Raw genomic sequence first — 115,343 nt, 5'->3', positions numbered from 1 at the left:
ACGGTTCGACAACAATTTGAGTCGCGATCCGCACGCCCTGCTTGACGAAATCTGGCACAACTGGCCCAGCCAGCCCGAAAATCCCGAACTCGAAGGCAACACGTGGGCACCGGACGTGATCTGGAACGAAACTATGCGCCGCTGGTGCATGTACCTGTCGGTGAACGGCGCGAATTTCCGTTCCGTCATCGTGCTGCTCACCGCCGATCATCTGGATGGCGACTGGACCTACGTAGGACCGGTCGTCTACTCCGGCTTCACTCCCGACAATGTGCGGCTCACCGACGTGCCACGCGTGTTGGGAGACGAGGCGTATGGCAATCTGGCACGCTATCAGTCACTCAAGGACACGCATATCAACGCGATCGACGCGACGCCGATCCAGTGCGAGCACGGCGAGATCTGGATGAGTGTCGGCTCGTGGTTCGGCGGCATCTGGATGTTCAGACTCGACCCTGCCACTGGCCTGCGCGACTACACGACGCGCTACCCGCTCGTCAAGAACGCCGCAGACCCGTACTACGGCGTGAAAGTGGCCGGCGGATACTGGAATTCCGGCGAGGGCTCGTATTTCGTACGTGAGAACGGATGGTGGTATCTATTTATGTCGTACGGCTGGCTCGGCCGCGAAGGCGGATATCAGATCCGTCTGTTCCGCTCGAAAAACCTCGTCGGACCGTATTTCGACCAGAACGGCAATCCCGCGATCTCCTCCGGCGAAATCCCCGACAACCACACCAGAGGCACCGGAATCCGCCTCACTTCGTCGGTCAAATGGAGCGGCGGCCCCACGCGTGATGAGGAGGTCGAAGTCTCGCAGGGGCATAATTCCGCCTTGCGCCGCAGCTCGGACGGCAGACTGTTCCTTGTCTACCACACGCGCTTCATCGCCCGTGCCGAGGAGGATTACGAGACGCATATCCGCGAGCTACTGCCCACACCCGACGGATGGCTGGCCGCAGCCTCTTACGAATATCAGGGTGTTCCGGCCACTGCGCCGACAGCCCAGGAACAGCTGACCGGCGAGTACGAGATCGTGATGCATGATCCGCATACGTTTTTCAACGGCAAACGGCGCGAGGACGGCTCGTGGGAGGGAGTCAACGCACCACGCACCATCACCCTGCACGAGGACGGCCGCGTGACCGAAGGCGATGTCGTGTCGTTCTACGACACGTCCGCCGCGAACATGCCGCGCGGGACGGACGGACCGGCCACCTGCGGCTCATGGCGACTACTCGGCGTATCCGGCGCAGTCGCAGTCCCCACTCCCAGCGAGACCGCGAGCCCCACTCCCAGCGAAACTGCAGGCCCCAATCCCAGCACGACCGCCCATCCCGACGTCTGCAATCCGCAGAGCAACGCCACCACGGACATCGCATCCGCCACGTCCGCCGCGCCCCGACCGTTGCGCGAATCCATGTGGAGACCGTCCTGCTGCCGCGCGGAAATGGCGATCACCGTGGACGACGTGACCTACACGGGCGTGTTCGCCGTGCTCCCCCGCGAAACCGACGGCCGCCCCACGCTCACCTTCACCGCCATCGGCGGCAATCGCGCCCTCTGGGGCGCACGCCTCTGACGCCCACCCAGCACCGATCGCCGATTTCATCCAGCCGTCCCGAGCGGAACCGCCCTTCCATCACGAACGTCCTCCTTCACACCCGAACGGAACGGCCTCCTGTCGTCACCCCCGAACGGAATGACCTCCCGCTCGTCATCCTGAGCGGAGCGAAGCGGAGTCGAAGGATCCCAAACCAAGGCGGCGAATCCGACCAGACCTTGGCCCTGCGGCCCAACTCAAAACGACGAAGAAGGAGCCGCAACGAAAAAGACCCCGAACGGAAAGGTTCGGGGTCTTATCGTATGCGGACCAACGCGCCGGACGAATCGTCTCCGACGCATGGCACGTCACGCGCGAATCAGCGTTCGGAACGGTTGATCGCGGAGATAATCGCCTTGAGCGAGCTGGTGATAATCGAGGAGTCGATACCGACGCCCCAGATGATCTCGCTTTCCGGCTCCTCGCCGATCTGGCATTCCACGTAGGAGGCGGCCATGGCGTCGGTGCTCGCGGTCATCGTGTGCTCCACGTAGTCCATCACGGACACGTTGATGCCGAGGTTGCTCACCGCGTTGATGAACGCGGCGATCGGGCCGTTGCCGATGCCGGACAGCTCGCGCACCACGTCGTCCGAGTCGTCGCTCATATTCACGCCGCGGTCGAGCAGCGACACCTTGAGCACGGTGTCGGAGCCATCCTCGCCGGACGAGACGGACACCTTAAGCAGCTTGAGACGGCCCCACTGCTCCAGCGTCTCGTCGGCCGCGTCGCCCACCACGGCACCGGCGGCCGTCTTGCCGCCTTCCTCAACCGGAAGGTACTCGTCCTTGAAGAGACGCCAGATATCCTCGTCCTTGACCTCACGCTTGGTCTCGTCGGCGTACTTCTGCACGATGCGGTCGAATTCGATCTGCAGGCGCTTCGGCAGGTCGAGGTTGTGGTTGGTTTTGAGCAGGTAGGCCATGCCGCCCTTGCCGGACTGCGAGTTGACGCGGATGATCGCCTCGTAGGTGCGGCCGATGTCCTTCGGGTCGATCGGCAGGTAGGGCACGAGCCATACGAAGCTGTCCAGATCGGCGCCGGCGCGTTCGGCGGCCATCTGACGGGCTTCGAGACCCTTCTTGATGGCGTCCTGATGCGAGCCGGAGAACGCGGTGAACACGAAGTTGCCCGCGTAGGGGTGGCGCTCGGAGATCTTGATCTGGTTGCAGTATTCCACCGTCTTGCGGATCTCGGGCACATTCGACAGGTCGATCTGCGGATCGATGCCCTGCGTGAACATGTTCAGGCCCAGCGTCACCAGATCCACGTTGCCGGTACGTTCGCCGTTGCCCAGCAGGCAGCCCTCGACGCGGTCCGCGCCGGCGAGCAGCGCCAGCTCGGTGGCGGCCACGCCCATGCCCTCGTCGTTGTGCGGGTGGAGCGACAGCACCACGGCGTCGCGATCGACGAGATTGTTCGACACGTATTCCACCTGGTCGGCGAACACGTTCGGCGTGGTCATCTCCACGGTGGCCGGCAGGTTGATGATCATCGGATGCTCGGGCGTCGGCTTGATCACGTCGATCACCGCATTGCACACCTCGACCGCGTATTCCGGCTCGGTGCCGGTGAAGGATTCCGGCGAATACTCGTAGTACAGGTCGATGCCTTCGGCGTCGCCCTCCAGCTCCTTGCACAGCGTGGCCGCGTCGGTGGCCAGCTTCTTGATGCCGGCCTTGTCAAGACGGAACACCACCTCGCGCTGCAGCACGGAGACGGAGTTGTAGAAATGCACCACGGCGCGCTTGGCGCCCTTAAGGCACTCGTAGGTTTTGCGGATCAGATGCTCGCGAGCCTGGGTGAGCACCACGATCGTCACGTCGTCGGGGATGAGCTCGCGCTCGATCAGCATGCGGATGAAGTCGTAGTCCGTCTCGGAGGCGGAGGGGAAGCCGACTTCGATCTCCTTGTATCCCATGGAGACGAGCAGGTTCCAGAAGCGCAGCTTGCGTTCGGAATCCATCGGATTGACCAGCGCCTGATTGCCGTCGCGCAGATCGACGGAGCACCAGCGCGGCGCGCGTTCGAGCCTCTTGCCCGGCCATGTGCGTTCGGGATAGTCGAACGGAATCTGCTGGCTGTAGGACGCGTACTTGTTGTACGGCATCGCGCTGGGCTTCTGCGGCTCGCCGATGAATCGCGCGGGAGGCAGCAGCGGGTCGTTGTTCCCTCCGTTGGACATCGCAGCGACCGCCGCGAGATCAAACACCGACGATTGATCCTGACCCATCGTTCCTCCTTTGCTTGAGCGTCGCGCCGGCCTTCCGGGCCGGCCCATGGTCGTTTACACGCACGAAACATGCGTAACTCCCCATCGTACAGCTCATCGGCCCCAAACAACGCCGAACATCTCACCGCATCAATGGCGGGCGCGACGGGAGCGGAGTATGGCGCGGACCACGGCGGCGAAACTCACGGAAAGCACGCCGGCCACCGCGGCGAAAACCTGCGGGCGGCGCAGTTCGTTGCGCAATCCGATCGCGTCGGTGATGCAATGGTCCTCGAACCACACACGCACCTCATCGCTCGAATAGCGTCCGACCAACTCGCCCCATGTGAGCATGCGCGTCTCGTAGGCGGCCGGATCGTTCTCATGGAACTCGAACAGACGCACGCCGCGGTAGCGCGATTTCGGACCATAGCATTCGAATCCGCAGGTGGGCGCGTATCCCAGATCCAGTCCATGCACATGACCGACGAACGAGTTCTTGTGATCATGCCCGCAGAACAGCGCGAAGTAGCCGCCCGCCTCACGCAGCGCCTCGACCTCGCCCACATTCTCGTCCGCGCAGCCGATCGCCTCACCCAGGCGGGAGCCCGGGCGGCACACGTCACGATTGAGCACATAGCAGCGTCCAGCGAATGCGCGCGCGCCCTCCACGGCGTTCGGGGTCCATGCGGGCACCTGGGTCAGACAGTCGTAGAACTCCTGCGGCGGGATATGCTGGAAGGCGATGGCGGGCACCGGCAGTCCGTCACCGTTGCGCTCCCCCAGCGCGCGCTGCACGTCACCAAGCCATGCGATCGCCTCGGGAGAGGGCGTGCCGTACCCGTCGGAATCGGCCAGATCGAACCCACGCGAATTGACCACATAGGCGGGGTATTGCGCGTCGTTCTCGTCCGGATTTCCCGCGTAATCACCCGAGTTGACCATCATCACGCTCATCGCCACGCGTCCCGACCCATCGGACGCTTCGATGGGCAATGCGAAGGTGCCGGGTTCCAACGCCAACGCATCATGCTCCCCGCCGGATCGCGGAAAATCGGGATTGAGGCAACCGGGGAACTCACGGTAGATGTCGTCCTGTTCGTCGGGCAGGATGCCGCATTGGAAGTCATGGTTGCCGTAGGTGGCGGCGAACGGGACGCCTGCTTCGACCACAGGCCCGAGGAATCCGGCGAATGTGCGGCGCACCTTGTCTCGCGTCTCATCCATAAGTTCGCCGAGCGTGGCGGCATTGTGCGCGGGAGCGGCGACCGGAATCGTCTCATGGGCGTCCGCGGATGACGGCTCCCCCGCGGCTTCGAGGTTCGCGTTCAGCGCGTTGCGTTGGCGGATGCCGCGCAGTTTCGCCTCGACCAGCGTGACCGTGCGCACCCGGGCGCCGGGAGTCTCGCTGCGGCGGCGTAGGAACGTGTCGATATAGGCGGGATCATAGCCGCGGATCTGGTCGCCGGTGAACACCACCAAATCGGGATCGGCGGCGCGGATGGCCTCGCGTATCATGCGGATCGTGTCGGGCAGCACGTCCGGTCCGTCCTGCACGTCGGCCATTTGCAGCACGCGGAAAACCCCGTTGTCTCGGAATCGCAAAGTCATAGTCCCACTCTAGACGCCGAAACCGGTCGGCGCTAGCCGAAGAGACTTACCCCGCGGCGCGCCACGCAGAAGGCGTTGCCCAGCCAGGTGTGGCGCGAATTGGACCACACGGCCCCTAGGCGAGGCGCGTTCTGGCTCATCCAGATGCTCGGCACGCGGCCATCCGCCGAGCGCGATCCCAGCAGATTGAATCCGTTCTTGACTTCCAGCCAGTCGGGATGCTGGGTGGCGATGGCCAGCCCCTCCTCCAGGGTCAGCGGCAACCGTTCGTCGGAGTCGATGAGTTTGCGCGCCACATCCGGCTCGCGGTTCACATAGCAGGTGCCCGTATGGGGTTCGACCACCAGATAGAACGGCCCCTCCGGCGGCTCGAAACCGTCCTGCGGCAGGAAACTGGCGATATCGCGCGGCGGCATGGTGGTGAAGCCGGCCATGCGGTTGATGGAGGTTCTGGCGATCAGCGATTCGGGAGAGACCAGCTCGCGCGTGGGCACCAGAAGGATATTCGATCCCAAATCGGTATGTTCCAGCGCATTGATCAGCGGCATGGCCAGCGCCCGGAACGCGGCCTCGCTCATATCCGCCACGTCCGGATAGCCCAAAGCCACGATGCGGTCCAACTGTTTGCGCGCTTCCACTGATGCTTTCGACATGACTCCAGCTTAACCGCATCCCGCCGCTTGTGATGAGAAGAGGTGCTTTGCGCACAATATGAGCCATATTCTGCGACACACCCGCATGAAGAGGCTATTGTGGAGAGAAGAGTTGACAACGCTTACATGATCCGCGTCGCCGATCGGCACACGGCCTGATATCTCCGCGACAACGTTGTGCAGATCATCAGAAAGGAACACAACGATGGAAGCCAGCCCCACCCCCGCACCGGCATCGAGCCACGAGCCGCTCACCCAAACGGAGCTGGCCCTGATGTCGCGCTTAGCGACCCTCACCCAGCAACAGCCGGCGACGCCCTCCAACCAACGCAGCCGCTGCGACGAGACCATGGACGCCATCCGTTCCTTCATCCTGCAGGAGCATCTGCAACCGGGCGACGTGCTGCCCACGGAAACGATGCTTTGCGAGAAAATCGGCGCCTCGCGATCCTCAGTGCGCGAGGCCATCCGCAAGCTCGAAGCGCTGAACATCGTCAAGGTCGAGCATGGCAAGGGCACGTTCGTCGGCTCGCTGTCGCTTGATCCGATGATGGAAACGCTCACGTTCCGGTCGCTGGTGTCGGTGGGTAAGAACTTCTCTGACCTCAACGATGTGGTGCAAATGCGCCGATTCCTCGATATGGGCTGCGCCGACGAAGTGGTGGCCAGTCTCAAAGGCACCGAGCAGCCCGAATTGGAGAAGCTGGCGCGGGAGATGTCGCGTATGGCCGCCCAAGGCGAGACGTTCCTGGCGCAGGACATCGAATTCCATATGGGCGTTCTGGACGCGTTGGACAACTCCATCGCCAAGCAGCTCGTGCGGGGGCTGTGGGTGGTGCATATGGCCGTGCTGCCCCAGCTCGGACTGCCGGTGAGCCAGGAGCTCGACAAAACCGCGGACGCGCATATTCGGATGCTCCACACCGCCATCGCCGGTGATGTGGAAGGCTATCGTCAGGCCGTGATCGACCATTACGAACCCATCGAGTCGATTCTGAAATCCGAACTGCAGAAGTAAGAATCGCGCCAACACCAACACGTGGGGCGGAACCTTACGGTTCCGCCCCACTTGCGCAATGAATAATGAGAAATGGATCCGTTGTTCGGCTTGCGATCGATCACACGCCGAACAACGGAAGGTGTTCAGGCATAGCCTTGAGGCTACGCCTCAGTGGAGGCGCTCACCTCTTCGGGGGTGCGGGCCAGTTCAAGGCCGCACTCCGTGAGTACGGCGGCGACGGCTTCGACGTTCGCTCCCTTGAGTGGCAGCACCGGTTCGGGCATCTGGTTCGTAGAGAACACACCCAGCAGAGCCATGGCGGTTTTGAACGCGCCGACGCCCGCGCCGAATCCGGCCACACCCGACGTGCTGGTGACGATGCGCATCAGCGCGGCGAGCTTGTCCTGCTCGGCGCGCACGGCACTCCAGTCGCCCCGCTCGTACGCCTGCCACATGCGCACATATCCGGTGGCCTCAACATTGGCCAAGCCGGGCACGGAGCCATCGGCGCCGGCCATGTAAGCGCCGTCGACGACGACTTCCTGGCCGGTGAGCAGCGTGAGCGGATGCCCCGCCTTGTTATTGTCATCCACCAGAAAACGGAAGGCCACATCGTCGTTCGACGAGTCCTTCACGCCGGCGAGCACGCCGTCGAGGCCTAAACGCACGAGCATGTCGCCCGGCAGCTTGGTGTGTACACACACGGGAATGTCGTAGGCGAACAACGGCAGATCCGGCACGGCCGCGTGGACCAGACGGAAGTGGCGTTCCACCTCGGCCGTACCGCCCAGCGCGTAGAACGGAGCGGTGATGACGATCGCGTCGGCGCCAAGCTCCTTGGCGGCCTTCGCATGTTCGATCACGCGGTTGGTTTCGGTGTCGATGCAGCCCACGAGCACGGGCACACGGCCGGCGACGATGCGCAGCACCGTCTCGATGATCTCGCGGCGGCGGGCATCGGTGCTGAACGCCACCTCGCCGGAGGAGCCGAGTGTGAACAGGCCGTCCACACCCGCATCGATCATGCGGTTGATCGAGCGTTCGAAACTGGCGACGTCGATATCGCCCGCAGCGGTGAGCGGGGTGACGACCGGGGGGATCACTCCGCGCAATGGTGTAGTCATAATATTCACTCCTTTGTTGGATGGTCTGGTTGTGTCTGATGCGTCAGGCGATCGGACGGCATTCCTCGGCGGTGGGGTGCAGCAGCGAGGGCGCGGCGCCGAGCAACGTCTTCGTGTAGTCGTCCTGAGGATTGGTGAGCACCTGACGGGCCTCGCCGTGTTCGACGATGGTGCCGTGGTTCATCACGATGATCGTGTCGGAGACGTACCGCACGGTCTGGATGTCATGGCTGATGAACACCATGGACAGGCCGAGCGATTTCTTCAGGTCGGAGAGCAGGTTGAGGATCTGCGCGCGCACCGAGACGTCCAGGGCCGACGTGGGTTCGTCGGCGATGATCGCGTCCGGATTGAGCGAAAGAGCCCGGGCGATGGCCACGCGCTGACGTTGGCCGCCGGAGAGCTGGCCGGGCAGCGCGTCAAGCGCGGAGCTGGGAAGTCCCACCATGCGGATCAGCTCGTGGGCGCGCTTGTCGCGTTCCGCTTTGTTGCCGATCTTGTGCACGGCCAGCGGGTCGATGAGTTGGTCGATCACGCGCATGCGGGCGTTGAGAGCCGTCGCCGGATCCTGGAACACCACGGACACCACCCGGCCGATCTCCATGCGTTCATTGGCGGTGCGATGGGTCACATCGCGGCCTTTGAACATCACGGTGCCACTGGTGGCCTGCTGCAGTCCGCACATGATGTTGGCGGTGGTGGACTTGCCGCAGCCGGACTCGCCCACGATACCGATGGTCTCGCCGGGCATGAGCTTGAGGTTCACCTTATTGACCGCGGTGATCCTGTTCTTGTGGAACAGTCCCGACCCGGCGCGGGTGGTGAACACCACCTCGACGTCTTTGAGCTCGATGATGGGGGTTTGATGGTCGCTCATCGGACACCTCCTTCGGCGGTTGCGAGCGGCGTCACATCCGCGTCGGCGGGCAACGCGGCATAGTAGTGGAACGTTCCGGGCACCCGCGTCATCACCGGATGGGTGTTCAGGCCCACGTTCGGATGGCTGGAACGCGGCGCGAAGCGATCGCCCTTGGGGAAGTCCTTCGGGCTGGGCACCGTGCCGGGCACCTGGTGCAGGCGTCCCATACCGGCCTCGATCGAGGTGACCGAGCCGAGCAGGCCGCGGGTGTACTCATGACGGGGATCGGTGAGGATCTCCTTGGTGGAGCCCTGTTCGACGACCTGGCCGGCGTACATCACGGTGATCGAGTGCGCCACCTTGGCGACGAGCGCCAGGTCGTGGCTGACGAACACCATCGCGAAGCCGAGCTTCTCGCGCAGTTCGTTGAGCAGGTCGATGACCTGCTTCTGCACGGTCACGTCGAGCGCGGTGGTCGGCTCGTCGGCGATGACGAGCTTGGGGTCGCGGGTCAGGGCCATGGCGATGAGCACACGCTGACGCTGGCCGCCCGACAGCTCGTGCGGATAGGATTCCAGCGTGCGCTTCGGATCGAGGCCCACGAGTTCGAGCAGCTCCTCGGCGGTGCGGGTGCCGCCGCGCTTGGTGAGCTGCTTCATCTGCGCCTTGATGAGCATGGAGGGATTGAGCGAGGAGAGCGCGTCCTGGTAGACCATGGCGATCTCATGGCCGCGCAGGGCATTGTGCTCCTTGGGGCTCATGCCCACAAGATTCTTGCCGTCGAAGAGGATCTCGCCGCTGATCTCGGCCTTCGGGTCGAGCAGGCCCATGATGGCCAGCGAGGTGATCGACTTGCCGCAGCCGGATTCGCCGACCAGGCCCATCGTCTCGCCGGGGCGCACGGAGAAGGACAGGTGGTCCACCACATTCACGTCGCCATGGCGCGGGAATTTGATGCACAGATCCTTGACCTCGATGACCGGTGCCGCGTTGGAATACGGGTTCGGCTCGAAACGGTCGGTGCGCTTGAGCTCGGCCTCTCGCAGCGAGGCCAGAGAGGCGGCCAGCGACGCGGCCTGCTCACGGTAGGCCGTGACCGGGTCGGTAAGGATCAGATCCTCCTTGCGGTCGGATTCGGCCTGGGCGTCGTCCTTTTCGATCGGGGCGGAGGGCGCCGCCACCATCGCGTCGGTGATGCCTTCGGAGAGGATATTGAGGCACAGCACGGTGAACATAATCGCCAGACCGGGGAACATCGCCTGCCACCAGTAGCCGAAGATGACGCCGGCCTTGGCGGAGGAGAGGATGTTGCCCCAGGTGGGGGTGGGTTCGGGAATACCGGCGTTGATGAAGCTCAGGGACGCCTCGAACACGATCGCGTCGGCCACGGACAGGGTGGTGAACACCATGACGGGGGCGGCGATGTTGCGCGTGACGTGCTTGAGCAGAATCCACGGGGCCCGCGCTCCGGAGACGATCACCGCGCGCACATAATCCTTGCCGTACTCGCTGATGATGTTCGCCCTTACGATGCGGGCGATCTGCGGCACGTAGAGCACGCCGATGGAGATGATGATGCCGATCATCGACTGGCCGAGGATCGAGACGAACACGGCGGCCAGGGCGATGCCCGGCACGGACATCACGATGTCGATGAGACGCATGATGAGCTCGGAAATCCAAGTGCGCGTCACGGCGGCGAGCGCGCCGATCAGCGAGCCGACGATCAGCGCAAAGGCGATCGATGACAAGCCGATGACCAGTGAGTACCGAGCGCCGTAGAGCACGCGGGAGAGCACGTCGCGGCCGAGGTTGTCGGTGCCGAACCAGTGCTCACCGTTGGGTGCCTGGTAGCTCATCGTGATTTCCAGCGGATCATGAGGTGCCAGCACGGATGCGAAGATTGCGCAGAACACCAGCAGCGCGATGACCACGAAGGAGATGCGCGATCCGATCGTCATCTTGCTGAATCGGTTGAATGTGACGCCCGGTTTGGACGTGGCGTCCACGACTTTGTTTTTGCCGAAAAGCATCGTCACACCGTCCTGATTCTCGGGTTGATGAGCACATAGAGCAGATCAACGATGATGTTGATGATGATGAACGCGAGCGCCACCACCAGCACCACGCCTTGCACCAGCATCGGCTGATTGCCGTTGATGCCGTCGAACATCGCGGTGCCCATGCCGGGCAGCGCGAAGATGACCTCGATGACGATCGCGCCGCCCATAAGGTAGCCGATCTTCATGCCGAGGGTGGTGACCGGGGTGATAAGCGCGTTGCGGAATACGTTGCGCGCCACGACCACGGGTTTGGGCACGCCGGCGCCGATGGCGGTGCGCACGTAGTCCTTGTCGAGCTCCTCGACCATCGAGGTGCGGATGATACGGGTGAGCTGGCCGGCGACCGGCAGTCCCAGCGCGAACGACGGCATCGCCATGCGTTCGAGATATGCGCCGGGGTTTTGGAAGAACGGCACCAAGTCACCCGATCCGGGCAGCCACGCGAGTTTGATCTGCAGCACGTAGATCAGCAGCACGCCCAGCCAGAACGACGGGGTGGCGATGGCGATGATGGAGACGACGCGGATGGCTTGGTCGACCCAGGTGTCGCGGTAGAGCGCGGCGAGTACGCCGAAGATCACGGCGAAGATGATGGCGATGATCAGGCCGATGAAAGTCAGTTGCAGGGTGATGGGGAAGGCGGTGGCCACGCGGGCGGCCACGGAGTCCTTGTTGACGCCGTACACGCCCATGTCTCCATGGAAGAGTCCGACGATGTAGTTCCAAAACTGTTGCCACCAGGGCAGGTCGTAGCCCATGTCGTGGCGGAAGGCGGCGAGCGCTTCGGGCGAGGAGTTCTCGCCCAGCGCGGCGACGGCGGGATCGTATTGGGAGAAGGACATCAGGAAGAACACCAGAAGGGTGACTCCGAATGCCATGAATGGTAGGGCTATCAATCGTCTGCCCAGAAGACGCAGCAGGTTGCTCATAACACTCCGATGTTGGAATCGTTCGATGGCGTGGCCGACCCGCCTCCACCGCATCGTATGCGATGGTGGCGGGGTGGGTCGGAGGATGGAGAATCGGCGGAGCCTGGACTATTCGGCCAGCTTGGCGTTCACCAGATTTATGCCGGTGGAGCCGATGGCGTCCCAGGACGAGAACACACCCTTCTTGACGGCGGTGGTCGTCATGCGGTGGAACAGCGGATAGAGCGGCACTTCCTCGCTGAGCAGGTCGAAGCACTGGTTCCAGTAGTCCTGGCGCTCGTCGTCGCTGGTGGCGGCGATGGCCTTGTCCATCAACTCATGCAGCTGCGTGTAGCCTTCGGAATCCTTCCAGAAGGAACGCTGGTTGGTCCAGGCGTTGTCGCCGTACCACCAGTTCATCAGCAGGTCGGGGTCGTTACCGAACACGGAGGGATCGCCGGGGGCGAGCACCATGGAGTAGTCGGCGTCGTCCTTGTCGGTGATGGAGGGGTAGAGCGCGGAGGACTTCATGGACTGGATGTCCACGTTGAAGCCGATGGCGGCCAGATCGTTCTTGATCTGCGGGGCCAGCTGGGTGATCCAGGAATGGTCGGTGGTGTAGAGCGTGAAGCTCACCTCGCCGGTGACGCCGGCTTCCTTGAGCAGGGACTTGGCCTTGTCCACGTCATAGGTGAACACGTTCTTCGCCTTGTGGTAGTTGGGGAAGTTCTCAGGCAGGAAGCTCGTGGCGGCGGCGGCCTGGCCGCTCATCTGGTTGTCGATGAGCTTTTCGGTGTCGATCGCGTAGAACACGGCCTGACGCACCTTGGCGTTGTCGAACGGCGCCTTCTTGGTGTTGAACATCAGGAACGGCAGGTTGAAGCCCTGCACCGTCTTGAGTTCGGAGCCGGAGGATTCGAGCGTCTGGAAGGACTGGGCCGGCACGAGTTCCATCACGTCGGTGTTGCCGCCTTGCATGGCGGTGACGCGGGCGGTGTCGTCGACGGTCACGTTCCATACCATGTTTTTGGTCTGGGCGGGGGTGTCGCCGTTGTACAGGTCGTTCTTTTCGAATTTGACCTGGCTGTCGGTGATTTCGGTGTACTTCCACGGGCCGGAGCCGACGGGCATGTTCTTGAGATCCTCATCGCTCATGGCTGCGGGGACGATCTGGATGAGCGCGAGGCGCTGTTTGAACATGGGGAAGGCCTTGGTGAGCTTGAAGGTCACCTGGTTGGTGCTTGTGGCTTCGGCGGAGTCGATGAAGTCGAGCATGGAGTTGTACAGGCTGCCTTCGACGGTGGTGCGCTTGAACGAGCTGACCACATCGTCCGCGGTCACGTCGCTGCCGTCGGAGAACTTCGCGCCTTCGCGCAGGGTGACGACGTATTCCGTGTCGGAAACCTGTTCGGGCTCGCCTTGGGCCAACGCGTTATGCACGGAGAAGTCGCTGTAGTCGAGCGCGTAAAGCGGCTCGGTGACATGCCAGTTCGCGGCCATCGGCAGCGCTCCGGAGGTGGTGGACGGCGCGAAGTCGCGGCTTGCGTACGCCACCTGGGCGGTGATGGTATCGGCCACCGCGGTGCCGGTGGAGCCGGCCGCATCGCCGCCTCCCGCCCCTCCGCCGCATCCGGCAAGGCACAGCAGGCCCGCCACGGTCGCGGCGAACGCCGCTTTGAACTTTCCGTTCCTTCTAATCATGGTGTGATCTCCTCGTCATTGAGTCAAACATGGTCCTGAGTGTCACACGGTGATGAGCAACGCGTTCATAACCCGTCAGGTCCGGTTTAATCATAAGATGTCTGATGTCTGATTTCAAATTTATCCGCGCACCCGCGTGTGTCCCAAGCCGTCCGCTATGGCGATGGGTGTCGTCAGGGCGGGTAAGGCCCGTCGTTTCAGGCGAGTTTGTCGGCGAACCAACGCGTGATGGTCGTCGGATGGGTGATTGCGGTGCCGACCACGGCCGACCACGCACCCATCGCCATCACCTGCGCCAGATGGTCGGGCGTGTGGATGCGCCCCTCGCATAGCACCGGCGTGTCCGGGAACGACTCGATCATCTGCCCCAGCAGTTCGAAGTCCGGGCCGTCGGTCTTCTCCCGCTCGCCCGTATACCCGGACAGCGTGGTGGAGATGATGTCGGTGCCGGCCTCGACCGCCTGCTCGACGTCCGCGAAACTACCGCAGTCGGCCATCACCACAACGCCCTCGTCATGCAGCGCGCGCACGGTCTCGGCGTAGCTCAGCCCGTCGGGGCGGGGACGGCGCGTGGCATCGATGGCCACGATGTCCGCGCCGGCCGCGGCGCAGCAGCGCGCGTGACGCAGGGTCGGCGTGATGAACACGCCTTCATGACCGTCCTTCCAGATGCCGATCACCGGCACCTCGACCTGCCCCTTGATGGCTTGGATGTCCGCCAGCCCTTGGCAGCGGATGCCCACGGCACCGCCTTCCACGGCCGCCATGGCCATCTGCGCCATCGTCTCGGGATGGCGCAGCGGTTCTCCCGGATAGGCCTGGCAGCTGACCACCAGTCCCCCGTGAATCTGTTCGATTGCAGGATGCATCATATTCCTTCCGTTGTGGTGTTGTTGGGATAAGCAGGTGTTATTGGGATAAGCATGAGTCGCCGCGGTGGCTTCGTTCATTCGCCGCGACGCGCCGTCCGCACGGCGTGGGCCGCGCCGATCAGCGGCGCCGCGCCGCCGAGCTCGCCCTCGATCAGCGGGGTCTGCCGCACCAGTTCCAGCGCGCCGTCCATGAATCCGTCGCGCAGCGCCCGCCACCAGACGGGACCGGCCTGCACCACGGAGCCCGACAGCACGATGGCATGCGGGTCGAGCAAATTGGCCATACCGGCCACGCATTCGCCAAGCGCCCGAGCGCTGCGTTCCAATACCCGGCCGGCATACGCCTCGCCAAGGGCGGCACGCTCGCACACCTCGCGCCCGTCCGCGGCCGGCTCCACGTCGGCGGGGCGTTCGTGGTTATAGAGCGTGGCCAAACCGCTGCCCGATGCCACCGGTTCGATATGCCCGCTGGTCGTGCCGCAGGAGCACAGGAAGCCCTTGCCCAATCCGGAGACGACATGCCCGGCGTGCCCGGCGACCCCATGGGCGCCCGTGACCAGTCGCCCGTCGACGATGTAGGCGCCGCCGATGCCGGTGCCCAGCCCGAGCGACAGTACGGTTTTGTGGCCGCGGCCCGCGCCGTAGATCGCCTCGCCCAAGCCATGCGCGCCCACATCGCCCACCATCGCCACGGGCAGGTCCGTGACCGCGGCGAACGCCTCGGCGATACGCTGGCCCTTCCATCCGGGCAGGATGTCGGTGGCGGCGGCGATCACGCCGCGTTCGGCGTCCACGACGCCGGCCGCCGCGATACCGATGCCATCGATATGGCGGTGTTGCGCGGCGCATGCCCGTAAACGCTCCTCGGCGAACGCCACCAGCCGGCGGCGGATCTCATCGCCGCCTGATTGTGCTTCGGTGGGGATTTCGCATCGGTCGCTCACCTGTGGGGGCGCGCCGGCCGCCGGTGGGAGCGAGACCACTCCCGAGGCGATTTTCGTGCCTCCGATATCGAATGTCAGATAGGTATTGTCCAGCATGCCGAAACGGTCCTTTCCTATGCGGATTGCATACGGGTCGAAGTGAGATGAGATGAGATGGGACAGGATAGGACAGGCGTCGCGGATGGCGCGAAAGACACGTCCAGTGCCATGAGCGCCGCCGTTTTCCCGAAGTCGCGCTGGGCGAATCAGGCGGTCGCCGCCCGATGGATATGGTCGAGGAAGGCGAGGCGTTCGGCGAGATGACTGGATGCCGGCACACAGACTTTGGCGCCCCAATAGGCCAGTTCCGGCGCATTGCGGGCGGCGTCGGCGCAGGCGCGCACCGCAGCGGCGTCCATCAGCGACTCGGGCTCGTCGGGAGCCATCGGCAGATGGCCGTCGATCCAGCCATAGCCGTACTGCGTTTCGGCAGGTCCCGCGCCCGAGAACATCAGGCCCGCAAGCACGCCCGCTTGGGCGGCCGCGCGGATATGGTCGAGCGCCGTATTCGCGTCGCGCCCCTCCACCACGCTACGCCCCCAGTTCACGGTAAGGCCGATACCGGCCTCGCGGGCCAACGAGATCTCGTCTTCGATGGGCAGAAAACCTTTCTCAGGCGGCTGGCCTTCGATATACCGGTCGCAATGCTCGATCACCAGCTTCGCGCCGCACCAATCCCAACGCAACAGCTCCTCCAGCGAGGCCGCCATCGCGTCACGGTCGGCCGTGCGGGTCGGCGCGGTGTGGATCTCCACATGACTCACATCCCGGCTCCCCCGGCGGTCGGTGAAGTCGGCGAGGGCGTCGCGCAACGCGGCGAGGAAGCGCAACGCGGATTGGCGTCCCCCTTCGTCCGCACTGGCGAGTCCAAAGGCGGGATCGGCACCGATGGATCGCATGGTGCCGGGAATGGCGGTGATGGTGTTGGCATGCCAGTGGGCGGGCACGTGGGCGGCGAGCCAGGCACGGGATTCGGCGTCGGCGAGGTCGCCCGGGTACGGCAGCTCCGTGCCGGCGATCCAGTCCTGGCCGCCAAGCAGGGCGTAATACGCCTCCTGGTCGGCTTTCTCAGGCGGCAGCGACGCATAGGCACCTACAACGAATGGGACTGACGGCATGTTTCCTCCTTGAACGCCACATCACGACACCGCCATCATCCTACATCTGACATCTGATGTCTAATCGATGTCGGCGATTCCAAACATCGCGCGAATCCAAAAGACCGCATCCGCCGACAAAACATCGCAAACCACCTGAAACACATGCTAAACTGGCGGAAAACTGGCGGATTAGCATGAAAGTCGGCGGAAAATTGGCGGATTCAACCTTATACCAGCTTATTTCGGGCGGAAAACTGGCGGATACAGATATTGAGCAGCTACATGAAAGTTGCCGGATCGAAGCTAAGAAAGCTCACGACAAGCTGCCAGAGAGCATTTGGGATACATACAGCGCATTCGCGAACTCCGAAGGAGGTCTCATACTCCTTGGCATCACGGAGGACAGCCGACACCAGCTGCATATCACCGGTGTCGCAGACCCAGATAAGCTCGTTCGCGATTTCTGGAACACCGTGAACGACAGATCAAAGGTCAGCGCCACGATCATCACCGATCAGGATGTCGCCATCAGACATAGCGAGCGGGGAGATTTCATCGTCATCAACGTTCCCCGCGCCTCGCGCGAGGACATGCCGATCTACATCGGTCAAGACCCATTCAGCACGGAGAGGCACCGAGGCGCTTTCAGACGCAACAACGATGGCGATTATCACTGCGACCGTGAGGAGTGTCGCGCCATGATGCGCGATAGCGGCGACGGTCCGCTCGATCGCCGTGTTCTGACCGATTTCAACGCCGACTCGCTCAGCTCAAGTGCCATCAGTGCTTATCGAAGGTATTTCAAACAGATTCGTCCAGCGCACCCATGGCGCAATCTACCCGACCTGGATTTCCTGTTGCGGCTGGAAGCCCTCGCCCGCACTCAAAACGGAGATATTCACCCAACGGTGGCAGGCCTGCTCATGTTCGGACACGACCATCACATCACTCAAGAATTTCCGAACTACTTTCTCGATTATCGTGAAGAACTTGGAGGCAACCGCTGGGACGACCGTGTGACCTCGGGCGACGGCACTTGGTCCGGATGCCTTTACGATTTTTGGCAGCTCGTCTATACGAAACTTCGGCTGGCCATACCGCATCCGTTCCTCATCAACAACGAATCCAGACGAATGGATGAGAATCCCATGGACACGGCTGTACGTGAGGCGCTGACGAATACATTGGTCCACGCGGACTATTGCGGTCGGCGCGGAACGGTCATCATTCGGCGACCCCGCGTCCTCGAGTTCTCCAATCCGGGACGTCTGCGCATGTCCATCGAAGAAGTGGAGCAGGGAGGTCTTTCGGATACGCGCAACCCAACGTTGATGAAGATGTTCTTTTTGGTCGGCATCGGAGAAAAAGCCGGCAGCGGATTCGACACCATGCGTGAAGGATGCGACTTCGCCGGGACATCCCACCCGACGCTTGTGGCCAGCACGCAGCCAGACAGAGTCACTCTTACCCTGCAGTACATCGCCGCACCAACCGATGACCGCCCGTCTTCGGAGTCCGTGGAGGGACCACGATGGACCCTCCACTCACATCTATCCAAATCCGAAGCCGAAGCGTTCAAGCATCTTATGTCCCGAAAGGAACTCTCCACATCTGAGTTGGCCGAAATCATGACGCTCGGTAACTCTCGAGCGCGAGATCTGCTCCGAAGCCTCGTACAAGACGGACTGGCCGAGGTCATCGGCAACGGACGCAGCACTCGATACCGACTGAAGACGACTGAAGTATCGTCGCCCGACGGTCAGGCAAACTGATCCGCGCTGCGCTGTCTGTCGCGGATCAGGCGAGCTGGTCGCCACTGCGTTATCTGTCGCAGATCAGGCAAGCTGATCTGCACTGTGCCATCTGTCGGCAATCAGGCTAGCTGATTGCCACTGTGCTGTCCGTCGCAGATCAGGCAAGCTGATCTGCGAAGTGCTTCTTGGCTACGAGTTCGGCGAGTTCCACGGCGTTGAGGGCGGCGCCCTTGCGCAGGTTGTCGTTGGTCACGAAGAACGCGAGTCCCTTCTTGCCGTCCACGGCCTGATCCTGGCGGATGCGGCCCACGAAGCTCGGGGTCTTGCCGGCGGCCAGCTGGGCGGTCGGAATATCCACCAATTCCACGGCCGGGGCGTCGGCGAGCACCGCACGCGCCTGATCGGGGGTCACATCCTGTTCGAATTCGGCGTTCACGCTCATGCCATGCGAGGTGAACACGCCCACACGCACACAGGTGCAGGAGGCCTTGAGCTCCGGCAGATGCAGAATCTTGCGGCTTTCGTTGCGCAGCTTCTGCTCCTCGTCGGTTTCCTCGCTGCCGTCGTCCACGATGTCGCCGATCATCGGCACCTCGTTGAAGGCGATGGTGCGCACGATTTTGGAGGGTGCCGGGAATTCGACGGCGTCGCCGCCGAACACAAGCTTGTCCGCGCCCTGCTCGATGGCAGCCTTCGCCTCGTTCATCAGCTGTTCGACGCCCGCACGGCCCGCGCCGGACACGGCCTGATAGGAGCTGACGATGAGCCGCTTGAGTCCGAACGCGTCGGCAAGCGGCTTCATCACCGGCATGATGGCCATGGTGGTGCAGTTCGGGTTGGCGATGATGCGGTCCGGCACATCGTCCAGATCGTCAGGGTTCACTTCGGCGACCACCAGCGGCACGTTGTCGTGCATGCGCCACTGCGAGGAATTGTCGATCACATACGCCCCGGCTTCGGCGAATTTCGGCGCCCACTGCTTGGAGGTGCCGCCGCCCGCGGAGAAGATGGCGATGTCGATGCCGCTCAGATCGGCGGTCGCCACATCCTCGACGACCACATCGTGGCCGCGCCAGGAGATCGTCTGGCCGGCGGAACGCGCCGAGGCGAGGAAACGCAGGTCCTTGACGGGGAAGTCGCGCTCGTCGAGCACGCGGCGCATCACCATGCCCACCTGTCCGGTGGCGCCCAGAACGGCGACGTTCACGCCCTTATCGTTGATCTGTACCATGATTCAAGTCCTTTCTCAGCGGCCGGTGCCGCCGTAGACCACGGCTTCCACCTGCGTGGCGTCCAAACCGTACGCGGTGTGCAGCGCCTTGACGGCGTCGTCCAGCTCCTCAAGCGGAACCAGCGCGGCGATGCGGATCTCCGAGGTGGAGATCATCAGCACGTTGATGCCCTGCTCGCTGAGCGCGGTGAAGAACTTCGCAGCCAGGCCGGAATGCGTTTTCATGCCGACGCCCACCACAGCGACCTTGCCCACGTTGGTGTCCACGTCGAATTCCTTGTATCCCAGCTCCTCATGCTTCTCCAGCAGAGCGTCCTGCACCTGGCGCACGGAGGATTCGGGTACGGTGAACGAGATGTCCGCGGTGCCGGCGGCGGAGCCGGCCTGCACGATCATGTCCACGTTGATGCCGGCCGTGGCCAGTTCGGTGAACACCTTCGCCGCCATGCCGGGCTCGTTCGGCACTCCGCGCACGGTGGCCAACGCCTCGCTGCGGTCGTGGGCCACACCGGAGATGACCGGTGCCTCGGGGCCCAGATCGGGGAACAGATCGCCCATGGATTCTTGTGTTTCGCTCATGATGCTGCTTTCGGTCGGAATTGGCGGATTGTCTGGGGTTATCAAGTCTTAGCCGAGATTCGGCAGGGTGCGCGGATCGACGCCGTCGGGCACGACCAACGTGCCGGGGCGGTGCGAGAACGAGGAGCGCACATGCAACGGCATGTTGAAACGCTGCGCGTATTCGACGCATCGCAAAGCCAGCACCTTGGATCCGCAGGACGCCATCTCGAGAATCGCGTCATAGCCGATGGAGGGGATGCGACGGGCGGTGGGCACGATACGCGGATCGGCGGTGAACACGCCGTCCACATCGGTGTAGATCTCGCACACGTCCGCTTCCAGCGCGACGGCGAGCGCGACGGCCGAGGTGTCGGAGCCGCCGCGTCCGAGTGTGGTGGCGTCACCCTTCGCGTTGATGCCTTGGAATCCTGCCACAATGGCCACCGCGCCGCTTTCGAGCGCGTTTTTGACGCGGTCTGGCTTGACGGCTTTGATATGGGCCGCGCCATACCGCGCGTCGGTGAAGAAGCCCGCCTGCTGGCCGGTGAAGGAGTGGGCGCGCTCGCCCTCGGCGTGGATGGCCATGGCGAGCAGGCTCATGGAGATGCGTTCGCCGGCGGTCATCAGCATGTCCATTTCACGCTCGGGCGGATTGGAGTCGATGCTGAGCGCCTGATCGATGAGATCGTCGGTGGTGTCGCCCATGGCGGAGACCACCACGGCAACGGAGTTGCCCTTCTTCTTGGTCTCGACCACACGGCGCGCCACACGCTTGATGGATTCCGCATCGGCCACGGATGAGCCGCCGTACTTCTGTACGATGAGAGCCACTGGAGGTCCTATCTTCTCGAGGGTTTTCGCCTGCCGACAATTCTACGCAAGCGGCACGATTATAGGGATACCGGCCTGGGGTCGGACGCCCGCTGACCACAATCCGAACAGCCGCGCGACTACGCGTCGCGGCGTCCGGTGAGGGCGCGGCCGAGCGTGATCTCGTCGGCGTATTCGAGGTCGCTGCCCATGGGCAGACCGCTGGCCAGACGCGTGACCTTCAGTCCAAGCGGCCCGAGCAACCGGCTCAGATATGTGGTGGTGGCCTCGCCTTCGATATTCGGGTCGAGCGCGAGAATCACCTCCCGCACGTCGTCGCCGTTCAGACGGCCGAGCAGCTGGGGAATCTTCAGATCGTTCGGGCCGACATTCGCCATCGGGTTGATCGCGCCGCCGAGCACGTGGTAGAGGCCGCGGTATTCGCGTGTGCGTTCGATGCTCATCACGTCCTTGGGTTCCTCGACCACGCAGATCAGGGAACGGTCGCGGCGCGGATCGGCGCAGATCGGGCATGGGCTGGCCTCGCACACGTTGCCGCAGATGTCGCAGAACCGCACTTTCGCTTTGACTTCGGTGATGGCGTCGGCCAAATCGGCGGCTTCCTGCTCGTCGGCCGACAACAGGTAGAAGGCGATGCGCTGCGCGCCTTTCGGACCGATGCCGGGCAGTCGTCCGAACGCGTCGATCAGGCGCTGGATCGCGCCGTCATACGCCAATGCCATGGCAGTTCCTTCCCCGCGTGTTCGCGGATTCGTTTCCTCTTATGAGGGGTATCCGGCCGTCGTCATGGACCGTTGCGGCCGTCGTCAGTCGCCGGCACGTTTTTTGGAGTGCTGGTTGCGGGGATTGCCCGGGTCGTCGGCGGCGAATTCCTCGACTTTTTTGACTTCGAACAGTTTACGCAGATCGTCCATGCTCATCGCCGTTGCCTCGCCCAACGACGCGTCGCTCATCGAATACTCGTCGTCCTCAGCGGCGACCTGCGGGCTGAATTGCTCGGCTGGTTGCGCGAACGCCCTGGCCTGCGGGGCGTTCCACGGATCGTCGGATTGCGGAATGGCGTCGCGCCGGTCGGCCTGCGGCTGCTGGTGCTGTGCGAATCCCGAATGCTGCCGCTGGCCATACGCCGAGCCATGCGATGGGGCGTCGTCCATATCCGAGGGGATCGGCTCGCTGGGCGGCGGAACGTTCTTCCACGGGTCATCGTCGTCGCTGAGATCGGGAACGGCCACGGTTGTGCGGCGAGGCGCCTCCGTCTCGGCGGATTGTTCCACAGGCTGTTTCACGGACTGGGCGACGCCCCAGCCATCAGGCTCGGCGTCTTCGCGTGAAACATCCCGTGAAACAGCATTGACCGGGGTGGTCCGCTGCGCCGGATGCGCCCACGGATCATCATCCATCGGAGTGTTCCGACCGTTCGTGAGATTCCCCGCGGACTGCGTCGGAGATGCCGTCGAGGCGGGTCCGGGCACAGGCAGCGCCCACGGATCGTCATCGGCCGGCGCGGCTCGATGAACCTCCTCATCATCGGCGGCCGATTCACCGGGGTTTTTCTCCGCAGCGACCGGCGTGGATCCGACGCCCGCCTCTGGCGTCTTGCCCGACGGCTCGCCGGACCGTTGCGTCAACGCCGAAGCCGCACCCAGATTCGCCTGCAGCAACCGGGCCTTGATCCTCTGCTGCTCCTCGGGGGGCAGTTTGCTCAATGGCGGCGCGATCTCGTCGTTCGCCATCTTTTTGGTGGGGGCGAGCGCCACATCGGGACCGAACATCTTGTGGACCTCGGCGCGCAGAATATCCTGCACTTTGGTGGAACCGTCCACCGGTTCGGAGGCCATGCCCATCGCGAACGCGTATTTGCTCAGCGGCACATCGAATTTGATCCACAGCTGCATACGCCCATTGGCGGGATTGGGGGCGAGTTGCACACGCGGCACCTTGGTGCGGTCCACATAGGCGCGAACGTCCCCGGGCAATCCCGCCACCAGGGCGTCCCATTTCTCGTCAGGAGTGCGCGGATCCGTCTTCACGGCGTCTTGTCCGGCATCGTTTCCCGAGCCCGGCGCGCCTGAGTTCACGACACCGGTCGCGGCAGTCGACGCAGTCGCGCCCGTCTCCGTGGCGACGCCATGCGCATCGCCGGAATTCCGCGGTTTGCGCGCTTGCGTGGATTGGGCGAACCCATCGGCGTCCGTGGGCCAGGCACCGTGGGTTTCGTTGGCGTTGCGCGACGGGGTCGCTCCGGAGGATGCGGGAGCGCCCGTTCCGCGACCGGCGAAGCCACCGCTATTGCCGGCGAAACCGGTGTTTTCAGCGGTTTTCGGCTGAGCTGGCTGCGCGGCTCCGGCAAAACGGGAGCCGGACGCCGAACCAGACGCCGAGCGGGTCGCGTCGCCGACCGCGCCTGCCGCGCCGGCGGCAGCGCCAGACGCCGTCGCAACAGTTGCGGATTGCGGGGTCAAGGCGCCTTCTCGCACGGCGAGCAGCCGCGCCGCAAGCAATTCGAGACGCATGCGCGGCGAAATCGCACCGGTCATCGAACCAAGCGTGGCGTTGATGGTATCCGCCATCACGGTGAGCGAGCCCAGCCCCAAGGCTTGGGCCTGACGGTGCAGGTCGTCCATATTCTCGCCCTCGGCGGAGTCGGACAGCACGGATTCGGCCCGGTCGCCGGCCAGGGTGAGCACCAGCAGGTCGCGCACGCGCGCGAGCAGGTCCTCCACGAAGCGGCGCGGATCGAAACCGCCGACCACAACGCTTTGGATCACGCCGTACAGCGCCTCGCCGTTGCGGTCGATCACCGCGTCCACGGCCTCGCCGATCAGGGTTTCCGGCGTGAAGCCCAACAACGCGACCGAAGCGTCGTGGGTGATCACGCCGTCGACGGCCCCGACCATGAGCTGGTCGAGCACGCTGAGCGTGTCACGCATGGAACCGCCGCCGGCGCGCATGGCGAGCTTGAGCACACCCGGCTCGGCCTTGATGCCCTCCTGTTCGCAGATCCGCTCCAAGTACGGTCCCATCACCTCGGTGGGCACCAGACGGAACGGATAGTGGTGGGTGCGTGAGCGGATGGTGCCGATCACCTTGTCGGGTTCCGTGGTGGCGAAGATGAACATCACATGCTCGGGCGGCTCCTCGACGATTTTCAGCAAGGCGTTGAAACCCTGCTGCGTGACCATATGGGCCTCGTCGAGGATGAAGATCTTGTAGCGGTCGCGCGCGGGGGCGAATCCGGCGCGTTCGCGCAGTTCGCGGGCGTCGTCCACGCCGTTGTGGCTGGCCGCGTCGATCTCCACCACGTCGATGGAGCCGGGGCCGCCGGTGGCGAGGTCCTTGCAGCTTTCGCATTCGCCGCAGGGATGAGAGGTGGGCCCTTGCGCGCAGTTGACGCAGCGGGCGAGGATGCGGGCGGAGCTGGTTTTGCCGCAGCCGCGCGGTCCGGAGAAAAGATAGGCGTGGGTGAGCTTGCCCTCGTCGAGGGCCCGCATCAGAGGAACGGTGACCTGGTCCTGTCCGATCACCCCTTCGAACGCATCGGGACGATACCGCCGATATAACGCCAATGCCATCTAGACCACACTCATTTCGTTCGCCGTTGCGACCGATATGGCCGCGAGCTTGCTTCGTCCACCCTATCGTGCCGCCACTACCTGCCGTACGTCTACGCCATGAGGTCGCGTGGGACAGCCGTTCCGTCGATTCGGTGCCTTCCCACGTATTTCGGGCCCGTGCCATAAGACCGCGCGCGACATGCCGGCATAGGGCGCATGCCATATGATTGACGAGACGTCAATGCACGTGGGCAGGACGCTTGGCGTGGCGGCGTCATGTTGGTGACACCCGTTACCATACTGTCAACATACTTCAGAATATTTCCAACCGTCCGAGCCAAGGGAGACCGTCATGGCAGCGAGCACCGAGGAGCGTCGTTCCCCACGCGGCGACAGCAAGCGGCAGGCCATCATCAGCGCCGCGCGCGGCATCTGCCTGGAGAAGGGCTTCTCCAAAGTCACCGTCTCCGACATCGCCGGCCGCGTGGGCATGACCCGTTCGCTTTTCTACCACTACTTCGAAGACAAGGACGCCGTGGCCGACGCGGTGCTCGACGATGTGATCGACGAGATTCTGGAACGCCTCGACCAGTGGAACCACAACCGCGAGCCCGGCAATGTGAGCAAGGCCCTCGATGATATGATCCGTCTGCTCCGTGCGCTGATCGCCGACGAAAGCCCGTTCTCCCGCCGCATGGTGGCGGATGGCAACGCCGAGCTGTACATCAAATTCATCGACCGTTCGGCGGACCGCATCGCGTATTACATCGGAGACACCACCGTACGTGATTTCGAAGCCAAGCACGGCCTGCCGATCAACCATGTGCACGAGACGTTCTTCACGCTGATCGTCGGCCTGATCTCGCTGATCCGTTCGCATCCCGACATCGGCGACGATACGCTGCGAACCGTGATCGCACAGACCCTGCACATCGAAACGTACATCAGGTAACGCGCCGAGCCACGTCGTCGACCGGCCTGCGCATCATCACTCCGACGTACCGCAACTCCGACGTATCACAACCCGGTATGCCGCAATCTGGTATGCCGTCGCATCGGCACGCCGTCAGGCGAAACGACCGCTCATCGGATCGCGCCCATCGCGCAGGATCATGTCCAGCACATCGGCGTTGGTCTGCGACTCCTCGTTGGCCTTCACGGCGGGCGGCACCAGCACGCGCAGCGCGCGATCCCGCACCGTGACCCTGACGGGCAGGCGGCCGACGTACTCGCCGTCGGCCATCAGCACCGGCGGTTCGTCGCCTTCGTCAGCACGTGTGATCTCCACATCGCGCACCCGCTCCCAGCCGAATACCCTCGACGACAGCAGACGCCCGTTGTAGGCGTTGGAGATGGCGACCGCGCACTCCTTGAGATTGGGGACGTGGTCCATCCACACCAGGTCGAACATGCCGTCCGAGAATCGGGAATACGGCGAGACCTCGATGCCGCCGCCGATATGCCGCGAGTTGGCGACCGTCAGCAGGGGCGTGACGATGTCCCGCTCGTCCACCGACCCATCGGCCAGCGTGGCCTTGATGTGGTATCCGTACCGCTTCATGCGTGTGAGCTCCACCAATACCGCGACGAAATACCGCACCGAGCCGTTGGGCAGACGCGAATGGTTCGCACGATCGTTGATGCTCGCATCCAGTCCGCACGACAGCATGCCCGCGTAGAAGCGGTCGACGGACTCATCCGCCAGGCCGGACACATGCCCCATATCCACGTCGATGGTACAGCCGCGTACGATCGCGCCGACGATGCCCTCGACGGCGGTTTCGATGCGGTTGACAGGCAGCTTGAGGCCTCTTGCGAAGTCGTTGCCCGACCCCATGGCCACGATGCCCAACGGCTTGCCGCTGTTGCCGACCGCATTGGCGCCCAAGGCGATCATGCCATCGCCTCCGACCACCACCAGCGAATCGTATTCGTCGGCGCGCCCGCGCGCGTTCGCCAAGGAATCGTCGAAACTATCGCCCGTCAGTTCGATGCAGGTGAAGCCATGTTCGGTTCCGGCCTGGGTCAGCAGCTCAAACACCCGCTCGGCCGCCTGCGCGCCGCGCCCTTTGTCGGAGGTGGGATTGCCCACCAAACCGACGACATGACTTCGATTCTGTACTTCGCTCATACCGCAACGATAACCAATACCGGGCACGTTGCGCCAGAGGCGAGATGCTCGTGTTCACAATTCCCGACATTCCACCGGTCCCGCACGCGACGCCCGTTCCACTTGGGGCGCCACCGGCACCATTGTGGCAACGACGACGCTGAGTTCCACATCGTCGCCATCCACAACACACCGGCCGATGTCGCCGTCGTTGACTGCGGCCACATCGGCCGCGAGCGCGCACGGATCGTCCGTCCGCCCCTGACGCCATGCGACCGCCGCCTGGATGGCGGCCAAATCCGCTATGGCACGCGCTTGGGTCTGGCAGACCAGCAGATTGCCGGCCGCCGCCGCAACCGCCAACATCAGTCCGGCCACCATGATGAGCATGACGCCCGCCATGGTGCCGGACCCCTCGTCGGCGGCGAGTATGGATCCGTTCGGAGAGGAGACCTGTTTCACGGACGCGGAACGCCGTGTTGGGAAACATCGCGTCGGGAAACATCGTGTCAGAAAACGCCGCATCGGCTTCGCCGCGTTCATGGCACGATTCCCGTTGCCGCTCCGGTGACGCGCGCGGGCAGCAGATTCATCGGTCCGGGCAATACCGGGCATGTGACGGTCACATCCACGTATCGCTCGCGATAGACGATATCGACCGTGACATCGGATCGCGCCATCCGGCCGGCGATCCGCTTCGCCTGCGATTCGGTCCCGCCGACCACCAGTTCTCGAGCGGCCGCGGCGGCGGCATCCCGGCAATCCATCGAAACGACGACCGCCTGGGTCAACGAGAGCAGCAACGCCGCGACCACCACCACGCACGGCAACACCACCGCGAATTCGGCCGTGGCCGCTCCGCGATCGTATGACGACGACCACATCCGCCATCGCATGGCACGGTACGGGCGGAAGGCGGGCGGCAGCCGCGCCTTGCCGACCGGTCGGCTTGATGTCGCACGCATCGCCATCACCCGACATTCAACGCTTTTTTGACGATGCCGGTAAGCAGCGTCTTGATCGCATCGGATTTGAGGATGGTGACCAGCAATGCCGCGAATCCCGTGGCGGCGACCAACACCACGGCGTATTCGGCTGTGGCCGCGCCCTCCTCCGGTTCGGCGGTCAACGTCCGCAGACGCGCATCCATCAGACAGAGCCGTTCGCGAGCCTGCGCGTTCAATGCGAGCATCCGCTCCTTGGCCCGTATATAGAAACCCGCATGCCCATCGACGTTGATGGGGACGATCGTGTTCATGATGTTCCTTTCTCCGCAGCGACCGACGCGAGCGCCGGCCGTCTCCAATATTGCGCCGCACCTGGTAGGGAGCGGTATGCCCACTATGCGATACCGGACCCCGCCCGCGCATCTCGTGCAGGGGTATGTGGTTCCAGCCTCGTTGTTATCCACAGGTCGGCGTGTTATCCACCGCTTTTACGGCACCTGACTACAACGACGTCGTGAAAGGCGTCATACGGCGAAGGAGATGATGGACGGCACGATGCCCACGAACACGAACGCCGGCAGAAAACACAGTCCCGAAGGCATCAGCAACCGCACCGACAACCGCGAGGCGGCCTGTTCGATGGCCGCACGCTCCTCGGCATCCAAACGGTCGACGACGGCCTCCAAACGCGCCGAAGACATATCGCCACGCGTCCATGACGGTTCCAAAGCCGTGCAGATCAGATCGAACGCCTCACCGGCCGATCGGTCCGCGCGCTGCACCACCCAGGCGTCATGCCATGAGGCGCCGCGCAATAACGCCTCGCCGGCCCGAACCATCCCCAAGCCGATCCCGCCACCGCATATCCGTCCCACCACGGCGAGCGCGCGAGGGATCGAAGAGCCCTGCCTCAACGCCACATCCAGCATCGCGATGATCAACGTCAGCCACGGCACCACACCGCCGTCGGCGGATATCCCGCCCACATCGCGGTTGAGCATCCCGATATTCGCCATCATGCCGCGCAGCAGCGCCCGATTCCACAACAATCCGATGGCATAGCAGCATCCACCCAACGCCAGGCAACCAAGCCCGCGATCCGTTCCCAGCAGGAACGACAACGGGCGCAATCCCATCAATTCCCCAAGCGCCACCGTTCCCACCGGCAGAACGCTCAACAGAACGGAGGTGGCTTGAGGAACGGCGAAAGCCTGCCGTCTGCGGGTCTCGGCCAAACGCACACGCCGATAGGCCGCCGCAACCGTCTGCAGACATCGGGCCGCCGCACAGCCAAGCTCCTCGCTGAGCCGGCATGCCGCGACGATGCCTATGGCGACGTATCTCGCCGTCTCCCCGCTCTCCTCCGGCGAGCGCCACGCCTCCACGATCGGCGACAAGCGAGCGACCGTCACACGCATGCCGCCCAGCCCGAACGCCTGCGCCACCGTGCCGCCGGAACGCACGTGGGCGATCGCCGCCGCGATCATCCCCGACAATCCTTGCGAACCCAAACGCGGTCTCGTCCACTCCGGCGACCGCGCATCCGCCCGACTTCCACCGCTCCGGATGCGCCGCATACCGTCTCGCGCAGACTTTCCATCAAGCCATAAACGTTCCCCGCCTCCGCAATCCCCGTCGCTTCCATCGTCCCCGGCATGTCCGGGAACGTCCAGCGTCCCATGACGCCGCATCGCCTCCAAGCGTTCCCCCACCAGCTCCGCTCGTACGGGCCAGAGCAGCACCGCCGCCATCGCAGCCAGCACGGCGACCACCATCATGTCCACATCTCGCAAAATCTTTGCCAGCCGGGCCCCTCCACCGGATCGCCGACTCCACTCCAACCAACCAGCGGCACACCGACCAATCCCAATCCCTCCGTGATGCGCAGCACACCGATCTGCGCGATATGCCGCCGGCCGCCCGCACGTTCCAAATGCAACACCGCATCGAACGCGTCCCCGGCCAGCATCGCCATCGCGCGCGGCTCCACACCGGCCAACAGCCCGAGCGTGATCAGCCGCGACGGGACCCGCCCCACCGAATCGGCATGCAATGTGGTCATGCCGCCGCGATGCCCGGAGTTGAACGCACGCAAAAGATCCACGATCTCCTCGCCACGCGCCTCACCCAACACCACCCGGTCGGGACGCATACGCAATGTCGCTTTCACCAATTCCGACAGTCCGATGGCGCCGGCACCCTCCACATTGGCCTCACGGCTCACCAATGAGACATGGTCACCGTGCCCCAACGCGCCCAATTCCCGTACTTCCTCCACAGTGACGATGCGCTCGCAGTCCCCGCATCGCGCCAGCAGCGCTTTCAGCAACGTGGTTTTGCCCACGCCGGTGCCACCGGTGATCATCACGGTGGCCCGCTTGCGCACCAAACCAGTCAATACCGGCGACCATGCATGAGGAAACAACGCGTCTCGCTCCAACCGCTCCAAGCTCGGGCTCCCTTGTCGTGGAAATCGTATGGTGACGGCCGCTCCCTGCGGCACCAGCGGCGCGATCACCGCATGCACGCGAACGCCTTCCACGCTGGAGGCGTCCGCGATGGGGCAGGCGTCGTCCAACCGCCTTCCCAGCTGAGCGCATAATCGCACAGCGTATTCGCGCACCACGGGAGGTGATCGGAACGGTACGCGCGGCAGGTATTCACGCATGCCCTCACCGGTGTCCACCCATACGCGGCCGTCGCAGGTGACCGCCGCGTCGGTGACTCGCGGATCGTCGGCCAGGTCCCGCAGCGGGCCGAAATCCAGCAGACTCATCGCGCCATCACCTCATTTCCGCCGTTCGTCATTCTTACGGGACGCTGTTCGCGCATGTTCCGCCGGCGTGCGCCATAATCGTCCGCATCGCTCCTGAACGAGTTCCTTCTCTGGAGGGCGGTTCCTCCCGTGTCTTGTCCGATGTTTTGTCCGATGTCTTGTCCAAAGGCCAGCAGATCCTCGATCCGATCGGCCAGCCGATTCAAGGTGCCGCGCGCGTTTCGCGGAATCCTGCGGATGCCCAGGCCGTCAAGCATCTCGCCGCAGAGTTTGGGCGTATGGGTGATGCCGCCGACGAACGGACGCGACAGATAATCCTCCGCCTCGTCCAGGCCCACGGCTTTGCCTGATTTCGGCAATCCGCGCGGTGTGATGCCGACCAGTTCGGGCCGCGGACTCTCCTGCGCCGCCAACCGCGCAAGATGGACCTTCGCCCGAGCCAGTCCCAGCACGGATAATTCCACCGCCATCACCTGCGCCGCCATGGCAAGCTCCGGCACGCTGGCGAGCAGATCTCCCCGCCCCACATCTACGATGACGAGATGGTTCACGTCGGCGAGCGCCCGTATGGCCGCCTGCGCCTCCCACCAGTCAGGCTGCTTGGCCTCCCAAGGATTGCAGGCGAGAACGCGCACGCCTTCCCATCGGGGAAGTTCATGGTTCAACGCGTCGGATTCCAACCGCCCCAACGGCGCGTCGATCTGGTTGAAGCGTGTGCCCGGTTCGCCTTCGATGCCGAGCAGCACGTCAAGGCCTCCCACGGCGAGGTCGGCGTCGACCAGCGCGCAGTCGAGATCGCGTTCCTGCAAGGTCCAGGCGAGCATGGCCGCCATCGTGCTCAATCCGATGCCGGCATGCGCGGCCGACAGTGTGACCACATTGTCCAAGGCGGTCACGGTGTCGGCCACGGGAACCAGTATTCCCGAATCACCGTCCAGCGCGACCCCGCCGTAGGAGGATTTCGGCGGCCCGATTGCGCGTTCGGCACCTCGCGCGGGCTGCCGTTCGCATAAGGCAAGTTGGCGCGGTGGCGTGTAATAGCGCTGTCGGGCCGATGGAATGCAAGGTTGTGTGTTCATGGCCTGATTGAACCGTACGCGACCGTGCGCAGGCAACCTGAACCGGCTCCTGTGGTTCCAGCCTTGCGGTTATCCACCAGCCGGCGTGTTATCCACCGCTTTTATACGCCATGACTACATCGCTCACCTCGATTCGACGATATCGTCGCATATGACAAGTTTTGGGCATACACTTAAGGAGGTCGCGTGACGGGTACCCCCTCCCCCGATGCCGAATCTGCAATGACGCATAAAGGCTATCCCTCACCGAACACCACACTCATGCTGAGAAGAAGGGACGCACTGGTGAACAACCATCACATTGGAAGACGTTTGGGCGCGTTGATCGCCTGCATCGCGTTGACCGGATCACTGACGCCGATGGCTTTGGCCAATCCCACAGACGGGAACAGCGACGATCCAATCTCCCCGTATCTCGAAACCGAAGGCACCACCACAGCGTTCATCGAAACCGACGCGCCCACCGGACTCGAGCAATACGACCGTATGCAGGCACGAGGCCGATCCCAAGAGGCCGCAACGGCGGCCGCCAATGAGACCGCCGAACAATCCGAGCAGCTCTCCGACACGGTGCTCGACCGTCTTAAGGAACTCGACCCCGACGCACAGGTGATCTACACCGCCAGCTACACGCTTTCGGGCTTCGCCGTCCACGCCGACGCCCAAGCTTTGGCCGAGCTCGCCGAGGAAAACGATCAGATCGTTTCCGTCGCGCCCGTGGCCACGTACGTGCCGTTGACCACGGATACCGACACCGTCACCTCCATGGAGGGCAACGCCACGCCCGCCAACGTCAACAGCGACGCCCTTATCGGAGCGATCGACACATGGACGCAGACCCATAACACCGGCGAGGGGGTGAACATCGCCATAATCGACACCGGTTTCGATTACACGCATGCCGACTTCGGCGGCAGCGGCGATATCGACGACTACCAGACCGCTTTGGCCCGCACCGACGATCCGCTGGAGAACGAGATCCTGCACGCCATGCTGGATGATACCAAGTATCTGGGCGGCTACGACTTCGCCGGAACAGACTATGTGGGTGATGGCACGGATCTCCCCACTCCCGACGCGAACCCTATCGAAGGGGCAAGCGCGGGCCACGGCACCCATGTGGCCGGCACCGCCGCAGGCTATGGCGTCACCGCCGATGGAGAGACCTACCGTGGCGACTATGAGACGCTCAGTGAGGACGATGTGCGCGCTATGCGCATTGCGCCTGGCTCCGCACCGGAGGCGGGCATCTACGCGCTGAAGGTTTTCGGAGACACCGCAGAGGGCACCCAACTCGTCGCCCCCGCATTGGACTGGGTGGGAGAGCAGATCGCCAACGGCAAACGCATCGATATCGTGTCCATGTCGCTCGGCGAGTCGGCCACCCCTCCGGATACCGCTGATATCAAGGCGGTGGATACACTCACCGAGCACGGCGTGCTGTCGGTGATCGCAGCCGGCAACGACGGCGACATCGTCGACATAACCGGCGATCCATCCGGGGCCAACAGCGCGCTCACCGTGGCGGCGAGCCAATCAGGAGGCGCGCTGATGGACGGTGCTCTCGTACACGCTCCGGATGACCTCGACGGAGAGCTCCTCGCTGGGGCATATTCGTTGAATCTGGAACAGGACTTCGACGTCACCGGCGAAGTCGTCGCGATTTCGCAAGACAATGTCGGAGGTTGTTCCGCCTATTCCGAAGAGGACAGACTGGCCGTGGCAGGCAAAATCGCCTGGACGAGTTGGGATGATGCCAGCATACCGTGCCCCACGGCGACCGTCGCCAACAACGCGGCCGAGGCCGGTGCCATAGCCGTGATGGTCTCGTCACGCGAAGATCTTCCAACCGTCGGCATCGGCGGCAACGACAGCATCCCCATGTTCGAAGTGAACGCCACCAGCCATGAGATGATCCAGTCCGCGCTGGATGAGAGCACGCTTGAAGTGACGTTGTCGTCGGATTTGAAAATGAGCGTTCTGGCGGATTATTCCGATTCGCTCTCCGACATCATCGCCAGTTTCACCAGCCGCGGCTTCCATGGTTCCGTGGATGGCATCGTCAAGCCCGATGTCGCCGCGCCCGGCGTGGGCATCATCTCCGCCTCCTCCGCGACAGGCAGCGAGGCCACGGTGAAGAGCGGCACGTCCATGGCCACTCCGCTGGTCTCCGGTGTCGCGGCATTGGTCATCCAAGCGCACGAAGGCGAGGAAGGTTGGACGCCTCAGCGGGTGAAGGCCACGATTATGAACACCGCGGATCATGACGTCACCACGGAGGACCGTTCCACCGTGTACGGGCCGCTTCGTGTGGGCACCGGCCGTATCGATGCGCTGCGCGCGGTGGCGAGCGAGGCGACGGTGTTCGCTTCGGCCGACGAGGCGGCGGTGGCGGGAGGATTCGGTGTCGTGCAGGTCTTGCAGGACGGCGATCAGCGAACCATGCGGTTCACCGTCTCGAACACCGCGGACACCTCAGTCACCTACGATATGGAGTATCTGCCGCGAGTGGAGACGCCCGGCGTGAGTTACAGGCTCAGTGCAAACAGCGTCACGGTCCCTGCGAACGGCACCGCCACATTCGACGTCACGCTCACCGCCGTGCGCTCCGCGATGCGCCACACCATCGATCCGACGCAGGACCCGGTCGATTCGCTCACCGGATTCGCCAGCAACTATGTCACCGACGCCAGCGGCATCGTCCGTCTGGTCCCGCAGTCGACCGCCGATTCGTCAGGCGATGACGTGTTCTTCCCGCTTCGTGTGGCTGTGGTGGCCGCGCCGCGTCCGGTGTCCGAAACCAACACGAGCATCACGGTGGATTCCGCGACCGCAGGCACACTGTCCGTCACCGGACGTGGTCTCAACCAAGGTGAAGGCAACGAAGCCTACATTTCGCAGATCATCCCCATGCAGCTGGTGGCTGAGGATCCTCAAGGAGACCATTACACAAATGATATTTCCGCACAGACGCTTGCGTCCGGTGACATTCGCGCAGTGGGTGTCGTGTCCACCGCCGCCCAATTGGAGGACCCCTCACAGGGATATCTGATTGTGGGTGTGGTGACGGATCGGGCCTGGAGCCGGCTCGGTCCGACGATATATCCAATCATTTACTTGGATTTGAACAGCGACGGCGAGGTGGATTATTCCGTTACCGTCACTTATGGCCAGTCCGTGGATGACATGTTCGAATATTCGACATGCTCCATGGTCACGCTGTCTCGCTATACCGATGCCGGTGCTGAAATCGTGGATGTCCAGCCTTTGCCGGACAACATGGCGCTTGATTCCAATACCATGGCCATTCCCATCAGTCTGAGCGATTTGGGCTACACTTCCGAGAGCGAAGACGCGACGATGGTCATGTCTCTGGGAACGTTTTCGGACCAAGCTTTGCGTACCGAAACAATCGAAGGAGAAGCATTCACTGTTCGCTACATCGATATGGTTGATGACGTGCAATTTGACGCGTTCGACACCGGCGTATGGTTCGGAGACGACGGACAGACCGGTGGCGGCATGTGGCAATGGGCCGACGCCGAAGGCACGCAGGTGCCGGTGCATTTCGCTACTGATAGCTCCGATGCTTCGGCTCAAAGCGATGAGGCGTCAGACAATGCCAAGCTGCTGATTCTGCACACGAACGGTGTGATTCCGACCAGTATGGAGGACGAGCCAATCCTCGATATCCATACCGTCACCGCCGCGGATCCCGATCCCGAGCCGACACCCGACCCCGAGCCGACACCAAATCCCGATTCCGATCCCAGTCCGAGCGGGCCTGACGGTAGCCAATCTCCAACGGCTGACGGCAGCCAATCCAAGCCGCTGTCGGTCACGGGTGCCGCGGTTGGAGCAGTGGTGATTGTGGCCGTGCTGCTGGTGGCCGCGGGCATTGTGATTCTGGTGATTCGCAAGCACACCCCATCGTCGCGCTAGTCCAACTGGAATCGCTGGTCTAACTGGAATACGAAAAGCCCTCCGTGCGAGGAATCCCCTGATCAACAGGGGGTTCCTCTCGCGGAGGGCTTTTCGTGTCTTTATGCCGTGTTTTATGCGCTGCCGATATGGCAAGGCTTATCGCCGCCTGGGTTTGTACCCTTTCTTACGGCTATGCGGTTTGATCTGTTGGTTAAGCGGCACATGAGCGTATGACGCGCGGGGATCGCGATGCGTCAGATGCCAGGTTCCGCAGTATTCGCACCGATACACCCACAGTTCCGCGCCACGCTCGACGAAGCTCTGATCGGCTGCTCGCAAGGCCTGCGCCTTGTCGTGGTACATGATCTTGTTGGTTTCGGGGCAACGTTTGGGTGTGAAGTAATGCATAACGATTACCTATCGTAATCGATAGGAATGGTATTGGTTGGCTTTGGTTATGGGAAGACCTCCGGGGAGCGGTGCTCGACTCGGAGGTCTTCTTCTCGTGTGGTGCGGCGGCGTGCTACTCTCCCACACCCTGTCGGGTGCAGTACCATCGCCGTGCTGGGCCTTAGCTTCCGGGTTCGGAATGGGACCGGGCGTCTCACCCAGGCCATGGCCGCCGCAAATCTTCTCTTATACCCTCGCGGGGGAGGTTTCCGTCGGTTGTTTGGGAACCGGCTAGCGGACGCGTTGTTTCGTGTTTGATCGCAGTGTCGGACCGGAATAATGCTCCTTGTCGTCCGGCGGTCTGCCGGATCGTTCTCACGGCTCCCTCCCAAGGGGAGGGATGTGATGTTGCCTTTCGCCCGTTAGTACCGGTCAGCTCCACCCCTCGCGGGGCTTCCACATCCGGCCTATCGACCACGTGTTCTGCATGGGGGCTACAGCGGCTCGAAGGCCGCATGGAATCCTAATCTTGGAGCAGGCTTCCCGCTTAGATGCTTTCAGCGGTTATCCCTTCCGAACGTAGCCAACCGGCCGTGCCGCTGGCGCGACAACCGGCATACCAGAGGTTCGTCCACCCAGGTCCTCTCGTACTATGGGCAGGCCTCCTCAAGATTCCAACGAGCGCAGAGGATAGAGACCAAACTGTCTCACGACGTTCTGAACCCAGCTCGCGTGCCGCTTTAATCGGCGAACAGCCGAACCCTTGGGACCTGCTCCAGCCCCAGGATGCGACGAGCCGACATCGAGGTGCCAAACCATCCCGTCGATATGGACTCTTGGGAATGATCAGCCTGTTATCCCCGGGGTACCTTTTATCCGTTGAGCGATGCCGCGTCCGTGCGCCGGCACCGGATCACTAGTTCCGACTTTCGTCCCTGCTCGACCCGTCAGTCTCGCAGTCAAGCTCCCTTGTGCACTTACACTCGCCACCCGATTGCCAACCGGGCTGAGGGAACCTTTGAGCGCCTCCGTTACTCTTTGGGAGGCAACCGCCCCAGTTAAACTACCCGCCAGGCACTGTCCCTGACCAGGATGACTGGTCGAGGTTAGACATCCAATGCGAACAGAGCGGTATTTCAACGACGGCTCCACCACGGCTGGCGCCGTGGTCTCGTAGCCTCCCGCCTATGCTACACAATCCGCACCGAATGCCAATACCAAGGTATAGTAAAGGTCCCGGGGTCTTTTCGTCCTTCTGCGCTTAACGAGCATCTTTACTCGTACTGCAATTTCGCCGAGCTCCTGGTCGAGACAGTGGGGAAGTCGTTACGCCATTCGTGCAGGTCGGAACTTACCCGACAAGGAATTTCGCTACCTTAGGATGGTTATAGTTACCACCGCCGTTTACCGGGGCTTGAATTCACCGCTTCGCAAAAAGCTGACGGATCCTCTTAACCTTCCGGCACCGGGCAGGCGTCAGTGCATATACAGCGACTTACGTCTTCGCATGCACCTGTGTTTTTGGTAAACAGTCGCTACCCCCTGGTCTGTGCCACCCCCCAACGCTCCACGGGCAAGCCGCTTCACGCGAGGGGGTCTCCCTTATACCGAAGGCACGGGAGCAATTTGCCGAGTTCCTTGACCAGGATTCGCTCGATCGCTTTGGTATTCTCTACCTGACCACCAGTGTCGGTTTGGGGTACGGGCGGCCAACAGCCTAACGCCGAAGCTTTTCTCGGCAGCCAGGATCACCGGATTCGGCCCCTTACGGGCCCCATCATCGCGCCTCGCCCTCATGCCCCCCGGATTTGCCTGGGGGACGGGCTGCACGCTTGACCACGGAAAACCACCTCCGCGGCCGGCTACCTCTCTGCGTCACTCCTGCGCTGACCTACTACAAGGATCGGTCCCAGACGAAACGGGCATCCCACCCCCGAAGGGGAAGTAAGCCCGAGACGCAAGGTTAGTACTCCAAGCCTCGGTTTGGGCGGCTGAAAGCCGGTACGGGAATATCGACCCGTTCTTCCATTCGACTACGCCTGTCGGCCTCGCCTTAGGACCCGACTAACCCGGGGACGATGAACGTGGCCCCGGAACCCTTAGTCATCCAGCGGCGGGGATCTTCACCCCGCTTTCGCTACTCATGTCTGCATTCTCACTCCCCTGCAGTCCACGGCGCGTTTGCACGGCCGCTTCGCCCCGCAGGGGACGCTCTCCTACCCAGTGGAATAATCCACTGCCGCGTCTTCGGTGGTGTGCTTGAGCCCCGCTACATTGTCGGCGCGGAACCACTAGACCAGTGATCTGTTACGAACTCTTTTAAGGATGGCTGCTTCTAAGCCAACCTCCTGGCTGTCTATGCGACTCCACATCCTTTCCCACTTAGCACACGCTTAGGGACCTTAGACGACGATCTGGGCTGTTTCCCTTTCGACGACGGAGCTTATCCCCCGCCGACTCACTGCCGGAATACGCATCACGGGTATTCGGAGTTTGGTTGCTATTGGTACCCGATATGGGCCCGCAAGCATCCAGTAGCTCTACCCCCCGGATGTAATCAACCGACGCTGCACCTAAATGCATTTCGGAGAGAACCAGCTATCACGGAATTTGATTGGCCTTTCACCCCTAACCCCAAGTCATCCCCTCAGTTTTCAACCTAAGTGGGTTCGGTCCTCCACGCGGTCTTACCCGCGCCTCAACCTGCTCAGGGCTAGATCATCCCGCTTCGGGTCCAGGGCACGCGACTAACAGACGCCTTATTCAGACTCGCTTTCGCTACGGATCCCCCACGACGGGTTAACCTCGCCACGTACCACTGACTCGCAGACTCATTTTTCGATAGGCACGCCGTCACCCCGAAAGGCTCCGACGGATTGTAGGCGCATGGTTTCAGAGACTGTTTCACTCCCCTCCCGGGGTACTTTTCACCTTTCCCTCACGGTACTCGTTCGCTATCGGTCAGACAGGAATATTTAGGCTTACCCGACGGTCCGGGCAGATTCACACGGGATTCCACGAGGCCCGTGCTACTTGGGAGACGCGGCCGGGAGACCATGCGCGTTCAGGTACGGGGCCATCACCCTCTGCGGCCCGGTATTCAACCCGGTTCCCCTGACACATGGTTTTATCACTCCCGCCGGGCCCGTCGGAGCCCGGAGGCGCGTTCCCGCGACACCGCCCGCGCAACCCCCGACGGGTATCACGCGCGGACGGTTTAGCCTGATCCGCTTTCGCTCGCCACTACTCACGGAATATCCTTTCCTGCAGGTACTGAGATGTTTCACTTCCCTGCGTACCCCCCGCTTGAAAGCGGTGCCAGCCCATGACGGCTGGCGGGTTTCCCCATTCGGAGATCCTCGGATCAAAGCCCAGTCGGCGGCTCCCCGAGGCCTATCGCGGCCCCTGACGTCCTTCATCGGTCCTGTCTGCCAAGGCATCCACCATACGCCCTTGCAAGCAACACCCAACACCCAACAGGACTGTTAGGCGTGCCGCAAGAACACCAGCAAACTCCTAGACAACAAATCATCACACTAAACGATCAACAAAACGATCAAACGAACACCCTCAAACAAAAATTGAGGAGTTCGATCGAAATCAACAGCGAGACGGAACACAACGTGTCCCATACTCGCTCGCGTCCACTATCCAGTTCTCAAACCACCGACGCACACGCCAGACCATCACACGATCCCCCTTTGGGGACGGGACGGACCCGACGGGCGCGGACCCACGCCCACGACATTTCGTCGCGGGTGGCGGTCCGGGAGCCCAAAAGCATGCCCGCACCACAACCCCACGCCCCCGAAAGGACATGGAAGCCAACAATCGTTTCCACACCAGCAAGCCCCCACCCGACGCCACACGCGCCGGAAAGAATGGAGGCGTTCACACCGGCCAGCAGACACTGGCCTGAATTCTCCGTAGAAAGGAGGTGATCCAGCCGCACCTTCCGGTACGGCTACCTTGTTACGACTTAGTCCCAATCACGAGTCTCACCTTAGACGGCTCCCTCCCAAAAAGGGTTGGGCCACCGGCTTCGGGTGCTACCCACTTTCATGACTTGACGGGCGGTGTGTACAAGGCCCGGGAACGCATTCACCGCGACGTTGCTGATTCGCGATTACTAGCGACTCCGCCTTCACGCAGTCGAGTTGCAGACTGCGATCCGAACTGAGACCGGTTTTCAGGGATCCGCTCCATGTCGCCATGTCGCATCCCGTTGTGCCGGCCATTGTAGCATGCGTGAAGCCCTGGACGTAAGGGGCATGATGATCTGACGTCATCCCCACCTTCCTCCGAGTTAACCCCGGCGGTCCCTGATGAGTTCCCGGCACGACCCGCTGGCAACATCAGGCGAGGGTTGCGCTCGTTGCGGGACTTAACCCAACATCTCACGACACGAGCTGACGACGACCATGCACCACCTGTGAACCCGCCCCGAAGGGAAACCCCATCTCTGGGGCGGTCGGGAACATGTCAAGCCCAGGTAAGGTTCTTCGCGTTGCATCGAATTAATCCGCATGCTCCGCCGCTTGTGCGGGCCCCCGTCAATTTCTTTGAGTTTTAGCCTTGCGGCCGTACTCCCCAGGCGGGATGCTTAACGCGTTAGCTCCGACACGGAACCCGTGGAACGGGCCCCACATCCAGCATCCACCGTTTACGGCGTGGACTACCAGGGTATCTAATCCTGTTCGCTCCCCACGCTTTCGCTCCTCAGCGTCAGTAACGGCCCAGAGACCTGCCTTCGCCATTGGTGTTCTTCCCGATATCTACACATTCCACCGTTACACCGGGAATTCCAGTCTCCCCTACCGCACTCCAGCCTGCCCGTACCCGGCGCAGATCCACCGTTAAGCGATGGACTTTCACACCGGACGCGACAAACCGCCTACGAGCTCTTTACGCCCAATAATTCCGGATAACGCTTGCACCCTACGTATTACCGCGGCTGCTGGCACGTAGTTAGCCGGTGCTTATTCGAAAGGTACACTCACTTGCGCTTGCTCCCCAACAAAAGCGGTTTACAACCCGAAGGCCTCCATCCCGCACGCGGCGTCGCTGCATCAGGCTTGCGCCCATTGTGCAATATTCCCCACTGCTGCCTCCCGTAGGAGTCTGGGCCGTATCTCAGTCCCAATGTGGCCGGTCGCCCTCTCAGGCCGGCTACCCGTCGAAGCCATGGTGGGCCGTTACCCCGCCATCAAGCTGATAGGACGCGACCCCATCCCATGCCGCGAAAGCTTTCCCACAATCACATGCGATCATGTGGAACATCCGGCATTACCACCCGTTTCCAGGAGCTATTCCGGTGCATGGGGCAGGTCGGTCACGCATTACTCACCCGTTCGCCACTCTCACCCCGGCAGCAAGCTGCCAGGGATCCCGTTCGACTTGCATGTGTTAAGCACGCCGCCAGCGTTCATCCTGAGCCAGAATCGAACCCTCCACAAAAAACTTCATGGAAAGACATCGAAAGATGACTCTCAAAACTATTTTCCGAAAAAAGAAAATGACGAGAAAATCCTATAAGGAAGGATTACTCTCACAAAAACCTCACCACCCATTAACCGCTCCCGCGGACCCGAAAAACGGGCGGGCAATGAACTGGCAATCATTGACTATAAAGAAGTAGTACAAACACGCTCTTGAGTTCTCAAACCACCACCACACACACCCCGGCAACCACTCCCCAGGAGGGAACCGCGCCGCTGTGAGGCAGCGAAGAGATAACTTACACGAACCCACGCCACCGCGCAAATCGACCCTCAAAAAATACCATCAAACCCACTGAAAACACTGGCCTCCCTCGGCGTGTCGAAAACAGCGAAAACGGACGCTTTCCCGGCGCGAAACATCGCCAGAAGCCATCAACAAGCCCTAAAATCCTTCGAATATCATGCTCACCCGGGCGTGTCGCCATCCAAACAGCCCATCACCAGCAGATGTCTCGCCTTAGTCGGAGCTCACAACGGGCGAATACCCCCGGCGAATAGCCACGGCGAATCCTCCTGCATATATGAAAACCTCCGCCATGGTGACAGACAGTCGGCGATAAGCGGACAGGCGTCATATGGCGGAGGTTATTCGCAGACCATTCGGAAGCTGCTCGGAGCGGAGCGTTACCTCGGCTGGCGGAAGTGACGGTCCCCGATCGGCTCGAACGGCGTGTGGGGTTCGCTCTGGTACCAGTACGCAACCGTGGCGACGTCATCCTGACGTTCGAAGTTGCCGTTCTCCTCGGTGCCGATCTGCTGCCATTCGACCCGCAGGTTCTTCTCAAAATAGATCGGATCGGGAATATGCCAGCGGTACAGGCCTCGGGTCACCGGAGTCGCGATATCCCAATAATCGCTTTCGCGGCGGCTCAGCGTCTGCGAGTAGAACGGGAAGCCGATGTACGGGCCGGTGAAGGTCTGCTCATGCATGCGCCCCTGATCATCGAACTGCGCGAAGCTCCACGCGCCACCGAAGTAATCCTCGGCGCCGGTGCTGCACCAGGTGGGGTACTGGTCATCGTCGTCGATGTACATTTTGAATTCGCCCTCGCCCCACCAGCGGCTTTCCAGCGCGGTCAGCGCGAGATACGTGCCCACATACGCGCCGCGGCCGTTGACGTTGTCGAGCACCGTGTAGTCGCGGGCCAGTTCGGTCACGCGTTCACGACGCCACTGCGCGTGGAAGCGCATGGCGTCCGCCGGCAGCGCGTCGTATTCGGTGTAGTCGATCTGGTAGAAGAACGCGGGAACGTCTTCGTTGTGGTCGTTGCGCAGCACGATGCGCGCGTGCTCGAAGGGCATGCTCCAGAAGCAGTTGAATCCGCGGTTGGGATTCACCATAACCGGAATGGAGTTGACGCGGCAGGACTGGGCGTGACCGCAGCAGAAGAAATCGCCGATCGGGCACTGCACCGACGGCTGGCTTTCGCCGTCCCAGTAGAACTCGAGAATCAGATTGCGCAGCACGTTGGGCCCGCGCGGCGAGGTCTTGTCCGTAACGGTCATCCAAATATGGCGGATCACGCCGGGTCCGGAAACATCCATCAGCGTCACCGATTCGCCCGCCCGAACGGTTTGGATGCACGGACTGCCCTTACGCGACGGTCCCAGCGCGCTGGCGGCGGTCGCGGCGGTGCCTTTGCCTCCGGTCGGGTTCTCGGCGTTGACGCAGCGGCTGCGCCCGGCGGATGCGAGGGAAAGCGAATCGAGAGCGCCATGCCCAAACCCTTGGAACGGCGTTTCACACACGGTATTGGTCATCTGTATTCCTTGTGGTTGAGTAGCGGTGGCGGAACGACGTTGTCTTTTTCCGCCACCTTTAATGGTAGAGAGAGGATGAGCTAACACGCCAAAGGCGTCTACTTCACCGCTCCGGCGGTAATGCCCTGGGACAGTTTGCGCTGGAAGATGATGAAGAAGATGATCGTCGGCACGATGCTGAGCAGCGACGCGGACGCCAATGTGGTCGCGTCCATGGTGTGCTGTCCCTGCAAGGTGGCCAGGGCGAGCGGGATGGTCTGCACGTCATCGCTCATCAGGAACGCCATGGGAATCATGTATTCGTTCCACGTCCACACAAAGAAGAACACGAACAGCACGCTGATGGTCGGCCAGGAGATGGGCAGCACCACCTTGCGCAGGATCTGCCAGCGGGACGCGCCATCGATGGCGGCCGCCTCCAGAATGGCCTGCGGGAAGGTGCCGTACACCGACGACAGCAGGTAGGTGCCGTAGGCGCTTTGGATGATGGTGAAGATGACGATGATCGACATCTGGGAGTTGTAGAGGCCCACTTCCTTGAACATGGTGTACAGCGGGTACAGCAACGCTTCCTGCGGCATCATATTCGCCAGCATGATGGCGAGGATGATCCACGTGTTGCCCTTCACCCGCCCGATGCCCAGCGCGAAGGAGTTGAGCACCGAAAGGGTCACCGCGGCCAGCGATACCACCAGGGAGATGACGAAACTGTTGAGGAACTTCACCGGAAAATCAACGGTGGTCCAGAACGAGATGATGCCGTCCAACGTGAAGTGCGCCGGCAACGACAACGGGCCCGTCGCATTGTAGTCCGCCGCGGTTTTGAACGCGTTGATAGTCAGGATCAGCAGAGGAAAGAGCATCACCAGCGCGGCGACGATCAGGAGGATCAGCGACACCCAGTCGCCGCCGGAACGAATGGATTGCGTGTGCTTCGCGGAAACGCCGCGTGAGGATTGAGACATGGTGATCGTCCCCTATCTTTCAGACCATATTTTTCTCGACGCGACGCTGCACGATAGTGAACACCACGGCGAACACGATAATGACCACGGTGAGCGCGGTGGAAATGGTGGCGCCATAGCCGACCTGCTGCACCTGGAAGAACTGGTTGTATGAGTAGTACGACGGCACGGTGGTGCTGGTGCCGGGCCCGCCCTTGGTAAGCAGGTAGACCGGAGCGAAGGTTTTCAGCGCGCCGATGGTGGCGGTGAGAATCACCACCAGCAGTTCGGGGATGATGGACGGCAATGTGACCACACGGAACTTCTGCCACCAATTCGCGCCGTCAAGACTTGCCGCCTCGTACAGTTCGGGATCCACGCGCTGCAGTCCGGACATGAAGATCACAATCGGATAGCCGAGCTGAATCCACACAAGAATCAGCATGAGGATGGGAAGCGCGCTATCGGGGCTGCCCAGCCAATTGTGCTGCAGCGAACCGAGTCCGATCTTTTCCAGCAGCGCGTTCACCGCGCCGTCCTCCGGGCGGAAGATCCATCCCATGATGATGGCCGCGACGGCCACGGGCAGCAGCTGGGGCAGGTAGAACAGCGCGCGCAGAAGGGATGAGACCTTGCCGCCGAATTTCTTCTGGATCACATCGGTGAGCAGCGAGGAGATGAACAGGCCAAGAATCGTCGGGATAACCACAATGGCCACGATGATCCAGAACGAGTTGAGGAAGGACTGCCAGAAGGTGGCGTCGGAGAACAGTTTCTTCCAGTTCGACAGGCCGATGAATTTCGTCGGGCCCACGCCGCGCCAGCGGGTGAAGCTCAGGTAGATGTTCCAAACGAACGGAATGATGACGATGATGGCCAGGCCGATGATGCCCGGAAGCAGGTAGGGGATGAATTTGTAGGACTTGTTGCCGGGCAGCCTTGACAGCGATGACTTCCGGGCTTTGTTTTTCTGTGCCATTGCAGCTTCCTTGATGTGGTGGATGTTGGTGGGGTGCGGCCGGCTCGGCCGGGTTGCCGCGGGGCGGAGCCGGCCGCATCCTCTTCACGGGCGATGGGCGTCAGTCCGCGAAGCCCATCTCTTCGACGCCGGAGTCGTACTTTTCGTGAATGGACTGCAGGGTCTCGTCGGCGCTCATGGTGCCGTTGACCAGCTCCTGCAGGGAGGCCGGGATGGCGTCGGTGAGGCTGGAGGCGGCGTAATCCGGGTAGTAGCTCAGCTTGTCGTTATTGGCGAACGAGCTGTACTCCTCGATCATGGCTTTGCTCTTCTCGTCGGTGATCTCGTCAAGGTTGGCCGCCACGGGGATGCCGCCGGCATTGCCGAGATAGTTCTGCACCTCTTCGGAGAGCACGTAGTCGATGAACTTGGCGGCGAGGTCATGGTGCTTGGAGCGTTCGGGGATCACCAGCAGGTTGCCGGCGCAGCCTTCCGCGAACACGGATTCCGGAAGCACCGCGGCCGTCCATTCGAAGTCGGTGATCTGCTTCACGAAACGGCCCTGGTTCCAGGTGCCCGTCTGATAGATCGGATATTCGCCCTTGATGAAGGCCTGTGTGGTGTCCTCCGCCTTCATGCCCGTGGCGTTGGTGGAGATGAAGCCCTTCTCAACCCAGTCGGCGATCGTGTCGGTGGCGTAGGTCAGCGCACCGGAATCCCAGTCCACATCGCCCTTGTACATATGCCAGTCCTCCATGAAGGCGTCGTCGGCCTTCTGGGAGACAAGCTGCCACCACAGCCACAGCACGCCGTACTCCTGGGCATCGGCCGCGATGGGCGTCACACCCGCATCGACGAACTTCTGGCAGGCCTCCTCGAACTCGTCGAATGTGGTCGGAATCTCGATGCCGTACTCGGCGAACATGTCCTCGTTGTAGTAGACGCGCTGGAATTCCGCATAGCTGGTCATGCCGTACCAGGTGTCGCCGCCCATGATGCCGTTTTCGTCGTACTTGGCCACGGTGGCGTCCGCGCCGGTGACCTTTTCGTCCCAACCGTACTGTTCGACGTATTCGCCCAGATCGGTGAGCAGACCCATGGTCGAGAGCACACCGGCGGATCCGTTGCCACGGTTGGATTCCGCGATGTCCGGAGCGTCGTCGGAGTTCAGGTACTGGCTGCTGTTCTGCATCATCTGGGTGCTCGATTTGCGCTCGAAGTTGATGGAGACGCCGGTCTCCTCCTCGAAGAGTTCGGCGGCTTTCTTCCAAGCCTGGGTCTGGCCGGAGTCGTCCTCTTCGTAGTACCAGAAGGAGAGGCTTTCCGGGGTTTCCTCATCCTGCGCGGTGTCGCTGCCGCATGCGGCGAGCGAGCCCAGAGCCAAGGTCGTCACCGCGAGAGCGGCGATTCCACGTCGAATGTTCATGTGTTTTTCCTTTCGTTTTGCCTTGGGAACAAGGCTTTCAACTTCTTTGTCGAATCGTTTCGAATGCCATTGAAGGCTTCGATGCACCGTGCAGGCAGTTTTTTGCAGGCAGTTTTCCGGCATCATGCCGAATCCAGCCTGGATGAACCACCACCGCTGTGTGATGTTCAGTTATAAGCCAACCGCAATCGCCATATTCGTCGTCGCCCGTATAGTCGAATCGTTTCGACTGCATTGGATCGGACGCGAATGCGCATCTCACCGCTATGTCATCGCCACTCTCCCTCCACTCCCGGCGGCGGCAAGATCCAGCACGGATCCCCGCTCCTGAATCACGGGAGAGACCAGATCGACCACTCCGGCGATGCCTCTGTCACCTTCGATGGAGTCCACCAGCAGGCTCACGGCCTTATGAGCCAGCAGCTCCGGCATGACCGGGATCTCGGTGACCGGGCGAGTCATGAACTCCCCTTCAAGGAAGGTGCCGCACGACAGCACCGAAACATCCTCCGGAACGCGGATACCGCGAACCTGCAGCTCCTTGAGCACATGGTCCAGCACGCTTGCCGGCGCCTGGCTGATGATCGCCGTCGCCATGCCCCCATCGGAGAACATCTCATGCACGAACTCCACCGCGTCGAAGTGAGCGAGGTCCGTTTTCGAGAACTCCAGCACGGACATGCCGAGCTCCTCCGCGCGATCCATCACGCTTTCGCGGAACAGCACCACATACCCCGAGCGGCGCTCGTACTCATGCTCATTGTCGCGCAGCAGAATCACGCTGCGATGCCCGCGGTCGTAGAGGTAATCGGCCGCCTGACGCCCCACCTGCACGAAATCAACATCGACGCAGGCGCAACCGTCATGAGACAGGGGGTAGCCGACCGCCACGGTGGGCTTGGCGTAGGTCGAGGCCTTGGCGGCGCGCTCGTCGCTTTCTTCGATATCCATAAGCACCACGCCATCGACGAGGTTGCTGCGCGTCGCCCGCTGGATATCGCCAACCACGTCCTCTCCGGTGAGCAGGAGCACATCGTAGCCGGCGTTCTTCGCCTCCCATGCCGTGCGCAGGAAGTAGGCGTTGTACTTGGCGAGATTGATGTCGCCGCGAATGGGCATGCTCAACGCGATGATGGAGTTGCGTACCCCACGCATCTTCTGCGCGCTGGCGTCGGGAGTGTAGTCGAGCTCCCGAATGGCGTCCATCACCCTACGCGTGGTTTCGGCGGAAATGGAACGCTTATTGGACAGCACATAGGAGACGGTGCTGACGGACACACCGGCGGCGCGAGCCACATCTTTGATTCCAGCCATCACCTCTCCTTCCTTGCATCGGCGCTGCATTACTTCGTTGTCGAAACGTTTTGTCGAAACGTTTCTCTAGTACTATAACGCACACTCATCCGACTTGTCAACTTCCAAGGTCGAAGCAATAAAAACACCCCTACCGTAACGCATAACTCATGGCTGTTCCCGCTCGGCGGGAGAACACACGAATGCGCAGTCTCTCAACAGATGCCCTATCATGGGGGATTAGAATTCACAGAGGAATAGAGGGGGTGGACGATGGCTGAACAATCAGTATGCTTTCAGTTGGCAGAGCGCCCGCGCTTATTCCACTGCTGCACCAGCGCCGCCGCGTCCGCGCACCCGAATTGCTACGTGAAAGATGATCTGAAGCGCGTGGCCGCTGCGGATTTTCCTGCGGCAGGAGCAAAGTACTACATGTTAGGCACCGTTCTCGGCTTGATTCGGCACGCAGAAAGAGGCGATCTAGATGCGACGAATCCCATACAGGGGCAAATCAGCGATCCAGTCCATAAAATTGTATCCCAGCCGGACATATGGGAATTGCGTTGGAGGATACGCGGGAATCCATACCGCCTGTACTATTCCGAAGATTTATCCAAGAGACCTGATTTTGTAGGTTTGAGTTTCGTACGCAAACAGATTGACGGTACACCTGAGGAAGTACGGTTACGGCAAAACCAAGATGCCGCCGAAGCGCAAGACAGATATCGCTATGCCGAACATTTTCAATGGGGACACGACACCAACAACAGAAGATGCGAATATTGCTTCGGCGATTCGATAAGTGACCTTGTCTAGGAGGAAGGATGAACGATGGCCTCCCTAAATCTTGAAGATCTGCACACTCCTGAGCAATACGTGCGATTGGCCGCGACTCTGGAGTCGGACTGGTTGAAGCTTAAACATGATCTAGTACAGCGCAGAAAACAGATCACCGATCCAGCGCATTTGGCCGCTTTTCTCGGCATTACGGTACAAGAGGTCCTTGATTTCGAACAGTACGATTACGACCCTACACAATCGCAGCTGAATGAATACGCCATGGCTCTGGGAGTGCGGATTCGCCCCGACGCTCATGAATTCGGCAATGCCGAACCTATATTGTTCAACGACAATGAGCATGCCGCCGATATTGCGGTTTCATCGATTGACCCACTTGTTTCACAGTTCAATCCTCTAGGGAACTTGGTGCAAAATGACTGAACGGAATTTGGTCTCGCAATTTCGCCAAACGGAATCAAGCGCTTCGGTAAAATGGCTGGGAGCGGATGATGACGATGTACGATACGCCATGCGCGTGAATTTCGCCACTTCTCCAACGAACACAAAGTCATCGCATACATTATTGCTCAAAACAACCGTTGCATTCATCAGGTATTCCTCTGTGGATGAACTAGACAAACAGTCTGATTCCGCGATTGATGCGGAATCAGTGTTTTTTGTTGAGGCAACCACCGCTGAAGCGAACGCATACGAGCTCGTAGCCGAATTGTGGCCTGTTATCCGCTGGGCGGTCCTAACCCAAGTGAATCTTTTAGGTAAGGATATGTCGCGATGGCTTCCCGTCAGAATTTCCGCCACAGATATCGTCGCCGATTGACAGAAACGACAGAATCATAGCGAGGCAACGCCAATCCTCATCGAACGCAGACCTGAAATCTGTGCGAGAGATTGTGTCATACTGGGTGGGTTATACGTTTGCGTCGAAAGGGTTGCTGTGTCTTCTGCGCCTTTGATTTCGGTTATCGTGCCGGTGTACAACGCGGAGAAGTATCTGCGTCACTGTGTGGATTCGATTCTCGCGCAAAGCCACACGAATCTGGAACTTATTCTTGTGGACGACGGCGCGACGGACGACAGCCCGCAGATCTGCGACGAATACGCGGCGCGGGATCCGCGCGTGACGGTGATCCATCAGGACAACGGCGGCATCGCCAAAGCCCAAAACACCGGGCTTGACGCGGCGTCCGGCGATTACATCGCCTTCGCGGACAATGACGACATTCTCGACCGGCACAATCTGGAATACCTGTTGCACGCACTCGAAACAACCGGCGCCGATATGAGCAAAGCCCGCTGGCGCCAGTTCGGTGTCAGCCAGATCGCGGATGTCGCGCAAGAAGCGGCTTGGGGTGCGGACGAACCTTCAAAAGTCACCGTGTTCGCGCATCCTCTCACCGCCTACCAAACGGTGTTCTGCAAATCCCTGCGTCTGCTCGGCGACAAGCTTGGCCGCAACACGGAGGCACGTTATTTCAACGAGGCGAACTGGTGCCGTCTATACCGCCGCGAACTGTGGGAGGGGCTGCGGTTCCCGGAAGGCATGTACGCGCAGGACGTGATGGTGGCTGGAGAGCTGTACAGTCGCATGGACAAGGTTGCGGATATCGACGTGGTGCTGTACTACTGGCTGCAGTCTGCGGAATCGGTGACGCATAAACAGCGCAGCACCGGTTTCTATCACGACAATTTCACCGCCGGTGCCACGAACTTCCGCCTCTGCCTCGAAAAAGGCGTGCGTCCCGGCCGCAGCTATTACACTGTGGTCGGTTCTGTGAACGAACAGACCACCGCCTCTGATTGCTCGCTCCAAGAGAATCGTGATCTGCACGAACAGGATAAAAAAGAGCTTTCCGATCTGCTTGCAAAACTCACTGTGCCGCAGCGCATTCAATGTGCCGTGACGCAAAAACTGCGTTTGGCGGAGAAATACGTCTACGATCGCAAAATCAAGAATATGCGGTAGCGACAGGCGCTTGACTCCGGCGGGGGAATTGGCGCGTTCAAACTAGCCTTCCCTCCCGCGAATAGACGGTTCTATTATCTATTAGCGATGATCCTTCGTCCGCATGACGTGGTGTTCCTCCTGAACCAGATAGTTCGGCCGTCCTTTCACTTGCACAAAAATCCTGCCTAAATACTCGCCTATGACTCCCAGTCCCAGCAGTTCGATGCCGCCGAGCACCAGCATGACGACCAGTAGAGAGGCATACCCTGGGATATCCGCGCCAAAAATGAGCGTGCGCAGGAAGATATATAGCGCATACACAATGGCTCCAACCGAGACCACGGCACCGCAATATGTCACGGCACGCAACGGTGCGACGGTGAACGATGTGACGCCGTCGAGAGCAAGCTGCATCAGTTTGCAGTAGTTCCATTTCGTCTTCCCCGCGGCCCGCGCATCCCGGTCGTACAGGAATTCTATTTTTCGGAATCCTATCCAGCTGAACAGAGCTTTGGAGTTTCGCTCGGATTCGCGAAGCTCACGCAACGCCTCCACGCATTTGCGATCCAATAAGCGAAAGTCACCCGTATCACGCTGAATTGGAACGCTAGTAATCTTCTGCAACAGGGAGTAGTACATGCGTGAAGTGGTTTTCTTGAGCCAGCTTTCACCTTTTCTGGAACGTCGACGAGCGTACACGTCGTCATACCCTTGCCTCCATAGCGCGATCATTTCCGGAATCAGCTCAGGCGGGTCTTGCAGGTCGGCGTCGATAATCACCAAACCATCAGTATGCGTGGCCTCGATGCCGGCAAACATGGCTTTCTCTTTGCCGAAGTTGCGGGACAGAAACACATAGGAGACATCTTCGCGTCCTTGAGCGAACTCGCGAATCAGCTCCTGGGTCCCGTCCTTCGAACCATCATCCACGAACAGCAGCGTGTAGGAGACACTCGACTCGCGCCCTTCGTCAAGCTCCGAAGCGATCAGCAAATCAAGGCGAGCAAACAACGCGGGAAGAACCTCCTCTTCGTTGTAGCACGGGACAAGAATGGTAACGCTGTCTTTGCGTCCCTCTTCCTGTGGCATGGAATGCCGCTCTTCGCTCATATCGCCCGGCCTCCTGCCGCTCGTCTTCTCTCGCACCATGCTAGTCGAGTGGCCGCATGAACACCATCCAACAACGCCGGTCACGATATACACTATGTAATAGCCCGGCTTGGAAGCCGTTGACCCCAACTGAGAAGAGGATAATCGTGGGTTCTTCCGTCAAAAGGTTTCTCACCAAATTCGCACCAGAGATGACCCTGCTGGCGGGACTCGTCGCCATACATTTACTGATGAATGCGACCACAAACGATTTCGAATGGTTTCGTTCCGTACTTGACAACCAGACGCTTGGCGAGTTTCTGGTCTCCCGATATCAAACGTGGAGTTCACGTCTGATCATCGAGGCGGCACTTGTGACCATCACCCACGCGCTCTTGGTATGGCACGTCTTGGATATCGCCATGTGTCTGCTGCTGTTCGTCTCCATCCGCAGCATCGTCTCGCCTTCCGACCAGCACCGCTCCTATATGTCGTGGATCATCCTGCTGCTCATGGCTTGCTATCCGATTATGGATATGTCAAGCGCCGGCTGGGTGGCGACAACCATGAACTACTCATGGCCCCTCGCGTTGGGAATGTTCTCAATGGCGACCATGGTGCGATATATGCGAGCGCATGACGATTCACCGACTGTTCGCAAAACGCAAGCTCCGTCAAAACCGATTATCGCATTGTCGCTGACCTCCGCACTGGTTGCGGCCAACGTGGAACAGTCCGCGCTTCTGCTGTTCGGTTTCACATTGGTGTTCGTCGCGTATTCTCGCTGGAACCGACTGCCTTTGGGAGTTCTTTTGGCGCATCTTGCGATTAGCCTGATTGGCATCGTGTTCATTCTTCTGTGTCCTGGCAACGCGAACCGCAATACCACCGAGGCGCAAACCTGGTGGCCCAATAACCACAATTTCAAGATTCCTGCGGATTACGCCGATTTCTCCATGGCAGATAAGACGTATCTCGGCATTTCCACGACGTTGGATAGGTATCTGTTCCTATCCAATGCTTTTATGTGCGTGTTCGCCATCACACTCGCACTTTTAATTCTACGGCAACGCCCTATCGGTAAACGTGGAGGTCTGCAGGCAGCCATCGCCATCGTTGTATGCGTGCCGTTTATGGCACGTTTCCTCTTGGGTGCGCTTTCCCCGCTACTGCCCGACAGGCTCGTCGCCATCATGAATTACGCAGGATACGACGTTTCCATACTGCGTGTGACGCTCATCGCCGGTCAGATTGCGCTTTGCGCGCTGATTCTCGCTGAATTGTATTGGGTTTACGGTCGTACTTTGCAATTCCTCACGACCGTAGTCATCTTGTTGGCGGGATTCATGTCACGCGTCATTATGGGCTTTTCACCCACGCTGTTCGCGTCACAGGGACGAACCTTCATCTTCGCCGACTTCTGCCTGATGTGTGTCACGGCCATGCTGTTGCATACGCTTACCAAGCGCAATTCACGCACGGAACGCATTGTTATATTGGTGATTCTGGGAGGTTTCGCTGCAGCTACTCTAATTCCCAGCGTCGTCGATCTGATTGCCCCCGCTATCTAACAATCCGAGACTCAGAGCCATCGGCGCGCAGACATTCTTCAGCAAAGCGACTAAGATGCTGAACAGTTATCAATAGCTAATGCGAAGTAGGTTCGTTTATGAAAATCGCTGTTGCTGGAACCGGCTATGTTGGATTGTCTGTCGCACTGCTGCTCAGCCAGCATCACGAAGTGCACGCGCTCGACATCGTTCCCGAAAAAGTGAAGATGCTCAACAATGGCGTCAGCCCGATCGTTGATAAGGAAATCACCGAATTCCTCGACAAAAATCAGAGCGGCGAACGGCCGTTGCGCTTCCATGCGACCGCCGATCCCGCCGAAGCGTATACGAACTGCGAATACGCGGTGATCGCCACCCCCACTAATTACGACGAACAGAAGAACTACTTCGATACCTCCAGCGTGGAGGCGGCGATCGCCGCAGTCCGGGAGCACAGCCCCGCTGCGTGGATCGTCATCAAATCGACCATTCCCGTCGGATATACCGCCCAGCTGCGGGAAAAGCTTCAAGATGCCCGCATTCTATTTTCGCCCGAATTCCTGCGCGAGGGGCATGCATTGTATGACAATCTGCATCCCAGCCGGATCGTCGCGGGCGCTCCGCAGGACGACCCTGAAGCGGTAAGCGCTGCGAAAACCTTCGTGGACCTGCTTGCCCAAGGTGCCGCACCTGATGAGTTGGACCGCAAGAACGTGGATGGATCCATTGGCATTCCGGAACTGGTGGTCGGCACCACCGAAGCCGAGGCGATCAAGCTTTTCGCCAACACATATCTGGCTCTTCGTGTCGCATATTTCAATGAGTTGGACACTTATGCCGAATCCCGTGGTCTCAACACGCAGGAAATCATCAACGGCGTATGTCTGGATCCCCGAATCGGCGAAGGCTACAACAATCCGAGCTTCGGCTACGGCGGATACTGCCTACCCAAAGACACCAAACAGTTGCTGGCGAACTACAGCTCCGTGCCTCAAAACCTTATCGAAGCCATTGTGGACGCCAACTACACTCGTAAGGATTTCATCGCATCGGAGATTCTGGAAAAGGTCAGGAATGTCGAGCACCCGACGGTCGGCATCTACCGACTGACCATGAAAGCCGGTTCGGACAACTTCCGACAGTCAGCGATTCAGGACGTGCTGAAGGCCATCAAAGCCGAAGGCATCGCCACTGTCATATACGAGCCCACGCTCGACAAGCCCGAATTCCACGGAAGCTCGGTCACGCATGATTTGGAGCAGTTCAAGCGTGATAGCGACATCATCGTCGCCAATCGATGGGGCGAGGAACTGTCCGACGCGGCGGACAAGGTGTTCACGCGCGACCTGTTCAGGCGCGACTAAAAGTCGTCATGTGATTGGAGACGTCGGTTGCTGGACATCTCCAATCACATGACGGAACAGTCTTTCTCAGTTGCCCTCTTTAATACCTCTCAGCGCATTCTGAGTTCGCCGATCTATCTCCTGATTAGACAGCCATTCTTCTGATGGAGCTTTCCTCAAAACAGATTTGAGACTGCGCCAAACACTGAGCGGAAAACGCATTATGCCGAACAACGGTTTTTTCAATGCGGGCGGAGCCACTTTTGTTATATTTTGTGCCGCACCTTTAGACCATAGATATATCGACCGCATTATCCTGGCCTTACCTCGTTGGAATCTACTATTACTTTTTGTGTATGACCATAATTCCAGTTCCAACAGTGTTTCCCCCTGACGCCGGGGACCAAGAGCACCCACTAACTCGCTTGTTGCATACCACAGTGAGTCAAGATCGATACGAGCGAATTGGTCGTTCATCACCCAAGCTGGATAATATCCCTGAGACTGAACGACATACCCGTTGGCTCGTTCAATTGCATGAGACACCGTACCATCTTCTTGCATAAGATCTTCGGGCAGAAAGTCCGAATACTCCCATCCCGCTTCAAATAACGGACGCAAAGCCGAAACACGGAACCAGAAACATGAGCCTATGGCAGACATAGACGGCTTAAGCGAGTCCAATGGCACTTTGATATGCAACCGCTCCGACAATAACGTCTTCGTATTTTCATAATTCGCTCCCCAATCAGAAGGAATCGTATGAGCGAAATACACACCGTGAATCGGAGGAGGCGGAGTCAGCATGCCCAGACGAGGACTCTGTTTAAACTTCGCGAGAACGTTGTACACATAATCCTCAGAGCCCAGCGTATTCTCAAGCAGTTTATACGAGAAACCGCGAGATTCAGTCCCATGGTGTCCTTTGTCGAGATTCTGCGAAGACTTTTTATCATGGGCGAAACCGACTACATCATATCCGCCATCAAGAACAACATGTTTCGCAGCCACATATAGCGCTGAGACATCACGACCCCTGTTTTGAACCGGGATAAATGTGACAGGACGAGTAATGCCTTGAGACCGCATGTAATCCTGAACAACGGGTATCTTGTCCGCTGTGGTGGTAATGTACAAATCCGTTATCGCTGGCACTGATGACAGATATCGGAAAGTCATAGGCAACAAATCCATGAAGTATATGTGGAAGATAAACGCTGAACGCTGATCAGAAAGATCGGTTTGCGCACGCAGACGAGTCGGCAATGTATAATTCAAATGCATCGTTCGTCGAATATCGTGAATATTGTACGAGTAGAGCAATGCGTCCCAAATCTGATCCGTATCGTATGAAGTCTCGTATTTAAGATATTCATATAATTCCAATGCTGTTTCGCCGGCTGTCTGGCCGATACCAAAGCTGTAGTCCAGAAAGAAGGACCTGCGCTTAAACACAGGACATTTCTTTTCTCTAATGAGCACTGTGGGTATAAACAGCAAAGGATAGTCGGACAGATACGCGTACTCTTTAGAATCAACGTATACAGACCACTTAAATCCCAACCGTTCAAAATAGCCGGTGAAGGGTATCTCATGTTTATGTGTCACCGACTCGTAATCGTCATAACAAGGATACTGTTCCCAGTATTCCTGAAAAGCCTTGGACTGAATGAAATCACGACGATACGAATGCCAGAACATCTGCACATGAGGGGGAATGACATCATCGCCTGCTCTTCCATCATGGTGCATGGTGATACCCCAAAAATCAACGTCTCTGGAATCCATCTCTGCAAACATCTCAGAAAAAGAATAGACAGGTCCCATAATGGTGTCGTTGAGACAAATTACTTCGTCATACTCCGACAGCTTTTCCCATCCCATATCCAGCATAATCTGCCGATATGCCGCCGCGTCCAAACCTTTATTCTCACGAACAACAATTTGTCTGGTGTATTTCTCGAACAGAGTTCGAGACTGGGGAGAAAGCTTGCCATTGGTAACTATCACCAGATCTTCAAGATTCTGCATCAAATCGGCTAAGAACGTGTCAATGAAGTCCGCAGCACGACCATTTTTATCGAAAAAGCAATAAATTCCAAGCCGCTTCGCCGACGCTGTGTCGATCACAGACATACGTTGTTCCTTCCGATTCCACTCACAAACATGAACACATTGTACCGAGTCCAGCCAAGGCTGATTCCATGGCAGATGCCGAACCACTCACTTTATGCCAGAAGTCTCGTAACTTTTGGGTTTGTCAATGATTTTGTTGTCGGCGACGTCTTTGAGGTGTTGTCCGTATGGGCTCTTGCCGTAGCGTTCAGCCGACTCCATCAACTGCTCGCGGGTGATCCACCCGTTCTCGAACGCGATCTCCTCCACGATCGAAATCGGCAGGCCCTGGGCCCGCTGGACCGTGCGCACGAACTCGCCCGCCTCGTACAGGGAATCCATCGTGCCCGTGTCCAACCACGCATATCCACGCCCCAGCGTGCGCACATGCAGGGAACCATCCTCCAAATACATGCGGTTCAGATCCGTGATCTCCAGCTCGCCACGAGCCGACGGCTTGACCTGCTTGGCGAACTCCACCACACGACCATCGTAGAAATACAGGCCCGTCACCGCGTAGTTCGACTTCGGTACAGCCGGCTTCTCTTCGATGGAGATGGCCTTCTTGTTCTCATCGAACTCCACCACGCCGTAGCGCTCCGGATCGTCCACATAGTAGCCGAACACGCTCGACCCCTCGCCCGACTCGGCCATACGCACTGCGGTCCTGAGCGTCGCGCCCAACCCGTTGCCGTAGAAGATGTTGTCTCCCAGCACCAAAGCGCACGGCTCACCATTGATGAACTCCTCACCCAACAGGAACGCTTGGGCCAGACCATCCGGGCTGGGCTGCTCCACATATGAGAAACTCACCCCGTAACTGCTGCCGTCCCCTAGGAGGCGTTGGAAGTTCGGCAGATCCTTCGGCGTGGAGATGATCAGGATGTCGCGAATGCCCGCCAGCATCAGCGTTGAAAGCGGATAGTAGATCATCGGCTTGTCATACACCGGCAACAACTGCTTCGACGTGACCGTCGTCAACGGATACAGCCGCGTACCCGAGCCACCCGCAAGAATAATACCCTTCATGGCACCTCCTGATGAACTATGAGAATAATCTCGACATCCCTAGTCTACAAGCACCGTACGCGCGCAACGTCTTCGCGCAAGAATCAAGATCAACTTGAACAATCTCTCCTCATTGGAGGTATGCATCCACAGGTAGGATGATGAGCATGACGCAAGATGTTTCTTTTAGTTTTCTGATTCCCGTATACAACGCCGAACACCACCTTCCGACTACTTTGGACAGCATTATCAAACAGGATGATGGCACTATAGAAATCGTCTGCGTAAATGATGGATCCACAGACGGCAGCATGCGTATTCTTCAACAATATGCCAAACAATATCCTTTTATCAAAGTTTTCACACAGCAAAATCAGGGAATTACCAGCGCCCGCAACAAAGCTCTCAAGCATGCTACAGGAAAATGGGTATGCTTTACAGATAATGACGACATTATCGCAGACAATGCTATTAAAGTATTCCATAAGGTTGATGACGAAGACAGTGAAATTATTTATTTCAACTATGAGAAGTTTACAGGTGCATTTCCAAGACAAATAAATAACCGCATGGGAAACGTGGTCTCTTTTTCCGATTCAGATATCACTAAACTCCAGACCGACTTGCTGAATAGGTTTCGAGATAATGTTCCACTAGTTTCTCATAAAGTGTTGCCAACGCCATGGGCAAAGATCTATCGGCGAGAATTTCTTAATCTGAACGGACTACTTTTTCACCCAGAAGTCAAACATGAAGAGGATATTATTTTTAATTTAACTGCTCTCTCATACTGCACCCATGCAAAAAAAGTGGACTTCATCGCATATTACTATCGTTGGTCTGTAACCTCAGAGAGCCACCGCTACCGCGCAGACATCTTTAAAGATGTGCAAATTACATTAAGAACATATCATGATGTAATTACGCAAAGATATAAAAATCGTGCTGACATGTGGGAATTATACCAATACCGCGTTCTTTGGGACCTTCTATACTGTGTCGTCCTTGGACCAATGCACCCAGGTAATTCCGCCCCTTACCGGGAGAGAAAGAAGCAGTTTGATCATTTATTCTCTGATTATCCCGATTTTAAGAACATCTTTTCTCAAACAAGAACCACAAGATTCGAATTCAAGCAGTCAGTGCTTGCCACACTTATCAAATATCGACAGTTCTGGATTCTTAATCTACTAGGATCCATGCTTAACAAGTCCCGCTAACCTGATTTTGATTGGTGATATTCAATGAGACGTGGCGTAATTTTTAGCCTTTCGAGCAATATTATTTTTTTCATTAGCGGGTATTTACTTCATTTTTTCCTGGGTAATACCATGTCTGCGATCAACTATGGTATTGTAGGGACAATAATCACTGTATTAGATTTCGAATATATGTTCCTTAGCAATGGAGCTAGACAGTCGTTAGCCAAAGAAATATCGATGCGCCGCTTTGATACCCTAGATGTCATCTGCAAAACAATCGCATTCCAGATGATCATCATTGCCTTCTTCTTCTGCCTAAATTTTTTCGGAGCTTCGGCATTCGGTATAGTGCTTAACGACATGTCTCTTGAATTTTACTTCAAGATTGCGGCATTCTTAATTCCCGCCAATGGCCTATTCGTCATACTTCTGGGAATAAATGATGGTCTCCAACAGTTTGGAATCAGTGCGCTTCTAGGCGTAATCTATCCGATCGCAAAACTCTCAGCAATACCACTTATTATATTTATTTTTCAGGATAGACCAGTTATAGGCGTGGAATGTGGTTTTCTTCTGGCTCTTTTGATATCGATCATCATTGGTATTCTACTACTGATTCCAGCGCGAAAGAAAATCTCACATCAGAATAATTACAAGATTCCTTTCAAATATGTAGCCAAGAATACACTGAGTTTTTCTTTTTTCTTTATCGTCGTATCTTTAGTACTCAGCATCGACACTCTTGTTGTTAAATCCGTAATCGCGCCTGCCCAAATGGCTGGATATTATACCGGTGCCGTCAACTTCGGGAAAATTTCATACTATCTCATGTCCGCGTTAGTAACAGTAATCCTCCCTGTTGTGTCCAAACTTGTGGGTGCCAACAACCACAGTGAGGCCATAAGAAAAATCCAAGATTGCATGCTTATATCATGCTCTTTCATCCTACCAATCGCTGTTATTATTTCCGCATCTAGCTCATCATTACTAGTTTCGTTTTACACAGAGGAATACGCAACAGCGAATATAGCACTAACTTGTCTTGCTATATCACAATTCTTTATGGGATTAACTGTTATGCTCAACATGTGTTTGACTTCATATAACATACATCGTTTCTCTGACGTTCTTTCTATCCTTGCATTAATTATCGTCGTACCTATTTTCGTCATTTCCGCGAAATGGGGAGGGATCAACGCGATAGCTTTTGCAAGTCTGATATGCACATGCGTCCTGGCATTGATATCTTTCATCAAAGTCACTCGAACCATCGGTCACATCATCACGCGTAACACCTGGAAAGCAATAGCAGCGGCAGCGGCCCTTTGGATTGCCACTCGGCTATTGTTCACGGTTTTCCCTATAACGAATCTTTTTATTCTGGCAATCAGTTATGCAATTCTCTTCGCGGGATTCATCGCCTTTTTGCTGGCCTGTCGTGTAATCACACTGCCCAAGCTACGCCCGTGACACGGCATCGACTACTATGGTTCTCTAGGCAACACTAGTTATCTTTATTTACCAGTAAGGCTTTTTATGCGCTTGTTCATTCAGATTCCCTGCCTTAACGAAGAGAAAACGCTTCCGTTGGTATTGGAGAATATGCCTAAGGAGATTCCGGGCATCGACGACATTCAGCTGTTGATCATCGATGATGGGTGCAGCGACAATACCGTGGAGGTTGCTCGGGCTCTGGGCGTGCAGCATGTGGTGCATCATGCCAAGCCGATGGGACTGGCACGGGCGTTCCGCGACGGAGTGGATTACGCGCTCAAGCATGGCGCCGATATCGTGGTGAACACCGACGGCGACAACCAATACCCTAGCGAAGCCATCGGTGATCTGGTACAGCCGATTGTGCGCCATGAGGCCGATATTGTGGTCGGCGACCGGCAGACATCGAAGATTGCCGAGTTCTCCTGGTTCAAGAAGCGCATGCAATCTTTCGGCTCCTGGGTGGTGAATCAGGCCGCAGGCACTCGCATACCGGATGCGGCCAGCGGTTTCCGCGCCTACTCAAAGAATTCGCTGCTCAAGTTGAACATCGTCACCGAGTTCAGCTACTGCATGGAGACGATCATCCAAGCCGGCAACAAGCGCATCCCCATCACTTCGTACGCCATCACGACTAATCCCAAAACCCGTGAGTCACGGCTGTTCTCGAATATCTTCGAGCATATGGCCAAATCCGGCGGCGCCATCATTCGCAGTTATCTGATGTTCAAGTCGAATGTGATCTTCAAGTGGGGCGGCATCATCTGCGGTGTCATCGGTCTCATTCCGATTATCCGCTTCCTGATTCTCGCGTGTATGGGAATGACGGCCGGCCATCTGCAATCGCTGCTGCTGGGCGTTGCACTGATCATGCTGAGCGCTTTGTGCTTCGCGCTGCAGATCATCTCCGAGGTGCAGCGCATCCAGCGCAAACTCGTCGAAGATCAGCTGGAGCGAACCAAGGAGATTCAATATTCCGCTCCGTTCCAGAAGATCTGGGGTGAGCAGGACGAGTTTGGCGGATACTCGGGCAGGCCCACTGAAGGTCCTCTGATCTCCATGGAAGACAACAATGACTGATATTAAACACAACGTTCCAACAGTGATGGCTTTCGGAACGTATAACGTCCGCAAGCATCCTCGTGTAGGCATTCTCATTGACGGACTACGCCGGAATGGGTGCCGAGTCGAAGAGATCAACCATCCGCTTGAGCTTTCCACCGCACAACGTGTGGAGATTCTCAAGAAACCGTGGAAGCTGTTCGGATTCGCTTGGAATCTTCTCGGCTTGTGGCGCTCTCTATCCAAAGAATCCAAAGCCTGGATGAGCGCGCATGGCCGCCCCAGCGCCGTGCTGGTCGGTTACATGGGGCATTTCGACGTGCTGCTCGCCAAGCATATCTTCAAGAATGTGCCGATTATTCTTGACCACCTCATCTTTGCCGGAGATACCGCCAAAGACCGTGGGGCCCAAGGGCTGAAGGTCAAGCTGCTCGCCAAGCTCGATCGTATGGCGATCCGTGCCGCGACATTGGTGCTGCTCGACACCGATGAGCATCTTCGCTTGATGCCCGATGCGGAACAGCATAAGGGAATGGTCGTGCCCGTCGGCGCCCCTCGCGAATGGTTCGACGCAGGCAACACCAGGCCCTCTTCCGAACAGCGTTTGGGAGACGTGGTGTTCTACGGATTGTATACGCCGTTGCAAGGCGCGCCGGTTATCGCTGAGGCGATTGTGAAGCTGGCTGAGCGGAATATCAGGCCGAAGTTCACATTGATCGGCAAAGGTCAGGACTATGACCAGGTGCGTTCCATCATCAACGATCTGGATAATGTGACGTTCATCGAATGGGCGGAACCGGAGGAACTTCCCCGGATGGTCGCCTCTCATACGATTGCGTTGGGGATTTTCTCATCAACGCCTAAGGGATTGCGTGTGGTTCCGAACAAGGTGTATCAGTCGATGGCCGCCGGCTGCGCTGTTATCACCTCGGATACCGCTCCTCAACGCCGCATGGTTGCAGATGGAGCGGTTTTCGTTGAACCAGGCAATTCCGATGCCTTGGCGGATGCCATTGAGCGTCTGCTCTCGGACGTGGACGCGCTGGCCCAAGCGCAAGGGAATGCCGTCAAGGTCGCGCGGAAATTCACTTCATCGATTATCACCAACGATATGACGACGTGGATTAAGCAGATATCCGACCGTAAACGGTAAGCACATACGCACGTAAATGGCTGGGGCTTTCGCTCAACTTCTCATTGAGTGGAAGCCCCAGCCGTTTGTATTACTTGCCGAGTTCCTCGTCGACGTATGCGGCGAGGGTCTCTTCCCAATCGGCCGGCTTGTAGCCCGCGGTCTCAATCTTCTTGAGGCTCAGCGCGCTGTGCGTGGGGCGCGGGCTGATCGGCGCGGTCGCGTTCGCGAAGTACTCGGCCGTACTGATCGGCTTGACCTTATCGCCGTTGCCGTTCGTGCGCTCGAACACGGCGGCCGCGATCTCAGCCCAGGACTTGACCGCGCCGGAGCCGGTCAGATTGTACGTGCCGTACGCGGCGTCACCGTCAAGCAGATGGAAGATCGCCTCGGCCATGTCCTTGGTGAAGGTCAGGCGGCCGTACTGGTCGTCCACCACGGTCACCTGCGGCAGATCGCCGGAGGCGACCTTGTCGCTCAGCATCATCATGGTCTTGACGAAGTTGCGGCCCTCGCCGATCACCCAGCTCGAACGCAGGATGTAATGCTTGGGCGCGTTCGCCACCGCGATATCACCCGCGGCCTTGGTCTGCCCGTACACACCCATCGGCGCGAAACATTCCGACTCGTCGTGCTCCTCTTGGACACCGTCGAATACATAGTCCGACGAGACATGCACGAGCGTGATGTTGTGCTCCGCGGCCACGCGGGCCAGCAGGGCCGGCCCTTGGGCGTTGGCCTTCCACGCCAACGCGCGTCCCTCAGGGGTTTCGGCCTTGTCCACGGCCGTGTATGCGCCCGCGTTGATGATCGTGCCATACAGGCTCCAATCATATTTGCCGTACTGGGCCGGATCGGAGAAGTCGAACTCGTCGATATCGTTATATTCGAAACCCTCCAGGCCATGTTCTTCGGCATAGGCGCGGATCGCGCGACCGAGTTGGCCGTTGCAGCCGGTGACCATCGTGCGCTTCGGGCTCATCGCCTTGGCGTCGGCGAGCATCGGATGGTTCAGATCGGCGTCCGAACGCTCCGCCTCGCTCAACGGGATCGGCCATTCAATCGCAAGTTCGGGATCGGCGAGGTTCACGAACGTGTACGAGCTCTTCTGTTCCAGGCTCCAATGCGCGTTCACCAGATACGTGTACGCGGTGCCGTCCTCGAGCGCCTGGAAGCTGTTGCCCACGCCGCGCGGCACGTAGATCGCCTTCGACGGATCAAGACGGGTCGTGTACACCTGGCCGAAGCTCTCCCCAGGACGCAGATCCACCCACGCGCCGAACACCGCGCCGCACGCGATCGAGATGTACTTGTCCCACGGCTCCGCATGGATGCCGCGCGTCACACCGCGCTTCGCGTTGAAGCTGATGTTGTTCTGTACCGGCCCGAAATCCGGCAGTCCCAGCTCCATCATCTTCGCCCGCTGCCAGTTCTCCTTGAACCAGCCGCGATTATCCCCATGCACCGGCAGATCGAACACCAGCAACCCCGGAATGTTCGTCTCCGTAACCTTCAGTTCCTTCTCAAAATCCATAACCGCACTCCTTAACATCCATCACCGCTCGTCATCATGAGCCTATCGACACTCGTCATTTCGAGCGAAGCGCAGCGAAGTCGAGAAATCCCGCTCCGCCCGCATCATCCACCCGAACGCAGGCACTTACTGGCCTTGGGCCTTGTAGCGGGCTTCGGTGGCGGCCTTCACCGGCTCCCACCACGCGCGGTTCTGCGTGTACCACTCGATGGTCTGCTCCAGGCCGGACTCGAAGTCCGTGTGCGTGGGAGTCCAGCCCAGCTCGGTACGCAGCTTGGTCGAGTCGATCGCGTAGCGGCGGTCATGGCCGGGACGGTCCTGCACCCAGTCGAACGCGTCCGCGTCCTGGCCCATCATCTTCAGGATCATCCTGAGCACGGTGATGTTGTTCTTCTCGCCGTCCGCGCCGATCAGATACGTCTCGCCGATCCGGCCCTTCGTCAGAATCGTCCACACGCCCGACGAATGGTCCTCGGTGTGGATCCAGTCGCGCACGTTCTCGCCCTTGCCGTACAGCTTCGGACGCACGCCCTCGAGGATGTTCGTGATCTGGCGCGGGATGAACTTCTCCACATGCTGGTACGGACCGTAGTTGTTACTGCAGTTACTGATCGTGGTCCTCAGACCGTACGTGCGCGTCCACGCGCGCACCAGCATGTCCGACGCGGCCTTCGTCGATGAATACGGACTGGACGGATGATACGGCGTGGATTCGGTGAACCGGGCCGGATCGTCCAGGGCCAGATCGCCGTACACCTCGTCCGTGCTCACGTGATGGTAGCGGACGTCGTACTTGCGCGTCGCCTCCAGAAGGCGGAACGTGCCTTCCACGTTCGTCTTCAGGAACGGCTCGGGATCCGCGATCGAATTGTCGTTATGCGACTCCGCCGCGTAATGCACGATCGCGTCATGCCCCGGCACCAACCTGTCCAACAGGTCCGCATCGCAGATATCGCCCACGACCAACTCCACCCGGTCCTCCGGAAGACCAGCGATGTTCTCCGGGTTGCCCGCGTACGTCAGCTTGTCCAACACCGTCACATGGGTCTCGGGATGGTTGTCCACCACGTAATGCACGAAATTCGAACCGATGAAACCACAACCACCGGTCACAATAATATTTCTAGGAGAAAACAGTTCTTCAGCCATAGCGCCCATGATACTACCTACTGTTCCTCGCCCGCGAACCATACCCACTGGTACGATGTATGTTTTATGACGGATGCGGTAAAACAGCTTCAGGGGCGATATCATTACGCGATTGTAGTTTTCAAAGAGCTTGTGAAGAGTGACTTCAAGTTACGCTACCAAGGATCGTTCCTCGGTGTTCTTTGGTCGGTCCTCAAGCCATTGATGTTATTCGCGGTCATGTATACGGTATTTGTCCGTTTTCTTAAATTCTCAGACAATACCCCTACATTCGCAATCTCTTTGTTATGCGGCACCTGTTTGTGGAGTTTTTTCAGCGAAGCTACTTCCACCGGAATGATGTCGGTCGTCAACCGAGGCGACCTATTGCGTAAAATCCATTTTCCGAACTATATTATCGTTGCAGCTGCGACCGTAGGATCAATGATTTCCCTTGGTATCAATCTTATCGTCGTGATTGTTTTTGGATTCTTCTCACATGCGCATTATACATGGCGTGTTTTATTGGTACCGCTAAATCTCTTACAGTTGTACGCCCTTGCGCTGGGCATCGCGCTACTTTTAGGTTCGCTCTACGTTTATTTTCGCGACGTTTCGCATATATGGGAAGTGGTCTTACAAGCACTGTTTTATGCCACTCCTATTATCTACCCTGTATCTTTCCTTTTTGATCGTGGCTTCGGCTGGGCGGCGAACATTATGATGCTCATGCCTTCGACACAGATCATTATGGACATTCGACACAATCTACTTTCCCCTGAGTATGTACCAACTGTATGGACCATGGTCGAAAATCCTGTACTTTGTCTTCTGCCTTACGTGGCTACACTCGTCATTCTGTCGCTAGGTATATACGTATTCAAAAAGAATAGTGCAAAATTTGCGGAGGTTCTCTAACACATGCGCAGCATAGAAAAGCCATCAGAGATCATGCAAACACTCACAGATGACGAACGTCCAGTCGTGCTTAAGGTCGACCATGTAGCCAAGTCCTTTCGCCTCCCCACAGAGCAGGCGAATGGTTTAAAAATGGCTTTCCTCAACTGGACTAAAGGAATCAAAGGGTATACCGAACAGACTGTGCTGAAGGACATCAGCTTTGAAGTACGCCAAGGTGATTTCTTCGGAATTGTAGGACGAAACGGGTCAGGCAAGTCCACTCTGCTCAAAATCATTTCTCAAATCTATATGCCAGAACATGGTTCTGTTGAAATCTCTGGCAAACTTGTTCCCTTTATAGAACTTGGTGTAGGTTTCAATCCGGAACTCACCGGTCGAGAAAATGTCTATCTTAACGGAGCACTTTTGGGATTCACGCGTGAAGAGATAGACGTGATGTACGACGATATCGTTGATTTCGCAGAACTTAACGATTTCATGGACCAAAAACTTAAAAACTACTCATCAGGAATGCAAGTACGACTCGCCTTCTCCGTTGCGATTAAAGCACAAGGCGACATTCTCGTTCTTGATGAAGTACTAGCGGTTGGAGATGAAGCATTTCAACGCAAATGTGATAATTTCTTCGCAAATATCAAGAAAGATCAAAGTAAGACAGTTATTCTCGTCACACATAGCATGGATGCTGTCAAAAAATATTGCAATAAGGCCATCCTCATTAAGGACGGCGAAATCATTGTCTCCGGAAATAAAAATGATGTAGCGGACCGATACACACTCGAAAATATCAGAGACAAAGATTCCAATAAACAGCATTACGAGGAAAACTCGGCGACTCTCGGACTTAATGAAATCGTTCCGGTCTTATCAGCCGCACCTGTCGACAGCCCATTATGCAATTATGACTCAAACTTTAATTTCCAAGTCGAATATGAATACAATGGAACAAAACCATTTTACATGGCGCTTGCTCTTCATGATCTGACTCGCGGAGGAGTACCTTATGGAGACAGCTTTGATTTAACCGAATCGGGCCGGCATATCGTCCATTTCTCCATTCCAACGAATATGTTCAATAATGGTGACTATCGAGTAATCGCCTCGATACACGAGTGGGATGGGGAACATACGGAAAGCGCCGAACTCGTTGCATTCACCAATGAAAACAATGCTTGCGATTTCTCTCTGCGCGACCCACGAGGAACCGATAATTTCGCTTTAATCAGTAAAAAAGCTTTATCGTATCAGATACTCGATCCACACCTAGCAACGCGCCAATTTTGAATTCTGTGGGAAAGATTCGCTCTTTCCCACAGAAAACTTTTTAAGCTGATCAATTTATAGAGGTGCAAGTCCAAGAACCGAAACAAAACAGACGATAAATCCTATGCCGGACACGCACCATGCGATCCATGGTTGTTTGCGATTTTGTACGGTAAGTGCCCAGCAGCACAACACAAATGGCACCATCATAATGCTATACCGGATGTTCACGTTTACGAACATAGACCGGTCACCCATGTATTGCATTATTTGGACCAAGGCAGGGCTTAGCAGCAATCCAAATATGGTGGAGTACACCAGCAACTTGTGCGAACAGACTCCGTCATTCTGAAAATAGAGGAAGAAGGCTGCGCCCAACATAACAATTTGCAGCAGAGACAACCATCCCGAATATCCCACAGAAGCATCAAGCCCTCGTAGGCTTCCTGGACTAGTCGAAAGATCAAAGCTGGACATCAATGTGTTAAGGAATTCACCAATTGGAAGTCCTTCCACAGGAGCAGTGCTTGTACCTGTGATAGCCGGGACATACGAGGCATCCCCTCGGTGTGATTGAATGAAGCGCCATCCAAAAACGCAGACTAGCGCCACGAACACACAGGCGCATGCAGCAACCATTTCCTTGACGGCCGTTCGCCGTTGGTTTGCTTTCACAAAATCAATCAGACCATGCAACACCAAAATGAAACACAATGCAAAGATCGAAAAAGCGAACGTCCCTTTTATCATGCAGGAGAAAACTACAATAATAAGAGGTATCAACAGATGGTAGTTTTTTTCTCTAAAAAACCGTGCAGCTAACCATAACATTCCAGCACCGCAAAGCAGGCCCGGAGCATCATTGGTTACAGCTGTTCCCGTATTCAAAAATATCGGAATATAGGGGACAAGCGAACATACAGCCAGACTGCAGGAAAAATTAACTTGCCACTTTCGCAATGCCGCATACATGGCTAGCAAACCCGCTACCATCCAAATAACTGATACGGCACGTGCAGCTTGGGCAAAAGAGATTTCGGAATACAACATAGAAACCAGCCTTGCCAAAAAGCCAGTTATAGCATAATAAAGCGGGGGGTGAAAATAGTTATACTGCTCTCCAGCCCCTAAAGATTGCTCGGCGGATGTATCTGCCCCACACGCAGGAAGATTGGGTGTATTCGCTATTTTGTCACTAATGCTACGCCATCCGGAACAGGATAAGTCATCAAGAATTTCGTCCGGCAGCAAATCTCCTCGAGCAGGGATCTCACCGTGGGATACGGACCATGCATACCCCATGTGAGTCTGCTCATCATAGATGGAGTATGTGCCACCATATGCCTTAAGAGCTAAGCCATAGTAAAGACTCGGCACTACAACCAGCAGCAGAACGATGCACAGGGCTTTCCCTCCCTGCATATTCAAAAAACTCTTTACTTTTTCTCCGATTTGCCTGGTCATAGTGAACTCCCGATGTCATGGTTACGCCGATACTCGAGCCTTAAGCGTCTTAGCATCAACTGAGTGTAGCAACGACTGTAATCATTGAACAAACACTTCCTGTCAAGCTTGTCTCTAGGTTAATTCATCAAACCAGTTCAGCGCCGAACTATGAAAGTGTCCTTGTTATCCCCATTCCAATCGCCGACTAAGACGCTGTCAGCAGTACGACCATAGGCAAAGACCTTATCGGCGACACCACTGGAAATAGAATTCTTGATGTAATATGTGGCGCCTCGGCGGACCGCCAACGTATCAACACCGTCGCCATCCCAATCACCGACCAAAACAACGTCGTTCGATTTCCCATAAGCAATGACGACGTCAGCGGCACCGGCACTAATTGAATTCTTGAAGTAATAAATGGCCCCACGGCGGACCGCCAACGTATCAACACCGTCACCGTCCCAATCACCGACCAAAACGTCATCGCCGTTTTTTCCATATGGAATAACTTTGTCAGCGATGCCTCCATCAATAGTATTTTTGAAATAGTAGAGCGCACCTCGACGTACGGCCAGCGTATCAATGGAATCGCCGTCCCAATCTCCGACCAGTACTATGTCAGAAGCCTTCCCGTAAAGAAAATCTATTTCAGCGTTGCCTCCGCACAATGCATTCTTAACTAGGAAGCGGTTGCCTCGTCGAATTGCTAATGAATCTTTTCTGTCGCCATTCCAATCTCCAGATAAAACAACGTCACTTGACTTCCCGTATTGGAATGAGTAATCCGCAGCGCCACCTTCCAATCTATTCGAAACGTAGTAACCCGTTCCAGTTGGATATGAAATAGCGTATTCGCGAACCCCGAAGGCGTTGAGGTCCACGATGCCGCTGATGCCGTCCACGGCACCGATGGACGTGTATTGCCACCCGCGGCTGTTGGTGGGATAGCCGAAGTTGGTGCGCTCGCCGTAGCTGGCCACCCATGTGGTTTTGGCATGGATGCTGCTGGAGTTCAGCGCGCTCTTGAGGTAGCTGGTGTACGAGTACACGCCCAAGTTCGTGTATCCGGCGGCCTGCAGTTTGGCGTACCAGGTGTTGACGATGCCGTCGTAGACGCTGGGGCTGGTGGGCGGCTTGTGGCCCGCCCAGGTCCAATTCTCCAGGTCGTAGTACACCGGGTAGCTCAGGTCGCTCGGTGAGACTCCTACCTGTTTGAGCAGGCTGACGATGTCGTCGCCCTCATCGGCGGCGAGCTCGTTGTTGTAGGCGTACGAATACGTGTAGATGCCGAAGGGGATGCCCAGGCGCTTACATTCGCTGATATTGCGTTTCGCCTGCTCGTCGAGGCCGTTGCCGGCACCGTAACTGATGCGGATGATAGCGCCTTCCACGCCGTCGTTTTTGGCGGCTTGCCAGTCAATGGTGCCCTGCCATTCGGAAACGTCGACCACGCCCTTGGCTTGCTGCACGAACAGCGTGCCGTCGCTCTCGAAGAACGCAGCAGATCCGTTATATGTGCCCCAGTAGGCGCCGTACTGATTGTTCCCAAGCGCGGCCAGCTGCACCGTGCCCTCCGTGGATGAGGTGGAGGATTCCACCGCGCCATCCGCGTTATTCGTATCGTCCGCGCCGTCCACGCTATCGTCAGTCATATCGGAATCCGCCTCGTCGACTTTCTGACGTACCTCCGCCACCTGCACGGGGATGAAGGATTCGCCATCGGTTTTGGCGAGCGGATCGGGCTGTTGCGATTGCGTGCCGACCAGTTCGGGATCAGTCACTGTCTCGCCGGTTTCGATGTTCTGCACTTCGCCATCCGCGTTCACCGCCAGTTCGGGCGAGACGACCGTCGCATCGTCCGGAACGTCCTCGCTTACGGTGGAAGGCAGCTCCTGCGTGGGATTGTCCGGAATGCTGTCAGCATCGCTCAGCTGCAGGTCGTCGATGGTTTGGATCTGCGAATCGGATTGCGGCCACGTCAAATCTTCCAGGGCCGTATCCGTGATGGCGTACGCCGGAACCACGCTCAACGACGCCGTCAACGCACCGGCGACAGTCAACACGGCAACGCGTTTCCAAGTATGTGCAGTCATAGTTGTTCTCCTCATATGGCATCGCTATCCCGGCGAATATCCATCCTCCAACCTAACGCACTCGGCTCCCCTCGCCAACAGCGCTCCCACAAACCTTGCGAATCATTAACAATTAACGTTCGAATTTGACGGCAGCGCCCAAAAATCTCTGCCGCGAAGCCCGTCGTCGATGGCCGGCAGTCCGCTTTCGAGCCTCTCGACGCCGTCGGTCTCTTCGAAACGTCGCGATGGAAGGAATATTCTCATGTCCAAATCGGCTCCTCGTCCAGCAAATCGCGCGTGGCCTGCGGCATGGGTTCGTCGAAAACTTTGAGGAACGCGTCGAACACCTCGCCGGACAGACGCAACGTGGTGGCATTGATGTCTCCGCTTCTCAAATCCTTATCAGTCCTTCTTCAACGCATTTGATGTGAAATCTCGACTCGACCGTGTAATGCACGAAATTCGAGCCGATGGAACCACAGCCACCGGCCACAATAATATTCCTAGGAGAAAATAGCACTTCAGACATAAAACATTATCTCACACCATGCCGCGTATGCCTCAGCCCGGGTTCAATTTGTAAGTGCAACACTGGTGTCCGGGTTAGGTGACTTCGATGACAGTCGGTCGCCCCCTCGCCCCGTGCCCGTTGGACGTTTTGTAGCTTAGAAGTTTCATGGGGTTGTCGTCAATCTCCTTGACGATGGACTGAAGGTCGTCGTCGGTCAGCCTGTCGAAGCCGACCCCTTTGGCAGAGGCGACAGCATCGCCGCGTCGTCTCCGAACGCCCTGGCGCACGCGCGCTTGTCTGCAATCCATGGATACGTTCACCTCGATAGTGTTTGACATGAGGCTCCTTCGTAAAACGGAACGGAGTCAACGCATCATCCATTTTGCCTAGAACCCTCTTCGATTACCGCCCCACTCATCAGACCTGCAACACGATCGATAGCAAACTGACCATTGCGCCATAGGCGGGCAATGACATAAAATATGCAAGGCATCGGACACTACCAGAGGGATATAATATTATGAGGATACCGCTTGCGTCGCCACAAGATAATGCTCATTATAGAAACCATCATCAAATTGTCGTATTCTGCAAATACTTTTAGTCTTTTCACATAAAATAGTCCAAGGTTTAATAATGACAGCAGACCCTAAGATTAGCGTTATAATGCCTGTTTTTAACGCAGCTTACCATCTTCAAAAATCCATTGAGTCTATCCTGAATCAGGATTACACTAATTGGGAGCTACTGCTAATAGATGACGGGTCCACAGACACTTCAGCTCAAATTTGCGAATCTTATGCAAGAGCTGATTCCAGAATTATTTTTTTCCACAAAAAGAACAATGGTGTCTCATCGGCAAGAAATTTAGGCTTAACAAAGGCCCAAGGAGACTATATTTCATTTGTCGATCCCGATGACTACATATCTCCTTCATTCCTTTCATCGCTATACAAAGCAGTAGAATCAAAGAAGAATTGTATCGGTATTTGCAATTACAATATAGTTCATACGGATGGGGAAAAAAAGCGATACGAGCTGCCGCCGGCATATATATTGAGAGACGAAGTTATATCGCCGACAGAAGCTTTATCTGAGATTTTGAAATCGGATGGAGAATTCTGTGGGCATGCTTGGGATAAGCTGTTTCCCAGACAAATAATTTCTCAGATTTCTTTTGATGAAGGAATTGATTGTTTTGAGGATTTATTATTCTGCGTCGAGGCTATACTCAACTCTTCCGCCATATGTTTGACAAATCGCGCCAATTATTTCTATGTGCAACATGATTCCAGTATTTTAAACAGAAAGTATTCGAGAAAATATTTCACTTCTTTTTACGCTCTTGAAAAGATACGGACGGAGCTAGAAGAAAGCGAATACAGCGATCTTGCAAGAATATGTGAACAAAGAATTTTAGAAGAAATAAATTCACAATCTTTAAGATGCCTAAAAACTCTAACTTTCCACGAGAGAAAACAATTCGCAAGGTTGTTTTTGGGGTTAATAGAAAAGTATCCCTCCAAAAACATGTCCTTAAAAACCCGATTAAAAAGATGTGCTGCTTGTTTAGCATTTTCCTTTCACCTTCTTACATGAACGTAAATGCTGCTCATGGAGCGTTTGCCTTGGAATTCACCAATGTCCATGCCCCATTAATCAATCGGCCCGGCAACCGGACCACCTCCGAAAACACCGTTTGAGACAATGGATCGCGGAAAAATCTCAACACGTGGGACCCCTTCGGAGAAATCCAACATCGTCATCGAATCAAATAATCACAAAACATGAGCATAAGACAAATATAATATAGAAGCCACTAGAGGTTAACGGCTCAGGAAACCATTGTCTGGAAAACAAATTCAGCATTTCCTCTGTCAAACCGATTGTACGCCTACTTCTTTCGACGGGTACAATAGCTAGAGTTAAAGAAAGTCAGGAATTGATGAACGTTCAACCATTGGTCAGTCTGATTGTGCCGGTGTTTAATGTAGAGAACCAATTGGATCGCTGTATCTCAAGCATTGTCGGCCAAAGCTATCGGAATTTGGAAATAATCTTGGTTGATGACGGGTCAATGGATGGATGTCCGGAGAAGTGCGATCAATGGGCTTTGCGAGATAACCGTATTCGAGTGATCCATAAAAAAAACGGAGGCCTGTCCTCTGCACGTAACGCCGGCCTTGATGTCATGCGCGGCGAATATGTGGCGTTCGTGGATAGCGACGACTATATCAGTAGTGAGTATGTGTCCGTTTTGTGCCAAAATGGCGGGGACGCCGATCTTGTCATCTGCTCGTTCATCAAGGAGGACGATGCAGAAGCATGTGTGGAGAAAGCGCTGGTTACCGACCATAGAAAGCTTTTGACACCAAGGGAATGCTTAAGACAGGCAATACTTGATTGGCACCTTATTGTAGCTTGGAACAAGCTGTATCCACATTTCGTTTGGAAGGATCTTCGCTTTCCGGAAGGTCGAATCCATGAGGATGAGTATGTACTACATCAGATATTGGACCGTTGCTCTGCGGTCGCGCTGTTGCCGGACGCGCTTTACCACTACGTCTCAAGAGAAGATAGCATAACCCACAAAGAAGGCAGTATTGAAAGACTGGATCGACTGGTAGCGCTCGTAGAGCGCCTACGCTATTCTTTCCTAAAGAAATACGCCGAATGCTCCGAGCCTATCCTAAGAAAAGTTTTTTTCGAGTCGCGACAATCCTATTTCGATGTTCCGAATCTGTCGGATGGCATGTTTAGAACACGTTTCAAAGAGATTTTCCGAACATTTCGAATGATACCAATCGAATGCAGTAAAACATTGCCGACAAAAGAGAAGATCATGTTTCATATTCTATATTTTGCGCCTTCCTTTACCTTTGGAATATTGAGAGCTTGCAATCGTTTTAGCAATGGAACAAAAGATCTCATAGGCAAGACACGCCTATTTATCAAATGGAAAATATAGCTGCTTGGTCGGCTTCGAGGAAGATCCCGGACGGTTTTTCGCCAAGGACTTCGCTTAGTCACCTTATCCCACGGCAAGACACAGGAGGTTGGGTAAATTGTCCGCCACCACAATCATGGCGCAATCTGATAAAAAGAATCAAGCGTCCGACAAACGAACGGCCAACAATACTGCCGACGTTTCTTCCGTCAAGAGGGTGTGTCTGATTACCCCCGGAACACTTCCCGTGCCGGCGACGAGGGGGGGGTGCAATCGAAACGCTTGTCACGTTGTTGATGGACGTCAACGAAAACTCTCATCTCATTGATTTGACGGTTGTTTCCATCTTTGAACCTGAGGCGGAGAAATCGGCTAGCAAATATCGTTTCAGCAAGATCGTCTTTATCCGAAACAACAATCCCATCATGGCGAAGTTATACCGTTTTCTCAAACGATTCTTAGCGAAATGCATTCCTTCCCGCGAATGGATAACAGATATGTACGTATCGAGCGTTTTTCGTTTCCTAAAACGCAGCAAGTTCGATCACATCGTTTTCGAGGGTGGGAACTGCAAAGGATATGATGCATTTAGAATGATCCAGGACTCTGAGATTATTTACCATTTGCATTTCAACCCGGAAGACCGTATCGACAATCGCTGCTTCGCGAAATGCTTGGCTGTGAGCGGATTCGTCGCGGATTCATGGTGCAGGGAATGCGATCCCGTCTCAACGGTTGAAGTCATCCATAATGGTATTGATCTTTCGCGTTTCCAGCGGGAAGTAACGAAGGATGAACGAGACTCCGTCCGTGCGGGGTTGGGGTTCGCGTCGGATGATTTCGTGGTGTTGTATTGCGGGAGGATCATCGAGGTCAAGGGCGTTCTGGAATTGTTGGAGGCGATCCGACGCGTTGACGATGCTCATGTGAGGTTGTTGATCGTCGGCAGTCCGGATTTCGCCCGGTCCTCCCATACCTCGTATCTGGACAGGGTGCAGAGTCTGGTCGACGAGCTGGGCGGCAGGGTGGTTTTCACGGGTTATGTGCCGAACGAGGGGGTCTATCGGTACAGCAAGTCCGCGGATATGCAGGTCGTTCCCTCGTTGTGGGAGGAGGCGGCCGGTCTCGTCGGCGTCGAGGCGATGGCCGCCGGTCTACCGTTGGTCGTGACGCGTTCCGGCGGCTTGCAGGAGTACGTGCCGGAGGAATGCTCGATCGTCGTGGAGCGGGACGAGGGACTCGTCGATTCCCTGGCCGCCGCGATCAGACGCTTGGAAGGCGATCGTCAGTTGCGTGAGCGCATGTCGGAGGCCGCGGTCCGTCAGGCGGCGAGGTTCTCCGGGGAGTCGTTCTATCGGGCGTTCGTGGACGCAGTGGGGAGGTAATTCATGGAAGACGAGAAACACAGTCAAGGGACAGCATCACGGGGAACCGCCTCCAAGAGAGCGTCCATAATCCTTCCGAGGCTACAGATACAATCTTCATCACGGGGCGTCAAGGAAGTCTTTTGGCTGTTCGTAGGAATGGTGAGCGAGTAGCGGTATGGGTAATAAGAAGCAGTTTGTGATCAATCTTGCCGCGAGTCTGGTGAATTTCGCGGTGAATCTGGGGATCGGTTTCGCGATCACTCCGTTTATCGTGGGGCGTGTGGGCGCGGAGGCGTATGGTTTCGTGGGGTTGGCGAACAACATGGTGGGGTACGCGACCCTGTTCACGATCGCGTTGAATTCCGTGGCCGGCAGGTTCATCACCGTGGCCTGGCATCGCGGGGACAAACGCAAAGCGGACGGGTATTTCTCGTCCACGCTCGCGGCCAACGTGCTGCTGGTCCTCATGCTGAGCGCGGTCGCGGTCCCGTTGATCCTGAGGTTGGAGCGTGTCATCAACATCTCGCCGCATCTGGTGGCCGACGTCAAGTGCCTGTTCTTCTTCGTGTACCTGAATTTCGTGGTGTCCGCGTTGAGCACGGTGTTGAGCGTGGCGACGTTCGTCATGAACAGGCTGTACCTGTCCAGTCTGGCGAACATCGCGTACTCATTGACGCGCGTCGTGGTGATGGTCGTGTGCTTCGCCCTGTTCCCCACGTATGTGCTGTTCGTGGGCATGGCCACCTGCCTGGGCACGTTGGTGATGGCCGGACTGAACTACTCGTACACGCGGCGTCTGACGCCCGAGCTGCGGTTCCGCAAATCGGCGGTGTCGTGGAGGACTACGTGGGAGATGCTGTCCAGCGGCGTGTGGAACACCGTGATCAAACTGCAGCAGATCCTGCAGGACGGGCTGAGCCTGCTGATCGCGAATCTCGCGGTCAGTCCCCTGCACATGGGATACCTCTCCATCGCACAGGTCGTGCCCAACGCGCTCTCCGGCCTGATGGGCACCATATCGGGGTTGTTCTCGCCCGAACAGACCCGCCTGTTCGCGCAGGGCAGGCCCGACGAGCTGTTCCGCGAGCTCGCGTCCAGCATGCGCATCACCGGGTTCTTCACCAACATCGTGTTCGTGACCCTGCTGGTCAACGGCGAGACGTTCATCGCATTGTGGCAACCCGGGCAGGACGCGCGCATGATCTACGTGCTGATGATGCTCACCATGGGCGGGTTTTTCCTTTCCGGCGTGGCCAACACCCTGCAGGGCGTGCCGCTGCTGGTCAACCGGTTGCGCAACTACTCCCTGGCATGGCTCGGATGCGGTGCGGCCTCTCTGGTCCTGACGCTGGCGTGCGTCGAATTGACGGATTGGGGCATCTACGCGGTCGGCGCCGTGCCCCAGCTGGTCGGTTTCGTCGCGAACCTCACCTTCGTGCCCATCTACGCCGCGAGATGCCTGCGTATCCGGCAGCGCAGGTTCTATCTGATCTACCTGCAGTACATAGCCGCCACCGCGTTGGCCGCGGCCCTGGGATACTGGGCGAGCGCGTCGACATCCGCGTGGCATGGTGGCTGGCCCGGACTACTCGCCGGATGCGCGCTCACAGCCCTCATTACCTGCGCGGTGGACGCGCTCGTGCTGCTGGGACGACGCGAACGCTCCATCATCGTCCGCAGAATCGTTCGGAAATAAGAGACATAAGAGAGGATAAACCGGCATGGCTGACAACACATCGATCACACTGGTCACGGCGTTCTTCCCCATCGGACGCGGTGCCTGGTCCGACTCCACCCGCAGCGACCAGAAATATCTGGACTACTTCGCCCATTGGGCGCGCATGCGCAACGATCTCATCGTGTATACCACCCCCGAAATAGCGCCGGAAGTCGAACGGATCCGCCAAAACCTCGGCCGCGCCAACACCACGGTCGTCACGATCGACGACTACGCCACGATCGACCCGCAGCTGCTGGCCCTCATGCGCTCGATGGCGGGGACGTACCCTCCCTACAGCCTCTTCCCGGACAAACCTGAAGTGACGAACGCCGAATACGACTACGTAATGGCGCTCAAATACTGGTGCATGCAGCAAGCCGCCACGACCACACACACGGAGCACCTGGCATGGATCGACTTCGGATTCGACCACGGCGGCACACTCTACCCAGCCCCCGAGTCCTTCGACATACAGTGGGAATATCCCTTCGAGAAAGACGTGACAATCTTCGCGGTCAAACGACCGGACGACGCCCCCGTGTTCGACATCGTGCGACGCACCGACACGTTCATCCAAGGCGACTGCTTGGTCGCGAAAACCGGATACGCGCGCCACATCTACGACGACGTGCGCGAGCAATACCTCCATCTATTATGCTGCGGCATGATCGACGACGACCAAATCGTGCTGCTGATGTGCGCGCGATGGAACCCGGAACACTACGCCATACTACCCAGCAGCTGGTTCTCCCAGCTACGCGACTACACCGGCGAGGCGCCCCGCACACAGGCCGTACCATACGGCGACGACGAGAAGACCATCTCCACGAGACAACGATACCAATGGGCCAGGCTCTGTCTGAAGCACGGCATCCGCCAACTCCAACGCATGCTGCGAACGATAACCCTCGCATAGGAAGAAACGACCACATGAAATCAGACGCAAAACCCCGAGCGCAATTCAAACGCTGAACCACTACGCAATGTCACAATACGGACGATCGCGACATTGCAGGAGATACACCGATGAGCATCTGAGGTGCCTCATTTGAAAGTGAGCGCGAGGTCCTAGTCGGCGTCGGTCGTCGTCTCGTCGTCGTTTTCCTCTGGCGGGACGCCCGCGATTCTGGCGAGGGTCCTGTCCAAGTATGCCATGTCGGGGCCGAGCCTTTTCTCGAGCCTGCGCGTGCGCGGGGCGGCGGCCTGTTCGAGCCGGTCCTGGATGTCGTGGATGCGTCGGACGAGTTCGGCGGGGTTCGTGGACGCGATGAGCCGTTCGACCTGTTCCCTGCGGCCTGGTTTGATGAAGCCCGGCCCGCCCGCGGCGCGTGATTCGTCGTCGAAGCGTTTGAGCCGCTCCCACGGGGTGGCGGGTCGTCCCAGACGCGTCTGGGCCTGCCGTCGCGCGTGCTGGTCCGTCGGTAGTGCCCGAAGGTTTGCGCACTTTGGTCATTGCCCGTCCGTAGTGCGATGATCAGTTCGCTGCCTGTAGGTTGATAACGCCCGAATTCCTGCGCACTTTCTGATTCGGGCTTTCAAAAAGAGGGCATGGGCCTGTGCCGGGTACGATTTTCAGTCGCCAGACAGTAAAACCGCGATTGGAAAGAGGCGCAGGACCATGCCCAATGAAATCATACAGTTCGACCAGGCCATGCCCGGGGTCGAGGCTCGACCGTCTCGTGACCGCCAAGGTCACCGAGATATTGAACGCGATGCCCGGGCGCGGAGGCCGACGAGATCGTCGGAGCGGCCAGATACGAGCGCAGCGGCGGGCGCAGGGCGTTCCGCGCGGGCCATTACGAGCGCGGGATCGTCGCGAAGGCCGGAGCGATGACCGTCAAGGTGCCAAAACTAAAAGGGGCTTTGTTCGAGTCGGCGGTGATCGAACGCTACCGTCGTCGCGAGTCGGCTGAGTATTTGTAGTGTTTGAGGCCGCTGGTTATTGTGTTTGGAGGCCGGGGTTATGGCGGGGTGGGGCCGGTGGCGGACTGGTTGGGCGCCACCGGCCTGTTCGGTTAGTTGTCGAGCATGGTTTGCCCGTGTCGTTGTCTCATGTTGTATTCGCCGGTGTCGATCCATATCGTGTTGTGCACGATGCGGTCGAGGATGGCGTCGGCGATGGTGTCTCCTCCGAGTTGGCGGTGCCATTCCTTGGTCGCCAATTGGGTGGCGAACGCGGTGCTGGCGGTGTCGTAGCGCAGTTCCATGAGTTCGAGGAGGAAGCGTTTGAATGGTTCGTCGGGTTTGTCGACGAGTCATTCGTCTATCGCGAGCAGGTTGTAGGTGGCGTATTTGCGCACGAGCTTGGGCACGCCGCCCGGCTTGCCGGCGGCCACCGTCACCTGCTCGGCCAGGTCGGGCAAGCGGATGTAGATGGCGCGGTACCGCGCCCGGCAGGCGGATTTCGCCAGCGCGCACAACAGGTGCGATTTGCCCGAGCCGGTGGCTCCCTGGAACACGGTGTTGAGCCGTTGCTCCAGATGGTTTCCGGTGTCGAGGCCGGCGAGCACGCTCCTGTCGAGCCCGCGTTTCTCCACGAGGTCGATGCTCCGCAGGTCGGCCTGGGGGTAGCGCAGCCCGGCGCGTTTGACCAGGCGTTGGATCTTGGCGTCCACGTGGACGGAGTGGGCGTTGTCGACCGCGAGCCTGACCGTCTCCGCATGGCTCAGGGGCACGATGGTTCGCTCGTCCAGGCGTTCGAACGCGTCGAGCAGGTCCTGGGCGCTCATCTCGCGCAGCTTGCGCTTGGTCTCGGTGTCGATGATCATCTGCCCGTCACCTTCCCATGCTCGCGTAGTAGCCGCCGCCGCGCACCCAGCCACCGGCGCCGGGACCATCGCCGATGCCGCCGCCATCGTCGTCGGGGATTTCGTCGGTCCGGTCCTGCCCGGATTCGAGGATCGGCCGGATATGCGAATAGCGTGGCGAGGCGACCGACCGCAACGCCAACGCGCACGCGTTCTCCAGGCGTTGCGCGGAATAGCGTTTCGAAAGCCTCAGCACCGCCAGCGCGGGATCCACGCCCTGCTCGTCGAGTCGTTCCGCGGCGAACAGCCTGCCGATCACGGCGGCGCAGCCGGGGCCTATTCGCCGGGCCCATTGCTCGCAGCGTTTCCTGCCCCACGGCTTCCATGTGGCTTTATCGGGAAGGTCGGCCTCGTTCGTCGAATACCTGTTGGCGACGGTGGCGGGCAGGAGCCTGTGCGTGCAGAGCCTGGTGTTTTTGCGCCAGACCTCGAGCGCGCTCGCCCCGATCCGCAAATCCACGGCGGAGCCGACGTACGCGTGCGGGACGGAATACCAGTTGCGCGCCCACGCGACGTGGCCGTTGGCCTGGACCCTCCTGCCGTAGACCCAGTCCGCCACCTCGTACGGCAACGGGGGCAGCGCGATGAGCAGTGGCCTCTCCTCGCTTTCGAACACGGAAAGCCTGGATCCGATAACGTCCGAATTCCTGCGCACTTTCTGATTTGAGTCTTCGATAGAGGGCATGGCCTGTGCCGTGTACGATTTTCAGTCGCTGAACATAGAAAACCGCGATTGGAAAGAGGCGCAAGGCCATGCCCGAGAACACCATCATACAGATTGACCATCCCATGCTCGAGTCCAAACTCGATCGTCTCGTGACGACCAAGGTCACCGAGATTTTGAACGCGATGCTCGACGCCGAGGCCGACGATATCGCCGGAGCCGCGAGATACGAGCGCAGCGGCGAAAGGAAGGCGTTCCGCGCGGGCCACTACGAGCGCAAAATCGTCGCGAAGGCCGGCACGATGACCGTCAGCGTCCCCAAACTGAAAGGGGCGTTGTTCGTGTCGGAGGTGGTCGAACGCTACCGCCGGAGGGAGTCGAGCGTCGAGGAGGCGCTGATGGAGATGTACCTGGCCGGCGTCTCGACGCGCCGCGTGGACGACATCAGCCAACTGCTGTGGGGCGAGCGGATGCCCTCCCAGACCCTTTCCGACAAGCTCAAGAAGGTGTACGACGACATCGAGCAATGGCGCAACCGACCGTTGGAGCGCGAGTATCCGTACGTGTTCGTGGACGGCGTGTGGCACAAACGCTCGTGGGGCGGTTCCGTCGGGAACGTGAGCGTGCTCGTCGCCATAGGCGTCGACCGGGACGGCCACAGGGAGGTCATCGGAGTCGTCGAGGGCATGAGGGAGGACAAGGCCAGCTGGGAGCAGTTCTTCAGAAGCCTGATCGAACGCGGCCTCAAAGGCGTGCGCCTCGTCGTCGGCGACCGGTGCGCCGGACTCGTCTCCACCGTGGAGGAGATGCTGCCGGACGCCGTCTACCAGCGGTGCATGGTCCACTTCATGCGCAACGTGCTCTCCAAAACCCCGCCATCGCACCGCGAATGGGCGTCCGACGCGCTCAAGGCGATATTCGCTCAGGAAAGCCGCGAAACGGCCCTCGCCAAGGCCGACAGCGTCGCCATCGAACTGGAGGACCGCAGGCTCAAGGCGGCGGCCAACTGCCTGAGGGAGGGCATCGAAGAGACCTGCACCTACTACGCGTTCCCCCGCGCAGCACCGCAGGAGGATCCGCACGAACAACATGCTCGAACGACTCAACAAGGAGATACGCCGCCGCACCCGCGTCGTCGGCTCGTTTCCCGACGGCGACAGCGCGCTCATGCTCGCCTGCGCCAGAATCCGGTACGTCACCTCGCGCGAATGGTCCACACGACGATACCTCGACATGTCCCGCCTCGATGACAACCTACAGACAGCGAACTGATCATCGCACCACAGGCGGGCAATGACATAAGTGCGCAAACCCTCGGGCACTACCCTGGATCCGTCGCGCTTCTGGAACGGGCGGGAATTGTATTCCATGAGCCATGCGCGTATCGCCGCGCGCAGCTCGTCGAGCGAGCCGAATTCACGGTCGCGCATCGCTCCGGCCAACGCCATCGTGGCATGCCACACGGTGTTCTCCGCCGAGGGCTTGTCCTTCGGCCTCCTCACCCGTCCGGGCAGCACGGCCGCCGAATAGTGCTCGGCCAGTCCCCGGTACGCGTCGTTCAACACGACCTCGCCCTCACGCGGATGCTTGACCACGCCGGTCTTGAGGTTGTCGCACACCAGGCGCGGCGTGGAACCGCCGAACCACTCGAACATCGCCACATGACAGCGCAGCCACGAGTTCTGCCCCATATCCAGGGCGGGCTCCACGAACGCGTACCGACTGAACGGCAACACGGCCACGAACAGGTACACCCTCGACGAATCCCCGGTGACCGGATCGACGATCCGCATGGTCTTGCCCGCCCAGTCGACCTCGATCGTCCGGCCGGCCTTATGCTCCACGCGCGAGGTCACCCCGAGTCCCGCCACATACGCCGCGTACAGCTTGCAGAACCTGTCGTACCCCATGTAGGGCTTCCCGGCCTGCCGGCATCCGTCCATGTACTCGCCGTGCAGGATCCTCAACGTCACGCCCACACGCGCCAGCTCACGATGCACCTTCGCCCAGTCCGGCCGTTCGTACACGCTCTCACGATCACCATGCCCCGGGAACAACAGGGCGTACACCTCGTCATCGGTCTTGCCGGCGACGTCGGCCCAGCCGACACCGGCCGACGTCGCGGCATCGAGCGTCTCGGCGACGCTTCGGCGCGCGACCCCCTGGGATCTCGCGATCGCGCGGCCCGACAGACCCTGCTCGCTCAGGCGCAGGATCGTCTTCGCCTTGATTTTCCGTACCATTGAAGGTACCTCCTTTCACCACACGTCCCTCGCATGGTGAAAGGAGCCTAACCAACCATGTCTCCGGTAGTGCCCGAGGGTTTGCGCACTTATGTCATTGCCCGCCTGTGGCGCGATGATCAGTTCGCTGCCTGTAGGTTGTCATCGAGGCGGGACATGTCGAGGTAGCGGCGTTCGGACCATTCGCGGTGTTTGGGCGGAATCTTGGAGAGCACTTTGCGCATGAAGTGCGCCATGCATCGTTGGTACGCCGCGTCCGGCAGCGAGCTAAACACCACACCACGGACTGACAGAATCACATTACAAAAGGTCTCGAGCCTATCTACATTGAGTATTCAGACATCAAATTCTTCTTCCAAAGATTTAAATGCTTGCGCCATTGAGCATTCTCGACGTGCATGTATCTTGCCGAGATTTGCAATTCTCCTCGCCTCTTCAGGATCCTTAAGGAGCATAATCAAATTGTCGGCTAAGGAGGCCGGACACCGCACTGGCGACAACAACGCGCAGGATGTATTCGCATATTCATAAACACCTTTAAAAGACGTAGAAACAAGAGCACATCCACAGAACATACTCTCAGCCAGCGTAAGGCCAAATCCCTCGCTACGCGTTGCACAGGCGAATATGGCCGAACGACTGTATATGCCGCGTAACTGTTCCGGAGTGGCGTTTTGGGTATACCGAAACCAAGATGGAAACCATTCTGGACGATCGGGTGTACCGAAAACATTCACAATGAGATCCGGTACGTCTTTCTTTGCGCTTTCTAAAGCTTGGAATAAATCGCTAAATCCTTTCCTCTCCTGAACATGGTACAGCGCTGCAATCTCATGATTTTGTCTATCAACTTCATCTGGGTAAAAAATCGACTCATCCACCGGATTTTTGATAAGCGTTGGCTTAACTCCTGTTGCTTCCTGGACGAGCTCTGCTAACCAATCCGAAACAACAATATTTGACATGCCAAGAGAATATGTTCGCCGCACTTCATCTTCAGACATCACCCATGTTTCATAATCTTGAATCAGATAGTGCTTCAAACCTTTTCTTGAAGAGAGCTCGGCAACAGGCGTTGCAGTCTCAACAGCTGTTGCGACAACATGATTAGCATCCGGTAGATTTTCATCTTTAATACCGAAAATACAACTTTTATTTATATCAGAACGAAGGTCATACCAATCAGGATAATATAGCACAAGAAAACGACAAATAAATTTTCTGACCAGTTCAGGTATCCACACCTTTTTCAAAGCATTTTTGCAGTCAAAACATATAGTAATTTTGCATCCTCTGCTGGCAAGATGATTAGCATATAGAAATACCATTTTGTAGCCGCCAGCAGGCATCTTTGCAAAATGTGGAAGGACAAAAACAATATGATTGATCGTGTTTGGTAAAGCATTCTTTCCTTTAATATCACTCTGCATTTTTCTTCTTGAAAAAAGAACAGACCCAAGCGTGATTAGAAAATAATTACATTCAACCATAAGACCGACTGACTCTGAAAAAGAGTAGAATGCCATCATAATAAATCCGAACACAAACGCATTCAGTCTTTCCTCATCCATTATTTTAAAGAGCAAGAGAAAGAAACCAATCATGAAGAAAATCGAAGGCAGCAAACCTTGCCGGAGATAAAGATGACAAAAAGCATTATCGACGGTAAATGACTCATATCCCCCTATCATTGGATATGCAGAAGAGTCAAGACCCCAAAAAGAAAATGGACGAATCTTGAAGTATTCATGCGAAAGTTTCAATCTGTCGCTTAAAATCATGTTTAAAAAAAAGTGAATCCTATTGTTTTCATTAAAGAAAACCATAAAATAGAAACTTGCAATAATCTCAAGTATTACAGCAACAGAGAGCCCCTTGACAATAATTCGTTCACTACTTTCCCCCTTGACACAGTAAAAGACAAATAATAGTACCGCGCCAACAATCAACAATAGGGCAGTAGTACGAGAGCCTGCTATAAGAAAACTGAACAATGCGACTATTAGCATAAAAGCGATATCGAGTAAAGAGTTTTTACCAAACCTAATTACTACGAATGCAACACATATAACAAACAAGAATCTGCTGAATGAATTCGGATGTAAGAATCCCATGGAATATCGAACAATCCCATTCGCACCATAAATAATTTCATTATGAATAAATCCAAGGCTTGCGCTGATTACAGTTACAAGAAACACCGGCACAACACCAAATATCGAAGCATAGGCCAATTTTTTACATTGAATACCGTTGCCACAAATCACAAAAAACACGAGCCACAGAAGCCAACTTTCCCCTGAAAAATGCCATGACAAAAAGGCAACTACAATTAGAATTAGCGACAGAACCAAATTAACTGACTTATTTTTATCAAGAAAAAATTTGACAGCCAAACATGCAAGCACCCACATTTGACATACAAGTGTGAAAATACTAAGATTTGGTCCAAATATTGTTTGAAAATTTGTATAGCCAAGCGTCACCACGAATGTGTACACAGAAAAGGCTGTACAATAAAGCATTGTCTCTTTTGAGGGCGATTCAAATGAACAAGGAGCAGTCGCCTGCGATCTCGCTCTTTTTTCAGCAAATAAACTCAAAAAATGACCCATATGTGGTATAATATCAAGACAAGGATACATTTTCTTGCATTTCTCAGTTATGGCTCGTCTAATTCAATTCCAATAACCGCCAAATCATTCAGTATGTCATCTGCGTGTCTCGAAAACAGGCAGGCATTAACACATAAACCGTAAAGTCTTAAACTTTACACAAAACTTCATTCGTCTAGATAATGCCCATATTATGAAATATGCTCTTTTCGCGAAAGATGTAGAGTAAAAATACTCTGCATCTTTAAGAAATATCTGAAAACGAAAATAAGCTTGATTCTCTGAATCAGATTGGAATGAATAGCTTTGCTTTAAGACCATATCAGGAAAGAAAATTATTCTATAGCCTTGGTTCCGCGCATCTTGTATAAACCGATGATCGATGAGATCAAGAAAAAGATGTTCATCATATCGAACAGAATCAAAGACTTTTCTTTTAATCACCATGCCACTATTGATACCACTCATCCGTTCTGATATTTTTATCTCCAAAACATCGGAAAATGACTTCGAATAAAATCCATTGAATTCACTTGGAGATAAGATGCGTCCTTTTGCCATGACCAAAGGCAAAGCGATATCCCAGTCTTTGACCGTATCCAAAGTCTCGAGTGCTTCAAAATAATACGACGTTACCGTCGTATCGTCATCAAATACACATATTACATCGCCGCCGCAATACGAAATACCGATATTATATGCAACCGAAAGTCCTTTATTCCCATGCATAGACACATAGGTCACACCAATGGCAGCAGCCTTCTGAGCATTGTCATTGGGCACGGTGCTATTATCACAAACGACTATATCACAAACCATTTGTGATTCTATAGCTGCAGCTAAACAAGAAACATTATCGATATCTTCGTTGTAAATCACAGTCAGGACGGAGACTCTCATTTTAGAATTTCATATCTCCTTTTAATTAATTCTTTCAAAAGATTTATTCTTTGCAAGAGGATCACTTTCAAAGGTCTACGGCTTGTTGTTACATTATCGCCATGTAACCGATGCCACAGTAGAACATCTTCGACAAAAGTCACTGTTCCAAATAGTTCACACACCATTCCAATCCAGTGATCATAATTTATAACGGTCCGCGGCATAGGGAAAATCATTTTTTTGGAAGCTGCAGGAAATGCCATACAACATCCGCTGTACCGAGGCATAGCAAAATTCCTCAAGATTCCTTTTTTGATTCTATATTCTTCAAATAGCGGACGTGAGATAATCTTACAATTTTCATCAATGTGAACCACATTATGAATGGCTAAGTCAGCCCCCGTGCAATTTAGGATTTCGACCATCTTTTCACGCTTACCAGGCACCCAAATATCATCCTGATCACTGATAAAAATAATGTCATTTTTACATGTTTCAATGGCATTATTAAAATTGTTAACGATACCAGGATTATCATTTAGTATAATTCGAATTCTGTCATCTTTCGATGCAAATTCATGAATTATTTTAAGCGTATCATCTGTCGATTTATCATATGAAATAATAAGCTCATCGTCACCAGTAAGTTGATCAAGAATTGAGATTATCTGTTGAGATAAATATTTTTCACCATTATAAACGGCCATTGCAACAGAAACTGTGCAGGGCATATCACATCACCCGATTCCATTTCAACGTATTTGCATCCCACTGTTTCAGGGTTCTTGCAGGATTTCCACCTATAATAGTATTTTTTGGAAATGACTTAGTAACAACTGCATTCGCGCCAATAACACATCCTTCACCAATCTCAACCCCTGGTAAGATGCAAACGCCCTCACCAATCCAAACATTATCTCCTATCTTTACAGGACAAGTTTTCAAACAACGTTCATCAGGGTGCTGAGAGGGGGAAGACGGAGTTTCTGCGTAGCTTCCGTGACTTGTATCCGAAATAAAAATACCAGAAGCCATTAGTACATTATCTCCAATGATTACTGATTGATGCGCAACAATGTGAACCCTGTCGTTCAGCTTACAATTATTCCCGATTACGAGTGTGACCCCCTCTCCGCTTAGATCAAACCTACATCCATAACCCGTTGTAAAACCCTCTCCATACTGCAAATGTTTGCCTCCTCTCAGATAAAAAGGCAAACGTACCAATCGAGCCTTTGGAAAACGTATCTTTGTGTATGCCAAGAAAAGACAATTACTGATAAATTCACCAAGAGAATACTGATTATTCATGACCTTCACCGCACAAATCAAGAATAGTTTTCAGTTTTGTATCGTCTCCCCAGAGACAGGGAGAATCATAAGGTCTATCAGGATATTTTCCATAAGCAAGTCTGATATTGAAATTATTCTCAATGAGAAACTTTTCTATATAATCACCCAATGACACAGGCATGCCTGAGCATATATTTATAATTCCATCTACCGTATCTTGTGTCACAGTTAAAGCGGTATACTCACAAAATTTATCATACGGAAGAAAATCATATTTACAGCGGCCACTTGTAAAAGGAAATTCCTGTTTGTTTTCACGCTCTGCGCGAACGATTTTAGAAAAAATCGACTCGCCACGCCCATCGCTGGAAACAAGATAGAATCCTCTGAGCCACTGGATTTTAGCATCATATTTACGACATAGTTCAAAAGTAAGTTGACGCAACGCATTCTTGGCAACTCCGTAAGGCGTGGTGGGATTACACGGCGTGCGGCTGTCAATTACACCTTCGTGATATCCAACCTCATGCATTGATCCCATCACCGCAACATGCCTTACTCCAGCTTCAAGTGCCCTGCGAATAAAAACGTAATGCTTAGAAAGATCCTCGAGATGCGAAACTTCATTATGTTTAAACCCGTCACGCCAAGCAAGGTGCAATAGAACATCAGGAACTGGCGCGTCATCAAAACAGTATTCGAACACATCACCTGTATAGTTAACCAATCCAGAGTGCGGTGATACAACCACACCAAAACTTGCCGCTATGACATCATGCCCTCTCTGCAATAACTGGTCTACTACGCCTTGACCAATATAGCCGTCAGCACCCGTAACCATTATTCTCATTTCTCAACTCCTCTATATCCTGTATATGTATAATCTTCACCGATGAGAGTTCTCACAAAAGAAGTAATTGAATAACTTTCATATACATCAAAAGGTAAATCACAATACTCTCTATTTATGAAATCACCGCTAACTCCCGTTTCATCATTCCAGATAGCAACATTTCCGTAATCATAAAAGTCATAGTTACATATGTCCTCATTGACAGTAATTAGTTTTCTACGCGCCCCGATAGTTTCCAATGTACGCATTGTCAGGCCGTTTTGTCCCGATTGAGGAGAATCAATAATTGCAGCAGAGCGAGCATATACACTGGCAATTTGTTCCGCAGACATGGGATAATGCTGAAATTCAATACCCCGATACGCTCTGTCTTCAATTTTCCGCATATATTCTACTGAGTGAGAAGGCATGTAGAAATAGGTGAAAACATTAAATCCAGATTCCCTCATCCATTTCGTAATTGCAAGAATGGATTTAAACTTACTTGACTGATGAACACTTCCGATAAAGCAAGCATCATATTCAAATTCCCCATCCGAATGCGCAGGCAGTTTCATATACGTGTCTGAATAAAAAAGCGGACGCATTGTCAACTTTGAAATACGGCAGTCACTTGGCTCAAATGAATACTTTTCATCAAAAAAAACCAGACTCTCGCCTAACCGTCGACAATTTCTCAGTGCATCCCATAGATAAACTGTCATATGTGCGCTGCTTGCTTCACGTATGTTTCTCATTTGCTCATACGTAAAGCAAAAAGACATGCCGCCCATATAAATAATATGATCATATTTTTTTTGAGCTACCTGTTGTCTGATGGTATCAGCATAGGCTGCAATACTCTTATCAATTAACGCATACCCAAATTTGGCAAATGATTTGAAGAGAGCGCCTTCGCTCGGCCTATCATCCAGACAATCAACTTCATTGCCCAAACGGGATAATTCTCTAGCGACTCGCTGCCTATACCCGAAAAAAGTTGGCGCAATCAGGAGAATTCTAGGCATTATCGCTCCTTAGAACCAAAACCAACATCTCCGCAATACCTTCTCAGCAACAGAAATCTGCCCTGCGCATTAAGGGTCAAGGAAAACTATACAACATTCACTGAATTCGATTTGTAAGAGCGAGGTGCTGACGTTTTCTTGGACTCGCTGAGCCAGGAGGCGTCATCCATCATGACGTATACGAAGGAGCATCGGGACAAAGCCGCGGATGTGTTCATCAGGTTCGGGTTGAGTCCGGCGGACACGATCCGCGAACTGGGCTATCTCAGCAGGACGATTCTGTACACGTGGTATAGGGAACGGCTCGAGGAGGAACCGTTTTGTTCAATAGGAATTTGAGGTTCGGGAGTGCTGCACTGATTCGTGGACACTTTCTGCGTTCATTTTGTACGGTGTCGGCGGAGGGTGTCGGATGCGGATGAGGGCACCGATGCCGGTTCCTTGGTAGATTCCCGAGTGCTAACAACCATTTCGAGGTTCTCGGGAGGAAAGGAATGACGACACCGATGCGTGTTCAACAGACTATCAGGCAATTGGAGGCGAAGGGTATGAACCATTCGCGGACCGCCAGGGAGCTGGGTTTGTCCCGGACCACGGTGGCCGAGTCACGCCAACAAGGACGACTACTCGCCGCGATCCGGCGGGTCGGGAAAGGGACGATCCCTGGTGGACCAAGGCTGGGCCGACATCGTGGACGGTTGGCTCACCGCGGTTCCGCGCCTGCCGATGAGTGTTTATGTTCAATGTTCTTTAGGCTGGAGGGGGTGGTGTCGTTTTGTTGGACTTCTTTGTTCCTGTTCCTTGATTATGCCACGAGGCCGAGCCTGCGACGCCTGTCCATGATGCTCATGCCGTATTCGGTCTTGATCCTCGTGTCGCGGTACCAGACCATGTACTCGTCGAGCATGCGGATGAACTCGCCCATGCCCACATTGGCGAAGCCGCGCTTGTGGAAGAACTCCTGCTTGAGGCGGCCGAAGAACCCCTCCGCGGCCGCGTTGTCCGGCGAACAGCCCTTCGCGCTCATCGAACGGACCAGGCCATGGCTCCCAGCGGATCGCGATCCAGCCCGGCCACCGGTAGTGGCAGCCCCGGTCCGAGTGGACCACCGGACTCTCCCCGTCCGTGAGGGTGGAGCACGCGTCGTCGAGCATGCGGTTGGCGAGCTCGGCGTCGGGGCTGTCGCCGAGTCCACGCGACGGGAAGCCCGTCGTGAGCGGTCGACCGCCGGGGAGAGGTACGCCTTGCCGGCCGGGATGGAGAACTCGGTCAGGTCCCGCGGCCCACAGCATGTTCGGCGCCTCGGCGTGGAAGTCCCGGTTCACCAGGTTGTCGGGGGCCTTGCCGGCCTCGCCCTTGTACGAGCTGTAGCGTTTCGCGCTCCTGGACACGGGCCTCAGGCCGTTGGCGGCCATCACGCGCATGACCCGTTTGGCCGACACGCGTATCCCGGCGCTTTGCAGATCCAGATGGACGCGCCTGTACCCGTATCGGCGCTTGCTGTTCTCGAACGACTCCTTGACCAGGGGCAGCAGCCACGCGTCCCTGTCGGGTTTGTTCATGGCGTTGATCTGGTAGTGGTAGGTGCTGCGGGCGATGCCGATCCGGACGAACAGGCTCTTCGCGGTCGCTCCGGTCTCACCGGCGACCTTCTTGAGCAGGATCGCCTTCTCGCGGTTGGTCAGGTTGTCCGGGTCTGCGCCCGCTCTTTTCCCAACAGCTCCAGCGTGCCCCGGCGGATCGCGATCTCGATGTCCAGATCCGCGCGCTCGGCGCGCATCCGCTCCACGTCGCCCGCCAGCGATTCCATCCGCCCTCGCAGCTCGGCCAGCCTCGCCTCCAGCTCCTCCACCGACGCGGCGTCGGGACCGGAACCGGCCGTCGGCGCGGCCTGGTCAGGTCCGCGCCCTACGGGTTTTTCCATCGCACGCTCCTTGGGTTCGTCGAGCATCTGCCGTTTCCAGTTTCTCACGATCGACGCCTCCACGCCCAGCCGTTCGGCGGCCTCGCGCGATTTCAACCGTCCGGACGCCACGGCGACCACCGCCTCGCGCTTCAATTCCTCGGGAACGGGCCCGCGCCTGAGCAGGCGTTCGCCCGGGGCGAGCTCGTCGATCCACCGGACCAACAGATCCCTGCTCCTCGGATAGCCCAGCATCCGCATGGCGCGGCCCGGCCGCCTGCCGTACTCGAGGTAATGGTCCATGGCCGCGCGCTTCTGCTCGTCCGTGTAACGGGCGTACCGCTCCCCGCGCGTCGATGGTATGCCGGTGCGCTCCTCCTCGAGCCGGTCCCGGTACCACATCAGCAAAGCCTCCCTGTTTATGTTCAATGTTCTTTAGGCAGGAGTGTCATGGTGTTTCCCGCTTGATGTGCAGCTGTTTTTCCGCAGAATAGTCATCCCTGATGTTGAGAGGAGACATGGGTTCGCTCCGCCTGTTAGATTCCCGGGTTGCAAACCAAATAGCAGCCAGGGCCGGTTGCCGCCGGCCCGGGGAAGGAAAGGACAGTGACGATACCCATGTCCCAACAGCAAGATATCAGGAGGCTCGACGCGAAGGGCCTGCCGCACGCGGAGATCGCCAGAAGGCTCGGGGTGGACCGGGGCACGGTCGCGAAGTACGCGGGCATGGAGGACTGCTCGCCGAAACCGCCCGCCAGGCGCGGGGTGAAGTCGATTCTCGACGAGTACAAGCCGATCGTCGACGGCTGGCTGGAGGCGGACCGGCTCATGCCCGGCAAGCAGCGCCACACCGCCAGGCGCGTGCATGACCGGCTCGTGGCCGAGCACGGGTTCACGGGCTCGTACTCCACCGTGCTGCGCTACGTGGACGAGTGGCGCGCGGCGAACCGCGAGCCGTCCGACGGCTACGTGGAGCTGGAGTGGACGCCGGGGAGCATGCAGATGGACTTCGGCCTGGCCAAGGCCAGGATCGCTGGCGAGTGGGTCGACGACCATTGCCTGGTCGTCACGTTCCCGCATTCGAACAAACGGTACGCGGCGAGCCTGCCCGCGGAGAACGCGGAGTGCATCTGCGAGGGCCTGACGGCGATCTTCGAGCACATCGGCGGCGTCCCGCACACGCTCGTGATCGACAACGCGTCCGGCGCGGGCCACCGGGATTCCAAGGGGAACGTGACCATGTCGCGCGTGTTCGAGGCGTTCGTCAGTCACCACCGGCTCGACGTGCGGTTCTGCAATCCGTATTCCGGCAACGAGAAGGGCAGCGTGGAGAACGCGGTCGGATTCCTGCGGCGCAACCTCATGGTCCCGCCCATGGCGGCCGAGACCCACGAGCAGCTCACCCGGCTCATGCTCGCCAAATGCGACGGGCTGGGAAGGTCCGTCCACTACCGCGCGCTCGTGCCGGTCGATGACCTGTTCTCCGACGATTTGAAGGCGCTGCGGCCCCTGCCGTCGTGCCGGTTCGACGCGGTGAGGTGGGAGACCCGCAAGGCCGATAAATACGGTTGCGTCGAGATCGACTCCAACCGCTACCAGGTCGGCCCCGCGCTGCACGGCAGAAGGGTCGACGTCGCTGTGCGCGCCACGAGCGTCACCGTCAAGGACAAGGACGGGCGCACGGTGGCCGAGCTCTCCCGCGTCTACGGCAGATCACCACGCACGATCCAGGATCCCGCCACGGTGTTCCCGCTGCTCGCGCGCAAACCCGGGGCGTGGCGCGACTGCTCGATCCGTCCCGACGTGCCCGACGACGTGAGGGAACGGCTCGACCAAGCCGACGACAAGACCCTCAAGGCCAGTCTTAAGGCCATCGCAGGGGCGTGCGAGGCCGCGGGCTTCGAACCGGCGATGCGGGCCGCCTCGCATCTCGTCGACCGCGGCTGGCCCCTCGCCGAGGCCGACATGGCGATTCTGGCCAGACGGTTCGCGGACGGCGACGCCGACCACGGCGGCGACCTGCCCGACCTGGGCTCCTACGACAGGTTCAACCGTCCCGGCGAGGAGGACGCATGAGCACGAGACCCGAACCGCAGATCCCCGAGACCCGCCGCCGCAGGGCCGACACCATCGCCAAGAGCCAGCGCATCATGGAGATGAGCAAACAGCTCACGCTCACCCGCAGCGTACTCGCCAACACGCTGGCCGGGGCCACGCCCGCCCAGCTCGACTTCATCGAACGCTGGTTCGAGGCCGAACTCGAATCACGCGACCATGCCAAACGCGCCCGTCTGATGAAGACCGCCGGCTTCCCGTCCGACAAGGAGCTCGACGGATACGACTGGACCAACCTAGACATGCCCGCCGACTGGGGACGGAGCCAGCTCGAATCCCTCGAATTCGTCGGTAGGACCGAGGACCTCGTGCTCTACGGCAACGTCGGCACCGGAAAGACGCACCTCGCGATCGCGCTGGGACGGGCCGCGTGCCGGGCCGGGATACCGGTAAGGTTCTTCACCGCCTCAAGCCTGGTCATGCGCCTGAGACGCGCGAAACAGGACAACCGGCTCGACAAGGAGCTCGCCGCCATCGCCAAGGCCCGCCTCCTGATCATCGACGAGCTCGGCTACATCCCCATCGACGAGGAGGGCAGCCGCCTCCTCTTCCAGGTCATATCCGATTCCTACGAGACAAGGAGCGTCGTCTACACCACCAACATCGAATTCAGCGGATGGGCCAGGGTGTTCGGGGACCCGAACATGGCCGCCGCGGTCGTCGACCGCACCGTCCACCACGGACGGCTCATCCGGTTCAAGGGCGAAAGCTACCGCAGCCGCAACGCCCTCATGACCAAATAACCAACAAACCAGACCAAGGCGGCGGGCGGACCCACGGAACGATCATCCCGCGGAAAACCCGCTGCACAACCTGCGGAAAACAACATGAATATCCAGCCGACACGAACTTGACAAAACACACCTCCCTGCTGGGATACCCCAGTTCCCGCACCACATCCGCGGCGCAACACCCGTACTTGACGTACAGATACACCGCCCGATCCCGCTGCTCCCTCGTATACCTCACGACGACGTCCTTTCCGACTCAACGAGTCCAAGAAAACGTCACCACCTCGTCCAGCCGACACGAACTTGACAAAACACAGCATCCAGTCTCCAAGAAAACGTCCGCAGCCCCTTATCAATTCAAGTCGATAAATGCTTTACTTTAAAGCCGAATAAGCTTTCTCACTCCCGGCACCTTACTTATAATCCAACATATTATGCAAGAAACCACCAAGATGATTGCTGCGTATACTATGTAAGGCAAAATTGAACGTCCTAGCACAGACTGTATATGAATCCCTGACGCTCGAACGACGCCTATCAAGATCCAATGCACAAAGTAGATGCCCAAAGTATTACCACCAATAAAATGCAAGGGCACTCGAATGAACTGCTCCGCGTGAATGTTAAGAGTAGCGACGAACAGTGCTGCCGTGGCTAGCAATGTTGATGGAGCCTCATAACCATGCCATACGATGTCGTATTCTGCATGACCGCTCACGGCAATAAGCATATTGAAACTCCAATACAGCAATATGCTGACAATGAACACGACTAAGGCGATTTGCCTATACTGAGAGGTGTTAAGAGTTTCCTTTTGTTCAAATAAAATACCACCAAGCATGAAATATACAAATGCATGCCCGTTAATACCACGCAGAGGATTAAATATGCCTAAAAAATCATGATTGGCGACACCATCTCCTATGGTGCCATTTTTAATGAATTGAAGGATATCAATCCCACAATTCATTAAAGAATTTCCGAACACACAAATCATGGAAAAAAACAAGAAGAAAAGAAACCAGCTGCGATTATAATCCCAGGAGCTTTTAATCAGCGGGAAAAATATGTAGATAATCACAAGCGCACCCATGAACCATAGATGATTATTCAGAGATTGCGGGAGACTGTAGGTATTTTTAACCAAGTCAATGAGAGTGATTTTTTCAGGCCAATACCCAACAGCGACAAAAATAATTTGAGTGATAAAGCTCCAGATAAATGTTAGAATGATAAGGACGACTATTTTGATAATATGTTTTTTTAAGTTAAGTGGTTTATTAAGTAGCAGCGCACCATTGATCATAAAAAAAATCGGTACACATAGCGAAAAAACACCTATAACACCGAAATTAGCGATAGCAGCAGGGTTATCACCATCTAGCTTTAGCCATTCCCCGCCCTGATATGGACCACCAACGTGATAGATAATAACAAAGAAAATCGCAATAGCTTTAAGTAAATCAAGATTGTCCCAACGCCTCACTGGCTCATGCCCCATGACGCATCCCTTCTGCAGCAGTGTTTCTAGACTGTCATCTTATAGGATGACAGCAACTGATGTCACATAATCCAAGCGCTAACGGAATAATAGATAGCCCCCAGGAGTCCCGCGCGGTGGCGCCCGAGATCTTGCGCACTACCACCATACTTACTCACTTCGGATGTATCGAACCGACCGCGGGACACGTTATCAAATGTTTTGAATCCATCGGGTTAAGTGACAAAATGTGGGTCTAATTTGGCGTGTTGGTGTCGTGCCACGATCGCCCGCTCCAGCCTTTTCTGAGGCCAAACCCACCTTCGTAGGCGTCGACGCCGGCCGTAGGCAGTTGCACTGCGGTCTCGGCCCCGAGAGCAGGCCCGTCCTCCTCCTTCCGCTTCGTCCGCCAGCATTCCGGCGTGACGAACGACTCGGGGTCGGAGTCCCGGCCCTTCATGTACACTACCCATTCGTAGCACCGCCTCATATGTTCTCCGCTCAGGCTGTTTATGTTCAATGTTCTTTAGGCAGGGACGAGGTGGTGACGTTTCCTTAGACCTGGTTCTCGCCTCTTTCCGATCGCAGTTTTACTGTCTGGCGACTGAAAATCGCACCTGAGACAGACGCGTCCTCTTTCGTCAAGGCCGAATCAGAAGACACGCAGGAAACCGGGCGTTATCGTAGGATACCTGCTTTGTATGTAATCAACGCGCCATCCCGCGTCTTAAACAGAACAAGCCAAATGTGTGAGTTTTGCCATGACAGGGTTTCATTTTGATGCATGCTGGCGAGATAGGGGGTGTGCCTAGTAGACTTTCCTAGCAGAATGAGCATTGCATTTCGGGAACGTTTGCAGTTTAAGCGTAGACCGGCGCATCGAGAAGAAGTTTGGAGAGTAGAGCATGCAGACCGTGGACACGCAACCACAGAAAGCTGACTCGGCATCGGAAAGGACTCGCGAAATCCCGGCTCAAGCTGCGGCGGCGCGAACCAGCAGATCCATGCATACGGTGCGCAAACTTTCGGGCAGCGCCAATGGAACACCGCCCACGCCTCCACCTGCAGCCCGCCCAACCTTCTTCGAAGGAATATACCGCGCAGACTCCCACGAAGGCAGCAAACGCCCGGCGTTCAACCCACTGTTCTCACTGCCTCGGTGGCGATACCTGTACAACGCCACGCTGGTCGTGCTTGACGCGTTGATGATGCTCATTTCATGCGCTTTCATGTTTGTGGTTCGCCCGGATGTGCTCAGCACGGTGAACCAGCTGATTCCAGGTGGAATCATCACCACTCTGGCAATTTTCTGTGGAACATGGATTCTTGCCCTGGCGTGCACATCCAGCTACCGTCGCCACACCATGGGCGAGGGCTACGCACTGTATGCCAAAGTCGCTTCCGCCATGCTTATCGAACTCGTGGCCTTATGCTCCATCGCATACTTCTTCGATCTAGGCTTCCCACGTTGGCTTGTCTGTGTCGCCTCGCTTGCCAGCGGAGTGCTCACTCTCATCGAGCGGTGGCTGATGCGTCGCGCCTTGCACAGCAACCGACGCAAAGGCGAGTTCAACTATCCCACGGTGATCGTCGGTTCTCCGAAGGGCATCCACGAAACCATCGACAAACTCACCACACCGATGGGTCTGGCCATAGGATACGCGCCTATCGCGGTCTGTTCCGTGGCGCAAACCTCGGAGGAAAGTGATCCGGATGCCACCCAGTATCTGGTTTCCGTGCCGTTCACGCCCCGTAATGATTTCGAAAAGTCCCTGCGCGTGCTGCCGTTGAACTCACGGTTACCTCAAACCGCGAAGCGTCTCGGCGCGCAGACCGTACTGATCACCGACGTGTTCACCCGCGATTCCGAAACATTGCGCACGCTCTCGCTGGCGGTGGAATCCTTGTGCATGGAGCTCGCAGTCACCACTGCCGTGGCGGATATCGGCGGTGGTCGCATCCACATACGCAACAATACGGCGCTGCCGATCATGTCCGCCTCGTTGCCGCAGTATTCCCTGCCCCCACGGTTCATGAAACGAGCGATCGATATCGTAGGCTCCCTGGTGGCGCTTATTCCGGGCTCCATCTTCATGCTGGCGACCGCCATCGCCATCAAACTCGAGGATGGCGGCCCTGTGTTCTACAAGCAGGAACGCATCGGTATCTACGGAGAGCCGTTCAATGTGCTGAAAATGCGCTCCATGCGCATCGACGCGGACAAGCACGACGCCGAAGTGGCCGCCGCCGCGGGTGTGGAACTTGGTGCCACGTTCAAAGTCAAAGACGACCCCCGCATCACCAAGGTGGGCAAGTTCATCCGCAAAACCTCCATCGATGAGATTCCGCAGTTCATCAATGTGCTGCGCGGCGACATGTCGCTGGTGGGACCTCGACCGCAGCGGCAATATGAGGTGGACCAGTATTCGTCGCTATATTCCACTCGTCTGCTGGTACGCCCCGGCATCACCGGACCTTGGCAGATCTCCGGCCGCAACAACCTCTCCCAGCAGGATGCGGAGTTCCTCGATGTGAACTACGTGGAGAACTGGTCTCTGATGACGGATATCGCCATTCTCATTAAGACTGTGGGTGTAGTCTTGCGCGGAGATGGAGCGTACTAACACCGACCACAGGAGATTTTGATGGCCCGTATGCGTACCAAGCGTATCGCTCATGCCCGTGCATTGCCTCGAAAGAAGCACACCACGCGCCGCATAGTATTGGCGTTCTTGCTGCTCGTGATTGTTGTGGGCGGATGCTGCGGGTTCATGATGTTCAGGTCGGCCATGAGCGCGAAAAACCATCTCAACAATGTGATCGCCACCGCGCAGTCGCTCAACAGCGGAGATATGACCGACGCGCTCACCAATATCGGTTCCTCGGTGGAGTCCATCCAAACCGAGGCGGCCGCCGCTAAGCAGGATGTCTCCGGTCCATTGTGGACAGCGGCCGAATGGATTCCGGTGGTGGGGTCGGATATCTCCTCGGTGCGTTCCGCCGTCAACACATTAGATGATTTCGCACAGACTACGTTGCCTCAGCTGCAGCAGGCAGTGAACACCCTGACCGGATCTTCGCTTTCCGACGGTGATGGCGGCCTGAATATGGAACCGATCATCACCGCGGCGGACCAGCTCACCGTGGCCAACGATTCCCTGGCCGCGCAGGCGCAAACCATCAACGACCTACCCGACGCGAAAATCGGTTTGGTACAGGATGCCCTGTCCAAGGGAAAAACACAGCTCACCGCAGTCGCCGATACGGTGAACCAGCTCACCGGCATCGTGAACATGCTGCCCAGCTTCCTTGGCACGGATGGCGCACGTAATTATGTGCTGCTGGCTCAAACCAATTCCGAGATCCGTGGCGCGGGCGGCATGGTTGGCTCGGTAGGCTCATTCAGCGCCGACAACGGCAAAATCTCCGTGGGTGAGTTCCATTCAAACACCCAGTTCAGCGGCAACGCCACCGACCAGATCGGAGAAGGCGAAAGCACGCTGTATTCCGACATGTACTTCGGCACCGCGATCCACAACATCACATCCTCGCCTGATTTTCCGCAGGTGGCCCGCATGGCAAGCGAATTCTGGGAGCAGCAGTCCTTCGGCGGAACTTCCGACGGCGTGATGTCGCTCGACCCGGTCGCATTGCAGGCCATGATCGGCGCGACCGGTTCCGTGACTTTGTCGGATGGCCGCGTGCTCGACGGTACCAACACTGCGGATTTCCTGCTCAATGGCGTGTATCTGGAAGTCTCCGTGGAAGAGCAGGACACCTACTTCTCCGAAACCGCCTCGCAGGTGATAGCGAACATGTTCACCAACATGGACTCCACCAAGATGATGAATCTGGCCAAAGCCCTGATGAACATGGCTGGACAGCGACACTTCTACTTCTGGTCCTTCCACGATGAGGATGTTGAGACGTTGCGCGATGCCGGCATGACCGGAGAGATCAACAACAGCGAATCCGATTCGACTGTCGGTCTCTACCTCAACGAAATGTACGCGTCGAAACTGGACTACTACGTGGATCGTCACACGGTGGTCGAGCAGACCGGTACCAACGCCGACGGCAGCGCCACCTACCATGTAACCACCACACTCACCAACACCATGACCGCAGCGCTCAACGCCACCGTTCCGTGGTATATCAACCATCTCACACCCGACGGCACCGCAGGCAACCGCACTATGATCTTCGCGCCCACGGGCGGCACCGTATCGAATATCACGGCCTCCAATGGTGCCCAGTTCACGCAAGTCGATGCCTACGACCGCACGGTGTATCTGGGGCAGCTCGATATCCCAGTGGAGACCACCATCACTTTGGAATGGGATGTGACCACGCAAGCCGGGGCGGATCCGCTGCAAATCGACCAAACGCCGACCTGCAGTGACGATCCCGGCATCGAATACCGGTACTGAGCGGTGCTGATTTGGACGCGTCCGCAGGGGCGAGCGCTTTAGCTATCCGTCTCCAGCGTGCCCAGCAGCGCCTTATGATCGGTGCCGGCGATTTCGACCGTATCGAGATCGGCCACCGTCACGCCCTTGTCATGAATGATGTGGTCGATCTCAATCACTGAAGGAATCTTGGAATTACTGGGATAGGTGAAGTGGAAGCCCTCCCCCGACTGCTCGCCGGCATCCACAAAACGGTCGCCAAGCAAGCTGCGGAAGCGCGGATGGTCCCAGGTGGAGTTGAAATCGCCCATAATCACGTAGGTCCAGTCGTAATCCTTTAGACTGCCGATGGTGCTCAGACCTTCGCTCCACAGGCCTTGCAGACCGCGTGTGGGCGAATTCGGATGGGCGGAGACGAAACGCACCTGCGTGGAGCCGATGGTGATGGTGCACGCGGGCATTTGGGAGGTTTCGATCGGCAGCAGACTTTGCGAGATATTGCTCATCGGAGCCATCGTGAACAGCACGTTCATGCCGCCGTTGTCGGAATCCGTGGAGACCGACGTGACCATATACGGCAGCACATCATAGATCCCCGCCGTCTGCAACTCCTCCAACAGGCTCTGATGCACCTCCTGCAAAGCCAGCACCTCCACATGCTGCTCACGCACCGTGGCGACAATGCTGGCGGCGTTTGCCTGCCCCTCCTTGGTGTTGAGGGTCATGATGCGGGCCACGTTATCGTCCACACTGGCTGCGGTCTGCACGGCCTGCCGGGCGGAATCCGAAATGGAGGCGGACGGCACAAAGAACCCGATATGCCAACTGATTTGAATCACCACGCACACCAGTGACACGGCGGCGAGCAGCCACCGGCGCCACAGCACGGCCAGCACAAGAATCGCGGCGGAAAGAATGCCGAATATAGGCACGAACGCGATGATCTCCGGTAGGGCGCGACCATCCTGATCGGATTCCGGCAGCATACGCAATGCCATAATGCCCACGCATGGCAGGGTCAACACCCACAGCCAGAAACTTAGGAATCCATGTTTGCTGGGGCCTGTGATCCAACGTGTCACCGGATTGCCTTTCTTGCTACGCGGGGCAGACGGGCTACCGCCAGGCTGTTGAGGCTGCTGGAACGACTGTGCGGCCGGCATCGTCCGCGTCTCGCCAATCACTTCGTTCCATTGCAGGGCGCTACCATTCTGACCCGCGTGCGCATACGGCTGGCTGGCGGCGTGAACGCCAGTCGCCGGGCTGAAACTCGGCGGACTCGCCGGCGACGAAGCCGGCGACGAAGCCGGATTCATTGGCATGGTCGCGGTGACATATTCATCCGGAATCGGCGCATGACTTGTAACATCCCGCATTGGCGTCTGCTGGAAAACCTGCGTCGCGGATTGAACGTCTGACTGCATTCCGGCCTGAGATCCATCCTGTGCTCCACCAGCCTGAGCATCTCTCGCTTGAGCCGAGGCTTGCGCCTCCGCCTGCTTGCGCTGAAAATCAAATTCCGGCATACATTCCCCTTATCGTCAACCAACTCCTCCGAGCTTAGCCCGACTTCATTACGGTTGGCCAACAGAATCCGATATAAATCTAAAACCGCCGTTACTCTCGAACCGCAAAAGTATTGTTCATTCCCACCGGCCGCATCGTTCTCCACGCCGCACATGGAGTGCACACGTTATTGGCAAGTCGACTGGGAAGGATCGCGCTTGGTCACGGGGTAGTCGGTCACGCTCCTGATAGGCCCTGCGGACACATTTGATAACTCATATGGGTCGGACGAATCGACGAGCCGCTTCACACATCTTCATGAATCCCAGCGGATGTAGAACAGTGGTATGAGAGGGGATGGAACTCATCGATTCAATGAATTGACGATCTCGCGTCACAAGAATCGTTTGCATGATTCCTTCCCTATTGCTGATCTCATGGCAGGTACCGAACACGACGCCGTCCTCATGGTCCAGCGGCGGTACGTGTTCCTCCCCGACAAATCCTGTTAGAACAATGTCGACCAACTCATCATGAAACTCGCTAAGGAAAAGATCAGTTTTCCGCTCCGGCCACCCATGCTGCTTTGAAAGTTGATGTTTTACGATCTCCCGAATATGGGACGAGCTACCTAACATAAGACCATAGGGGCCAAACTGTCCGCTAATAACAGCACGGAACGAGTCGATTTCCGCCTGCAAAGGCCTGCTCGCGGCCTCAAACGTGCGTAAATCAGTTTGCTTGGCACCGGTTCCAAGAGCCAAAGCCACATCAATGTATATGTTGCAATCGAAAATGACACATACCGTGGGGCGCATCAGCTCTCCAACAGCGTCTTCAGATATGCCGAATCATCTACCCACACAGGTCGAGTATCCTCATCGAACCCTGTCATAGGGTCGATCTGCTGCTTCAGCAAATCGAAGGCGTCCTGGGGAGTCACGCGCAGACTAATCTCCATTTCGGAAGGAGCGGTCACCGGCGCAGACATTTTCTCCCCCTTTCCGCCAACAAGTTCTCCAGCGTCCACAAGCATACACTTAATTTGCTCAGTTCACCACTTCTCACCAGGCCAAGCAACTTATCCTGATTGTCGAGATAACTCACATCTAGGTTAGATATGAATGCCCTAAGAAGGAGTAGTGCTCGAATTCGGAAAATAGCGGAGCAGCGCGCAGGTTCTTTGTTCCTAGATTTCGATTGCCTTAGCGATTTACGAAGTCTTGTGACTGACTCCCGACGAAAGAAAAGCTGCAATACGCTCTGTCGGCGTTAAATCATTCACAGATACAGACGGTACCATCAGATGCAAATCACAACTCCCCGCAATCCGGTCGACCGCACCGAACCGCCATAGAAAAGCCGCCCCAATCTTTCGACAGTTTATTTGACGAGTAAACCGACGAATAATGCCTAAGATCGCCAAAACCGTGGAATTTCAACGAAAATTTATTTGACGGGTATTTGACGGGTATTTGACAGTCGCGAAATTAGCTATAAGACAGGAACGCTACGCGAATCATTAAACGACTCGGTCACTGTTGCGGCAATCGGCCCGTCATCCTGATTACACAGGCATCACGTGTTCCGCTATGCAGCAAGTCGACCGCTGATGCCGCCCACGCCTATCAAGAGACCTTTGGCATCAGCCGAACACCATAAGCAAGCAGGACGCCACAGCCGTATTTGCGTTACCGGTAGTGGATTTGGCTACCTGCAGATGTCAATCTGCGTTACCGGTAGTGCCGGTTCAGTACTACGACCATATACAGGCCTTGAAATTCCGCCAAACATACTCGACATACACGCATACAGGCACTACCCGTAACGCAGATAGACCTCCGCAAACCCCAGAATCCACTACCGGTAACGCAGATAGCCGCGTCCCGACATGCTCCCATAAGAGCAGCGCCACGCGACTGCCTTGTCTTCCGCTTGCGCAAATGGAAAGATAACGCTCATTATTGGTGTGTACCTAACCGTGTACCTATAATCACCGCCGATCGGCATTCGACGCAACTGCGGACTGCAGCGATGCGGCGGATAAGCGGCTGAAAATAATGAAAAACCCTCCGGAGGTGGAATTCCGGAGGGTCCTTCGTGGAGCTGATGGTAATCGAAACCACGACCTCTTCGATGCGAACGAAGCGCTCTACCAACTGAGCTACAGCCCCTTGGGTTGTTGCTTTGCTCCGCAAGGCAACTCACGTTACTTTAATACGACCTCTGCCCAAACGCAATTCGACGCGGCTTCCGTGTCGCGCACAGAATGCCACGTCGAATTGCGTTTGGCCAACAAAGCCGAAATTATTCGGCGGAAGCTCCCTCGCCGGCAGCGCCGGACTCGCCAGCTTCGCCGGTCGCGGCAGCGGCAGCAGCCGGCTTCTTCTTGCCGAACTTGGCCTTGAACAGACCGATGAACGTAGGCAGCAGAGACACTGCCAGAATCAGGATGATCACCAGTTCGAAGTGTTCCTGCACGGCGGGGATGCCGCCGAAGAAGTAGCCGAGCAGTGTGAACAGTGTGGACCACACGATGCCGCCCAGCACGGAGAACGGCGTGAAACGGCTCCAGCGCATGCCGGAGATGCCGGAGATGAACGGCATGAACGTGCGGATGAACGGGAAGAAGCGTCCCAGGAACACCGCAAGAGGGCCCCACTTTTCGATCATGCCTTCGGTTTTGGCGATGCGTTCGGGGGTCATGGCCTTGACTTTGCCGGACTGGATGATGCGGCGTCCGAAGAAGTGGCCGATGAAATAGTTGCACTGGTCTCCGATGATCGGCGCGAGCCACACCACCGGCAGCAACGCCATCAGCGGCAGCGCGGCCTTGCCGGTCTCATCCGGCGCGGCGAACACGCCCGCGGCGAACAGCAGGGAGTCGCCGGGCAGGAACGGGAAGAACACCACACCCGTTTCAATGAAGATGATCAGGAAGATGAAACCGAGCGTGGGCGCCACACCCATGGCGATCCAGCCGGCGATGGCGGCACGCGGATCCTTCAGCAGTTCAACGATAAAATTCACAAATCCCATGAGATTACTTAATCCTCTAAGGTACAGGTCGTATTTCCAAACCTCCCCAACCCTACCAGCAGCCAGCACTAAGCCGACAAACCCATGCAAACCTGCACAATTACAACGTCAAAGCGCCCAAGCAAACCATCAGATCCGAATGACTCCGCAGTGGCAGCAAGTCACGCCCGCCCCCAAGCAGCAAATTCTCTTGGGCAGCCCTTGACGAAAAGCTTCAACGACGGTGCTTAGAGCGCAAGCCTTGAGAAGTCGCCGTCACATCACAGCCGGGTGGAGGCGCGCTCCTCGATGCTGAAATCCGTGACGAAGTTGCGAGCGGGACCGCGATACCCTTCGATCCGCTCGATCAGCATATCGACCGCCTTCTTCGCATACTCTTCGACATGAGGATTGACGCTGGTGAGCGCGGGCACGGCGTACCGCGCTTCAGGCACGTTGTCGAAGCCGATGATCTGCATATCGTCGGGCACGCGGACGCCGCGCCGCTGCAGCTCATGCATCGCGCCCAACGCCATGGCGTCGTTCAGACAGATGATGGCATCGGGATTCAAGTCGGAATCCAGCAGTTCCGACGCGGCCCGCACGCCGCCGGACAGGTTCCATTCCATCACCGGTATGATCATCCGCCAATCCACGTCCACCCCGCAGGAGAGCAGCCCTTCCACGAATCCTTGCGTACGCAACGCCTGGGTGCCTTCGTCGGCCGACATCACGGCATCGCGGGTCCATCCCGTCGGCGCTCCGAGCATCGCGATCCGCTTGCATCCGCCGGCAACCAGACGCCTAACGGCGTGGCGGACCGCCTCGGTGTTGGGCATGGTGACGAGGTCCGCTTTGCCGTGCGTTCGGTAATCGCCCATGGCCACCACCGGGTACGGCTGTTCCAGCACCGCCCCTTCGTTCAATAGCGGGCGTTCGGTGAAGAACAGCCAACCGTCAGCTCCCAGACGGTACGTGTCTTCGATGATGGAGGGCAATCCTCCGCCGCCCTGGCCATAGGTGTTGATGATCACGCCGTACTGCCGCTCGCGCGCGTAGTCGATCACGATGTCGGCAAGGTAGGGCGCGAACGGCTGGGAGAAATCGAAGATGCCCAATCCGATCAGACGTGTGCCGCCGCCGCGCATCGCCCGCGCGGAGATGTTGACGGTGTATCCGAGCCTGTGTATGGTCTCTTCCACGCGCTGCCGGGTTTCCGGACGCATGCTGCCGGTGTTGTTGAGCACGTTGGACACCGTTTTGATGGAGACACCGGCCTCGCGGGCCACATCCTTAATCGTCACGCGCTCATTCATGCCCAACCTCCTTGTTCGCGACACCATCCGTCGATAAACCGCTATCCATTGTCGCACGCCTTCATGGGAACGGTCTCACAAGAAGCACCGCTGTATGCAGCGGAAATGGGCCGGCCGTCATATCGAGACCGGCCCACACAATACTGCGGAACCCTACAAGAACCTACAAGCCCCTAGGATCAGCGCCGCTCATACGGCTCACTTCACACGCACCGCGGTCCAGGAGACCGGGGGCAGGGTTACGCGCACGGTGCCGGATGCGGCATCGAACGCGATGGTGTCGTTGGCGTGCAGGGTCACGCGGTTCCGGTCGTCCAACGTGTTGCAGGCCAGAATGTCGTCCTCATGCAGGGTCTGGGCTTCGATTTCGGCGCTTTCGAATCCTTCGGGGAGTTTGACCTCGAATTCGGCCGGCGCCTCGAGCGAGCGGTTCACCACGAACACGTTCACCGAACCGTCCGCGCCGCGCACGGCCACCGAGTTGACGGCCGGAACCTCGCCGTAGCGCGGGGTGTCGAATGTGCCGGAGGCGAGCTTGGGCTCGAGCACGGTGCCGCCTTTGGCAAGCTGCGCGGTCAGGGAGAACGGGTAGAACGTGGTCTGACGCCAAGCCGGACCGCCCGGCTCGGTCATGATCGGCGCGATCACGTTGACCAGCTGCGCCAGGCTGGCGGCGTGCACGCGGTCGGCGTTTTTGAGCAGCGTGATCAGCAGATCGCCGAACACCACCGCGTCGGCCGCCGTGTACACGTCCTCCAGCAGACGCGGGGCCACCGGCCAGTTGCCGATGCCTTCGGGGTTCTTGCTCGGCTCCTCGTTGAGGTACCACACATTCCATTCGTCGAAGGAGATGAACACCTCATGCTTGCTTTTCAGACGCGCCTTGGTGGCGTCGATCGCGGCGGCGACGTCGTTGATGAAGCCGTCCATATCCTCGCCCGAGGCCATGAAGCTCACCATATCGCGCGAGCCGTCCTCTTGCAGTTCGGGATGATAGTAGGCGTGGCAGGAGATGAAGTCGACCAGCTCGTAGGTCTTCTGCAGCACGGTCTCCTCCCACGTGCCGAAGGTGTCCATCCCGTGGGACGACGATCCGCACACCACCAGCTCCACGTCCGGATCGAGGGAGCGCATGCCGCGCGCGACGGAGGCGGCCAGCGTGCCGTACTCTTCGGCGGTTTTATGACCGGTCTGCCAGTCGCCGTCCATCTCGTTGCCCAGGCACCACATCTTGATGCCGAACGGTTCTTCGGCGCCGTTCGCGCGGCGCTCGTCGGAAAGCTTGGTGCCGGAGGGGATGTTGGCGTATTCCAGCAGGTCGAGGGCCTCCTCAAGGCCGCGGGTGCCGAGGTTCACGGCCTCCATCAGTTCGTTGCCGCCGGCCTTATCCAGCCACTTGGCCATCTCGTGCAGGCCGAATTCGTTGGTTTCGGTGGAGTGCCAGGCCAGATCGAGGCGGCGGGGACGGCTCTCCTTGGGGCCGACGCCGTCTTCCCAACGATAGCCGGAGACGAAGTTGCCGCCGGGGTAACGGATGGCGGTGGCGCCCAGCTCCTTGACCAGATCGATCACGTCTTGGCGGAATCCGTCCTCGTCCGCGGTCGGATGGCCTGGTTCGTAGATGCCGCCGTACACGCAGCGGCCCAGATGCTCCACGAAGGAGCCGAACAGTCGGTCGTTGACCGGAGCCACTTCGAATTCATTGTCCACGACCAGGCGGGCCTGGGTCGCCTCGTTCTGTTGTGCCATCTGCGTCCTTTCAGCGATAATCTTCGTTCCGTACAACGTTGTTCTTCAACGGAAAGCGGTGCGGCATGCCCATATTCGGCTTGCCGCACCAAGGCGTTCAGTTGTTAGTACAACCTTGTACTTGTGGTGACACTCAGAGAGTACACCTCTTGCGAACAGCACGCAAGCACCATTAGTACAACGTTAGATTTTCGTTGGAGTCTCAGGCGACACGCTGACGCACGAACGCATCCAACGCGGTGGCGTCGATCCCCACATACGAAGCGATCGAGGCGAACTGCGGACCCATCGAGGTATCGTTGCGAATCCAGCCGGTCTGGGCGATCGTAGTCGCCCCGGAGGCCGCCCCCGCCCTGATGCCGGTCATGGAATCCTCCACCACCACGCAATACGGCATATCCTCCGGCGCGATGCCCAAGCGGGCGGCCGCCGTCAGATACGGCGCGGGATCGGGCTTGTGGGCCACGGGATCGTCGCCACATACATAGCCTTCGAACAATCCGCCGGTCTGGGCCATGATATTCTCGGCCATGCGGCGGGGAGAGGTGGTGACCAGCATCGAGGGCACGCCGGCATCCTTCAGCGAGCGCAGCACCTCCTGCACGCCGTCGATCCACGGCAGACGCTCGACCTCCGCATGGTACACGTAGTCCTTAAGCTGCTTGTCGATCTGCTCGACGGTGAGCGCGCAGCCTTTGGCGATCATCCGTCGGGCAACATCAGGCACGGGCGTGCCCGAGCCTTCCCATCCGTCGTTCTCGTCCCATTCGCCGCCGTTGGCGTGGGCGATCACGATCTCACCCTGATGCCAATAAGGTTCGGAGTCGATAAGAGTGCCGTCCAGATCCCAGAACACGGCTTTCAACAGCATGGTTTTCCTCCGCGCAACGCATATGCCAACACGTACCGCTCCATCTCACCAAACACGTAAGACAGGTGAGGAGGATGTCGTCTATTGCGCTTGTTTGTCGCGCCAGCGGGCAATGCAACGCTCGATGCGCTTGTATCCAATAATTTTGGGATCCAACCCGGCCTCGCGGAAAATCGCGGCGGGAGATTCCCCTTGGGCGTAACGCCGCATGCATTCCTTGCGGAAGTCCTCCGAATAGGTGATGCGGGCCGCACTGACGGACACAACAGCATCCAATGATTCCAATGCTTTTCGCGTGCGCGAGGAAAACAACTGTCGCGCCATCACCGCCCCTTATCATTCAGATGAACCGTTCGCACAGGTCAGAAAAAGAATACCCCCCCCCCCCCGGGACGTCAACGGGGCGGACAGTTTCGAGCAATCATCACGATATCAGGGGCTGGTTATGATCGCCGCAATGTCTGGCTTGAAGGATTCGCTTTATCCCTTATGGCATAAACACGGAGTTTTTCGGGAATTCCGGCCCGTGTCAGAGCGAAAAGATATCAGCGCCAGCCCCAAATGACCACGGATTTGGAGTCGTCCACGTCGTTCTCCTCATACGGCTCGTGGCGGGAAGGAAGCGCCCGCGCATCCTGCCGTATCGCCCGACGCCACATGCGGGCGCTGTTGGACCGCTGCACTTCGACGATGTCGCCGTCACGGCCCGCGGCGAATACGCTGTCCTCGCCAGCGGCCTGCAGTCTGCGGTTCTGCCGACGCAGTTGGCGGTTCTCCTCCTGAAGTTCCAGAATGCGTGTGATGCCGGCCACGTTGATGCCTTCATCCTGGCTGAGCCTCTGGGCTTGCGCCAAGCGGGCGATGTCGCGCAGGCAGTAGCGCCGCGCGCCGCCTTCGGTGCGCTGTGGCACCACCAGTCCCACACGGTCGTATTGCCGCAGGGTTTGGGGATGCACGCCGGCCAGTTCGGCGGCCTGCCCGACGGAGAAGATGGGCAGGGAGACGTCGAAACCGACCTCGTCGGCACCGTCCAAATCGGCACGGCCCATGACGAGGGCCGTCGCGCACATCGCGTACAGCTGACGCATCTGTTGTATCGGTCGCGCCATCTTCGACCCTCCTTGCTGGTGTTGTTATGCGGGCGGCCCCTCGGCGAGGGAACCGCCCGCATGGTGTGGTGTCGTTATCGACCCAGGGTGTCGGCGAAGTCGCCGGATTCCTTGTCGAATTCCTTAGCCGCGCGTTTGAGGCCCAAGCCCGGTTTGGCCGGAACATGGATCTCGACACGGCCGATCAGATCGCCGGACCGGTTGCCGGACCGCACGCCTTTGCCCGGGATCGTCACTTCGCTGCCGCTGGACGAGCCGGCGGGCACTTTGAAGGTGACGGGATTGCCGTCGATGTCCGAAACCTCGATTTTCGCTCCGGCCACCGCCTCGCCCACGGTGACGGGCAAGACCATGACGATGTCGTCGCCGCGCATCGAGAACCGCGGATCGGCTTTGACGGACACATTCAGATACAGATCGCCGGTTTTGCCGCCATTGCGGCCGGGCTTGCCCTTGCCGGAGAGTTTGATCTTCTGGCCGTCCTTGACGCCTGCGGGCACATGCGCCTTGAACTTCTTGCCATCGACGGACAGGCTGACGGTCGCGCCCTTCACCGCCTGGCGGAAAGTCAGGCTGATCTGCGAGTTGCGGTCCTCGCCATCCTCGGGCCGCGGCGTCTGCTCGTAGCCGTACTGCGCGCCCGCGCCGTACGGGGAGCCGCCTTGACCGGCTCCGGCCGCGCCTCCGAACATCGAGAAGATGTCGTTGAGGTTCGGCTGTCCGCCGCCCTGCGTCTGGAAGCGGACGCGCGAACCGTTGCCGCCCATGCCGCCGCCGAACATCGATCCGAAGATGTCGGAGAAGCCGGCGCCATCGAATCCGCCCGCACCGCCGCCGGCGAAACGCGCGCCGCCCATGCCGAACTGGCGGATGGCGTCGTACTTCTGACGTTGGTCCTTATTGCTCAACACGTCGTAGGCTTCGGAGATGTCTTTGAATTTCTCCTCGGCTTCCTTGGTTTTGTTGAGGTCGGGATGGTATTGACGGGCCAGCTTGCGGTAGGCCTTGGTGATGTCGGATTCCGAGGCGTCCTTGGAGACACCGAGGACCTTGTAGAAATCCTTGGTCAACCATTCATTCTCAGCCATCACTGCCTCCTTTCGTTATAAGTCATTGTTTTCCAGTCCTGTCATCCTGAGCGGAGGCGCAAGAATCTCGAGAGATTCCTCGACTCCGCTCGGAATGACAGGATGCCTCGCTCGGATGACGAGCACAATCAGTTCTGGGGTGAGGCGACGACGACGCGGGCGGCGCGGATCACACGGTCGCCGATGCGGTAGCCGGCCTCCACCACGGTGTCGACGGTCTCCTTCTCGGCCTGCGCGTCCGGCTTGTGCAGGATCGCGTCATGCTTGGTCGGGTCGAAGTCCTCGCCTTTTTCGCCGAACTTCTCCACGCCGAACTTCTCGAAGGCTTTGTCGAACTTGGCGGCGACGGCCTTGAAGGAGTCGTCCATCTCGCCGTGCTCGCGGATGCGGTCGATATCGTCGAGTGCAGGCAGCAGGGCGGTGAGCACGTCGATGATGCCGTGCTGGCGGAAACGCTCCTGCTCCTTCTGCGCGCGGTTGCGGAAGTTGATGAACTCCGCGCGCTCGCGCTGCAAGGCCTCCAAGTATTCCGCGGCCTCCTGCTTGGCTTTGCCCAGCGGGGTCAGGGTATCGTCGGCGGATTCTCCGTCGCCGGCCTTCGTGTCCGCCGCTTCGTTCTCCGCGCCCTCAGCGGGAGCCTCGGCGGCGTCCGCCGGAGCCGGACCGGCCGCCTGGTCCGCGTTGTCGGCGGGCTGGTCGGCGGGCTGGTCGGCGGCCTGATCGGCGGCCTGATCGGCGTCCGGCAGATCGTTCAGATAGTCGTCCTTGTTGAACTCAGACATCACTTGTTGTCCTCGTCGTCCACGACCTCGGCTTCGACGGTGTCGTCGTCGGAGCCGGCACCCGCGGCACCGGCGGCGCCATCGGCGGTCGCACCTTCGGCACCCTGCTGGGCGTAGAGGGCCTGGCCGATCTTCTGGGCGGATTCCATCAGGGAGGTCTGGGCGGTCTTGACGGCCTCGATGTCCTCGCCCTTCAGGGATTCCTTCAGAGCTTCGACCTTCTCGGTCACTTCCTTGACCACGTCATCGGAAAGCTTGTCCTTGTTGTCGTTGACGAGCTTTTCGGTGGAGTAGGCGAACGCCTCGGCCTGGTTGCGGGTTTCGGCCTCCTCCTTGCGCTTCTTGTCCTCGGCTTCGTGCGCCTCGGCTTCCTTGACCATGCGGTCGATCTCGTCCTTCGGCAGGCCGGAACCGCCGGTGATGGTCATGGACTGCTCCTTGCCGGTGCCCTTGTCCTTGGCGGAGACGTGCACGATGCCGTTGGCGTCGATATCGAAGGTGACCTCGATCTGCGGCACGCCACGCGGAGCCGGAGCGATGCCGGTCAGCTCGAAGGTGCCCAGCGGCTTGTTGTCGCGCGCGAACTCGCGCTCGCCCTGATAGACCTGGATAAGCACGGAGGGCTGGTTGTCCTCGGCGGTGGAGAACACCTCGCTGCGCTTGGTCGGGATGGCGGTGTTGCGGTCGATGAGCTTGGTCATGATGCCGCCCTTGGTCTCGATGCCCAGCGACAGCGGGGTCACGTCGATCAGCAGCACATCCTTGCGGTCGCCCTTGATGACGCCGGACTGCACGGCGGCGCCCACGGCCACGACCTCATCCGGGTTCACGGACTGGTTCGGCTCCTTGCCGCCGGTGAGCTCCTTGACGAGCTCCTTGACGGCGGGCATACGGGTGGAGCCGCCGACCAGCACCACGTGGTCGATATCGCCCACGGAGATGCCGGCGTCGCGCAGCACGTTGTTGAACGGCGTGCGGCAGCGGCCCAGCAGGTCGGAGGTCATCTCCTCGAAGCGGGCGCGGGAGAGCTGCTCGTCGAGGTGCACCGGAGTGCCGTCGGGGGTCATGGCCAGATACTGCATGGAGATGGAGGTTGAGGTCGAGGAGGAGAGCTCCTTCTTGGCCTGCTCGGCGGCTTCCTTCAGACGCTGCAGGGCGATCTTGTCCTTGGCCAGGTCGACGCCGTACTTGTTCTTGACTTCGCCGACGAGCCAGTCGATGATCTTCTGGTCCCAATCGTCGCCGCCCAGGTGGTTGTCGCCGTTGGTGGCCTGCACCTGGATGGTGGAGAAGCCGTCGTCGTCCTTGCCGATCTCCAGCAGGGAGACGTCGAAGGTGCCGCCGCCGAGATCGAAGACCAGGATGCGCTCGTCCTCCTTGCCCTTCTCCAGACCGTAGGCGAGGGCCGCGGCGGTGGGCTCGTTGATGATGCGCAGCACGTTGAGGCCGGCGATGGTGCCGGCGTCCTTGGTGGCCTGACGCTGGGCGTCGTTGAAGTACGCCGGGCAGGTGATGACCGCGTCGGTGACGGGCTCGCCCAGGTAGGCTTCGGCGTCGCGCTTGAGCTTCATCAGCACCTGCGCGGAGATCTCCTGCGGGGTCCACTTCTTGCCGTCGATGTCGACGGTCCAGTCGGTGCCCATGTGGCGCTTGACGGAGGAGATGGTGCGGTCGACGTTGGTGACGGCCTGACGCTTGGCCACCTCGCCGACGAGGATTTCACCGGACTTGCTGAACGCCACCACGGACGGGGTGGTGCGCATGCCTTCGGCGTTGACGATAACGGTGGGCTCGCCGCCTTCCAGCGTTGCGATGCAGGAATTGGTGGTACCCAGATCGATGCCAACTGCACGTGCCATAATGTGTGCTCCTTATATTGTGCGCCCCGGCTCGCCCGCGGCGCGTTGTTGTTTCACGGTTTCCCGCTCACGTTTCCTCTTCGGGCTTCCGGCCTCTCTTGCGATCCGCCATCCGACCCGTTCCAAAACTTGAGCCTACACCACTCAACTTTACCACGTCAACTTTTATTCCCACATCCACACAAAAAAGTTGAGCCGCAGCAACGCAAGTTCGCGTCGCCACAGCTCGACAGTAACCCGACAGACCCTCATGTACACGAAATCACATAAATTCGTGTACACCATGTACACGTTTTCACCTAATTTCGTGTACACCATGTACACGAAATGATACAATTTCGTGTACACGACGGGATTGCAATCCCATGCGGAAGGAGCGGAAATGGACTATATGCCGCGCAAACTCGCGCAAACCATTGAGACTTGGGCAACTTCGGGAGACACGCACCCACTGCTCATCCGCGGAGCTCGTCGAACCGGCAAGACCTCCATGGTGAGGCATCTCGCCCACACGCTCTTTCATGATGACGTCATCGAATTGGATTTCCAGACCGATCTCAGCACCATCGAACGCATCTTCGCCGTGCCAACCAACGACACGGATGCCATCGTCGCCCGCATACAGGAGTATTCGGGACGTATCGCAACCCCCGGCAAAACACTTATTTTCCTCGACGAAATCCAACTCAGCGAGCGCGCCTTGAATGCGTTGCGCTTCTTCTCCGGCTCGCAATGGCGAATCATCGCGACCGGAAGTCTGCTTGGCGTCACCATCAAGAAACGCACGCTGCCATTCCCCTCCGGAGTGCGTCAGCTCGAGCTGATGCCGCTTGATTTCGAGGAATTCCTGTGGGCGCTCGACGAAACCCACCTGGCCGATTCCATACGAGACCACGCGGCCAACCCGCGCTCGTTCATCCTGCACGACAAGGCTTTGGATCTGTATCGACGCTATCTCGTCATCGGCGGCATGCCCAAAGTCGTGGACGTCTACCGCTCCACGCATTCCTTCGAAGCGGTGGCGCAGGAGCAGCAGGAAATCAACGACACCTACGTGAACGATATGACGGATCCCGACAACGGCATCAGCGGGGTTTCCGCCAAACGGATTTGGGACAGCCTGCCGAAGCAGCTTCTTCGTTCTTCGACCAAGAAGTTCAAATATTCCGAAGTGGTCCGCGGAGGCCGCCGCGAGCGTCTTCTCGAACCGCTCGAATGGCTGGAGGCGGCCGGCATCGTCAGCCGCAACGACATGACGCAGGACAGTACGCCGCCGCTGACCGAATACACCGACGAGGAAGGAAGCTACTTCAAAATCTACATGGCCGACACCGGTCTCATGTTCTCCAAGTTCGGAATCAAAGCCGAGGTGTTCCTCAACCCGCAGACCGCGCAATTACTGTCTTCGGACTTCCGCGGCGCTTTGGCGGAGAACTATGTCATGCAGACCCTCAAAGCGGCCGGATTGAAGACGTTGTATTGGACGCCGAAGGGCAAGGAACGCGGAGAATTGGATTTCGTATTCCAGAACGACATGGCCGAAGCCATCCCTATCGAGGTGAAATCCGCGCGGAATGTCACGGCGAAGAGCTTGGCCAGATTCGTCCGCGAAGGCCACTCCCCTGTGGCGTACCGCCTTTCCGAACGGGACTTTGGCG

87 protein-coding genes, 1 tRNA gene, 3 rRNA genes and 6 pseudogenes (2 of these 97 running past the window's edge) are annotated in these 115,343 nt (G+C 57.7%); 29 read left to right on the top strand and 68 right to left on the bottom strand.

The window, feature by feature from the left end; genetic code table 11:
* Positions 1-1,582 carry the 3' portion of a family 43 glycosylhydrolase gene (locus BE0216_RS08530; RefSeq protein ID WP_094637591.1) on the top strand. Its footprint begins 188 nt before the window's first position, so 1,582 of the gene's 1,770 nt are visible here — the last part of the coding sequence; the start codon falls outside the window, past its left edge; the stop codon is at positions 1,580-1,582.
* 340 nt (positions 1,583-1,922) lie between these two features.
* Here BE0216_RS08530 and leuA read toward each other — a convergent pair whose 3' ends face one another.
* The 3 genes from leuA to BE0216_RS08515 form a co-directional block, all read right to left on the bottom strand.
* Positions 1,923-3,836 carry a 2-isopropylmalate synthase gene (gene leuA, locus BE0216_RS08525; protein ID WP_094637590.1) on the bottom strand — a complete coding sequence of 638 codons (1,914 nt, stop codon included), beginning with the start codon at positions 3,834-3,836 and terminating at the stop codon, positions 1,923-1,925.
* Between the two features lie 129 nt (positions 3,837-3,965).
* On the bottom strand, positions 3,966-5,426 hold the full coding sequence (locus BE0216_RS08520; protein ID WP_169714297.1) for a metallophosphoesterase family protein: 1,461 nt from the start codon (positions 5,424-5,426) through the stop codon (positions 3,966-3,968).
* Positions 5,427-5,458: 32 nt separating this feature from the next.
* Positions 5,459-6,079 (bottom strand): DUF5701 family protein, encoded by a 621-nt coding sequence (locus BE0216_RS08515; RefSeq protein WP_094637588.1) that lies wholly within the window; start codon positions 6,077-6,079, stop codon positions 5,459-5,461.
* A gap of 274 nt (positions 6,080-6,353) precedes the next feature.
* On the opposite strand from BE0216_RS08515, the gene BE0216_RS08510 reads away from it, so the two are divergent.
* Positions 6,354-7,097 (top strand): FadR/GntR family transcriptional regulator, encoded by a 744-nt coding sequence (locus tag BE0216_RS08510; RefSeq protein WP_094637652.1) that lies wholly within the window; start codon positions 6,354-6,356, stop codon positions 7,095-7,097.
* Positions 7,098-7,240: 143 nt separating this feature from the next.
* Here the strand turns inward: BE0216_RS08510 and BE0216_RS08505 are convergent, their stop codons facing one another.
* From BE0216_RS08505 to BE0216_RS08470, 8 genes are all read right to left on the bottom strand, one after another.
* Positions 7,241-8,203 carry a dihydrodipicolinate synthase family protein gene (locus BE0216_RS08505; protein WP_094637587.1) on the bottom strand — a complete coding sequence of 321 codons (963 nt, stop codon included), beginning with the start codon at positions 8,201-8,203 and terminating at the stop codon, positions 7,241-7,243.
* A gap of 43 nt (positions 8,204-8,246) precedes the next feature.
* Positions 8,247-9,080 carry an ABC transporter ATP-binding protein gene (locus BE0216_RS08500; protein ID WP_094637586.1) on the bottom strand — a complete coding sequence of 278 codons (834 nt, stop codon included), beginning with the start codon at positions 9,078-9,080 and terminating at the stop codon, positions 8,247-8,249.
* Complete coding sequence (locus BE0216_RS08495; protein WP_094637585.1) at positions 9,077-11,095, bottom strand: dipeptide/oligopeptide/nickel ABC transporter permease/ATP-binding protein; 2,019 nt, start codon at positions 11,093-11,095, stop codon at positions 9,077-9,079. Before BE0216_RS08495 ends, BE0216_RS08500 begins: the two co-directional genes overlap by 4 nt.
* A 2-nt stretch (positions 11,096-11,097) precedes the next feature.
* On the bottom strand, positions 11,098-12,054 hold the full coding sequence (locus BE0216_RS08490) for an ABC transporter permease (RefSeq protein ID WP_094637584.1): 957 nt from the start codon (positions 12,052-12,054) through the stop codon (positions 11,098-11,100).
* A gap of 108 nt (positions 12,055-12,162) precedes the next feature.
* Complete coding sequence (locus BE0216_RS08485; RefSeq protein WP_094637583.1) at positions 12,163-13,734, bottom strand: ABC transporter substrate-binding protein; 1,572 nt, start codon at positions 13,732-13,734, stop codon at positions 12,163-12,165.
* A 197-nt stretch (positions 13,735-13,931) separates the two neighbouring features.
* On the bottom strand, positions 13,932-14,603 hold the full coding sequence (locus BE0216_RS08480; RefSeq protein WP_094637582.1) for an N-acetylmannosamine-6-phosphate 2-epimerase: 672 nt from the start codon (positions 14,601-14,603) through the stop codon (positions 13,932-13,934).
* Positions 14,604-14,680: 77 nt separating this feature from the next.
* On the bottom strand, positions 14,681-15,646 hold the full coding sequence (locus tag BE0216_RS08475) for an ROK family protein (protein ID WP_094637581.1): 966 nt from the start codon (positions 15,644-15,646) through the stop codon (positions 14,681-14,683).
* Between the two features lie 149 nt (positions 15,647-15,795).
* Positions 15,796-16,707 carry a DUF4862 family protein gene (locus tag BE0216_RS08470; RefSeq protein WP_094637580.1) on the bottom strand — a complete coding sequence of 304 codons (912 nt, stop codon included), beginning with the start codon at positions 16,705-16,707 and terminating at the stop codon, positions 15,796-15,798.
* Between the two features lie 176 nt (positions 16,708-16,883).
* Here BE0216_RS08470 and BE0216_RS08465 point away from each other — a divergent pair, with 176 nt between their 5' ends.
* Positions 16,884-18,461: an ATP-binding protein gene (locus tag BE0216_RS08465; RefSeq protein ID WP_226805753.1), complete on the top strand. Its 1,578-nt coding sequence runs from the start codon at positions 16,884-16,886 to the stop codon at positions 18,459-18,461.
* A gap of 139 nt (positions 18,462-18,600) precedes the next feature.
* Here the strand turns inward: BE0216_RS08465 and BE0216_RS08460 are convergent, their stop codons facing one another.
* The 5 genes from BE0216_RS08460 to dnaX all read right to left on the bottom strand — a co-directional run bounded on the left by BE0216_RS08460 (position 18,601) and on the right by dnaX (position 24,638).
* Positions 18,601-19,674, bottom strand: a complete 1,074-nt coding sequence (locus tag BE0216_RS08460; protein WP_094637579.1) for an aspartate-semialdehyde dehydrogenase — start codon at positions 19,672-19,674, stop codon at positions 18,601-18,603.
* A 15-nt stretch (positions 19,675-19,689) separates the two neighbouring features.
* On the bottom strand, positions 19,690-20,253 hold the full coding sequence (locus BE0216_RS08455) for an ACT domain-containing protein (protein ID WP_169714296.1): 564 nt from the start codon (positions 20,251-20,253) through the stop codon (positions 19,690-19,692).
* Between the two features lie 48 nt (positions 20,254-20,301).
* Positions 20,302-21,066, bottom strand: coding sequence for an aspartate kinase (locus BE0216_RS08450; protein WP_094637578.1), 765 nt, complete (start codon positions 21,064-21,066; stop codon positions 20,302-20,304).
* A 119-nt stretch (positions 21,067-21,185) separates the two neighbouring features.
* Entirely contained in the window at positions 21,186-21,788 is a 603-nt protein-coding gene (recR, locus tag BE0216_RS08445; protein ID WP_094637577.1) for a recombination mediator RecR, read from the bottom strand.
* A gap of 84 nt (positions 21,789-21,872) precedes the next feature.
* Positions 21,873-24,638 (bottom strand): DNA polymerase III subunit gamma/tau, encoded by a 2,766-nt coding sequence (gene dnaX / locus BE0216_RS08440; RefSeq protein WP_094637576.1) that lies wholly within the window; start codon positions 24,636-24,638, stop codon positions 21,873-21,875.
* A 334-nt stretch (positions 24,639-24,972) separates the two neighbouring features.
* Here dnaX and BE0216_RS08435 point away from each other — a divergent pair, with 334 nt between their 5' ends.
* Positions 24,973-25,572 carry a TetR/AcrR family transcriptional regulator gene (locus BE0216_RS08435; protein ID WP_094637575.1) on the top strand — a complete coding sequence of 200 codons (600 nt, stop codon included), beginning with the start codon at positions 24,973-24,975 and terminating at the stop codon, positions 25,570-25,572.
* Between the two features lie 114 nt (positions 25,573-25,686).
* Here the strand turns inward: BE0216_RS08435 and BE0216_RS08430 are convergent, their stop codons facing one another.
* From BE0216_RS08430 to BE0216_RS12000, 7 genes are all read right to left on the bottom strand, one after another.
* Positions 25,687-26,751 (bottom strand): diacylglycerol/lipid kinase family protein, encoded by a 1,065-nt coding sequence (locus BE0216_RS08430; protein WP_094637574.1) that lies wholly within the window; start codon positions 26,749-26,751, stop codon positions 25,687-25,689.
* Positions 26,752-26,805: 54 nt separating this feature from the next.
* Positions 26,806-27,192 (bottom strand): Rv3654c family TadE-like protein, encoded by a 387-nt coding sequence (locus BE0216_RS08425; protein WP_226805752.1) that lies wholly within the window; start codon positions 27,190-27,192, stop codon positions 26,806-26,808.
* A gap of 77 nt (positions 27,193-27,269) precedes the next feature.
* On the bottom strand, positions 27,270-27,626 hold the full coding sequence (locus BE0216_RS08420; RefSeq protein WP_094637648.1) for a TadE family type IV pilus minor pilin: 357 nt from the start codon (positions 27,624-27,626) through the stop codon (positions 27,270-27,272).
* Positions 27,627-27,700: 74 nt separating this feature from the next.
* Positions 27,701-27,988, bottom strand: coding sequence for a DUF4244 domain-containing protein (locus tag BE0216_RS08415; protein ID WP_094637573.1), 288 nt, complete (start codon positions 27,986-27,988; stop codon positions 27,701-27,703).
* A 213-nt stretch (positions 27,989-28,201) separates the two neighbouring features.
* Positions 28,202-29,164 carry a hypothetical protein gene (locus BE0216_RS12005; RefSeq protein ID WP_226805751.1) on the bottom strand — a complete coding sequence of 321 codons (963 nt, stop codon included), beginning with the start codon at positions 29,162-29,164 and terminating at the stop codon, positions 28,202-28,204.
* A 287-nt stretch (positions 29,165-29,451) separates the two neighbouring features.
* Positions 29,452-30,453, bottom strand: coding sequence for a CpaF family protein (locus tag BE0216_RS08405; RefSeq protein ID WP_094637572.1), 1,002 nt, complete (start codon positions 30,451-30,453; stop codon positions 29,452-29,454).
* The gene (locus BE0216_RS12000; protein ID WP_226805750.1) at positions 30,450-31,532 is read right to left on the bottom strand and encodes a cobyric acid synthase; all 1,083 of its coding nucleotides are present in this window, start codon (positions 31,530-31,532) and stop codon (positions 30,450-30,452) included. The genes BE0216_RS08405 and BE0216_RS12000 overlap by 4 nt, the downstream gene beginning before the upstream one ends.
* A 186-nt stretch (positions 31,533-31,718) precedes the next feature.
* Between BE0216_RS12000 and BE0216_RS08395 the strand changes: the two genes are divergently transcribed.
* Positions 31,719-35,474 carry a S8 family peptidase gene (locus BE0216_RS08395; protein WP_143249334.1) on the top strand — a complete coding sequence of 1,252 codons (3,756 nt, stop codon included), beginning with the start codon at positions 31,719-31,721 and terminating at the stop codon, positions 35,472-35,474.
* A gap of 138 nt (positions 35,475-35,612) precedes the next feature.
* On the opposite strand, the gene BE0216_RS08390 is transcribed toward BE0216_RS08395, so the two are convergent.
* The 9 genes from BE0216_RS08390 to BE0216_RS08350 form a co-directional block, all read right to left on the bottom strand.
* Positions 35,613-35,864 carry a hypothetical protein gene (locus tag BE0216_RS08390; protein ID WP_094637570.1) on the bottom strand — a complete coding sequence of 84 codons (252 nt, stop codon included), beginning with the start codon at positions 35,862-35,864 and terminating at the stop codon, positions 35,613-35,615.
* A 102-nt stretch (positions 35,865-35,966) separates the two neighbouring features.
* Positions 35,967-36,083: ribosomal RNA gene (rrf, locus tag BE0216_RS08385) — 5S ribosomal RNA — on the bottom strand.
* A gap of 165 nt (positions 36,084-36,248) precedes the next feature.
* Positions 36,249-39,313, bottom strand: a 23S ribosomal RNA gene (locus BE0216_RS08380).
* A 463-nt stretch (positions 39,314-39,776) separates the two neighbouring features.
* Positions 39,777-41,303: ribosomal RNA gene (locus BE0216_RS08375) — 16S ribosomal RNA — on the bottom strand.
* Together the 16S, 23S and 5S rRNA genes form the textbook arrangement of a ribosomal RNA operon.
* 668 nt (positions 41,304-41,971) lie before the next feature.
* A complete protein-coding gene (locus BE0216_RS08370; RefSeq protein ID WP_094637676.1) occupies positions 41,972-43,108 on the bottom strand; it encodes a glycoside hydrolase family 172 protein in 1,137 nt (378 codons plus the stop codon).
* Positions 43,109-43,206: 98 nt separating this feature from the next.
* Positions 43,207-44,073, bottom strand: coding sequence for a carbohydrate ABC transporter permease (locus BE0216_RS08365; RefSeq protein WP_094637677.1), 867 nt, complete (start codon positions 44,071-44,073; stop codon positions 43,207-43,209).
* A gap of 19 nt (positions 44,074-44,092) precedes the next feature.
* A complete protein-coding gene (locus BE0216_RS08360) occupies positions 44,093-45,031 on the bottom strand; it encodes a carbohydrate ABC transporter permease (RefSeq protein ID WP_094637678.1) in 939 nt (312 codons plus the stop codon).
* Between the two features lie 100 nt (positions 45,032-45,131).
* Positions 45,132-46,436, bottom strand: a complete 1,305-nt coding sequence (locus BE0216_RS08355; RefSeq protein WP_094637679.1) for an ABC transporter substrate-binding protein — start codon at positions 46,434-46,436, stop codon at positions 45,132-45,134.
* A gap of 264 nt (positions 46,437-46,700) precedes the next feature.
* Positions 46,701-47,750: a LacI family DNA-binding transcriptional regulator gene (locus BE0216_RS08350; protein WP_094637680.1), complete on the bottom strand. Its 1,050-nt coding sequence runs from the start codon at positions 47,748-47,750 to the stop codon at positions 46,701-46,703.
* A 252-nt stretch (positions 47,751-48,002) separates the two neighbouring features.
* Here BE0216_RS08350 and BE0216_RS08345 point away from each other — a divergent pair, with 252 nt between their 5' ends.
* The 4 genes from BE0216_RS08345 to BE0216_RS08330 all read left to right on the top strand — a co-directional run bounded on the left by BE0216_RS08345 (position 48,003) and on the right by BE0216_RS08330 (position 50,493).
* Entirely contained in the window at positions 48,003-48,545 is a 543-nt protein-coding gene (locus BE0216_RS08345; RefSeq protein ID WP_143249338.1) for a hypothetical protein, read from the top strand.
* 15 nt (positions 48,546-48,560) lie between these two features.
* Positions 48,561-48,950 (top strand): helix-turn-helix domain-containing protein, encoded by a 390-nt coding sequence (locus BE0216_RS08340; RefSeq protein WP_094637681.1) that lies wholly within the window; start codon positions 48,561-48,563, stop codon positions 48,948-48,950.
* A complete protein-coding gene (locus tag BE0216_RS08335) occupies positions 48,943-49,347 on the top strand; it encodes a hypothetical protein (protein WP_143249339.1) in 405 nt (134 codons plus the stop codon). The genes BE0216_RS08340 and BE0216_RS08335 overlap by 8 nt, the downstream gene beginning before the upstream one ends.
* A gap of 117 nt (positions 49,348-49,464) precedes the next feature.
* Positions 49,465-50,493: a glycosyltransferase gene (locus BE0216_RS08330; protein WP_094637683.1), complete on the top strand. Its 1,029-nt coding sequence runs from the start codon at positions 49,465-49,467 to the stop codon at positions 50,491-50,493.
* Positions 50,494-50,574: 81 nt separating this feature from the next.
* Here BE0216_RS08330 and BE0216_RS08325 read toward each other — a convergent pair whose 3' ends face one another.
* Positions 50,575-51,585: a glycosyltransferase family 2 protein gene (locus BE0216_RS08325; protein WP_226805749.1), complete on the bottom strand. Its 1,011-nt coding sequence runs from the start codon at positions 51,583-51,585 to the stop codon at positions 50,575-50,577.
* 146 nt (positions 51,586-51,731) lie between these two features.
* On the opposite strand from BE0216_RS08325, the gene BE0216_RS08320 reads away from it, so the two are divergent.
* A complete protein-coding gene (locus BE0216_RS08320; RefSeq protein WP_143249340.1) occupies positions 51,732-53,135 on the top strand; it encodes a hypothetical protein in 1,404 nt (467 codons plus the stop codon).
* 98 nt (positions 53,136-53,233) lie between these two features.
* Positions 53,234-54,478 (top strand): nucleotide sugar dehydrogenase, encoded by a 1,245-nt coding sequence (locus BE0216_RS08315; RefSeq protein WP_094637685.1) that lies wholly within the window; start codon positions 53,234-53,236, stop codon positions 54,476-54,478.
* A 66-nt stretch (positions 54,479-54,544) separates the two neighbouring features.
* On the opposite strand, the gene BE0216_RS08310 is transcribed toward BE0216_RS08315, so the two are convergent.
* Positions 54,545-56,593, bottom strand: a complete 2,049-nt coding sequence (locus BE0216_RS08310; protein ID WP_094637686.1) for a rhamnan synthesis F family protein — start codon at positions 56,591-56,593, stop codon at positions 54,545-54,547.
* Between the two features lie 87 nt (positions 56,594-56,680).
* Complete coding sequence (gene rfbA / locus BE0216_RS08305; protein WP_094637687.1) at positions 56,681-57,601, bottom strand: glucose-1-phosphate thymidylyltransferase RfbA; 921 nt, start codon at positions 57,599-57,601, stop codon at positions 56,681-56,683.
* A 146-nt stretch (positions 57,602-57,747) separates the two neighbouring features.
* Here rfbA and BE0216_RS08300 point away from each other — a divergent pair, with 146 nt between their 5' ends.
* The 4 genes from BE0216_RS08300 to BE0216_RS08285 all read left to right on the top strand — a co-directional run bounded on the left by BE0216_RS08300 (position 57,748) and on the right by BE0216_RS08285 (position 62,491).
* Positions 57,748-58,800: a glycosyltransferase family 2 protein gene (locus BE0216_RS08300; protein WP_158217250.1), complete on the top strand. Its 1,053-nt coding sequence runs from the start codon at positions 57,748-57,750 to the stop codon at positions 58,798-58,800.
* 24 nt (positions 58,801-58,824) lie between these two features.
* Positions 58,825-60,252: a lipopolysaccharide biosynthesis protein gene (locus tag BE0216_RS08295; RefSeq protein ID WP_094637689.1), complete on the top strand. Its 1,428-nt coding sequence runs from the start codon at positions 58,825-58,827 to the stop codon at positions 60,250-60,252.
* A gap of 66 nt (positions 60,253-60,318) precedes the next feature.
* Positions 60,319-61,356, top strand: a complete 1,038-nt coding sequence (locus tag BE0216_RS08290) for a glycosyltransferase family 2 protein (RefSeq protein WP_094637690.1) — start codon at positions 60,319-60,321, stop codon at positions 61,354-61,356.
* On the top strand, positions 61,349-62,491 hold the full coding sequence (locus BE0216_RS08285) for a glycosyltransferase (RefSeq protein WP_094637691.1): 1,143 nt from the start codon (positions 61,349-61,351) through the stop codon (positions 62,489-62,491). Before BE0216_RS08290 ends, BE0216_RS08285 begins: the two co-directional genes overlap by 8 nt.
* 70 nt (positions 62,492-62,561) lie before the next feature.
* Here BE0216_RS08285 and BE0216_RS08280 read toward each other — a convergent pair whose 3' ends face one another.
* Both BE0216_RS08280 and rfbB read right to left on the bottom strand, forming a co-directional pair.
* Complete coding sequence (locus BE0216_RS08280) at positions 62,562-64,004, bottom strand: sugar nucleotide-binding protein (protein WP_094637692.1); 1,443 nt, start codon at positions 64,002-64,004, stop codon at positions 62,562-62,564.
* Positions 64,005-64,130: 126 nt separating this feature from the next.
* Complete coding sequence (rfbB, locus tag BE0216_RS08275) at positions 64,131-65,153, bottom strand: dTDP-glucose 4,6-dehydratase (protein ID WP_094637693.1); 1,023 nt, start codon at positions 65,151-65,153, stop codon at positions 64,131-64,133.
* A 66-nt stretch (positions 65,154-65,219) separates the two neighbouring features.
* Between rfbB and BE0216_RS08270 the strand changes: the two genes are divergently transcribed.
* Positions 65,220-66,050 (top strand): ABC transporter permease, encoded by an 831-nt coding sequence (locus BE0216_RS08270; RefSeq protein WP_094637694.1) that lies wholly within the window; start codon positions 65,220-65,222, stop codon positions 66,048-66,050.
* A gap of 3 nt (positions 66,051-66,053) precedes the next feature.
* Positions 66,054-67,337 (top strand): ABC transporter ATP-binding protein, encoded by a 1,284-nt coding sequence (locus BE0216_RS08265; protein ID WP_094637695.1) that lies wholly within the window; start codon positions 66,054-66,056, stop codon positions 67,335-67,337.
* A 54-nt stretch (positions 67,338-67,391) separates the two neighbouring features.
* Here BE0216_RS08265 and BE0216_RS08260 read toward each other — a convergent pair whose 3' ends face one another.
* From BE0216_RS08260 to BE0216_RS08250, 4 genes are all read right to left on the bottom strand, one after another.
* Entirely contained in the window at positions 67,392-68,780 is a 1,389-nt protein-coding gene (locus BE0216_RS08260; RefSeq protein ID WP_143249341.1) for a glycosyltransferase family 39 protein, read from the bottom strand.
* A 137-nt stretch (positions 68,781-68,917) separates the two neighbouring features.
* Positions 68,918-70,858, bottom strand: a complete 1,941-nt coding sequence (locus BE0216_RS08255; protein ID WP_094637696.1) for a glycoside hydrolase family 25 protein — start codon at positions 70,856-70,858, stop codon at positions 68,918-68,920.
* A 242-nt stretch (positions 70,859-71,100) separates the two neighbouring features.
* Positions 71,101-71,235, bottom strand: coding sequence for a hypothetical protein (locus tag BE0216_RS12095; protein ID WP_264299046.1), 135 nt, complete (start codon positions 71,233-71,235; stop codon positions 71,101-71,103).
* A 208-nt stretch (positions 71,236-71,443) separates the two neighbouring features.
* Positions 71,444-71,689, bottom strand: coding sequence for a hypothetical protein (locus tag BE0216_RS08250; protein WP_094637697.1), 246 nt, complete (start codon positions 71,687-71,689; stop codon positions 71,444-71,446).
* 298 nt (positions 71,690-71,987) lie between these two features.
* Here BE0216_RS08250 and BE0216_RS08245 point away from each other — a divergent pair, with 298 nt between their 5' ends.
* The 6 genes and pseudogenes from BE0216_RS08245 to BE0216_RS08220 form a co-directional block, all read left to right on the top strand.
* Positions 71,988-72,950 carry a glycosyltransferase family 2 protein gene (locus BE0216_RS08245; RefSeq protein WP_094637698.1) on the top strand — a complete coding sequence of 321 codons (963 nt, stop codon included), beginning with the start codon at positions 71,988-71,990 and terminating at the stop codon, positions 72,948-72,950.
* 346 nt (positions 72,951-73,296) lie between these two features.
* Positions 73,297-74,319, top strand: coding sequence for a glycosyltransferase family 2 protein (locus tag BE0216_RS08240; protein ID WP_094637699.1), 1,023 nt, complete (start codon positions 73,297-73,299; stop codon positions 74,317-74,319).
* A gap of 275 nt (positions 74,320-74,594) precedes the next feature.
* Complete coding sequence (locus BE0216_RS08235) at positions 74,595-75,683, top strand: glycosyltransferase family 4 protein (protein ID WP_193042849.1); 1,089 nt, start codon at positions 74,595-74,597, stop codon at positions 75,681-75,683.
* Positions 75,684-75,861: 178 nt separating this feature from the next.
* The gene (locus tag BE0216_RS08230; RefSeq protein ID WP_319020630.1) at positions 75,862-77,361 is read left to right on the top strand and encodes a lipopolysaccharide biosynthesis protein; all 1,500 of its coding nucleotides are present in this window, start codon (positions 75,862-75,864) and stop codon (positions 77,359-77,361) included.
* A gap of 25 nt (positions 77,362-77,386) precedes the next feature.
* Positions 77,387-78,301 carry a WlaTC/HtrL family glycosyltransferase gene (locus BE0216_RS08225; protein WP_094637702.1) on the top strand — a complete coding sequence of 305 codons (915 nt, stop codon included), beginning with the start codon at positions 77,387-77,389 and terminating at the stop codon, positions 78,299-78,301.
* Positions 78,302-79,003: 702 nt separating this feature from the next.
* Positions 79,004-79,296, top strand: a pseudogene (locus BE0216_RS08220) (transposase); the annotation flags it as partial.
* Between the two features lie 104 nt (positions 79,297-79,400).
* On the opposite strand, the pseudogene BE0216_RS08215 reads toward BE0216_RS08220, so the two are convergent.
* Together BE0216_RS08215 and BE0216_RS08210 are read right to left on the bottom strand one after the other, a co-directional pair.
* A pseudogene (locus BE0216_RS08215) lies at positions 79,401-80,114 on the bottom strand (ATP-binding protein).
* 46 nt (positions 80,115-80,160) lie between these two features.
* Entirely contained in the window at positions 80,161-80,877 is a 717-nt protein-coding gene (locus tag BE0216_RS08210; protein ID WP_226805748.1) for a Mu transposase domain-containing protein, read from the bottom strand.
* Positions 80,878-80,945: 68 nt separating this feature from the next.
* Here BE0216_RS08210 and BE0216_RS08205 point away from each other — a divergent pair.
* Positions 80,946-82,128: pseudogene (locus tag BE0216_RS08205) on the top strand (IS256 family transposase).
* Positions 82,129-82,181: 53 nt separating this feature from the next.
* Here BE0216_RS08205 and istA (BE0216_RS08200) read toward each other — a convergent pair.
* From istA (BE0216_RS08200) to BE0216_RS11980, 11 genes and pseudogenes are all read right to left on the bottom strand, one after another.
* Positions 82,182-83,099 (bottom strand): annotated as a pseudogene (gene istA, locus BE0216_RS08200) (IS21 family transposase); the annotation flags it as partial.
* 176 nt (positions 83,100-83,275) lie between these two features.
* Positions 83,276-83,374 (bottom strand): annotated as a pseudogene (locus tag BE0216_RS08195) (transposase); the annotation flags it as partial.
* Positions 83,375-83,434: 60 nt separating this feature from the next.
* The gene (locus tag BE0216_RS08190) at positions 83,435-85,702 is read right to left on the bottom strand and encodes a glycosyltransferase family 4 protein (RefSeq protein WP_158217262.1); all 2,268 of its coding nucleotides are present in this window, start codon (positions 85,700-85,702) and stop codon (positions 83,435-83,437) included.
* Positions 85,703-85,840: 138 nt separating this feature from the next.
* Positions 85,841-86,614 carry a glycosyltransferase gene (locus BE0216_RS08185; protein ID WP_094637799.1) on the bottom strand — a complete coding sequence of 258 codons (774 nt, stop codon included), beginning with the start codon at positions 86,612-86,614 and terminating at the stop codon, positions 85,841-85,843.
* Complete coding sequence (locus BE0216_RS08180; protein ID WP_094637798.1) at positions 86,611-87,327, bottom strand: glycosyltransferase; 717 nt, start codon at positions 87,325-87,327, stop codon at positions 86,611-86,613. Before BE0216_RS08180 ends, BE0216_RS08185 begins: the two co-directional genes overlap by 4 nt.
* A gap of 1 nt (position 87,328) precedes the next feature.
* Positions 87,329-87,907 carry a DapH/DapD/GlmU-related protein gene (locus BE0216_RS12145; protein WP_094637797.1) on the bottom strand — a complete coding sequence of 193 codons (579 nt, stop codon included), beginning with the start codon at positions 87,905-87,907 and terminating at the stop codon, positions 87,329-87,331.
* Entirely contained in the window at positions 87,900-88,730 is an 831-nt protein-coding gene (locus tag BE0216_RS08170; RefSeq protein ID WP_449727640.1) for an NAD-dependent epimerase/dehydratase family protein, read from the bottom strand. The genes BE0216_RS12145 and BE0216_RS08170 overlap by 8 nt, the downstream gene beginning before the upstream one ends.
* Before the next feature lie 5 nt (positions 88,731-88,735).
* Positions 88,736-89,749, bottom strand: coding sequence for a hypothetical protein (locus BE0216_RS08165; RefSeq protein ID WP_143249346.1), 1,014 nt, complete (start codon positions 89,747-89,749; stop codon positions 88,736-88,738).
* Positions 89,750-90,554: 805 nt separating this feature from the next.
* The gene (locus tag BE0216_RS08160) at positions 90,555-90,776 is read right to left on the bottom strand and encodes an IS3 family transposase (RefSeq protein WP_193042878.1); all 222 of its coding nucleotides are present in this window, start codon (positions 90,774-90,776) and stop codon (positions 90,555-90,557) included.
* Between the two features lie 412 nt (positions 90,777-91,188).
* Positions 91,189-91,311 (bottom strand): annotated as a pseudogene (locus BE0216_RS11985) (IS3 family transposase); the annotation flags it as partial.
* A 119-nt stretch (positions 91,312-91,430) separates the two neighbouring features.
* Positions 91,431-92,060: a hypothetical protein gene (locus tag BE0216_RS11980; protein WP_226805747.1), complete on the bottom strand. Its 630-nt coding sequence runs from the start codon at positions 92,058-92,060 to the stop codon at positions 91,431-91,433.
* Between the two features lie 198 nt (positions 92,061-92,258).
* On the opposite strand from BE0216_RS11980, the gene istA (BE0216_RS08150) reads away from it, so the two are divergent.
* Together istA (BE0216_RS08150) and istB are read left to right on the top strand one after the other, a co-directional pair.
* Complete coding sequence (istA, locus tag BE0216_RS08150; protein WP_094637805.1) at positions 92,259-93,728, top strand: IS21 family transposase; 1,470 nt, start codon at positions 92,259-92,261, stop codon at positions 93,726-93,728.
* Positions 93,725-94,510 (top strand): IS21-like element helper ATPase IstB, encoded by a 786-nt coding sequence (gene istB / locus BE0216_RS08145; protein ID WP_094637804.1) that lies wholly within the window; start codon positions 93,725-93,727, stop codon positions 94,508-94,510. The genes istA (BE0216_RS08150) and istB overlap by 4 nt, the downstream gene beginning before the upstream one ends.
* Before the next feature lie 367 nt (positions 94,511-94,877).
* Here the strand turns inward: istB and BE0216_RS08140 are convergent, their stop codons facing one another.
* On the bottom strand, positions 94,878-95,999 hold the full coding sequence (locus tag BE0216_RS08140) for an acyltransferase (RefSeq protein WP_094637469.1): 1,122 nt from the start codon (positions 95,997-95,999) through the stop codon (positions 94,878-94,880).
* Between the two features lie 983 nt (positions 96,000-96,982).
* Here BE0216_RS08140 and BE0216_RS08135 point away from each other — a divergent pair.
* On the top strand, positions 96,983-98,602 hold the full coding sequence (locus BE0216_RS08135; protein WP_094637468.1) for a sugar transferase: 1,620 nt from the start codon (positions 96,983-96,985) through the stop codon (positions 98,600-98,602).
* A gap of 165 nt (positions 98,603-98,767) precedes the next feature.
* On the top strand, positions 98,768-100,408 hold the full coding sequence (locus BE0216_RS08130; RefSeq protein ID WP_226805746.1) for a DUF4012 domain-containing protein: 1,641 nt from the start codon (positions 98,768-98,770) through the stop codon (positions 100,406-100,408).
* A 38-nt stretch (positions 100,409-100,446) separates the two neighbouring features.
* Here the strand turns inward: BE0216_RS08130 and BE0216_RS08125 are convergent, their stop codons facing one another.
* From BE0216_RS08125 to dnaK, 13 genes are all read right to left on the bottom strand, one after another.
* Entirely contained in the window at positions 100,447-101,913 is a 1,467-nt protein-coding gene (locus BE0216_RS08125; RefSeq protein WP_094637467.1) for an endonuclease/exonuclease/phosphatase family protein, read from the bottom strand.
* 255 nt (positions 101,914-102,168) lie between these two features.
* Positions 102,169-102,711 (bottom strand): hypothetical protein, encoded by a 543-nt coding sequence (locus tag BE0216_RS08120; RefSeq protein WP_094637466.1) that lies wholly within the window; start codon positions 102,709-102,711, stop codon positions 102,169-102,171.
* Positions 102,711-102,884 carry a hypothetical protein gene (locus tag BE0216_RS08115; protein WP_158217241.1) on the bottom strand — a complete coding sequence of 58 codons (174 nt, stop codon included), beginning with the start codon at positions 102,882-102,884 and terminating at the stop codon, positions 102,711-102,713. Before BE0216_RS08115 ends, BE0216_RS08120 begins: the two co-directional genes overlap by 1 nt.
* Positions 102,885-103,994: 1,110 nt before the next feature.
* A tRNA-Ala gene (locus tag BE0216_RS08110) sits at positions 103,995-104,067 on the bottom strand.
* A 133-nt stretch (positions 104,068-104,200) separates the two neighbouring features.
* Entirely contained in the window at positions 104,201-104,932 is a 732-nt protein-coding gene (locus tag BE0216_RS08105; protein WP_094637464.1) for a DedA family protein, read from the bottom strand.
* A 260-nt stretch (positions 104,933-105,192) separates the two neighbouring features.
* Positions 105,193-106,227 carry a LacI family DNA-binding transcriptional regulator gene (locus tag BE0216_RS08100; protein WP_094637463.1) on the bottom strand — a complete coding sequence of 345 codons (1,035 nt, stop codon included), beginning with the start codon at positions 106,225-106,227 and terminating at the stop codon, positions 105,193-105,195.
* A gap of 198 nt (positions 106,228-106,425) precedes the next feature.
* The gene (gene arfA / locus BE0216_RS08095; RefSeq protein WP_094637462.1) at positions 106,426-107,976 is read right to left on the bottom strand and encodes an arabinosylfuranosidase ArfA; all 1,551 of its coding nucleotides are present in this window, start codon (positions 107,974-107,976) and stop codon (positions 106,426-106,428) included.
* A 202-nt stretch (positions 107,977-108,178) separates the two neighbouring features.
* Positions 108,179-108,847 carry an HAD family hydrolase gene (locus BE0216_RS08090; RefSeq protein ID WP_094637461.1) on the bottom strand — a complete coding sequence of 223 codons (669 nt, stop codon included), beginning with the start codon at positions 108,845-108,847 and terminating at the stop codon, positions 108,179-108,181.
* A gap of 81 nt (positions 108,848-108,928) precedes the next feature.
* Positions 108,929-109,171 (bottom strand): HTH domain-containing protein, encoded by a 243-nt coding sequence (locus BE0216_RS08085; protein ID WP_094637460.1) that lies wholly within the window; start codon positions 109,169-109,171, stop codon positions 108,929-108,931.
* Positions 109,172-109,392: 221 nt separating this feature from the next.
* Complete coding sequence (locus BE0216_RS08080) at positions 109,393-109,956, bottom strand: heat shock protein transcriptional repressor HspR (protein WP_094637459.1); 564 nt, start codon at positions 109,954-109,956, stop codon at positions 109,393-109,395.
* 74 nt (positions 109,957-110,030) lie between these two features.
* Positions 110,031-111,044 carry a DnaJ C-terminal domain-containing protein gene (locus BE0216_RS08075; protein ID WP_094637458.1) on the bottom strand — a complete coding sequence of 338 codons (1,014 nt, stop codon included), beginning with the start codon at positions 111,042-111,044 and terminating at the stop codon, positions 110,031-110,033.
* 128 nt (positions 111,045-111,172) lie between these two features.
* Complete coding sequence (gene grpE, locus BE0216_RS08070; protein WP_094637457.1) at positions 111,173-111,826, bottom strand: nucleotide exchange factor GrpE; 654 nt, start codon at positions 111,824-111,826, stop codon at positions 111,173-111,175.
* Positions 111,826-113,685 (bottom strand): molecular chaperone DnaK, encoded by a 1,860-nt coding sequence (gene dnaK, locus BE0216_RS08065; RefSeq protein ID WP_094637456.1) that lies wholly within the window; start codon positions 113,683-113,685, stop codon positions 111,826-111,828. Before dnaK ends, grpE begins: the two co-directional genes overlap by 1 nt.
* A gap of 382 nt (positions 113,686-114,067) precedes the next feature.
* Here dnaK and BE0216_RS08060 point away from each other — a divergent pair, with 382 nt between their 5' ends.
* A protein-coding gene (locus BE0216_RS08060) for an ATP-binding protein (RefSeq protein WP_094637454.1) crosses the window boundary here: on the top strand, positions 114,068-115,343 show its 5' portion. 71 nt of this gene lie beyond the right edge of the window; the window shows 1,276 of its 1,347 coding nt (coding positions 1-1,276); it begins with the start codon at positions 114,068-114,070; its stop codon lies beyond the right edge, outside the window.

The organism is Bifidobacterium eulemuris (assembly GCF_014898155.1).
GTDB classification, from domain to species: Bacteria; Actinomycetota; Actinomycetes; order Actinomycetales; family Bifidobacteriaceae; genus Bifidobacterium; species Bifidobacterium eulemuris.
The sequence above is the reverse complement of the archived record's forward strand: the minus strand, read 5'-3'. Positions and strand labels throughout refer to the sequence as shown.

Coding starts and splice junctions, on each gene's coding strand:
- BE0216_RS08355 (WP_094637679.1), bottom strand. CDS start 46,436: ATGAACATTCGACGTGGAATCGCCGCTCTCGCGGTGACGACCTTGGCT.
- BE0216_RS08350 (WP_094637680.1), bottom strand. CDS start 47,750: ATGGCTGGAATCAAAGATGTGGCTCGCGCCGCCGGTGTGTCCGTCAGC.
- BE0216_RS08505 (WP_094637587.1), bottom strand. CDS start 8,203: ATGACTACACCATTGCGCGGAGTGATCCCCCCGGTCGTCACCCCGCTC.
- BE0216_RS08470 (WP_094637580.1), bottom strand. CDS start 16,707: ATGCCGTCAGTCCCATTCGTTGTAGGTGCCTATGCGTCGCTGCCGCCT.
- grpE (WP_094637457.1), bottom strand. CDS start 111,826: ATGTCTGAGTTCAACAAGGACGACTATCTGAACGATCTGCCGGACGCC.
- BE0216_RS08290 (WP_094637690.1), top strand. CDS start 60,319: ATGCGCTTGTTCATTCAGATTCCCTGCCTTAACGAAGAGAAAACGCTT.
- leuA (WP_094637590.1), bottom strand. CDS start 3,836: ATGGGTCAGGATCAATCGTCGGTGTTTGATCTCGCGGCGGTCGCTGCG.
- BE0216_RS08360 (WP_094637678.1), bottom strand. CDS start 45,031: ATGGCACAGAAAAACAAAGCCCGGAAGTCATCGCTGTCAAGGCTGCCC.
- rfbB (WP_094637693.1), bottom strand. CDS start 65,153: ATGGCTGAAGAACTGTTTTCTCCTAGAAATATTATTGTGACCGGTGGT.
- BE0216_RS08085 (WP_094637460.1), bottom strand. CDS start 109,171: ATGGCGCGACAGTTGTTTTCCTCGCGCACGCGAAAAGCATTGGAATCA.
- BE0216_RS08520 (WP_169714297.1), bottom strand. CDS start 5,426: ATGACTTTGCGATTCCGAGACAACGGGGTTTTCCGCGTGCTGCAAATG.
- BE0216_RS08165 (WP_143249346.1), bottom strand. CDS start 89,749: ATGCCTAGAATTCTCCTGATTGCGCCAACTTTTTTCGGGTATAGGCAG.
- dnaK (WP_094637456.1), bottom strand. CDS start 113,685: ATGGCACGTGCAGTTGGCATCGATCTGGGTACCACCAATTCCTGCATC.
- BE0216_RS08185 (WP_094637799.1), bottom strand. CDS start 86,614: ATGAGAGTCTCCGTCCTGACTGTGATTTACAACGAAGATATCGATAAT.
- BE0216_RS08455 (WP_169714296.1), bottom strand. CDS start 20,253: ATGAGCGAAACACAAGAATCCATGGGCGATCTGTTCCCCGATCTGGGC.
- BE0216_RS08160 (WP_193042878.1), bottom strand. CDS start 90,776: ATGAGCGCGAAGGGCTGTTCGCCGGACAACGCGGCCGCGGAGGGGTTC.
- BE0216_RS08335 (WP_143249339.1), top strand. CDS start 48,943: ATGACTGAACGGAATTTGGTCTCGCAATTTCGCCAAACGGAATCAAGC.
- BE0216_RS08240 (WP_094637699.1), top strand. CDS start 73,297: ATGAACGTTCAACCATTGGTCAGTCTGATTGTGCCGGTGTTTAATGTA.
- BE0216_RS12145 (WP_094637797.1), bottom strand. CDS start 87,907: ATGAATAATCAGTATTCTCTTGGTGAATTTATCAGTAATTGTCTTTTC.
- BE0216_RS08265 (WP_094637695.1), top strand. CDS start 66,054: ATGCGCAGCATAGAAAAGCCATCAGAGATCATGCAAACACTCACAGAT.
- BE0216_RS08140 (WP_094637469.1), bottom strand. CDS start 95,999: ATGGGGCATGAGCCAGTGAGGCGTTGGGACAATCTTGATTTACTTAAA.
- BE0216_RS08130 (WP_226805746.1), top strand. CDS start 98,768: ATGAGCGCGAAAAACCATCTCAACAATGTGATCGCCACCGCGCAGTCG.
- BE0216_RS08295 (WP_094637689.1), top strand. CDS start 58,825: ATGAGACGTGGCGTAATTTTTAGCCTTTCGAGCAATATTATTTTTTTC.
- BE0216_RS08430 (WP_094637574.1), bottom strand. CDS start 26,751: ATGAGCGAAGTACAGAATCGAAGTCATGTCGTCGGTTTGGTGGGCAAT.
- BE0216_RS08300 (WP_158217250.1), top strand. CDS start 57,748: ATGACGCAAGATGTTTCTTTTAGTTTTCTGATTCCCGTATACAACGCC.
- BE0216_RS08075 (WP_094637458.1), bottom strand. CDS start 111,044: ATGGCTGAGAATGAATGGTTGACCAAGGATTTCTACAAGGTCCTCGGT.
- BE0216_RS08245 (WP_094637698.1), top strand. CDS start 71,988: ATGACAGCAGACCCTAAGATTAGCGTTATAATGCCTGTTTTTAACGCA.
- BE0216_RS08280 (WP_094637692.1), bottom strand. CDS start 64,004: ATGGATTTTGAGAAGGAACTGAAGGTTACGGAGACGAACATTCCGGGG.
- BE0216_RS08135 (WP_094637468.1), top strand. CDS start 96,983: ATGCATACGGTGCGCAAACTTTCGGGCAGCGCCAATGGAACACCGCCC.
- BE0216_RS08435 (WP_094637575.1), top strand. CDS start 24,973: ATGGCAGCGAGCACCGAGGAGCGTCGTTCCCCACGCGGCGACAGCAAG.
- BE0216_RS08090 (WP_094637461.1), bottom strand. CDS start 108,847: ATGCTGTTGAAAGCCGTGTTCTGGGATCTGGACGGCACTCTTATCGAC.
- BE0216_RS08100 (WP_094637463.1), bottom strand. CDS start 106,227: ATGAATGAGCGCGTGACGATTAAGGATGTGGCCCGCGAGGCCGGTGTC.
- BE0216_RS08285 (WP_094637691.1), top strand. CDS start 61,349: ATGACTGATATTAAACACAACGTTCCAACAGTGATGGCTTTCGGAACG.
- BE0216_RS08465 (WP_226805753.1), top strand. CDS start 16,884: ATGAAAGTCGGCGGAAAATTGGCGGATTCAACCTTATACCAGCTTATT.
- BE0216_RS08480 (WP_094637582.1), bottom strand. CDS start 14,603: ATGCATCCTGCAATCGAACAGATTCACGGGGGACTGGTGGTCAGCTGC.
- BE0216_RS08080 (WP_094637459.1), bottom strand. CDS start 109,956: ATGGCGCGACCGATACAACAGATGCGTCAGCTGTACGCGATGTGCGCG.
- BE0216_RS08415 (WP_094637573.1), bottom strand. CDS start 27,988: ATGAACACGATCGTCCCCATCAACGTCGATGGGCATGCGGGTTTCTAT.
- BE0216_RS08390 (WP_094637570.1), bottom strand. CDS start 35,864: ATGCATTACTTCACACCCAAACGTTGCCCCGAAACCAACAAGATCATG.
- recR (WP_094637577.1), bottom strand. CDS start 21,788: ATGGCATTGGCGTATGACGGCGCGATCCAGCGCCTGATCGACGCGTTC.
- BE0216_RS08260 (WP_143249341.1), bottom strand. CDS start 68,780: ATGACCAGGCAAATCGGAGAAAAAGTAAAGAGTTTTTTGAATATGCAG.
- BE0216_RS08365 (WP_094637677.1), bottom strand. CDS start 44,073: ATGTCTCAATCCTCACGCGGCGTTTCCGCGAAGCACACGCAATCCATT.
- BE0216_RS08225 (WP_094637702.1), top strand. CDS start 77,387: ATGGCTGACAACACATCGATCACACTGGTCACGGCGTTCTTCCCCATC.
- BE0216_RS08485 (WP_094637583.1), bottom strand. CDS start 13,734: ATGATTAGAAGGAACGGAAAGTTCAAAGCGGCGTTCGCCGCGACCGTG.
- BE0216_RS08490 (WP_094637584.1), bottom strand. CDS start 12,054: ATGAGCAACCTGCTGCGTCTTCTGGGCAGACGATTGATAGCCCTACCA.
- BE0216_RS12000 (WP_226805750.1), bottom strand. CDS start 31,532: ATGAACACACAACCTTGCATTCCATCGGCCCGACAGCGCTATTACACG.
- BE0216_RS08210 (WP_226805748.1), bottom strand. CDS start 80,877: ATGCCCTCTATCGAAGACTCAAATCAGAAAGTGCGCAGGAATTCGGAC.
- BE0216_RS08370 (WP_094637676.1), bottom strand. CDS start 43,108: ATGACCAATACCGTGTGTGAAACGCCGTTCCAAGGGTTTGGGCATGGC.
- BE0216_RS08325 (WP_226805749.1), bottom strand. CDS start 51,585: ATGAGCGAAGAGCGGCATTCCATGCCACAGGAAGAGGGACGCAAAGAC.
- dnaX (WP_094637576.1), bottom strand. CDS start 24,638: ATGGCATTGGCGTTATATCGGCGGTATCGTCCCGATGCGTTCGAAGGG.
- BE0216_RS08105 (WP_094637464.1), bottom strand. CDS start 104,932: ATGGGATTTGTGAATTTTATCGTTGAACTGCTGAAGGATCCGCGTGCC.
- BE0216_RS08475 (WP_094637581.1), bottom strand. CDS start 15,646: ATGCTGGACAATACCTATCTGACATTCGATATCGGAGGCACGAAAATC.
- BE0216_RS08180 (WP_094637798.1), bottom strand. CDS start 87,327: ATGCCCTGCACAGTTTCTGTTGCAATGGCCGTTTATAATGGTGAAAAA.
- BE0216_RS08250 (WP_094637697.1), bottom strand. CDS start 71,689: ATGTCAAACACTATCGAGGTGAACGTATCCATGGATTGCAGACAAGCG.
- BE0216_RS08115 (WP_158217241.1), bottom strand. CDS start 102,884: ATGTCTGCGCCGGTGACCGCTCCTTCCGAAATGGAGATTAGTCTGCGC.
- istB (WP_094637804.1), top strand. CDS start 93,725: ATGAGCACGAGACCCGAACCGCAGATCCCCGAGACCCGCCGCCGCAGG.
- rfbA (WP_094637687.1), bottom strand. CDS start 57,601: ATGAAGGGTATTATTCTTGCGGGTGGCTCGGGTACGCGGCTGTATCCG.
- BE0216_RS08315 (WP_094637685.1), top strand. CDS start 53,234: ATGAAAATCGCTGTTGCTGGAACCGGCTATGTTGGATTGTCTGTCGCA.
- BE0216_RS08495 (WP_094637585.1), bottom strand. CDS start 11,095: ATGCTTTTCGGCAAAAACAAAGTCGTGGACGCCACGTCCAAACCGGGC.
- BE0216_RS08405 (WP_094637572.1), bottom strand. CDS start 30,453: ATGAGTCTGCTGGATTTCGGCCCGCTGCGGGACCTGGCCGACGATCCG.
- BE0216_RS08125 (WP_094637467.1), bottom strand. CDS start 101,913: ATGCCGGAATTTGATTTTCAGCGCAAGCAGGCGGAGGCGCAAGCCTCG.
- BE0216_RS08420 (WP_094637648.1), bottom strand. CDS start 27,626: ATGCGATGGCGGATGTGGTCGTCGTCATACGATCGCGGAGCGGCCACG.
- BE0216_RS08170 (WP_449727640.1), bottom strand. CDS start 88,730: ATGGTTACGGGTGCTGACGGCTATATTGGTCAAGGCGTAGTAGACCAG.
- BE0216_RS08120 (WP_094637466.1), bottom strand. CDS start 102,711: ATGCGCCCCACGGTATGTGTCATTTTCGATTGCAACATATACATTGAT.
- BE0216_RS08515 (WP_094637588.1), bottom strand. CDS start 6,079: ATGTCGAAAGCATCAGTGGAAGCGCGCAAACAGTTGGACCGCATCGTG.
- BE0216_RS08460 (WP_094637579.1), bottom strand. CDS start 19,674: ATGGTACAGATCAACGATAAGGGCGTGAACGTCGCCGTTCTGGGCGCC.
- BE0216_RS08500 (WP_094637586.1), bottom strand. CDS start 9,080: ATGAGCGACCATCAAACCCCCATCATCGAGCTCAAAGACGTCGAGGTG.
- BE0216_RS08255 (WP_094637696.1), bottom strand. CDS start 70,858: ATGACTGCACATACTTGGAAACGCGTTGCCGTGTTGACTGTCGCCGGT.
- BE0216_RS08270 (WP_094637694.1), top strand. CDS start 65,220: ATGACGGATGCGGTAAAACAGCTTCAGGGGCGATATCATTACGCGATT.
- BE0216_RS08340 (WP_094637681.1), top strand. CDS start 48,561: ATGGCCTCCCTAAATCTTGAAGATCTGCACACTCCTGAGCAATACGTG.
- BE0216_RS08310 (WP_094637686.1), bottom strand. CDS start 56,593: ATGTCTGTGATCGACACAGCGTCGGCGAAGCGGCTTGGAATTTATTGC.
- BE0216_RS08345 (WP_143249338.1), top strand. CDS start 48,003: ATGGCTGAACAATCAGTATGCTTTCAGTTGGCAGAGCGCCCGCGCTTA.
- arfA (WP_094637462.1), bottom strand. CDS start 107,976: ATGGCACAACAGAACGAGGCGACCCAGGCCCGCCTGGTCGTGGACAAT.
- BE0216_RS08235 (WP_193042849.1), top strand. CDS start 74,595: ATGGACGTCAACGAAAACTCTCATCTCATTGATTTGACGGTTGTTTCC.
- BE0216_RS12005 (WP_226805751.1), bottom strand. CDS start 29,164: ATGATCGCGGCGGCGATCGCCCACGTGCGTTCCGGCGGCACGGTGGCG.
- BE0216_RS08510 (WP_094637652.1), top strand. CDS start 6,354: ATGTCGCGCTTAGCGACCCTCACCCAGCAACAGCCGGCGACGCCCTCC.